Below are 113,187 nucleotides of genomic sequence, written 5' to 3' on the forward strand. Positions count from 1 at the left end.
GAGGGCAAGGCGCTTGCGGGTGTTCGTCAGGCCAACCTGGGTGGAGTTCGTGAAGGGCACGATGGCGCCCACGTTGGCGATTTCGATCACCGCCTTGCCGGCTTCGCGCCGCGCGCCAATGCGGATATCGCTGCCCGTCGCGCTCATCTCCACGCCGTACTTCACGGCGTTCTCCACCAGCGTTTGCAGCGACATGGGGGGGATCTTCACTTCCTCCACGTCCGAATCGATAGCGATCTGCACGCGCAGCCTCTCCTCGAAGCGGATCTTCTCGATATCGAGATAGGCTTCCACCGCTTCCAGCTCGGCGCGCAGCGGCACAGTGTCCGCCTGGCCGGATTGCAGGGCATAGCGCATCAGGCCTGCCAGCTGGTCGATCATGCGCGCCGCCGACTCGGGGTTCTCGTAGATCAGGGCGCGCACGCTGTTCATGCTGTTGAAGAAGAAGTGCGGGTTGACCTGGGCCTGCAGGGCGCGCAGTTCGACGTCCTTCGCGTGCAGCTCCAGGCGCAAGGCTTCAGCTTCGGCGCGAGTGGCGCGGCGCAGGGTGAGCACGGCGAGGTAGATGATGGTCCAGGTGAGGTAGACGCCGAACCAGAACAGCAGGGCATTCGGCGCCCAGCTCCAGCCGCGGATGCCCCCGAAGGGGCGGAAGATGGCGTAGCCCGCCGTCATGGCCGCGGTCTGCGCGAAGGCCAGAACGATGATTCCGGCCAGCAGCACCGGCCAGCCGGTGCGCCGCAGGCGCGCCGCGCGCCGCTTCAGGAAGCGCCGCCACAGCTCGGAGAACAGCATCCCCGTCGCCAGACCCCACAGGCATACCGCCACGAACAGCATCGAGAGGTGGCCCATGATGCCGTAGGAAAGAATGAAGAGCGACACCCCGCCCCAGCCTGCGAACTGACAGACCAGATACCAGTTGAGGCGGGCGAACAGAGGGCGGGCTGCGGTCATGCGGATCTCATTTCAGGAATTGATCCACGCGATCATACATCCACGCGGGGTCGTCGAACATGATGAAGTGGCGGGCGTTTTCCGCGATCGCAATCTGCACGCCCTTGAGCTGGGCGTACTGGCCGCGGTACACCGCCTCGATGGCCGGCAGCGGCGCGAACTGCTTGTAGCCCGCATAAGCGCCGAGCACCAGGGTTGGCGCGCTGATGCGGGCGATATCCTGCCGCATGTCGTCAGCCGTCATTTCATACATGGCGTTGGCCACGGCCTTGCGGTCGGAGATGCGGCCCCAGCCCACTACGCGCTCGATATCGGCCGGGCTGCTCACCATGCTCGTCGCTGTGCGCTGGAGACCTGCCGCGTAGGCCGCATCGTCCTGGCTCAGGAGACGGTCGCGCGTGCTGGCGGCCACCTGCGCCATCTGTTCGCGCGTAATGGTCGGCAGCTGGGTGGCTGCCAGGGCGGGCAGGGAATCGACGATCACCAGCTTGCCCACCTTGTCCGGATGGTCGGCCGCCAGCTTCATGCCGAGGAAGCCGCCGAGGCTGTGGCCAATAATGACGGGCTTCCCGAGCTTGTTCGTTTCGATGTATTCCGCAATCTCCTTTTCGGCCGTGGCCAGCAGGGGACCGTCCATGGCTGGCTGCCCGGCGAAGCCCGCCAGGGTAAGCACGTGGCATTGGCGCGGCCCGCAGAGGTGTTCGGTGGTGCCTTTCCACACTTCGCCGGACGATGCAAGTCCGGGGATCAGGATGACGGCAGGGCCTTTGCCCGTGACTTCAGCCTTGAAGGCGGTGGCGGCATGGGCGGGCAGGGCGGCGGCGAAGGCCAGGGTGGCCAGGGTCGATACGAAAGTACGTTTCATGTAATGTTTCCTCCTTGGGAAGCATCTTCGCTTCGCGGGAGGCTGGCGGCCAGCGCGCTGTGACGAGCGGCGGAAAATCGTGACGAGCGGCGCTCAGGCCCCGGCGTCCGTCGCGCCGCGGCCCTGCCGGTGGCGCGAGTAGAGGGGATAGGCAAACCAGAGGGCGATCAGCAGGATGAAAGCCGCGGATCCGCTCATGGCGCTGACTGCCATGGCATCCGTCACTGCATGCACCACCACGAAGATATCGAGCGAGAGCGCGGCGGCGAGGGGCGCGAGCGCATAGCAGATGCTGCGCGAGGAAACCTTGATGGCGTGGCGCGACACGCAGCCCGGCTCCGCCAGCCTGTGGTAGGCGGCGGGCATCATGATGAGCGCGATGGCGATCACCACGAAGCCCAGGGCGGCCACGTGGCAGTCCTGAACGTACATGGGCAGGTCCTTGAAGCGCTCGTTGAACACGGCAATGGCCTGGAAGCCGAACAGCGCCTGGATACCCGGCAGCACCATCCGGGCTTCCTCGACGATGCGGCCCATCTCTTCCTTCAGTGTTTCCTTTTCCGCTTGTTCTTGCATGGTCCCGCTTCCAATAGCCGATGCGGACCATTCTAGTGTCGGCAACCGTGCGGCGGCGCGCCGTTCAGCCTTCCTCGGCGCGCAGGCGGCGCCAGAGCGTGGTGCGGCTGATGCCCAGATACTCGGCTGCGGCATCGCGCCGTCCCCCGAAGCGCGCCAGCACGTCCGCCACGCGCTCGGGCTGTCCCGCTGGAGGCGGCGGCAGGCCGTTCGCCAGCTCCGGCGCCACCGCTGACAGGAAGGCGGGCGTGAGCGCCTGCAGGGGCTCGGCGGCGAGGAAGAGGGCCACGCGTTCGGCGAGGTTGCGCAGTTCGCGCACATTGCCAGACCAGCTGTAGCGCAGCAGCATGGGCGCGCAGGCCGCGAGCTCCGCATGCAGGTTCGGGTGGGCCCGGGCGCCGAGTCCGGCCAGGGCATTGCGCAGCGCCCATTCCGTCAGCGGCAGTACGTCGTCCAGGCGTTCGCGCAGGGGCGGCAGCGCCAGGCGCAGCACGGCAAGGCGGTAGAACAGGTCGGCGCGGAAGCGACCCTCACGCACGCGCTGCTCCAGGTTGCAGTGGGTCGCGCTGATGATGCGCACATTGACGGGAATGGGCCGCGTGCCGCCAACGCGCACCACCTCGCGCTCTTCCAGCACGCGCAGCAGGCGCGTTTGCAGCGCCAGCGGCATTTCGCCGATCTCGTCGAGGAAGAGGGTGCCCCGGTTGGCGGCCTCGAACAGGCCCGCGTGGCCGCCGCGCCGCGCGCCGGTGAAGGCGCCTTCCTCGTGGCCGAACAGTTCAGACTCCAGCAGCGATTCCGCGATGGCGCCGCAGTTCACTGCCACGAAAGGCCGGTTGGCGCCCAGGGCGCGCGGGCTTTCGCGGTGAATGGCCTGGGCCACCAGCTCCTTGCCGCTCCCTGTTTCGCCCTGGATCAGCACCGTGGCGGCGGACTTCGCGTACAGCACCACAGCCTGGCGCACCTTTTCCATGGCGGGCGATTCGCCGCGCAGGTCTGCGAGACCGTGCCTGGCCTTGAGCGTATCCGCGACGGCGCTGCCGCGCGCGTGGTGCCGGTTTGCTTCCAGCTGCGCGAGCCGCGCCATTTCGAGGGCGTCGTCGAAGGCCTGGCGGATCGAGGCGGCCGAATAGACGAACACTCCCGTGAGGCCGGCCTCCTCTGCCAGGTCGGTGATGAGGCCAGCGCCCACGATGGCCTTGATGCCCTGCGCCTTCAAGTCGTTGATCTGGGCGCGCGCATCCTCCTCCGTCACGTAGCTGCGCTGCACGATGGGTACGTCGAAGGTGGCGGCGAATTCCGCGAGCTCCGGCAAGGGCTCCTGGTAGGTCACCACGCCGATGCGGTCCGACAGGCGGCGGGCGCGGGCCAGTGCCTGCATGAAATCGAATCCGCTGGCCTTGGCCACCACCACGGGCACGGACAGGCGGCCCTTGAGGTAGGCGGCGTTCGAGCCCGCCGAAATCACGGCGTCGCAGCGTTCCGTGGCGAGGCGTTCGCGCAGGTGGCGCGCAGCTTCGTCGAAACCGAGGTTGATCGGTTCGATGGTGGCCAGCGCGTCGTATTCCAGCGTGATGTCGCGGAACAGTTCGGACAGGCGGGAGACCGAGACGGTCCAGATGACCGGCTTTTCGTCTGAGGGTGGGGCAGTTGCGCGCATGTTTCAATTATAATGCACATGATGTTTCATGGTGAAACGTTGAAACATCGCAAAGGACTCATGCGGCAATGCAAGTGCCTGATTTTACGCATGTTTCATCTCTGGCACGGCGCTTGCAGTACTGAGCGCAACTTAACGTTGCACTGAAAGGACACCATGAGCCAACATTCCGCCGGCGCCGCCTTCCGCAAAGCCGTCCAAGAAGAGTCGCCGCTGCAGGTGGTGGGCGCCATCAACGCCAACCACGCCCTGCTGGCCAAACGCGCCGGTTTCCGCGCCATTTATCTTTCCGGCGGCGGCGTCGCCGCAGGTTCCCTGGGCCTGCCCGACCTGGGCATCTCCAACCTGGACGACGTGCTGACCGACGTGCGCCGCATCACCGACGTGTGCGACGTGCCCCTGCTGGTGGACGTGGACACCGGCTTTGGCGCATCGGCCTTCAACGTGGCCCGCACCGTCAAGTCCATGATCAAGTTCGGCGCCGCCGCCATGCACATCGAGGACCAGGTGGGCGCCAAGCGCTGCGGCCACCGTCCCGGCAAGGAGATCGTCAGCAAGACCGAAATGGTGGACCGCATCAAGGCCGCCGTGGACGCACGCACGGACGAGAACTTCGTGATCATGGCCCGCACCGACGCGCTGGCCGTGGAAGGCATCGACGCCGCCATCGAGCGCGCCGGGGCCTGCGTGGAAGCGGGCGCGGACATGATCTTCCCGGAAGCGATGACCGAGCTGTCCATGTACAAGCAGTTCGCCAATGCCGTGAAGGTGCCTATTCTGGCCAACATCACCGAGTTCGGCTCCACGCCGCTCTTTACCGTCGAAGAGCTGAAGTCGGCCGACGTGGGCCTCGTGCTCTACCCGCTGTCGGCCTTCCGCGCCATGAACAAGGCCGCGGAAAACGTCTACGGCGCCATCCGCCGCGACGGCACGCAGAAGGCCGTGCTGGACACCATGCAGACCCGCGCCGAACTCTATGAGCGCATCAACTACCACGATTTCGAACAGAAGCTGGATGCCCTGTTCGCCGCACAGAAAAAATAAGGAGACATCGAACATGACCGAACAAGCAGCAGGCTTCAAGCCGAAAAAATCCGTCGCCCTGTCCGGCGTGGCCGCCGGTAATACCGCCCTGTGCTCCGTGGGCAAGACCGGCAACGACCTGCACTACCGCGGCTACGACATCCTGGACGTCGCCGACTCCTGCGAATTCGAAGAGATCGCCTTCCTGCTGGTGCACGGCAAGCTGCCGACCGTGGCGGAACTGAAGGGCTACAAGGCCAAGCTGAAATCGCTGCGCGGCCTGCCGCAGGCCGTGAAGTCCGCGCTCGAAGCCCTGCCAGCAGGCGCGCACCCGATGGACGTGATGCGCACCGGCGTTTCCGTGCTGGGCTGCGCCCTGCCGGAGAAGGACGACCACAATATCGCCGGCGCGCGCGACATTGCCGACCGCCTCATGGCTTCCTTCGGCTCCATGCTGCTGTACTGGTATCACTTCAGCCACAACGGCAAGCGCATCGACGTGGAAACGGACGACGACTCCATCGGCGGCCACTTCCTGCACCTGCTGCACGGCGTGAAGCCGCCCGAAAGCTGGGTCAAGGCCATGCACACGTCGCTCATCCTGTACGCCGAGCACGAGTTCAATGCCTCCACCTTCACCAGCCGCGTGATCGCGGGCACCGGTTCCGACATCCACTCGGCCATCACCGGCGCCATCGGCGCGCTGCGCGGTCCGAAGCACGGCGGCGCGAACGAAGTGGCGCTGGACATCCAGAAGCGCTACGAGAACGCCGATGAAGCCGAGGCGGACATCCGCAACCGCGTGGCCAACAAGGAGGTCGTGATCGGCTTCGGCCACCCCGTCTACACCATTTCCGACCCGCGCAACAAGGTGATCAAGGAAGTGGCCCGCTCGCTGTCGCAGGAAGCCGGTTCGATGAAGATGTTCGACATCGCCGAGCGCCTGGAAAGCGTGATGTGGGAAGTGAAGAAGATGTTCCCCAACCTGGACTGGTTCTCCGCCGTGTCCTACCACATGATGGGCGTGCCGACCGCCATGTTCACGCCGCTGTTCGTCATTTCGCGCACCTCCGGCTGGGCCGCGCACATCATCGAGCAGCGCATCGACAACAAGATCATTCGCCCGAGCGCGAACTACGTGGGTCCTGAAGACCTGAAGTTCGTGCCGATCAAGGAACGCAAGTAATGAACACTGGATACCGCAAGCCCCTGCCGGGCACGCAGCTGGATTACTTCGACGCGCGTGCCGCCGTCGAAAGCATCCAGCCCGGCGCGTACGACAAGCTGCCCTACACCTCGCGTGTGCTGGCCGAGAACATCGTGCGCCGCTGCGACCCGATGATGGTCGGCGACTCGCTGCGCCAGCTCATCGAGCGCAAGCGCGACCTCGATTTCCCCTGGTTCCCGGCCCGCGTGGTCTGCCACGACATCCTGGGCCAGACGGCGCTGGTGGACCTGGCTGGCCTGCGCGACGCCATTGCGGAGCAGGGCGGCGATCCCGCCCTCGTCAATCCCGTGGTGCCGACCCAGCTTGTGGTGGACCACTCGCTGGCCGTGGAATGCGGCGGCTTCGATCCCGATGCCTTCGACAAGAACCGCGCCATCGAGGACCGCCGCAACGAAGACCGCTTCCACTTCATCGACTGGACCAAGAAGGCCTTCCGCAACGTGGACGTGATCCCTCCGGGGAACGGCATCCTGCACCAGATCAACCTGGAGCGCATGTCGCCCGTGGTGCAGGTGCTGGATGGCGTGGCCTTCCCGGACACGCTGGTGGGCACCGACTCGCACACCCCCATGGTCGACGCGCTGGGCGTGATCGCCATCGGCGTGGGCGGCCTCGAAGCGGAAACCGTGATGCTGGGCCGCGCATCCTGGATGCGCCTGCCGGATATCGTCGGCGTCGAGCTCACGGGCAAGCCGCAGCCGGGCATCACGGCCACGGACATCGTGCTGGCGCTGACCGAATTCCTGCGCAAGGAGAAGGTGGTGTCGGCCTACCTGGAGTTCTATGGCGAAGGCGCCTCCCGCCTGACCCTGGGCGACCGCGCCACCATCTCCAACATGGCGCCGGAGTTCGGCGCCACCGCGGCCATGTTCTCCATCGACGAGCAGACCATCAAGTACCTGAAGCTGACGGGCCGCGACGACGAGCTGGTGAAGCTGGTGGAGCTCTACGCGAAGGAAACCGGCCTGTGGTCGGACAGCCTGAAGAATGCCGAGTATGAACGTGTGCTGAGTTTCGACCTGTCCACGGTGGTGCGCAACATCGCCGGTCCATCGAACCCGCACAAGCGCGTGCCGACCTCCGAGCTGGCCGCGCGCGGCATCAGCGGCAAGGTGGAGAACGAGCCGGGCCTGATGCCGGACGGCGCGGTGATCATTGCCGCCATCACCAGCTGCACCAACACCAACAACCCGCGCAACATGATCGCGGCGGGCCTGCTGGCCCGTAACGCCAACAAGGCCGGGCTGCTGCGCAAGTCCTGGGTAAAAAGCTCGCTGGCGCCCGGTTCCAAGGCCGTGACACTGTACCTGGAAGAAGCGGGCCTGCTGCCCGAGCTGGAGAAGCTGGGCTTCGGCGTGGTCGCCTATGCCTGCACCTCCTGCAATGGCATGTCCGGCGCGCTCGATCCCGCCATCCAGAAAGAGATCGTGGACCGCGACCTGTACGCGACCGCCGTCCTCTCCGGCAACCGCAACTTCGACGGACGCATCCACCCCTACGCCAAGCAGGCCTTCCTGGCTTCGCCGCCGCTGGTGGTGGCCTACGCCATCGCGGGCACCATCCGTTTCGATATCGAGAAGGACGTGCTGGGTACGGACGCCCAGGGCAAGCCCGTCACCCTGAAGGACATCTGGCCGAGCGACGAAGAGATCGACGCCATCGTGGCCGCCAGCGTAAAGCCCGACCACTTCCGCAAGGTCTACATTCCCATGTTCGCCCGCCAGGAAGACGACGGGGCGAGCGTGAGCCCGCTGTACGACTGGCGCCCGCAGAGCACCTACATCCGCCGTCCGCCGTACTGGGAAGGCGCGCTGGCAGGCGTGCGCACCCTGCAGGGCATGCGTCCGCTCGCCGTCCTGGGCGACAACATCACTACCGACCACCTGTCTCCGTCCAACGCCATCATGCTGGACAGCGCTGCTGGAGAGTACCTGGCGAAAATGGGCCTGCCCGAGGAGGACTTCAATTCCTACGCAACCCACCGCGGCGACCACCTCACCGCGCAGCGCGCCACCTTCGCCAACCCCACGCTGAAGAACGAAATGGTGCTGGGTGAAGACGGCAAGGTGAAGGCCGGTTCCCTGGCCCGCATCGAGCCCGAAGGCAAAGTGACCCGCATGTGGGAAGCCATCGAGACCTACATGGAACGCAAGCAGCCGCTGATCGTGATCGCTGGCGCAGACTATGGCCAGGGTTCCTCGCGCGACTGGGCCGCCAAGGGCGTGCGCCTGGCGGGCGTGGAAGCCATCGTCGCCGAGGGCTTCGAGCGTATCCACCGCACGAACCTGGTGGGTATGGGCGTGCTGCCTCTGGAATTCAAGCCCGGCATCAACCGCCTTACGCTGGGCATCGACGGCAGCGAGACCTACGATGTGCTGGGCGAGCGCACTCCGCGCGCCACGCTCACCCTCGTCATCCACCGCAAGAACGGCGAAGATGTGTCGGTGCCCGTCACCTGCCGCCTGGATACGGCGGAAGAAGTGGCGATCTATGAAGCGGGCGGCGTGCTGCAGCGCTTCGCCCAGGACTTCCTGGCCAGCACGGCGAAGGCGGCATGATGGGCCAGATCCGTATTCCCGCCACCTATATGCGCGGCGGCACCAGCAAGGGCGTTTTCTTCCGGCTGCAGGACCTGCCGGAAGCGGCGCAGGCGCCGGGCCCCGTGCGCGATGCGCTTCTCCTGCGCGTGATCGGCAGCCCCGACCCCTACGGCAAGCAGATCGACGGCATGGGCGGCGCCACCTCGAGCACCAGCAAGACGGTGATTCTCTCGCCCAGCAAGCGGCCGGACCATGATGTGGACTACCTGTTCGGCCAGGTCTCCATCGACAAGCCTTTCGTGGACTGGAGCGGCAATTGCGGCAATCTGTCCGCCGCGGTGGGCGCCTTCGCCATCGCCAGCGGCATGGTCGACGCATCGCGCCTGCCGCAGAACGGCATGGCCGTGGTGCGCATCTGGCAGGCCAATATTGGCAAGACCATCATCTCGCACGTGCCCATTACCAATGGCGCGGTACAGGAGACCGGCGATTTCGAGCTGGATGGCGTGACCTTCCCGGCCGCCGAAGTGCAGCTCGAGTTCATGGACCCCGCGGCGGAAGAGGAGGGGGCTGGCGGCGCCATGTTCCCGACCGGGAACCTGGTGGACGACCTGGAAGTGCCGGGCATCGGCACCCTGAAGGCGACCATGATCAATGCCGGCATTCCCACCATCTTCGTCAATGCGGACGCCATCGGCTACAACGGCACGGAACTGCAGGATGCGATCAACGGCGACAGCAAGGCGCTGGCCATGTTCGAGATCATCCGCGCCTACGGCGCCGTGCGTATGGGCCTGATCGGCAATATTGACGAAGCGGCCACGCGCCAGCACACGCCCAAGGTGGCCTTCGTGGCGCCGCCCACAGGCTACACCGCTTCCAGCGGCAAGCAGGTGGCGGCGCAGGATATCGACCTGCTGGTGCGCGCCCTCTCCATGGGCAAGCTGCATCACGCCATGATGGGGACGGCGGCCGTGGCCATCGGCACGGCCGCCGCCATTCCGGGCACGCTGGTCAACCTGGCGGCCGGCGGCGGAGAGCGGCAGGCGGTGCGCTTCGGCCATCCCTCCGGCACGCTGCGCGTAGGCGCGGAAGCGAAGCTGGAAAACGGCCAGTGGAGCGTGACAAAAGCCATCATGAGCCGCAGCGCGCGCGTGCTGATGGAAGGCTGGGTGAGGGTGCCGCAAGAGGTCCTTGAACGCTGATTTGTGGCTTTCCTGCCTCCCAAGGCCCGGCTTGTCCGGGCTTTGTCTTTTACTTGTAGCTACGGCAACCGTCCTGGTTTATGATCCGTAACAAATTACACCACCTTCCTTCATGACGCCTGTGCTGACCAATCCGGATTTCGTTGCGGATGCCCTGCAATTGATCGGCATGCCGGCCTGCGCCTGCGATGCGGAAGGGATTGTGCTGGCGTCGAATCCGGAACTGGATCTCCTGCTCGAATACGATCCTGCGGGGCGCCATGTGGAGGAGCTGCTCGCGCGCCACGTGCGGGCCGAAAACCGGCTGGCGATGGGCGAGGCGCTGGCCGCGGGCGAGCGCAAATCGTCCTGGGACAGCTGCCTGCTGTCGGCCAGCGGCCGCTTCATCTCCGTGCAGCTCACGGTCAAGCCCCTGCCGGGCTGCAGCGGCGCCACTATCCTCTTCGACGATGTGAGCACCGTGCAGCGCGACCAGCGCGCCCTGCGCAAGGCCATGCTGGAGCAGCAGGCAATTCTCGAGAACGCGGCGGTCGGCATCATCTTCAGCAAGGCCGACGTGATCCAGGAAGTGAATATGCGTGCCGCCGAAATGTTCGGCTACGAGCGGCATGAACTGGAAGGCTCGGGCAGCGACATCATCTATCCCTCCCGCGCGGAGTTCGAACGGCTGCGCGAGCAGTATGTGCCGGAACTGGCGAAGGGCCGCTCGCTGACGGTGGAAGTGCCGCTGCGCCGCCACAACGGCCAGCTGTTCTGGTGCCGTGCCCATGGCCGCGCCATCGACCCCGCCGACATGGACGAGGGCATGGTGTGGATCGTGGAGGACATCAGCGAGCAGCGCGCCGCCACTGAAGCCACGCGCCAGCTGGTGCTGGAGCAGAAGGCGATCCTGGACAATGCCTCCGTCGGCATCCTGTTCACCAAGAACCAGGTGCTCATGCGCTGCAATCCGCGCATGGCCGAGATGTTCGGCTACACGCCGGAAGAGATGATGGGCCGCCATGCCAGCGAGGTATTCACTTCGCAGGAAGTGTACGCGGAATTCGGCAAGGAGGCCGGCCCCTTCCTCAGCACCGGCAGGCCTTTCGAGAAAAAGGAGTTCCAGTTCCGGCGCAAGGACGGCGCCCTGTTCTGGTGCCGCGTGCGCGCCAAGGCGGTGGACCACGAGCACAATGACGGCGGCACCATCTGGATTCTGGAAGACGTGACGCAGTCGCGCCAGACGCAGCTCGAGGTCGAGGCCATCATGACCAACGCCTCGATCAGTATCCTCTTCACCAAGAACCGCGTCATCACCCGCTACAACAAGGGCTTCGCCGAGATGTTCCGCTACGACGGCGACGAGGGCCTTGGCATGCCGGGCGTTTCGCTCTATCCCTCGCAGGAAGCCTACGACAGGCTGGGCGCGCTGGCCACGCCCTTCCTCAGCGTGGCAAAGCCCTTCCAGACGGAAGTGGAGATGCGCCGCAAGGACAACACCACCTTCTGGGCCCAGCTGATCGCCTACGTGGTCAATCCCGACGATCCATCCCAGGGCACGATCTGGATCGCGGAGGACCGCACCGAGCACAAGGCCGCCGAGGAATCGCTGCGCAATGCCCTGCTGGAGAACGAGGCCATCCTGCAAAGCGCGGTGCTCGGCATCTCCGTGTGCGAGAACGGCCGCAACCTGCGCAACAACGCCAAGATGGAAGAGCTGTTCGGCTATGCGCCGGGCGAGATGGCGAACCTCAGCGTGCAGGCCTTCTATCCGGACCGCGAGGCATGGGACCAGGCGCGCAGGGAGACGGCCGCCGACTTCAGCGCGGGCCGCGTGAGCTCGCAGGAGCTGGAGCTGGTTCGCAAGGATGGCACGCGCTTCTGGGGCCGCATCTCCGGCCGCCCCTTCGACCTGAGCAAACCGAAGGGCCGCTCCGTCTGGCTGGTGGACGACGTGACGGCGCGCCGCGAAGCGGCCGACGCCATCCGCCGCGCACGCGACGATCTGGAAGTGCGGGTGCTGGAACGCACCGCCGAACTGGCGGGCGCCAACGCCATGCTGCAGGGCGAGATCGTGGAGCGGCGCCAGGCCGAGGCCCGCGTGCACCACATGGCCTACCACGACAGCCTCACCGGCCTGCCCAACCGCGCCCTGCTGGCGGACCGCCTGGACCGCGCCATGCTGTCGGCCCAGCGCTCGGACCGCAAGCTGGCCGTGATGTTCCTGGACCTGGACCGCTTCAAGACCATCAACGACTCCCTGGGCCACCTGACGGGCGACCTGCTGCTTAAAGAAGTGGCCGGGCGCCTGTGCCGCGCCGTGCGCGCCAGCGACACCGTGGCCCGCCTGGGCGGCGACGAATTCGTGGTGCTGCTGCCGGGAATGCACAAGTCCGAAGAGGCGGTGCAGGTGGCGGAGAAGATCATCGAGATCCTGTCCGCGCCCATCGACCTGGAGGAGCACAGGCTGCACGTCACGCCCTCCATCGGCATCTGCGTCTATCCGGACGACGGCCAGGACGTGGAAACCCTGATGCGCCACGCCGACGCGGCCATGTACCACGCCAAGGCGGCGGGCCGCAACAACTACCAGTTCTTCACGCAGAAGATGAACCTGACGGCGGCCCACCACTTCGAGCTGGAGAACAGCCTGCGCGGCGCGCTCGCCAGCGGCGAATTCGAGCTGCACTTCCAGCCCATCATGGATATCGGCACGCGCCGCCTGCACACGCTGGAAGTGCTGCTGCGCTGGCGCCGTCCCGGCCACGGCCTTGTGATGCCGGACCAGTTCATCTCCCTGATCGAGGAGAACGGCCTGATCGTGCCGATCGGGGAATGGGTGATACGCCGCGCCTGCGAACAGAGCGTGCAGTGGCTGCGCGAAGGGCTCGAGCCGGTGCCGCTGGCAGTGAACCTTTCGCCGCGCCAGTTCATGCACCGCGGCCTGGTGGACGCGATCCGCCGCATTCTGGACGAAACGGGTATCGACCCCTCGATGATCGAATTCGAGATCACGGAAACGGCGCTGATGCAGCACGGGGAGCACACGCTCGCCGTGCTTGACCAGATCAACGACATGGGCATCCGCCTGTCCATCGACGATTTCGGCACCGGCTATTCAAGCCTGGCTTACCTGAAGCGCTTCCCGGTGAAGAAGATCAAGATCGACCGCGCCTTCGTGAAGGACCTGGAACACAGCGCGGAAGACCGCGCCATCGTGGCCGCCATCATTGCGCTCTCGGACAGCATGCAGCTCTCCGTGGTGGCCGAAGGCGTGGAAACGGAAGGGCACTTCGACCTGCTGCAGCGCCAGGGCTGCCAGTACGCACAGGGCTACCTCTTCTCCCAGCCTGTTCCCTGCGCGAACGCGCAGAACATGTTGCAGAGGATTGCGGCAGCCTAGGAAAGCGTGGCGATCACGGGCGCGTGATCGGAAGGCTGCTTCCACTTGCGCGGCGCGCGGTCGATGCGGCATTCCGTGCAGCGCGCGGCCAGCGGGGCGGACAGCAGGATATGGTCGATGCGCAGGCCCTGGTTCTTCTGGAAGCGCAGCATCCGGTAGTCCCACCAGCTGAAGGTCTTTTCCGGCTGTTCGAAGAGGCGGTAGGAATCCACCAGTCCCACGGCCATGATCTCCTGCAGCGCCGCGCGCTCCCTGGGCGACACATGCACCTCGCCTTCCCAGGCGGCCGGGTCGTGCACGTCGCGGTCTTCCGGCGCCACGTTGTAGTCGCCCAGCACTGCCAGCTGGGGATTGTGCGCCAGCTCCTCGGCCAGCCAGTCGCGCAGCGACTGCATCCAGCCCAGCTTGTAGACATACTTGTCCGAATCCACCGCCTGGCCGTTGGGCACATAGGCGCACACGATGCGCATGCCGCCGATGGTGGCGGCCAGGATGCGCTGCTGCTCGTCCGGATACTTCGGGTTGTTGCGCACCACCTCGCTCATCGGCAGCCGGGACAGGATGGCCACTCCGTTATAGGTTTTCTGGCCGCTGAATTCGACCTGGTAACCGGCCGCCTCGATTTCCGCGCGGGGGAATTTATCGTCCGTGAGCTTCGTTTCCTGGATGCAGAGAATATCCACGGGATTTTCCTGCAGCCAATTTAACAGATGGGGCAGGCGGACATTCAGGGAATTAACATTCCAAGTGGCAATCTTCATTTCGCATCCTCTCGTGAAGGCCGCATCTTACCTCAAGCGTGCGCGGTCAGGAAATTGCTTTGGATTACAATTCAAGGACAAAATATTGCAAAGAGTTACTTTATTTGTTCGGCAACAAGAGCAGCAAGGCTTATTTATGCGGCAAAATAGGGACGCGCGAAAAAATGATTGCTGTTCGCGCCTCCCAGTTATCAAAATAGTACTAAAATCCATTCAGGCGGCCCCAAAACGTAATATACTTACCGCTGTCCGGCATGGACGCTCCGATCCGGTTGGTTTGTTGCAACACTGGATTGTTGCTGTCAGAAAAAATTTCTCCATAGCATGTTGTTTTGCGTTAATAAGTGGTACTATTGGGAAATAAAACAGGTATAACGTGCTAAGCATCTGGTAAAAAGGACGACAATGCGAACTGCATTTGAAGCATGGGCTGCGCGTGACGGTCACATCGTACGCCGCCGCGAAGACAAACCAGACGAGTATCTGGTCTACGAAACGCAACGCCGCTGGGTCATCTGGCAAGCGGCGCTGGAGCATGGCAAGACGCCAGCGCGCCGCACCGCCGCCAAGAGCGCGGTCCAGCGCCCGGCCACCATTGGGGCCGACGAGGCCACCGTTCGCACCCAGGTGCTGAACGAGGTGCTCGATGCGTTCTCTGGCTTGCAGGGTAATAAGGGCATGGAAGACATCATGAATGTCATCCAGGGTCTGAAGCAGAAGCAGCAGTCACAGTCAGCCGACTAGGACTGCATGCGACGCTGGCCCTCCGCTCTGGCCGGCGCCACCCTCCGGGTGCGCACCGGCCTGCCGACCGCCGTTCTGGCGGCGTCGGCGCTGGCTGGCTGCGCGACCATGACCGAGCCGGTCGATCAATACGTGATGGTGCAGACGGTGCTCGACCACCAGCAGGTGGCGGGCGTGGGCTGCGTGCTGTCCAATGATGTGGGGCGCTGGTTTGTCACGTCGCCGGGCCGGGTGCAGATCCGCAAGAGCGCGGCGCCCCTGGTGGTCGACTGCCGCAGCGGCGATGCCTGGACCGTCGACCGTATCGATCCGAAGCAGAACAGCTCGAAGTGGGGGAATATCCTCCTGACGGCAGGCGCCGGCCAGGTGGTGGACCGCCAGACGGGCGCGGGCTTCGATTACCCGGCCACGCTCACGGTCATCCTGCGCCGCGGCGAACGCGGCGACGCAAGAATGGCGCCGCCCGCAGGCAGCGCCGTCTACTAAGCGCCTTAAGCGGCCCGGCCTACGCGGCCCGTTTGATCAGGAAGTTGCTCAGCATCGGCACCGGACGGCCGGTCGCGCCTTTCGCACCACCCGATTTCCACGCCGTGCCCGCGATATCCACGTGGGCCCAGGTGTATTTGCGCGTGAAGTTTTCCAGGAAGGCCGCTGCCGTGCAGGAGGCGCCGCCCGGCGAGCCGATATTGGCCAGGTCCGCGAAATTGGACTTGAGCTGCTCGTTGTAAAGCTCACCGATCGGCAGGCGCCAGGCGGTATCGCCCGCCGCCTTGCCCGCATCCAGCAGTTCCTGGGCCAGGGCGTTGTGCTTGTCGTCGTCGCGCGTGAACAGGCCGCTGTTGTGGTGGCCCAGGGCCACGATGCAGGCGCCGGTCAGGGTCGCCACGTCGATCACGGCGGCCGGATTGAAGCGCTCGGCGTAGGTGAGGGCGTCGCACAGGATCAGGCGGCCTTCCGCGTCGGTGTTCAGCACTTCGATGGTCAGGCCGTTCATCGAGGTCACGATGTCGCCCGGCTTGGTGGCGCGGCCGGAGGGCATGTTCTCGCAGGCCGCCACGATGCCGATCACGTTCAGCTTCAGGTTCATTTCGCCGATGGCGCGGAAGGTGCCCAGCACCGAACCGGCGCCGCACATATCGTATTTCATCTCGTCCATGCCGGCGCCGGGCTTCAGCGAAATGCCGCCCGTGTCGAAGGTGATGCCCTTACCGACCAGCACCACGGGAGCGTCCTTCGGCTTGCCGCCCATGTGCTTCATCACGATGAACTTCGGCGGCTGCTCGGAGCCGTTGGTCACGGAGAGGAAGGAGCCCATCTTCAGCGCTTCGAGCTGTTTGCGGTCCAGCACTTCCACGGCGAACTTGTAATCCTTGCCCAGCTTCTTCGCGGTATCGGCCAGGTAGGTGGGGGTGCAGACGTTGGCGGACAGGTTGCCCAGGTCCTTGGTCAGCTGCATGCCGTTGGCGATGGCGATAGCCTGGGCCAGGGCCTGCTTGGTGGCGGCGGTGTTCGGCACGGCCAGGGCCAGCTTCTTCACGCCCGCGTAGGCCGGGTCCTTCTTCGATTTCTGCGCGTCGCTGCGGTAGACGGCTTCGCGGCCGGCCTGCACCACCAGGCGGATAGCCCAGCTCACGTCGCGGTCTTTCACTTCCGTCATGGGCAATGCGATAATAGCGTCCGCCGCGCCAAGGGTGGACAGGGCCTTGATGGCCGCCTGCACGCCGGAGCTGAAGCTCTTCTCGGTCACCGACTCGTCATTGCCCAGGCCCACCAGCAGCACGCGCTCGGCGCTCACGCCTTTCAGGCCGCGCAGCAGCAGGGTGCTGCCGGCCTTGCCGGTAATGTCGCCGGACTTCAGCGCGGCAGTGATGTCGCCGTTCGTGTCCAGGGCCTTGGCGGCCTGGGACAGCTTCTTGTTTTCGAAGACAGCGACGGCGACGCAGCCGGTCTTGGCCGAGGCGATGGCGTTTTTTGCGTCGAATGCTTTTATGCTAAAGTCCATTTGATTCTCCGTAGGTGTGCGTGCTGTTTTCACGCCTGTAACTAATTATTCTCGAATTATAAACGTCGAATGATTTTCCAACGCGCCCTGAGACGGGAGCTGACCAGCTCCGCAGGGGCTACCTTCACGGTACTGTTCACCATCATCCTGACCTGGGCCCTCATCCGCATTCTGGGACAGGCCGCAGGCGGCAAGGTCGATTCCAGCGATGTGGTCGCGCTGATTGCATTCGCAGCCCTGAATTATCTGCCAACTGTGCTGATCCTCACCAGCTTTATTTCTGTGCTCATGGTGGTGACGCGCACCTACAAGGATTCGGAGATGGTGGTGTGGTTCGCCTCCGGCCAGAGCCTCACGAAATGGGTGCGTCCCGTGCTGAGTTTCGGCGCGCCCATCATCCTGCTCACGGCCATGCTGGCTTTCTACGCCACGCCGTGGGGAAAGCAGAAGAGCACCGAGTACGTGGAGCGCTTCGCCAAGCGCGAGGACCTGCAGAAAGTGTCGCCCGGCCAGTTCAAGGAATCGGCCTCCAGCAACCGCATCTTCTTCGTGGAGGGAACGTCGGGCGAAACGGCATCGGTACAGAATGTATTCGTCAACGAGGTCAATGAGCGGGGCACCTCCGTCATCGTGGCCAAGGAAGGCGTCATCAATGCGCTGCCGAGCGGCGACCGCTTCCTCGTACTGAAGAACGGCCGCCGCTACCAGGGCACGCCGGGACAGGCCGACTTCCAGACCATGGAGTTCGAGACCTACAGCATGCGCGTTGCGGCCCAGGTCCAGGAACTGGGCAGCGAGCTCGATGCGCCGTCCATGTCCACGGCGGAGCTGTTGAAGACGCCCACCAATGTGGCGCGCGCCGAACTGCTGTGGCGCATATCGCTGCCCATCACCTGCCTGATTCTGATGCTGCTGGCGATTCCGCTCGGCTTCGTGAATCCCCGCGCGGGCAGTTCCACCAACCTGATCATCGCGCTCCTGATCTTCTTCGCCTATAACAATACGGTGAAGGTGGTGGAGGCCAGCGTCAAGCAGGGCAAGTTCGCTTTCGGCTCCGCCTGGTGGCCGCTGCACCTGGCGGCGCTGCTGGCCGTGCTGGTGCTCTTTGCCTGGAGGCTGAACGTGAACCACCGCCTGCATCCCCGCCGCCTGATGGCGTCCTTCAAGCGCGGCAAGGTGCAGGCATGAGGATCCTCCAGCGTTATTTCGCGGTCTCCATCCTGCAGGCGGTGGCCTTCGTGATGCTGGCCTTCCTCGGCCTGCTGGCCTTCATGGACCTGACAGGCGAACTGCCCACCGTAGGCAAGAACGGCTACGGCATCCAGCACGCGCTGCTGTATGTGGTGGTCATGGTGCCGGGCCATGTGTACGAGGTGATGCCGGTGGCGGCGCTGATCGGCACCATCTATACGATGGCGCAGTTTGCATCCACGTCGGAGTTCACCATCATGCGCGCCTCCAGCATGTCCACCCGCATGGCCGGGGCCATGCTGTTCAGGATAGGCGTGGTGCTTGTCGTCGTCACCTTTATCTTCGGCGAGCTGATTGCGCCGCGCACGGCCCCCCTGGCCGAGAAAATCCGCCTGACGGGCCGCGGCGCCACCATCTCGGCCGAATTCCGTTCCGGGGTCTGGACCAAGGACGTCATCAAGAGCGAGGGCATGAGCGGCCAGGTGATCGGCTCGCGCTTTTTCAATGCGCGCGAAGTACGGCCGGACGGCCAGCTGGTGGGGGTGAAGCTCTATGAGTTCGACAGCAGCTTCCGCCTGCGCTCCCTTACCGAAGCGAAGACTGCATCCTTCCAGGGCAACAACCTGTGGCGCCTGAACGAGGTCACGGAGAACATCTTCAGCAATCCCGCCCTGCTCAAGCCGGGCGCGGAGGCGACGGCCGCCAACAACTTCGGCCAGGAGACGAGCCTGATCGAAACGCGCAAGCACCAGAGCAAGGACCTGGTGTCGGAGATCACGCCCAAGATCCTCTCCGTGTCAGCCTCGGACCCGGAAAGCATGTCCGCCAACGAACTGGCCGTGTATACGCGCCACCTGGCCGAGAACAAGCAGGGCACGGAACGCTTCAAGGTGGCCTTCTGGAAGAAGCTCTTCGATCCCTTGGCCGTCTTCGTGCTGATGGCGCTCGCCCTGCCTTTCGCCTATCTGCACACGCGCAGCGGCGGCGTGAGCCTGAAGATCTTCATCGGCATCATGATCGGCATCAGCTTCCTGCTCGTGAACACCCTGTTCTCGCATATCGGCGTGCTGTCGACCTGGCCAGCGGCGCTGACGGCCATCATGCCCAGCCTGATCTTCCTCGCGTTGGCCATCGGGGCCCTGTGGTGGGTGGAGAGGCACTGAAATGGGCCGGCGCGCACTGATCCTGTTCGCGCATGGCGCCCGTGCGGCCAGCTGGGCCGAGCCTTTCGAGCGCCTGCGCGACATGACGCGCGCGCGCCTGCCGGAAGTGGATGTATCGCTGGCGTTTCTTGAATTGATGTCGCCCCGCCTGCCCGAGCAGGTGGCGGCGCTGGCCGCATCGGGCACGGAGCACATCACCGTGGTGCCCGTATTCCTGGGCCAGGGAGGCCACGTGCTGCGCGACCTGCCCAAGATGCTGGAGGAGCTGCGCGCCGCTTATCCCGCGCTGCGCATCGACACCGTGGGCGCCGTCGGCGAAGCGCCGGACGTGCTGCGCGCCATGACGGACTACTGCGTGTCCGCCGCGGGCTGACCTTCGCCTTCGCGGGCATGCCGCACCATGGCGGCGATGGTGGACCCCGGGGTATCGAATTCGCGCTGCACGGCGTCGCGCAGGGCGGGCGATTCCAGCTGGTCCAGCGCGGCGGCCGATACCGCTGCCGCTTCCTCGTCGTCACCCTGGCGGCGCAGCACTTCCAGAATCAGGCGCACTTCCTTCGTATAGTTCAGCACATAGGCCAGCAGCGTTGGCGCGGAGCTGGTGCTGCCGCTGCGCGCCAGTTCGCGCGTGTAGGCGTTCAGGCCTTCGGCGAGCCGGGTCACCCGCTCCTGCGGTTTGGCCAGGAAGCGGCGGGCGAGCGCGAAATCCTCGGTGGCCACCAGCGCGGGCAGGGCCAGCTCGGCGCACTGCTGCGCGAGTTCCGGCATCTGGATGTCGAGCTGGGCGAACAGTTCCTGCGTGGCCCGCTCGTCGCCCAGGGCGCTGTTGATGGCGCTGATGTCGCGGAAGAGCTGGAGGCTGGCGGCGCCTGCCAGCATGCGCGCCGTGTCGCGGTCGCGCAGGCCCTGCAGGGCGCGGCGGGCGAGCGGGAACTGCTCGCCGAGATAGATCCAGTCGCGCAGGGCGAAGGAAAGGCGCACCCCCGCCATGGCCGGTTCCACCAGCAAGGCGTTTTCGTGGAACCAGAGATGGTCGCGCAGCGCGTCTTCGAAGCGGTTTTCCTCGCGCGCCTTGCGTGCGCGTTCCAATACGTCGTGGGCCTGACCCATGCTGCCTCCAGCTATTGCAAAGCCGATATTCTAAGCTAGACGGCCAGTTCCGCCACCAGGCCTGGCAGTTCCGCCATGTCCGAAAAGCTCGCCATGGCGCCCGCGGCGGCGAGCTGGGCGCCCTGGCCGCGACCCGCATGGCCCGCTCCGGCAAAGCCCAGCACGCGCATGCCGGCGGCGCGCGCGGCGTTCACGCCGGTGACGCTGTCCTCCACCGCCAGGCACTGGGCGGGATCGACAGCGAAACTCAGCGCGGCCGAGAGGTAGACGGCGGGATCGGGCTTGGGGCGGCCCACGATATCGGCCGTGTGCACGCTCTCGAACAGGGGCGCCAGGCCGGTGCGTTCCAGGGCGGCCAGCACGCGCGGCAGCCTGCTGTTGCTGGCCACGGCCTTGCGCTGGGGTATCGCCTCAAGAGCGTCGGCCACGCCGGGCACGGCTTCGGCACGCGCGTCGCATTCCTGCTCGACATGGGAGCGCATATGCGCCAGCTCGGCAATGGACGGGGGAGGGAGGTGGCATTCGCTGCAGAGGCCCAGCAGCACGGCTTCCAGTTTGAGGCCGAGGCGGGGACGGATCAGGGTGATGAGCTTCTCGCGGTCCGGCACGTGGGGCAGCAGCATATGCACGAGCGCCCCCAGCGCGACGGTTTCGCTGTCGATCAGCACACCGTCGCAATCGACGATCAGATGAGTAACCGGGACGTTCACTTGCACCTCCCTGCGGAGATCCGATGATGCCACAGGCGCTTAAGGGATGTCGCGGGCTTTCATCGCCTCGCCCAGCATTACCAGCACGGGGCCCTGGGCAGTATCCAGGCCGTGTGCCAGCGTGGCGAGGCTGATGCGTTCGATGCGCTGGTCCGGACGGCTCACATTCGCCATCACGAGCACCGGCGTATCGGGGCTTCGGCCCTGGGCCAGCAGGCGCTGGGCGGTGGCGATGGCTTCACGCCCGCCCATGTACTGCACCAAGGTATCGGTGGAGGGAATCGCCACCTCGTCCGGATGGCCGGGCGCAGTGCTGGAGGTGAAGAAGGCGACACTGCGGGCCACGCCGCGCTTGGTCAGCGGCTGCTTGGCGGCGGCGGCGGCAGCGAGGGCGGTGGTAATGCCGGGCACCACCTCCACTTCGATGCCGTGCGCTTCCAGGGCTGTGAGCTCCTCGTCGGCACGGCCGAACAGCATAGGGTCGCCGCCCTTGAGGCGCACCACGCGCTGGTACTTCTCCGCGCATTCGACCAGTTGCTGGTTGATGAATTCCTGGGCGGCGGAGCGCTGGCCGCAGCGCTTGCCGACATTGATCTTCACGGCGCCCGCGCACAGCTCCAGCATCTCGTCGGTCACCAGAGCGTCGTACAGCACCACCTCGGCCTCGCCGAGAATGCGCGCGCCGCGCAGGGTGATGAGGTCCTGGGCGCCCGGTCCGGCGCCCACCAGCCATACCTTGCCGTAGGCCCGCATCTTATGCGCCGAGGCGGATCATGCCTGCCGCCACAGTCTGGTGCGTGACCTCGTCGATCAGGATGAAGGCGCCGGTCGCGCGGATATCCGCGTAGGCGTCGGCCGCCAGGGGCTGCTGCACCGTCAACGCGATGCGCGCCACGTCGTTCAGCTTGAGCGCATCCGCCTCATGGCGCTGCTGGGTGTTGATGTCGAGCAGGGACTCGATCTTCGCCACTTTGGCGGCGGTCTGCTTCGTGCCGTGCTTGATCCAGTACTTGCGGCGCATGTCCAGCGGCTCCTCGGAGAGCCAGCACACGTCCGCGCTCACCTGCTTGAGCAGGGCGGCAGGCTGTTCGCTGGAAGCCAGCAGGTCGCCGCGCGACACATCCACGTATTCGTTCAGCAGCAGCGTGACGGATTGGCCCGCAATGGCCGTCTGCAGTGAGCCGTCGAAAGTCTGGATATCCTTGACCGTCGCGCTCTGGCCGGAAGGCTGCACCACCAGCGTGTCGCCCACGGACACCTTGCCGGATTCGATGCGGCCCATGTAGCCGCGGAAGTCGTTGGCTTCGTGGCCATTGTGGCGCGCCACCAGCTGCACGGGGAAGCGGAAGGGCGCGTTGTGCGACTCGTCGTAGACCGACAGCGACTCGAGCAGTTCGATCAGGGTCGGGCCCTTGTACCAGTCCATTTTTCCGCTTGGCTCCACCACGTTGTCGCCTGTGAGGGCGGAGAGCGGAATCGGGGTGATGTCCTTCAGGCCCAAGGTCTGCGCGAACTCCTTGTAGGCCTTCACGATGCGCTCGTAAACGTCCTGATCGTAGTTCACGAGGTCCATCTTGTTGACGGCGACGACCACGTGCTCGATCTGCAGCAGGTGGGCGATGGTGGAGTGGCGCTTGGTCTGGATCAGCAGGTCCACGCCGCCATCCTCGCGCAGCTTCACCTTCGATACGTCGATCAGGATGATCACCGCATCCGCCGTTGAAGCGCCGGTGACCATGTTGCGGGTGTACTGCTCATGGCCCGGCGTGTCGGCGATGATGAACTTGCGCTTGGGCGTGGCGAAGTAGCGGTAGGCCACGTCGATGGTGATGCCCTGTTCGCGTTCCGCTTCCAGGCCGTCCGTCAGCAGGGAGAGGTCGATGGTGTCGCCCACGGTGCGTTTGTGCTTGGCGCGCGACACGGCGGCCAGCTGGTCGGCGAAGATGCCCTTGCTGTCGTACAGCAGGCGGCCGATCAGGGTGCTCTTGCCATCGTCCACCGAGCCGGCGGTGATAAAGCGCAGCAGGCTGTGGGCAGAGAGATTTTCGTTCATTGCGTTCATCAGAAATAACCTGCTTTTTTGCGTTTTTCCATCGAGGCTTCGGAGGTCTGGTCGTCCATCCGGGTAGCGCCGCGTTCGGTGATCTGGGTGACGGCCGTTTCAGCGATGATCGCATCCACGTCCGCCGCATCGGATGACACGGGGCAGGTGCAGGAAATATCGCCAACAGTACGGAATCGTACCACTTGTGTCTCCACGGTCTCGCCATCGCGGGCCGGGGTCAGGTCCGTCAGCGGCACCAGCAGGCCGTTGCGCGGAATGACCTGGCGCTCATGCGCGAAATAGATCGAGGGCAGGGCCAGCTTTTCGCGGGCGATGTACTGCCACACGTCCAGCTCCGTCCAGTTCGAGATCGGGAACACGCGCATGTTCTCGCCGGGATGCACGCGGGTGTTATACAGGTCCCACAGCTCCGGGCGCTGCGCCTTCGGATCCCACTGGCCGAATTCGTCGCGGAAGGAGAAGATGCGCTCCTTGGCGCGCGCCTTTTCCTCGTCGCGGCGGGCCCCGCCGATGCAGGCGTCGAAGCCGTGCTCCGCGATGGTTTCCAGCAGCGTCACCGCCTGCGCCGCGTTACGCGAATCGGTCTGCGGATTGCGCAGGCGCACCGTACCCTTCCTGATCGAGTCCTCGACGGAGCCCACGATCAGGCGTTCGCCCAGTTCCGCCACGCGGCGGTCGCGGAACTCGATCACCTCGGGGAAGTTGTGGCCCGTGTCGATATGCACCAGCGGGAAGGGGAATTTGCCGGGACGGAAAGCCTTCTCGGCAAGGCGCAGCAGCACCACCGAATCCTTCCCGCCCGAGAACAGCAGGGCAGGGTTGCTGCACTCCGCCGCCACTTCGCGCAGGATGTGGATCGCTTCGGATTCCAGCGCGTCCAGGTGGCGCGCGTTCACGTTTTCTGCCAGTACACTCATGTTTGTTTTCCTGAAGTGGCGCTTACGCCGCCACGGATTTAATGCGAATCAGTTTGCCCTCCACGAAATGCAGGCCGCATTCCTTGGAGTCCGGGTTCTCCCACCACCAGCGGCCGGCGCGCACGTCCTCCCCCGGCTGGATGGCGCGAGTGCAGGGTTCGCAGCCGATGGACGGGTAGCCCTGGTCGTGCAGCGCGTTGTAGGGCACGCCGTTGGCGCGCAGGTAGTCCCACACATCCTGTTCCGACCAGTCGGCCAGGGGGTTGAACTTCACCATGCCGTGCGCCGCGTCCTCCTCCTGAACGGCCAGTTCGGAGCGCGTGGTGGACTGTGCGCGGCGCTGTCCTGTCACCCAGGCCTTCTTGCCTGCCAGTGCGCGGCCCAGGGGCTCGACCTTGCGGATGCGGCAGCATTCCTTGCGCAGGTCGATGCTGTCGTAGAAGCCGTTCACGCCATGCTGGGCGATGTAGCCGTCCACCGCGTCCTGCTGCGGGCGGTACACCGCGATCTCGTAGCCGTAGTGCTCCTTCACGCGGTCCAGCATCGCCAGCGTTTCCTTGTGCAGGCGGCCGGTCTCGAGGGAGAAAATGCCGATGGGGAGCTGTGCCTTCAGGATCAGGTCCGTCAGCACCATGTCTTCGGCGGCCAGGCTGGAGGCGAAAACTGCGGGCGAGAACTCCTGCGCCACCCGTGACAGCGTCGCCTTCGTGTCCGCAACGAGAGTATCCAGGCCGCTCATTCAGATCCCCGCGCCGGCGTCGTTGTGTTCCGCTGGCGTGCCGCGCTGATGGCGGCGGAACAGGGGAATGCGGTTGTCCACCGATGCCTGATAGGTTTCGGAGAAGACGGTCAGGCCTTTCAGTGCGTCCTCGATGCTGCGGTCCGGCCGCGTATCGTAGGCGTCGAAACCCACGCGCTGCATCTGGAACAGCTGGTCGCGCAGCACATCGCCGATGGCGCGCAGCTCGCCCTTGTAGCCGAGCCGCATGCGCAGGTTGAAGGCGATGGAGTAGCCGCGGCCGTCCGTGAACTTGGGGAAGTCCACGGCAATCACGGGGAAGCGCTGCAGGTCTTCCTTCAGCACTTCGGGGCGCTGGTCGGAAGCCAGCCACACGCCGATATCGCCGCGTACAGCGAGGGTTTCGCGCTGTGCCTCCCACACGGCCAGCGGCACGATCACTTTCCCAGCCGGGACTTCCGCGCTTGCCGCTTCCTGGCCCTCGGCCAGGCGCAGCAGCTGCCATTCGTTCCTTACGATGCTGCGGCCCTTGATGATCTGATCAGGCATATTCGTCTTCTCCCACCAGACGGCCGGCTTCGGCGATCGGCGTTGCATATACAAAGTCCTTGAATGGGCCGATGCCCAGGCGCTGCGCGGTGTCCACGAAGCGTTCGTCCGGCGTACGCTCGCGCACATACACCTGCAGCAGGCGGCCGATCACTTCCGGCATCTGCTGCGCCGAGAAGGAGGGGCCGATGATCTTGCCGATGGCAGAGTTGTTGCCCTGCGAGCCGCCGATCGACACCTGGTACCACTCGCTGCCGTCCTTGTCGACGCCCAGCACGCCGATGCTGCCCACGTGGTGGTGGCCGCAGGCGTTGATGCAGCCAGAGATATTCAGTTCGATATCGCCGATATCGTGCAGGTAGTCGATGTGGTCGAAGCGCTCCGCAATCGCGGCCGCAATCGGGATCGACTTGGCATTGGCCAGCGAGCAGAAATCGCCGCCGGGGCAGCAGATGATGTCGGTCAGCAGGCCGATATTCGGCGTGGCCAGGCCTTGCGCCTTGATCTCGGTCCACAGCGCGAAGAGCTTCGACTGCTCCACGTCCGCCAGCACGATGTTCTGTTCGTGCGTCACGCGCAGTTCGCTGAAGCTGTAGCGGTCCGCCAGGTCGGCCATGAAATCCATCTGCTGCGCGGTGGCGTCGCCAGGCGGCACGCCGGTCTTCTTCAGCGACAGCACCACGGCCGCATAGCCCGGCACCTTGTGCGGTTTCACATTGCGCTTCAGCCAGTTGGCGAAGGCCCTGTTGTCCGCATGGGCTGCGGCCACATCGATATTCGGCAGGGTTTCGTAGGCGTGCGGCTGGAAGTAGGCGACCAGGCGCTCCATCTCTTCCAGCGTCAGGGTCTGTTCCGTACCCTTCAGGTCCGCCCATTCCTCTTCCACCTGGCGCGCGAATTCCTCCACGCCCAGCGCTTTCAGCAGGATCTTGATGCGGGCCTTGTACTTGTTGTCGCGGCGGCCGTACTGGTTATACACGCGCATGATCGCTTCCGTGTACGTGAGCAGGTGCTCGCGCGGCAGGAACTCGCGGATCACGCTGCCCAGGATGGGGGTACGGCCCATGCCGCCCCCCACCATGACCTTGAAGCCGATCTCGCCTGCTTCGTTCTTCACCACCGTCAGGCCGATGTCGTGCACGGCGATGGCCGCGCGGTCTTCGAGTGCGCCGTTGATGGCCACCTTGAACTTGCGGGGCAGGGCCAGGAATTCGGGATGGAAGGTGGACCACTGGCGCAGCACTTCCGCATAAGGGCGCGGATCGATGATCTCGTCCGCCGCCACACCGGCGTACTCGTCCGAGGTCACGTTGCGGATGCAGTTGCCCGAAGTCTGGTTGGCGTGCATCTCCACCGAGGCCAGGTCGGCCAGGATGTCCGGCGTCTGCTCCAGCTCGATCCAGTTGAACTGGATGTTCTGGCGCGTGGTGAAGTGGCCGTAGCCGCGGTCGTACTTGCGGGCAATGTGCGCGAACATGCGCATCTGCTTCGACGAGAGCAGGCCGTACGGCACCGCAATGCGCAGCATGTAGGCGTGGCGCTGCATGTAGAGGCCGTTCTGCAGGCGCAGCGGCAGGAATTCCTCTTCCGTCAGCTCACCGGCAAGGCGGCGGCGCACCTGGTCGCGGTATTGCGCGATGCGTTCCTGCACGATGAGATGGTCGTATTGATCGTATTGATACATGCTTCTAGTCCCAAAAGGCTCCCCAAAGTAGATTCAATAGTAATAAACTCAAGCTTTATTCCAAACGACTTAGTCTTTATTTGCTTATATACGGATAGGGCATAAGCAACAGCGTAAAATACGGCCTGGGGAAGCCAACGGGACAGCAATGAACCTTCATCAACTGCGATTTGTACGGGAAGCCGTACGCCAGAACTACAACCTGACGGACGCCGCCAAGGCGCTGTTTACCTCCCAGCCGGGGGTATCCAAGGCCATCATCGAGCTCGAAGAGGAGCTGGGCGTGGATATCTTTACCCGGCATGGCAAGCGCATCCGGGGCCTGACCGAGCCGGGGCGGCTGGTGCTGGAGTCGGTGGAACTGATCATGCAGGAGATCGACAGCCTGAAGCGGATCGGCAAGGAATACGCCGCCCAGGACAGCGGCAGCTTCACCATCGCCACCACCCACACGCAGGCCCGCTATACGCTCCCCAAGGTGGTGCAGGCCTTCATGCAGAAGTTCCCCAAGGTGCGCTTGTCCTTATTGCAAGGAAACCCCCGCCAGATCGCCGAGATGGTCCAGCGCGACCAGGCCGACCTGGCCATCGCCACCGAATCCATCGCCGGGGTGGACGGGCTGATCACGCTGCCCTGCTACCAGTGGGAGCACGTGGTGGTGGTGCCGCCGGAGCATCCGCTGCTGAAGCTGAAGGCCGTGACCCTGGAAGACATTGCCTCCCATCCTGTCATCACCTATGACAGCGCCTTCGCGGGCCGCAGCAAGATCGACCATGCCTTCACCCTGCGCGGCCTGAAGCCGGACGTGCTGCTCGAGGCCATCGATGCGGACGTGATCAAGACCTATGTGGAGCTGGGCATGGGCATCGGCATCATCGCGGGCATGGCCTTCGACCAGGAGCGCGACCGCAACCTGCGCGCCATTTCCGTCGGCCACCTGTTCGGCATGAACGTGTCGCGCGTGGCCGTGAAGCAGGGCGCTTACCTGCGCTCCTATATCTATACCTTTATCGAACTGCTGGCGCCTACGCTGAACCGCAAACTGATCGAGCAGGCCATGCGGGGCGAGCAGGAACACTACGAGCTGTAAATCATGAATCACGAAACATTGGCAAAGTATTACGCTGTCCATGCGGACAACTACGAAAACGTCTACCTCAAACCCGAACGCCAGGCCGACCTGGCGGCGCTGAAAGTCCGCCTGGCGGAGCTGTTGCGCGGGCATAAGGTCCTGGAGATTGCCTGCGGCACGGGCTACTGGACCGAGGCCTTCGCTGCCACGGCCGATTCGGTCCACGCCGTCGACCTGAATCCGGAAATGCTGGCGCAGGCCCAGGCGCGCGGGATGCAGGGCGTTACCTTTGCCCAGGCGGACGCGTTCGACCTGCCGCCCGCAGTCGGAGAGTACACCGCTGTCTTCGCGGGCTTCTGGTGGTCCCACGTCAAGCGCGAGGAACAGGAGCGCTTCATCGCCCAACTGCGCGCAAAACTCGGCAAGGACATATTGCTGGTGCTGCTCGATAACTGCTACGTGGACGGCAGCAGCCTGCCCATCGCCCGCACCGACGCGGAAGGCAACACCTACCAGCTGCGTGACACGGCGGGCGGCGAACGCTTCGAGATCGTCAAGAACTTCCCCACCGACAGCTTCCTGCGCAAGAAGCTGGCGGCCGGTGTGCGCGAGATCCGCATCGAACGCTCCACTTACTACTGGCTTCTGAGCTGCCGCCTCAAGTAAAGCTGCGAAATTACAACAACTTGTTGATGTCATATTGTTGAAGTATTTGCCGGGCAAGATACGCCCCGGTAGATCCAAGGCGATCACTAAGTCCTTAAACTTCAATCGAGATCATCAAGTGAAAAAAATTACTCTGGCAGCACTGGTTATGGGGGCGTTCGCCGCCTCGGCACAAGCGCAATCGAACGTTACGATTTATGGCGTGGTGGATGCGGGCCTGGTCCGTGAAAGCGGCGGCGCCGCAGGCAGCCTGACCAAGGTGACCAGCGGCATCGGCAGCCAGTCGCGCCTCGGTTTCCGCGGCACCGAAGACCTGGGCAACGGCCTGTCCGCCATCTTCACCCTGGAAGCGGGCTATCGCCTGGACGACGGCTCCCTGGACAACACGAGCAACGCGCTGTTCAACCGCCAGGCCCTGGTCGGCCTGAAGAGCAAGGATCTGGGCACCATCACCCTGGGCCGCCAGTACAACCCGCTGTACAACGCCCTGAGCCAGGTTGGCGACCCCTTCGGCGCAGGCTACGCCGGCAATGCCAAGAACCTGTTCCCCACCGGCGGCGTGAACACCCGCGTCAGCAACGCCATCGTCTACAGCACTCCAGTGGCACAAGGCTTCTCGGCCGATGTGCTGTATGCGCTGGGCGAGCAGGCTGGCGACAGCACCGCAGGCCGCCAGTTCTCCGTGGGCTTCAACTACGCCCAGGGCAACCTGAACGCCCGCCTGGTCTACAACAACCGCAACAACGACACCGTTGCTTCGGGCACCACGCCTGCCGCCAACCGCGAGGACGGCAAGAACACCCTGCTGGCCGCCAACTACAACTTCGGCGTCGTGAAAGCCTTCTTCGCCTATGAGCGCGACAAGGGCCTGAACAGCTCCCCGATCCCTGTTGCCAACGCCTACGGCTACAAGGTGGCGCCGAAAGCATCGACCGACGCGGCCGACACCCTGATCGGCCTGACCGCTCCGCTGGGCAACGGCACGCTGATGGCGTCCTACATGAACAAGAACGACAAGACCGCGAACAACCAGGACGCCAACCAGTGGGCCCTGGGCTATTCCTACAGCCTGTCGAAGCGTACGACCACCTATGTGGCTTACGCGAAGCTCAAGAACAAGAACGGCGCCGGCTACACCGTTGGCAACAACAACGAAGCAGGCAGCGGCGACAAAGCCTTCAACCTGGGCATTCGCCACTCGTTCTAATCACCAGCTGATGCGAGGGCGCCTGGAGGGCGTCTGACTTTGGTGCCGTCCGGCGCAAGCCGGGCGGCATTTTTTTTATCCGAGCCTCAATCCCCCGCCATCGTCACATTCCGTGCCGGATTCATCGGGATATGCACGGCGATGCGGGTGCCTTGAGGCCCGCCGGTGACGGCCAGGGTGCCGCGCAGGGCGCGCACGCGCTCCCCCATTCCCAGCAGGCCGAGCGAAGAGGTCTTGCCCATCTCCGCCTGCTGGATGCCGCGCCCGTCGTCCTCGATCACGATCACAAAGGAGTGGTCGCTGTGCAGCAGCGTCAGGCGCACGCTCTGCGCCCTGGCATGCCGCACGGTGTTGGTCAGCGCCTCCTGCACGATGCGGAAGACGGCCGTGCTCAATTGCTCGTCGAATTCAAGGTCCGATTCGCTGGCATCGAGCAGGCAGATAAGCCCGTAGCGTTCCTCGAAATCGCGGCACAGCGACTGCAGCGCGTAGAAAAGCCCGCCCTCGTCCAGCGCCATGGGACGCAGGTTGGCCGCGATGCGCCGCAGCGAAGTGATGGCGGACATGAGCTGGCGGTCCATGCCTTCGAGCAGGGCGCGCGCGCCCGCATCGCCCGGATGCCGCTGCAGCAGCAAGGTCATGTCGACCCGCAAGGCTCCAAGCAGCTGCCCCAGGTCGTCGTGCAGTTCGCGCGCGATGAAGGCGCGTTCCTCTTCACGGATTCTTTCGAGGGTGTGGTCGGTGTTGCGGCGCCCGCTGCCGCGCGCGCGCACCAGGACAGGCTGGCGCCGCGACAGCCAGCGCACCGCCGCCACGAGGACGGCGCCAAGCAGCAAACGGTTTGGACGCATGGGACCCTCCGCCGGCCGCATGCAAGGCGGCCTTGAATCGACCGTAATACAGCCAGCGAAGAGGGAATTGATGTGGCGCAGGGCGCGCCACGAGGCTTACATCTGCTTGAACAGGTGCAGGAAGCTGCGGCTAACTTCCAGCTTGTCCGGGCGGCCCTTGATCATCACCAGGTGGCGGCCGCGGATATCGCGCGTGACGCCTTCGATGGCGTTCACGTTCACCAGCGTTGCGCGGTGAATCTGCCAGAAGAGGGAAGGGTCCAGCTCCTCGGCCAGGTCGCGCACGGGTTTGCGGATCAGGGCTTCGAACTTGTCGGTCTGCACGCAGGTGTATTTTTCGTCGGAACGGAAGAAGAGGATTTCCTCCACCGGAATCATGCGCAGGTCCTGGCCGATGCTGGCCTGGATCCATTGCAGGAATTTCGGTTTCGGCGTCGCGATCTTCTCTGCCAGCTGCGACAGCATGGCCGTCACGCTCGCGTTCACGTCGCCACCGGCGGGGACCTTCTCGCGGTTCTTGAGGCGGTCCACGGTGATCTTCAGGCGTTCCTGCTCGGGCGGTTTCAGCACGTAGTCGACGGCGCCGCGCTCGAAGGCCTCCACGGCATAGGCATCGTAGGCCGTCACGAACACGATCTGGCTCTTGTTGCCGATCTCCGCCGCCGCCTCCATGCCGGTCTTGCCGGGCATGCGGATGTCGAGGAAGGTGTAGTCCGGCTTCAGTTCGTCGACCAGCGCAACGGCCTCCTCGCCATTCTTCGCCTCGCCCACAATCTCCAGCTCCGGCCACACCTGGCCCAGGCGCATGCGCAACTGGTCGCGCATCAATCGTTCGTCGTCAGCAAGAATGGCAGTTGGCATGGTTCGGCAGGTATCAAAAACAGAAGCCAATTATTCAATGAATCGGCGCTCCGCGCAATCTCTTCATGCGGGCTGATTCGTGGACAGCTGATAGGGCACTTCGATGATCGCAATCACGCCGCTTGGGCTGTTCGGTTCGATCGTCAGCTTGCCCTGGTCGCCGTGCAGCAGTTTCAGGCGCTCGCGGATGGTCATCAGGCCCAGTCCCGTGCCGTCGCTCGGCTTGGCGCCGAAGCCCAGGCCATCGTCGGCGACGGTCACGCGCAGCTTGCTGTGCGCCACCTCGGCGCGTACCTTCAGCGTGCCGCCTTCCGGCTTGCCTTCGAGGCCGTGTTTGATCGCATTCTCCACCATGGACTGCAGCATCATGGGCGGGAAGGCGGCGGTGCGCAGGCCATCCGGAATTTCGAAGTCGATGGTCAGGCGCTCTTCCATGCGCATTTTCAGCAGGGCCAGGTAGGCGGCCACCATGTCGGCCTCGCGGCCGAGGTTGGTGATCAGGGCGTTGTCGCGCATCTGCGGCAGCACGGCGCGCAGGTATTTGATGAGGCTGCGCTGCATGGCCGAGGCCCGCGGCGGATCGGTTTCGATCAGGTGCTCGACGGAGGCCAGTGTATTGAACAGGAAATGTGGCTCCACCTGCGCCTGCATCATCTGCATTTTCGCTTCGCTCAGCTGGCGCTGCATGGACTCGCGCTCGGCGTTGGCGTTGGCCGACTGGGTTTCCGCCTCCGCCTTCTTCTTGCCGCCCACCAGGGCCTTCATGCCGAACAGGGCCAGCACCAGCAGGGTCACGAAGCTCGTAAACCAGGTCGACGCCTGCTTGTGATAACGGGAAACCTTCTCTTCAGCCGCGTTGTCCACCGCTTCTTCCAGCGCGTTGGACAGTTCCTCGCCGATCTGGGGCGGCAGTTCGATATGCACCTCTTCGCCCGGCAGGGCTGGCGGGGCAGGGCGCGCTGCAGGGGCAGCCGGGGCGGCAGGGGCAGCTGGGGCCGCGGGAGCCGCTGGAGCTGCCGGCGCGGCGCCTGGCGCGCCATCGGCCTCCGGAACCTCGGGGATGGCAGGCGTTTCTCCGTCTTCGGGGCGGCTGGAGGGATCGCCATGTTCGCTGGACATATCCACCGGCGGCGCAGGCTCCTTTTCCTTGCGCACCTTGCCGCGCGGATTGAAGTGGATGCCACTGTCGTCGATCACGATGTTGGTGTCGGCGGAATTCGAGTGGCGCTTGTGCGACTTGATAACAATGTCTTCCGACGGGCCGGACGAGAACAGCTCATCCTGGAGGATGGACGCGGCAATCATGGCCAGCGCGGCGAAAAGGAAGAACTTCCACCACGACAGCTGGGTTACCCACACGGCAGTGCGGTCAAATCCCTTGTGCAGCCAGGCCAGCAACTGCTTCAGCGTTTCTTGGATTTTAGGCGTCGGAAACATGAGGTCTTTCGATAATGCAATTCAGATTGACGTAACTGTACGTCTCCGACCGAGCTTGCGCCAGAGGCGTGCGACAGTCTGCACAAAGTGATGCCTGAAACGTGCACAAACGTCCTGCGCCGACTGCGCGCACATATAGCTGAACTGCTACAAATGCAGTACAAATGGATACAAACTGCGATTAGCGCAGTCTTCGGGACGAAAGCCCTCACTTTGTACTGAAACGGGCACAAAATTCTGGCGACAAGCTTGCCAAACGCGGCGTTCTTGCCCGTATTCTTTCCTTGTCCCAATGTTGTGTGAACAGTTTTAAGCCCTGCCGGCGCAGAGAAGCTGCTGGCAGGCAATTTTTTTAGTGCAGGTCGATTTCGCGCAGCACGAAGCGGCTGTGCGTATCCTGAACCCCGCCCGTTGAGCGCAGCGCTTCGATCACCCTGACGAAGCCGTCCTGGTTGACGCAGGCCACGCGCAGGCAATAATCGTAGTTGCCTGCCACGAGGGAGGCGCTCACGATGTCGGGAATGGTGCGGACGGCAGACTCGAACTGCAAGGCGGAGACGTCCGGCTTGAGTTTGATGTCCACGAGGGCCTGCAGGGTGACGCCGAGGGCGGCGGGATCGATCCGCGCCTTGAAGCCCTTGATGGCTCCGGACTCGACCAGGCGGCGCACCCGATCGGCCACGGCGTTCGGGCTGAGAAAGACCTTGGCCGCGACATCGCGGTAGCTCATGCGGCCGTCGGCGCTGAGCAGTTTGATAATGTCCCGGTCGATTCTGTCCATGTCCCAGATATTACCCCCGCTTTCTGTAGCGGCAAAGCAAAAAAGGGCTTGACGCCCCTCTGGGCGGGCGGCATAATCTCGTTTCTCTGCTTCACGAACACAACGCTTCGTGAGACACAGCAGGATCTTTAAAAATTAACAGTCGATAAGTGTGGGCGTTTGAAGAAGTGCACGGAGCTTAGGCTTCGATGCTCAAATAATAGCTTCAAACGTTCACAAGAAATATGTCAGTATTTTGAGTGAATGACCCGGCAGAAATGCCGAAAACAGAGATTGAACTGAAGAGTTTGATCCTGGCTCAGATTGAACGCTGGCGGCATGCTTTACACATGCAAGTCGAACGGCAGCGCGGGCTTCGGCCTGGCGGCGAGTGGCGAACGGGTGAGTAATGTATCGGAACGTACCCAAGAGTGGGGGATAACGTAGCGAAAGTTACGCTAATACCGCATACGATCCAAGGATGAAAGCGGGGGACCTTCGGGCCTCGTGCTCCTGGAGCGGCCGATATCTGATTAGCTAGTTGGTGAGGTAAAGGCTCACCAAGGCGACGATCAGTAGCTGGTCTGAGAGGACGACCAGCCACACTGGGACTGAGACACGGCCCAGACTCCTACGGGAGGCAGCAGTGGGGAATTTTGGACAATGGGGGCAACCCTGATCCAGCAATGCCGCGTGAGTGAAGAAGGCCTTCGGGTTGTAAAGCTCTTTTGTCAGGGAAGAAACGGCTGTGGCTAATATCCACGGCTAATGACGGTACCTGAAGAATAAGCACCGGCTAACTACGTGCCAGCAGCCGCGGTAATACGTAGGGTGCAAGCGTTAATCGGAATTACTGGGCGTAAAGCGTGCGCAGGCGGTTTTGTAAGTCTGTTGTGAAATCCCCGGGCTTAACCTGGGAATGGCAATGGAGACTGCAAGGCTGGAATCTGGCAGAGGGGGGTAGAATTCCACGTGTAGCAGTGAAATGCGTAGAGATGTGGAGGAACACCGATGGCGAAGGCAGCCCCCTGGGCTAAGATTGACGCTCATGCACGAAAGCGTGGGGAGCAAACAGGATTAGATACCCTGGTAGTCCACGCCCTAAACGATGTCTACTAGTTGTCGGGTCTTAATTGACTTGGTAACGCAGCTAACGCGTGAAGTAGACCGCCTGGGGAGTACGGTCGCAAGATTAAAACTCAAAGGAATTGACGGGGACCCGCACAAGCGGTGGATGATGTGGATTAATTCGATGCAACGCGAAAAACCTTACCTACCCTTGACATGGCAGGAATCCTGGAGAGATCTGGGAGTGCTCGAAAGAGAACCTGCACACAGGTGCTGCATGGCTGTCGTCAGCTCGTGTCGTGAGATGTTGGGTTAAGTCCCGCAACGAGCGCAACCCTTGTCATTAGTTGCTACGAAAGGGCACTCTAATGAGACTGCCGGTGACAAACCGGAGGAAGGTGGGGATGACGTCAAGTCCTCATGGCCCTTATGGGTAGGGCTTCACACGTCATACAATGGTACATACAGAGGGCCGCCAACCCGCGAGGGGGAGCAAATCCCAGAAAGTGTATCGTAGTCCGGATTGTAGTCTGCAACTCGACTGCATGAAGTTGGAATCGCTAGTAATCGCGGATCAGCATGTCGCGGTGAATACGTTCCCGGGTCTTGTACACACCGCCCGTCACACCATGGGAGCGGGTTTTACCAGAAGTAGGTAGCTTAACCGTAAGGGGGGCGCTTACCACGGTAGGATTCGTGACTGGGGTGAAGTCGTAACAAGGTAGCCGTATCGGAAGGTGCGGCTGGATCACCTCCTTTCTAGAGTCGCACGGACTCAAACGTTCACACTTATCGGCTGTTAGTAGAAGAAGAAACGAGCGCGGGTCTGTAGCTCAGCTGGTTAGAGCACCGTGTTGATAACGCGGGGGTCGTTGGTTCGAGCCCAACCAGACCCACCAAGTACATACGGGGGATTAGCTCAGCTGGGAGAGCACCTGCTTTGCAAGCAGGGGGTCGTCGGTTCGATCCCGTCATCCTCCACCACTGCTTTTATGTAAGGTCCGAACCTTAGATAAAAGTAGTACTCGTTCTTTAACAATCTGGAAGAAGTAAAGTTTTATTAAGCGCACACAGCAATGTGTGTACTTAGGGTAGTAGTAAAACTCATCAAACACAGTAGTAAATGCTTGAACTATAGCCGTCAAGGTTATAGGGACAAGTGAATAAGTGCACATGGCGGATGCCTTGGCGATTACAGGCGATGAAGGACGTAGAAGTCTGCGATAAGCTTCGGGGAGCTGACAAACAAGCATTGATCCGAAGATTTCCGAATGGGGAAACCCGGCCTTTTAGGTCATCGTTAGCTGAATACATAGGCTAACGAAGCGAACGCGGCGAACTGAAACATCTAAGTAGCTGCAGGAAAAGAAATCAACCGAGATTCCCAAAGTAGTGGCGAGCGAAATGGGAAGAGCCTGTACGTGATAGTCGAGCTGATAGTGGAACCACCTGGAAATGTGGGCCATAGCGGGTGATAGCCCCGTACACGAAATCAGAACGGTGGTACTAAGCGTACGACAAGTAGGGCGGGACACGAGAAATCCTGTCTGAAGATGGGGGGACCATCCTCCAAGGCTAAATACTCGTAATCGACCGATAGTGAACCAGTACCGTGAGGGAAAGGCGAAAAGAACCCCGGGAGGGGAGTGAAATAGATCCTGAAACCGTGTGCATACAAACAGTCGGAGCCTCTTCGTGGGGTGACGGCGTACCTTTTGTATAATGGGTCAGCGACTTACATTCAGTGGCGAGGTTAACCAGATAGGGGAGCCGTAGAGAAATCGAGTCCGAACAGGGCGCCAGTCGCTGGGTGTAGACCCGAAACCAAGTGATCTACCCATGGCCAGGTTGAAGGTGCGGTAACACGCACTGGAGGACCGAACCCACTAATGTTGAAAAATTAGGGGATGAGCTGTGGGTAGGGGTGAAAGGCTAAACAAACTTGGAAATAGCTGGTTCTCTCCGAAAACTATTTAGGTAGTGCCTCAAGTATCACCACCGGGGGTAGAGCACTGTTATGGCTAGGGGGTCATCGCGACTTACCAAACCATTGCAAACTCCGAATACCGGTGAGTGCGAGCTTGGGAGACAGACGTCGGGTGCTAACGTCCGGCGTCAAGAGGGAAACAACCCAGACCGCCAGCTAAGGTCCCAAAGATTGGCTAAGTGGAAAACGAAGTGGGAAGGCTAAAACAGTCAGGATGTTGGCTTAGAAGCAGCCATCATTTAAAGAAAGCGTAATAGCTCACTGATCGAGTCGTCCTGCGCGGAAGATGTAACGGGGCTAAGCCAGTCACCGAAGCTGCGGATATCCGTAAGGATATGGTAGGAGAGCGTTCTGTAAGCCTGCGAAGGTGTCTTGTAAAGGATGCTGGAGGTATCAGAAGTGCGAATGCTGACATGAGTAGCGATAATGCGGGTGAAAAGCCCGCACGCCGTAAGCCCAAGGTTTCCTGTTCAACGTTCATCGGAGCAGGGTGAGTCGGCCCCTAAGGCGAGGCAGAGATGCGTAGCTGATGGGAAGCAGGTTAATATTCCTGCACCGTCGTATGATGCGATGGGGGGACGGATCGCGGAAGGTTGTCTAGCTGTTGGAATAGCTAGTTTCTGGTTCATAGAAGGCGCTTAGGCAAATCCGGGCGCGGAATTCAAGGGACTGGGACGAGCGAGCTTGTCTCGCGAAGCAATCGGAAGTGGTTCCAAGAAAAGCCTCTAAGCTTCAGTCATACGAGACCGTACCGCAAACCGACACAGGTGGGCGAGATGAGTATTCTAAGGCGCTTGAGAGAACTCGGGAGAAGGAACTCGGCAAATTGGTACCGTAACTTCGGGAAAAGGTACGCCTCGGTAGCTTGACCACTTTACTGTGGAAGGGCGAAAAGGTTGCAATAAACTGGTGGCTGCGACTGTTTAATAAAAACACAGCACTCTGCAAACACGAAAGTGGACGTATAGGGTGTGACGCCTGCCCGGTGCTGGAAGATTAAATGATGGGGTGCAAGCTCTTGATTGAAGTCCCAGTAAACGGCGGCCGTAACTATAACGGTCCTAAGGTAGCGAAATTCCTTGTCGGGTAAGTTCCGACCTGCACGAATGGCGTAACGATGGCCACACTGTCTCCTCCCGAGACTCAGCGAAGTTGAAGTGTTTGTGATGATGCAATCTACCCGCGGCTAGACGGAAAGACCCCATGAACCTTTACTGTAGCTTTGCATTGGACTTTGAACCAATCTGTGTAGGATAGGTGGGAGGCTTTGAAGCGGGGACGCCAGTTCTCGTGGAGCCAACCTTGAAATACCACCCTGGTTTGTTTGAGGTTCTAACCTTGGCCCGTAATCCGGGTCGGGGACAGTGCATGGTAGGCAGTTTGACTGGGGCGGTCTCCTCCTAAAGTGTAACGGAGGAGTTCGAAGGTACGCTAGGTACGGTCGGACATCGTGCTAATAGTGCAATGGCATAAGCGTGCTTAACTGCGAGACCGACAAGTCGAGCAGGTACGAAAGTAGGACATAGTGATCCGGTGGTTCTGTATGGAAGGGCCATCGCTCAACGGATAAAAGGTACTCTGGGGATAACAGGCTGATTCCTCCCAAGAGTTCATATCGACGGGGGAGTTTGGCACCTCGATGTCGGCTCATCACATCCTGGGGCTGTAGCCGGTCCCAAGGGTATGGCTGTTCGCCATTTAAAGTGGTACGTGAGCTGGGTTTAAAACGTCGTGAGACAGTTTGGTCCCTATCTGCCGTGGGCGTTGGAAATTTGAAGGGGGCTGCTCCTAGTACGAGAGGACCGGAGTGGACGAACCTCTGGTGTACCGGTTGTCACGCCAGTGGCATTGCCGGGTAGCTAAGTTCGGAAGAGATAACCGCTGAAAGCATCTAAGCGGGAAACTTGCCTTAAGATGAGATTTCCCGGAGCCTTGAGCTCCTTGAAGGGTCGTTCGAGACCAGGACGTTGATAGGTCAGGTGTGGAAGTGCAGTAATGCATTAAGCTAACTGATACTAATTGCCCGTACGGCTTGTCCCTATAACCTTGACGGTTATGTGCATTTACCAGTGTTTGAGAACACTACCCTCTACTTCTTCCAGATTCAGGCTGCCGCGACACCGCTGCAGCCGTACAAGTCATGCCTGATGACCATAGCAAGTCGGTCCCACCCCTTCCCATCCCGAACAGGACCGTGAAACGACTCTGCGCCGATGATAGTGCTGCAACCAGTGTGAAAGTAGGTTATCGTCAGGCTGTTATTCCCAAAAAGCCCCATCGCCTGAACGCGCTCTAGATCGCGCTCAGTGCTGATGGGGCTTTTTTCCTATTCCACTTTCCGTGCTACCATCCGGCAACTTCCCCGATGGAGAGCATATGAAAACAGCGCTTCTGGCCATTCTGGCCATGGCCGCAGTCACGCCTGCGGAGCAGGCCATGTACTCGGGCCGCTTCAATGACGCTTATGCCGCGGTCGACAAGGGGCTGCAGGCCAAACCCGATTCGAAGCACCGCTTCGAGCTGCTCCTGCAGCGTGTCCGTACGCAGCAGATCGCCCGCCTTTCCGGTGTGGCCACATCCGACGAACCTGCGACCGTCAAGGCGCTGCTGGCCGAGGCAAAGCATCTGCCAGCCGAAATGCAGGCCAAGGCCCGCCACGCCGAACTGGTGTCCACCTACTTCCGCCGTCTGACTGGCGCCGAAAAGGGCGACTTCATGTCCCTTCAGCCTTCCTTCGCAGCGGTGGCCAAGGAGTTGAAGGACCCTTGCAGCAAGGCCGATGCGCTCTTCTTCAGTGGCCTGATGTACCAGGTGTCCGACCAGGTTCCGGCTTCCGCGCCCGATCTTGAGCAGGCCTATGCTGCAGCAAAATCGGCTTCCTGCGATCTCGAACTCTCCTATGTCGTGCGCCACCTCGGTGAACTGGCGGAGGCGAAGGGAGACATGGCCGAAGCGGCCACGTATGCCGAGGAGAGCCTGGCGATCCGCAAGCGCATCAAGTTCGACGTCTTCGTGCCTTACTCGCTGCTCCAGACCGCGAGCGTCGCCGAGAAACGGGGCGATGCTGCGAAGGCGGCCGCTGATCGCGCAGAGGCCTTGGGCATGGCCCAGCGTTTGCATCTGCCTGCGCAGGAACAGGCTGCGCGCAACGCCATCGCAGAGGCGAAGAAGCCGGCAAAGTAATCAGGCGTCCGGCGGCGACTGCGCTTCCGTCGTGGCGGTCGCCATCTTGGCCGAGCCGCTGATGCTCGCTCCATCCTCCTTCCGCAGCAGCCAAAAGATCGCGGAAGACAGGATGGTGAGCACCGCCAGGGTCAGGAAGGCGTCATGCAGCGCCTCCGTCAGCAGCACCCTGTCGGACTGCGGCACGTCGCCCAGATACCATCCCGTAATCAGCGAGCCAGCCGCCAGGCCGAAGCTCATGGACAGCTGCTGCATGGAGCTGGCGATGGTGCTCGCCATGCTCGACTCCTTCTGCTCAACGTCCGCATAGGCGATGCTGTTCATGCTGGAGAACTGCAGCGAATTGAAGAAGCCGAGGCACAGGCTGATCGCCACGATCGCATAGAGCGGCGTTCCCGCGTGCACGAAGGAGTACATGCTGATGGTGATCCCGATCAGCACCGTGTTCACCACCAGCACCTGGCGGTAGCCGAAGTGCGCGAGCACGCGCACAGAAATGAATTTCATGCCCATGGCCGCCGCCGCGGAAGGCATCATCAGCAGGCCCGATTTCCACGCGGGCAGGCCAAGGCCCAACTGGTAGAGCAGCGGCAGCAGGAAGGGCAGGCCGCCTACACCAAGCCGGGTGAGGAAGCCGCCAACCACGGAGATGCGGAAGGTGCGGATGCGGAACAGTTCGAGCCGCAGCAGGGGATGGTCGTCGCGCCGGGCATGGAGGAAGTAGGCGAGCAGCAGAAAACCCGCGATGGCAAAGAGCACCGTGGCCGATGTCACATCGATGCGGTGCTCGCCGAAGATTTCGAGCAGCCAGGAAAGCAACGCAATCCCCGCGCCGAACAGGATCAGTCCCATGACGTCCAGCGGGCGCGGATGCTCGTCGCGGTAGTCCGGCATATAGCGCCAGGCGAGGTAGATGGCCGCGACGCCTACAGGCACATTGATGAAGAAGATCTCGCGCCAGGAAAGCCAGTGCACAATCAGGCCGCCCACCGTGGGGCCCAGCAGGGGACCGATGAGCGCCGGAATGATCACGAAATTCATGGCCGACAGTAGTTCGGCCTTGGGGAAGGTGCGGATGATGGTGATGCGCCCGACCGGCATCATCATCGCGGCGCCGAAGCCTTGCAGCAGGCGCGCCGCCACCAGCATGGGCGTATTCACGGACAGTCCGCACAGGATGGAGGCGATGGTGAAGATGACGACCGCCGTCATGAAGACCCGCCGCGTGCCGAAGCGGTCCGCCATCCAGCCGCTCACGGGAATGGCGACGGCAAGGCTCAGGATATAGCTTGTGACGACGGACTTGAGGCTGAGCGGCGTAACACCGAGGCTGACCGCCATGGTGGGCACCGCCGTATTGACGATGGTGGAGTCCAGCTGCTCCATGAAGAGGGCCGTGGCAACGACCCATGGCAGATAGCGTTTGGTGAAGTCGGAACTGGACATTGGCAGCGCGCTTTCCTCGATCGGCCTATTGTTCCACAAATGGCCGAACCGGGTTGCGCGCTACCTCGGCTTCAGCAGGGCATCGAGCAGGGGCTGCGTGGCATCGGCGAGGCGTTCCAGGCTCGCCTCGCGCAGCGCGGCCGTGTCGACAGCATAGTCCGAGGAAAGGCCCGCCCAGTCGAGCAGCGCCTTGCAGGCCTGGGGCGTGTCGAAGACGCCATGGAGGTAGGTGCCCAGCACCTGCCCATCCGGGGACAGTGCGCCTTCCGGACGGCCTGCGATGCGGAAGGCGGGGCGGTCCAGCGCAGCGCCGCTCGAAACACCCATATGGATCTCATAGCCCGCCACCGTCGCGTCGGCAAAGAGGCACTCGCCCGCAACCTGCTCCAGCCTTTTCTCCTGCGTCAGCGTGGTGTGCATGTCCAGCAGGCCGAGCGCGGCGGATTCGCCCGCTTCGCCTTCCACGCCAAAGGGGTCGCGCACGCTGCGGCCCAGCATCTGGAAGCCCCCGCAGATGCCCATCACTTTGCCGCCATAACGCAGATGCCTTGCGATCTGGCTCGGCCAGCCCTGGGCTTCCAGCCAAGCCAGGTCGCGCCGCGTGTTCTTGCTGCCGGGGAGGACGATCAGGTCCGATGCGGGAATGGGTTCGCCTTCGCGCACGAAGCGCAGGTCCACGTCGGGATGGGCGCGCAATGCATCGAAATCGGTATGGTTGCTCATGCGCGGCAGGCTTGGAACGGCAATGCGGAAGGCGCCGCGCTGCGCCTGCACCGCCTGCACCGCATCCTCGGCATCGAGGAAGAGACCGTGGAGATAGGGCAGAACCGCCAGCACCGGCTTGCCCGTCTGCTGTTCCAGCCAATCGAGGCCCGGTTCCAGCAGCTTGATGTCGCCCCGGAAGCGGTTGATCACGAAGCCCACGATGCGTTTGCGCTCGGATTCGGAAAGGCATGAGAGCGTTCCCACGATATGTGCGAACACGCCGCCGCGGTCGATGTCCGCCACCAGCACCACGGGGCAATCCACGGCTTCCGCAAAGCCCATGTTGGCGATGTCGCGGTCGCGCAGATTGATTTCGGCGGGGCTTCCGGCGCCTTCCACAATGACCGCTTCGTACTGCTGCAGCAGCCGCTGGTGCGATTCCAGCACAGCGCCCATTGCGACGGTCTTGTACTGGTGATAGTCGCGCGCATTCATTTCGGCGCGCACCTTGCCGTGGATGATGACTTGCGCGCCGATATCGCTGGAGGGCTTGAGCAGCACCGGGTTCATGTCCGTATGCGGCGCAAGGCCTGCGGCAGTCGCCTGCAGGGCCTGGGCGCGGCCGATCTCGCCGCCATCCGCCGTCACGGCGCTGTTGAGGGCCATGTTCTGCGGCTTGAAGGGCGCCACACGCACTCCCTGGCGCTTCAGCAGGCGGCAGAGCGCCGCAACCACTGTGCTCTTGCCTGCGTCCGAAGTCGTTCCCTGCACCATCAGGGTGGAGTAAGGAAATGCCATCTCAATTCTTCCTGTGCTGGCGCGCCTGTTCCAGCTTTTCGCACAGCATGGCCGTGCCCTCGATCATGCGCGGGCCTGCGCGGTTCAGCAGGTTGCCGTCCACCGTGAACAGATTGCCCTGGCGCGTGGCCTGAAGCTGGGTGTACGGCCGCCACAGATTGACACCGCCATAGTTCTTTTCCGCCGTGCCGAATACCGCTTCAGGATCTTCCTGCAGTACCGCTTCGATGCTTACGACCGGCGCCGTCACCTTGAGGTTGGCGAAGATGTTGACGCCGCCGCAGACCTTCAGTGCGTCGCTCACGATGTGGGCGCCGTTCAGCGTGTACAGCGGCTTGTCCCACACCTGGTAGAAGGTGCGCACCGGCGGACGGTTCGCGTACTGCGCACGCAGCGCGGCCAGCTTGCGGCGCAAGGCATCGGCCGCCGCTTCCGCTGCCGTTTCGGTTCCCATCAGCTTCCCCATGCTGACCAGGTTGTCCGCAATGCGGTCCAGGTTCTTCGGCGTGCTGTGGAACATGGGGTAGCCCAGCTTGCGCAGCTGCTCCAGCTGCCGTTCCGAGCTGCCGTGGCGCCAGATCACGATGAGGTCCGGCTTCATGGCGACCACGCGCTCGATGTCGATCTCGCGGTTGTCGCCGATGCGCGGAATGCTGTTCGCCGCTTCAGGATAATCGCTGTAGTTCACTGCGCCCACGATCTTGCTCCCCGCTCCGGCCGCGAAGATCAGCTCCGTGACGTGGGGCGCCATGGCAATGACGCGTTGCGCGGGCTTTTGCAGCGTAACTGCCTTGCCGTCGTCGTCGATAACGGTAACCGCACCATGGACCTGTGCCGACACCAGCAGGGCGGCGAATATGAGCTTCTTCATCGTGAACTCCAATCTGTGAGTGCTTGCTGGAGGCGTACCCAGCCCGTTTCATCTGGCGGCAGGCCAAGGCGGATGCCGCGGCCCGCCTCGCGGAACAGGCGTACCCAGATGCCGCGCTGCGCCATATGTTCGTGAAAGGCCTCTGCTTCCGGTTCCGGCCACCACTGGAAGAGCGCTGTGCCGCGGGATTCGATACCGTGCGCGCCGAGGAGCGCGCGCAGGCGCTCGCCTTCGCTGGCGAGGCGTTCCCGTGTGGCCGCTTGCCATGTCCGGTCGCGCAGGGCGCGGCTGGCAATCTGCTGCGCGGGGCCGCTCACTGTCCACGGCCCTAGCAGTTCCGCGAGCTGTGCGAGAAGGCCCGGCGCTGCGGCAACGAAGCCGAGGCGCAACCCTGCCAGTCCGAAGAACTTGCCGACCGAACGCAAAACGATAAGGCCCTCGCGCGCTGCGCAGTCCACCACGCTGTGCGTGCCGCCGGTGTCGGCGAACGCCTCGTCCACGACCAGCCAGCCACCGCGCGCCGCCAGCCGCCCAGCCCAGTCCAGGAGCTGCGCGCGCGGCACGGTGTCGCCCGTCGGGTTGTTTGGATTGCACACTACGAGCACATCGCATCCGTCCAGCGAGGCATGGAGATCGGCATAGGGAACCTGCCGGACGGTGTGGCCATGCTGCGCCCAATGGTGTGCATGTTCGGCGTATGAGGGAGCTGCGATGACGATGCGCGACGCAGGCCGCAGCCGGGGCAGGGCCTGTATCGCCGCCTGTGTTCCCGCAACGGGCAGCATTGCAGGCGCGCCGTAGAAGGCGCACGCTGCCTCCACCAGCGCAGGATCGCTCTCCGGCAGCCTGTGCCAGGCATCTGGCGTCAATGCGGGAACCGGATACCAGGCCGGGTTGATGCCGGTTGAGAGATCGAGCCAATCGCTGCGGCCATAGCGCAGCGCCGCTTCGCGGAGGTTGCCGCCGTGTTCAGGCATGCCAGACTCCAAATGCGATGATGGCGCAGAACAGCGCAAGGCCCAGCCAGAGCAGGGTGGCCAGCGCCACAAGCTGCCATGCGCGGCGGATGTCGGCCGCCTCCGCCTCCATGCCCATGCCGAGGGGCGGACGCTGTTCGAGCTCACCGTCGTAGACTGCGGCGCCGCCGAGCGCCAGGCCGAGGGCCCCAGCCCCGGTGGACATCACCGGCCCGGCGTTCGGGCTGCTCCATTGCGGCGCCTGCGTACGCCAGCAGTACAGTGCGCGCAGCCTGGCCTTTCGCCCGGGCGCCAGCAGCACGTAGGAGAGGGCGGTGAGCCGCGCTGGAATGTAGTTCAAGGCATCGTCGATGCGCGCCGCCACTCGGCCAAACTCCAGGAAGCGCGGACTGCGGTAACCCCACATCGCGTCCAGCGTGTTCGCGAGGCGGAACAGCACCGCCCCGGGACCGCCCGCGACGGCAAACCAGAAAAGCGTACCGAACACCGCGTCGTTGCCATTTTCCAGCAGGGACTCCGTGCTGGCCTTGGCGAGATCGGAGGCGCTTGCTCCCTGCGTGTCGCGGCTGACGATGCGGGCCGTGAGCTCGCGGGCGGAGGGAAGATCTCCGGCGCGCAGGGCCTCGGCAATGGGGAGGTTATGTTCGCGCAGGCTGCGCAGGCCTATGCAGAGGTAGAGCAATACCGCGTGCGCCGCCAGTCCCATGGGGGATTGGCACAGCAGGACACTCGCTGCCGTGATGGGAAGTACCGCCAGCGCCCAGCCCAGCGCACCGCGCGCAATCCGGGCGCCCGCCTTGTTCAGCGACCGCTCGATGGCGTTTGCCAGCCGCCCGAAACCCACCAGCGGATGCAGGCGGCGCGGCTCGCCCAGCAGCAGGTCGAGAACGACGCCTGCCGCCATCAGCATCGCCACGACAGGCCAGCTCCATCCGTTTAGCATGCGGACCCCTTGAGTTGCAGCGGCAGCCCGGCGGCGACGAAGACGGCGCGGTCGCAGAGCGCGGCCAGCGCCTGATTGAGGCGTCCCGCTTCGTCGGCGAAGGCGCGCGATACCGCACCGAAAGGCACGATGCCCAGGCCGACCTCGTTCGAAACCAGCAGCACGTCGCCTTGTTGCCCCGCCAGTTCTTGCAGGAGCGCTGCGCGTTCCAGGTGAAAGCGCGGCGGCAGGTCGATACGTCCTATGTCGGGATACTGCGTGCCATCCGAGAACAGCAGATTGCTCAGCCAGAGCGTCAGGCAGTCCACCAGCACCACCCTTTCAGGCGCACGCCACTGCCGCAGCGCATCGGCAAGGGCCAATGGCTCCTCGACGGTGCGCCAATGCGCGGGCCGGTCGGCGCGGTGCCGGGCGATACGCTCCGCCATTTCCGCATCGCCCGCGTGGCCGGTGGCGATATACACGGCTTCCTTGCCGGATGCGGCAGCGAGCCTCTCCGCATACGCGCTCTTGCCGGACCGTGCGCCGCCGAGGATCAGTGTCCGGCTCATACGTCCTCCCTCAGGAACAGCGCAGCGGTGGCGGCGGGATTCGATGGGAAATAGGCGTGGAAGTAGGATGCGCGCAGCGAACCGGCGCGGTACAGGGCCTCTCCTTGCGCGCCGTTCGGCTGCTTCAATGTGTACCCAGCTGGCTCCGCCGGGCTGTCTAGACGCGAATAGTGGAAGGTGTGGCCGCGCAGGAGGCCGTGGGCAGTCGGCATGGATTGGGGGCCAAGTCCGGCCAGCCTTGCCTGCATGGTCACGGTGCCTGGCAGAAGACCCGCCATCGGCCAGCTCGCGCCACCCTTGTCCACCAGCTGTTCGGCAAGCGCCATCATGCCGCCGCATTCGGCATAGATCGGCATTCCCGCGGCGTGGGCTTCGCGAACGGAGGAGCGCCACTGCACCGCCCCGCTCAGGCGGGCGGCATGCAGTTCGGGGTATCCCCCGGGCAGGTACAGCGCGTCGGCGTCTGCGGGCACCGCATCGTTTGCAAGGGGGGAGAAGTAGCGCAGCTGCGCGCCCATGGATTCGAGGAGCCGCAAGTTCGACGGATAAAGGAACATGAATGCCGCGTCGCGCGCGATGGCTATGGTGCGCCCAGCCAGAGGCACCCCGGCCGCTGGCGAAGACGCGGGCGGCGTGAACTGGATGGGGGCGAGGTTTTCGAACGCCGCTTCGTCGAACGCAAGCTGTTCGGCCAGTTCATCGAGCAGCGCGTCGATACCGGCGACTTCGTCCGGCAGCACGAGCCCAAGATGGCGTTCGGGCAGCGCGCGTGCCTGTTTCGGCAGGGAGGCCAGCAGCGGCACGCCGCGCAGCGAGGAGGACACCATGGCCGCGTGGCCCGCACTGCCAATGCGGTTGGCAACCACGCCCGCCAGGTCGACCGGCCCATAGTCGCGCAGGCCCTGCACCAGGGCTCCCGCCGTCTGTGCCATGGCGCCCGCATCGATCACGGCCAGCACGGGAACGCCAAATTCGCGCGACAGATCGGCTGCGGAAGGCGTTCCGTCGTACAGGCCCATCACGCCTTCGATCAGGATGGCATCCGCTTCCTGTGCCGCTTCGGCCAGCAGCTTTGCGCACCGTTCGCGGCCCACCATCCAGAGGTCAAGGGACTCCACCGGCGCCCCGCTGGTCCTCGCCAGCACCATGGGGTCGATAAAATCCGGACCGCATTTGAATACGCGCACGGAACGCCCGCTGCGCACCAGCTTGCGCGCCAGCGCAGCCGTGACGGTCGTCTTGCCCTGGCCGGAGGATACGGCGGCGATCAGCAAGGCGCGCGCAGCCGGCATTACCATTCCACTCCGGCCTGGGCGCCAATGCCTGCCTTGAAGGCATGCTTGACCACGTTCATTTCGGTGACCGTGTCCGCGACGGCGATCAGCTCGGGCGGTGCGCCGCGGCCTGTGACGACGGCATGCTGCATCTCGGGGCGGTCGAGCAGGTCGGCAATCACCGTGTCGACATCCAGGTAGCGGTACTTCAATGCGATATTCAGTTCGTCCAGCACGACGAGGCCGATACCCGGATCGGTAAGGAAGCGCCTGGCCTGTGCCCATGCCGCCTGCGCCTTCTCGATGTCGCGTTCGCGGTTCTGGGTTTCCCAGGTATAGCCTTCGCCCATGGCGTGGAACTCGATCTCGTCCGGGAAGCGGCGCAGGAACTTCTCTTCGCCCGTGGACATGGCGCCCTTGATGAACTGGACAACGCCAACCTTCATGCCGTGCCCCATGGCGCGGATCGCCATGCCGAAGCCGCTGGAGCTCTTGCCCTTGCCGTTTCCGGTGTTGACGATGACGATGCCGATTTCCTTGTCGGCCGCTGCGATCTTCGCGTCGATGATGGCCTTCTTGCGTTCCATCCGTACGCGGTGGCGCTCGTTCAGCGCCGCGGTTTCTTCCGGTGTCAGTTCATTCATGGCTTGCCTCCGAGGGGATGAAGATGCTGCGCGCTCCGTGCCGTACAAGTTCTATGGGGTGGTCGAGATACTCGCTCAGGATGGCGGGCTGCATCACCTCCGCCACCGTACCGGCCAGCCAGCGGCCGTCGCCCATGAGGAGCAGCGCATGCGTGGAAACGCTGTGCGCCAGGGTCAGGTCGTGGCCCACCATCACCACGGTCTTGCCTTGCTGCCTGCACAGCTTCGCCAGCAGGCCCATGACGCTCACCTGGTGCGCCAGGTCGAGGGCATTGGCCGGTTCGTCCAGCAGCAGGATGGGCGTATCCTGGGCCAGCATGGCGGCAATGGCGACGCGCTGCCTTTCGCCGCCGGACAGCGTGCGTACATCGCGGTCCGCGAGATGATCCACTTCCATCGCTGCCAGAGAACGCATGGCAATATGGTGGTCGTCGCTGTCTTCCCAGTAGCGGTTCGCATGATAGGGATGGCGCGCGGACAGTACGGTTTCGATCACGCTGTAGGCGAAGGCGTCGCTGCGGCCCTGGGCCAGGAAGGCGCGGGTGCGCGCCAGTTCGTCCAGCGGCCAGTCGTCCAGTGGGCGGCCGCGGACCAGCACCTGCCCGGCATCGGGTTGGCGCAGTCCGGCCAGCGCGCGGAGCAGGGTGCTCTTGCCCGCGCCGTTGCGGCCGATAACGCTCCAGCACTCGCCTTCGCCGACCTGCCAGTTCAGGCCCTGGGCGAGAAGGCGTGCGCCGATGCGCAGTTCGAGCTGGGAAGCGGCAATCATCATTTCCTCAGCCGGTGAAGTTGATAGAGAAAGACCGGCGCCCCGATCAGGGCCGTGATCACACCGACCGGCAACTGCTGGGGAGCGATGACGGTGCGTGCCAGCGTGTCGGCCAGCACAAGATACGCTCCGCCAGTCAGCGTGGCGGCAGGAATCAGCAAGCGGTGGTCAGGACCGAAGGCGAAGCGGATCGCGTGCGGAATGATCAAGCCCACGAAGCCCACGCTGCCAGCCGTGGTCACGGCGCTGGCGGTAAGCAGGCCCGAGATGAAGAACAGTCCCTTGCGCAGAGCGCCGACACGGATGCCCAGCGTGGACGCAGCTTCCGCGTGCAGGGCCATGACGTTCATGGCGCGCGCATTGCGCAAGGCGAAGACCAGGCCTGCCGCCAGGACGATCCAGGGAAGCCAGCGCAGCGGCGCGCCTGCGAGGTCGCCGATCAGCCAGAACACCATGTTGCGCAGCTGGTTCTCCGGCGCGACGGACAGCATCAGCGTCACCAGCGCCGCGCACAGTGCGGAAAGAATGACCCCGGTGAGCAGCAGCAGCGCGGTTCCGCCTTCGGCGGCCGCTCCGCTGCGCAGATCGCGCCGCGCCAGCAGGTACAAGAGCATGGAAATGGCGACCGCGCCGCCAAAGGCGCTCAGGTCCACGGCCCATGCTGTGGCCATCAGCATGAGGGCAGCCAGGGCGCCAACGGCCGATCCGGACGAAATGCCCAGTACGTAAGGGTCAGCCAGGGGATTGCGCAGGAGGGCCTGCATCATCACGCCAGCAAGCGACAGGGCCGCGCCGGTCACGAAGGCGGTCAGTGCGCGGCTTGCGCGCAGTTCGAGCAGGGTGGCGGCCATGGAAGCGGGGCCGCCGTTCAGGAGTTCCCCTATCGCGCCGGGAATGTCGGCCAGCGGAACGCTGACCGATCCGGTCATGCCTGCGAAAACGATGCTGGCCAGGGAAGCGGCCAGCAGCCCGGCCGTAATCAGGCCGGTCCGGTTGCGCAGGCTGGCGGACAGGGGATGCATGATGAATTATTTCATGCCGTAGCGCAGACCGGCAAACACCGTGGAACCGGCGGTTGCGTAGTAGCGCGCCAGCTCATACTGCTTGTCGGCCACGTTGTTCCAGCGGACGAGGGCGGACCAGTCGCGGTTGAACTGCCAGGTCGCGAACAGGTTCACCAGGCCATAGCCGCCAAGACGGGCGGTGTTGCTGGCATTGTCGAAACGTTCGCTGGACAGCTGCCATTCAACACCCGCGCGCAGAGGGCCCGCGCCATATTCGGCGGCCAGGCTGGCATGGCGCCTGGCGCGGCGCGCCAGCTGCTTGTGGGTCGTTTCGTCCTTCGGATCCTGCAGGTCGGCGCTGGCGCTCAGGGCCAGGTCGCCCAGCTGGTGCTGCGCAGACAGCGACAGGCCTTCCAGCGTGGCCTTGTTCACGTTGTAGGCGCAGCCGAAGGTGAAGGCCGGATCGGGGATGGGGCAGGGGATGGTGGTCACCAGCAGACGGCTCAGCTTGTTGCGGTAGTACACCGCGCCCAGCTGGGTCTTGCCGTCGTTGTACTGCAGCCCGATCTCGCCGTTGCGGCCTTTTTCAGGCTTGTTGTCCGGCTGGCCGAAGCCCGGGTAGTACAGTTCATTGAAAGTCGGGGCGCGGAAGCTCGTGCCATAGCTGGCGTTCAGGCGCAGTTCGCGCGTGAAGCGGTAGCCGTAGCCGAGGGAGCCGGTGCCCTTGCTGCCGTACTGCGAGCTGTCGTCGTTGCGCGCACCCACGCTGACCAGGTGGTCGCCGCGCTTCAGGTTATAGGTGGTGGCGACCGAGTTGGTGCTGCGGTCGCGCGAGAGGCCTGCCGTATTGGCTTCCACTTCTTCCTTGCGGCGTTCGGCCAGCAGCTGCAGGGTGTCCGCGCCCAGCTGGATATCGTTCTGCCAGCTGAATTGGGTCTGCTTCGTGTTGATCTGGCTTGTGCCGAAGGGGCCGGTGCCGCTGAAGTTGCCCGACTTGTCGCGCGTCTGCGCAAGCTGCAGCTGCATCTTCCAGTTCGGCAGCAGCTCATGGCGGCTGAAAACGGCCACGTTGTTCAGGTCCTGCACGCTGTGAGCGTCGAAGCTGCCGGCGCCTGCATCGATCTGCGTTTCGGTGCGGCTGTACAGGAAGAGGGCGCCCGCTTCATGGCCTGGAGCCAGCTGCACCGTGAATTGGCCTGCCGCGTTCTTGCGGTCATAGCCGTCCTTGTCGCCGTTGTAGGAGAAGTTGCCCGGCTTGGTGGCCGAGAAACCGTCAGAACGTTCCTTGCCTGCGCTGAGCGAGTAGCTGAATTTGCCGGTGCCGCCCGAGATGGCGGCATCCGCTTCGCGCGTGTTGTCGCTGCCTGCGCCAGCGAAGGCGGTGACGGCGGTTTCGCCCTTGCCCTTCTTGGTGAACACCTGGATCACCCCGCCGATGGCGTCCGCGCCGTACAAGGTGCTGAGGGGGCCATAGACGATTTCGATGCGGTCGATGGCGCTCAGGGGAATGGAGCTCCAGCTGGCCGCGCCGCTGGTCGAGGAGCCGATGCGCACACCGTCCACCAGCACGATGTTCTGGTTGCTGTTCGCGCCGCGGATGTAGACGGTGGAGTTGGTGCCCGGGCCGCCGTTGCGGGTCACTTCGATGCCGCGCTGGCGCTGCAGCAGCTCGGTCACCGAGCCCACGCCGGAACGCGCGATCTCGTCGGCAGTGATGGTAACGGTATCGCTGATCACTTCGCTCGCGCGCTGCGGGCTGCGGGTGGCGGTGACGATCACGGCGTCGATGGCGGTGGTCTGGGCGAAGGAGGGCGCGGCGATAGCCATGGCGAGGGACGCCAGCGTCGCCTGCCGTGTTACTGGAAAGGTCATGACAAGTCTTCTAAAAATGAGCAACCGGCCCACGTCCCCGTAGGCTGGATTGAACAGATGCGCAGTCCGCGCATCCACCTGATTTGGCCGGTATCCGGGCTGGCAGGTATGGCCGTCTCACCTTCCCATGCTTGCGCACAGTGGTTGCCGGAGGCGGCTTCCGCTTCAAGGAGCGGACACTTGCTTACCGTTGCGGGGGCAGCACACGTTGACCGGCAAGGCCGGTTCGTGTTTCCCGTTTAACTGCGCTCAAGAACTCGAGCGCGGGCACCAAAACCTCGCCATTATACGGGCTTGCCGCTCAAGGGCAAACTGAGGACTTCGCCGTAGGCGATCCGGTGGGGCGTGGCGGCCGCGTTCAGGGCCGCCGCAGCAGGGGTTTGGCCGCCTGCCAGCGCCTGCATCAGCCGCATGGTGCCCGCGTGGCAGACGACGACGGTGCGCTCGCAGCCGCTGCGCCGCAGGTCATGAAGAAAGCCGTTCACCCGCTGCGCCACCTCGGCCACATTCTCGCCGCCTCCCGGCCGGAAGCCCGGCAGGTCGGCCACCCAGGCATCGACCTCCGCGCGCGGAATGGCTTCCCAGCGTTGGCCTTCCCAGCCGCCAAAGTGCATCTCCGCGATTCGCGCATCGCTGCGGAAATCGGGAGACAGCAGTTGCGCGAGGGCGCTGCAGCGCTGCAGCGGGCTGCTGAAATACTGGACGGTGGAGACAGGGACGAGCAGCGCAAGCTGGCCTTGCACTGCGTCCGCGCATCGAGCCAGCTCGCCGGCCTCGACGGCGACATCGCTGCTGCCGTAGCACCGCCCCTCAACACCGGCGGGGCGGGGATGGCGGATGAGGATCAGTTCCATGCGGCGAGGCCTGCGCCTGCCACCGCGCAGAGATAGAAAACGGCTTCCGTCAGCTGCTGGACCGCGCCCAGGCAGTCGCCCGTGTAGCCGCCCAGCCGCTGCGCGAACTTGCGCGCCAGCCACCAGGCGCCGAGCATCATGGCCACCAGTCCGGCGAGCAGCACGGACCAGGCGATCCAGCCCATGGCGGCGATGATGGCGGGCGGCAGCAGCGCGGTAGCTGCCGCAATGAGGAATTCTCCGCCGCGCATCTGCTGCGCCAGCGGCTTGGACTTGCCTTCGCTGCGCGCGTACTGCATCTGCCAGATCAGGGCGCTGGCCATCAGCCGGGACAGGGGATGCGCCGCGAACATCGCCGCAATGGCGGCGGAAGGCGCAAGCTGCGCCAGCGCCGTGCATTTCACCGCCAGCATGAGGAGGATGCCGATGGCGCCGTAGGCGCCGATGCGGGAATCCTTCATGATCTCCAGCGCGCGTTCGCGCGTCATGCCCCCGCCCAGGCCGTCGCAGGTATCGGCGAAGCCGTCTTCGTGAAAGGCGCCCGTGGCGTAGATGGTGGCGGCGGTGGACAGCAGAACCGCGAGGGACGCTGGCAGGGCGTGTGCGGCAAGCCAGTACACGGCCGTGCCAATGGCCGCGACCACCGCTCCCACCAGCGGAAAGTAGCGCGAGGATTGATGCAGCCAGTCCGGATCGAAGCCCACCCAGCGCGGGATGGGCAGCCGCGTGAAGAACTGCAGCGCGGTGAAGAACAGGCGCAGCTGCTGCATCAGCTGGACTTCTCGCTGACCTGGGCGGAGGCGAAGGTTGCCATCCGGTTCAGGAAGTTGGCCGCGGCCTGCAGCAGGGGCAGGGCGAGGGCGCTGCCGGTGCCTTCGCCCAGGCGCAGGCCGAGATTCAGCAGGGGGCGGCCGCCCAGCGTCTCCAGCAGCTGGCGGTGGCCCTGTTCGTTCGAGCAGTGCGAGAACACGCAGTAATCCAGGATATTGGGCTGCAGCCTTGCGGCGCACAGCAGCGCACTGCTGACGATGAAGCCGTCGATCAACAGTACCTTGCGCAGTTCGGCCGCCTTGAGCATGGCGCCAGCCATCATGGCGATCTCGAAGCCGCCGAAGGCAGCCAGCACGTCCAGCGGGGCAGTGACCCCGTGGTGCCCGGCCGCCGCCTCGATCACGCGCTGCTTGTGCAGCACCCCGTCGGCGGTGAGGCCCGTGCCCGCGCCGACGCAGGCGGCGGCAGGGATGCCGGTGAGCTTGTGCATCAGCGCAGCGGCCGCGGTGGTGTTCCCGATGCCCATCTCGCCGAAGCCCACCACATTGCCGGGCAGGGTCGCGGCGAGTTCCATGCCGCGTTCGAGTGCCAGGGCGCATTGTTCCGCAGTCATCGCGGGCTCCTGCGCAAAGTTGCGGGTGCCGTGCGCCACCTTGCGGTCCACCAGCCCTTCGCGATGGCCGAATTCATGGTTCACGCCCGCGTCGATCACCGTGAGCGCAATGCCGTTCTGCTGCGCGAAGACATTGATGGCCGCCCCGCCCGCCAGGAAGTTCTCCACCATCTGCCAAGTCACATCCTGGGGATATGCCGATACGCCTTCCGCGACCACGCCGTGGTCGCCCGCAAACACCAGCATGGCCGGTTCCACGATCCGCGGCGAAACGGTTTGCTGAACGAGGCCGATCTGTTTCGCCAGCTGTTCGAGCACGCCGAGGCTGCCGGGCGGCTTGGTTTTGTTGTCGATGGCGTGATCGAGCTGCGCGGCCAATGCGGGATCTTGTATGGAGGCGATATTCGGAAGGATCATGGCTTGGAAGCGGGATATAAAGACCGGAATTATAATTCCAGCATGAGAATCCTGATCATCGAAGACAATCCCGATATCGTGGCCAACCTGTACGGCTTCCTGGAGCCCAAGGGCCATGTGCTCGATTCGGCAGGCAACGGCTATGGCGGACTCGCCCTCGCGGCGCAGCATGAGTACGATGCCGTGGTGCTCGATGTGATGCTGCCGGGCCTGAACGGCCTGGAACTGTGCCAGAAGCTGCGCGGCGAACTGCGCAAGGCCACGCCGGTACTGATGCTGACTGCACGCGACACCCTGCAGGACAAGGTTGCGGGCTTCGACAGCGGGGCGGACGACTATCTGGTGAAACCCTTCTCGCTGGTGGAACTGGAAGTGCGCCTGAAAGCCCTGGTGCGGCGCGCCGGTGGCGGCCACGCGCCAAGTGCGGCGCTGGCGGTGGGAGATCTCACCTTCGACACCGATACCTTCGAGGTGCGCCGGGCGGGCCGTCCCATCGCGCTCACGAAAACGGGCTACACCATTCTCCGGCTGCTGATGAAGGAGTCTCCCAAGGTCGTCACCCGCGAAGTCATCGAACAGGCGGTATGGGGAGAGGACCGGCCGGACAGCGACGCGCTGCGCGTTCACATTCATGCCCTGCGCCAGGCGCTGGACAAACCCTATCCCTTCGCCATGCTGCGCACCATCGCGGGCATCGGCTACAAACTGGTCGCCAGCGATGAAGAAAACTGATTCCCTGCGGCGGCACATTGTGCGTGCCTATCTGCTGTTTGCCGTTTCGGCGTCGCTGTTCTTCGCCATCATTGCGGCGTTGGCCGTCGAGGGCATCGAGGTCCATCTTGTCGACGAGCGCCTGAAAGAGGTGGCTGGATGGGCTGGCCCTCGCTATGCGGGCCGCCTGCCGGTGGAGATGCCCGCCGGGATCAGCTTCCATCATGGCGACGGCATCCCCAAGTCCCTGCGCGGACTCCCGCACGGCGTGCACGAGTTGTCCGTGGACGGCGTGGACTTGCATGTCCTCGCCGGAAGCGACGCTGCAGGGGAGTTCGTGGTAGTGGACCATGACAGCGAGTATGAGAAGATCGAGATCGTCGTCTACTCCATGTTCGCCGTCGGCTTCCTGGGTTTCATGGGCTGTTCGCTGATGCTGGGCCGCTTCGTCGGGAACCGGCTGGTGGAGCCGATCAGCGAGCTGGCGCGCGCGGTGGAGGAGCGGCGCGGCAGCCTGCCCTCGCAGGAGCGGCGTGACGAACTGGGCGTGCTGGCGCGCGCCTTCGCAGGCCACACCCGCGAGCTGCAGCAGTTCCTCGACCGCGAACGCTTCTTTACCGGAGACATGAGCCATGAGCTGCGCACGCCGTTGACGGTCATTGCAGGCGCGGCGGAGGTCCTTATGGCGCAGACCGGAAGCGACCCTTTGCTGCACGCGCCCGCCGAGCGCATCTACCGTGCCGCCAGCGAGGCGGGCGAAGTGACGGCGACCCTGCTGCGCCTGGCGCGCTCGCCGGACCAGCTGGAATGGTCCGAGCTCTCCGCCAGCGCCATTGCGCAGGCGGAGGTGCAGCGCTATCAGGTCCTGGTCGCGAATCGTCCGGTGACCCTGCGCTACGCCGGCGGCGCCGACTTCACCGTGCATGCCGTGCGCGAGCTGCTGCAGGCAGCCGTCGGCAATCTGGTGCGCAATGCCTGCCAGTACACGGAATCGGGCCACGTGGAAGTGCGGCTCGAAGGCCGCAGCATCGTGGTCGAGGACACAGGACCCGGCCTGCCGCCCGCAGCCCGGGCGCGCCTGAACAATCTGCCGATACCGGCGGATGCTGCGGGCTCTTCGGGAACGGGACTGGGCTTGGGTCTGGTTCAACGCATCGGCGCTCACCTTGGCGCGCTCCTGGCCACCCAGGAGCGGCCGGGCGGAGGCACCCGCATGTCGCTCACCTTTCCCGGCGATTTAACGCGTCCTTAACGGACATTTCACCCGGCCTTTACTTGCCGCGGAGTATCGTCAGGCCTTCCAATTGGAGTGCCTGTGAAATTTGCAACCCTGCCGCGCATTGCTGCACCGCTGTTACCGCTTTATGCCTCGGCCTTCCTGGTTCTGGCTTATAACTTTTCCTTCTGGCGAACGCTGGTATCGGCTACAGGCGGCGCGCAACTGTCCAATCTGCCTCTGTATATAGGCGCCTTCCTCCTGCTGGTGCTGCTCTTCAACGGCATCCTGACGCTGCTGAATTTCCGTTTCGTCATCAAGCCTGTGCTGATGGCGCTCTTCCTCGCCGCATCGTCCGCCACCTACTTCATGAACCAGTATGGCGTTGTGATCGACGCCTCCATGGTGCAGAACGTGATCGAAACGGATGTTCGGGAGGCCAATGAGCTGTTCAGCTGGAAGATGGCGCAAACCATCGTTTTCCTCGGCGTGCTGCCTGCCCTCGTGGTGTGGAAGCTGCCGCTCGAATTCCGGCCGCTGCGGCGCGACCTGCTGCTGAAGCTTGGCATTGCCGTATTGTCCTTCCTCGCTGCGGTGGGCTTGCTGATGGCGCTGTTCAAGACCCTGGCGCCAGCGGTGCGCGAACATCGGGAGCTGCGCTTCCTGCTCACCCCCACCAACATCTTCCAGGCATCGCACAGCTACCTGAAACGCAAATGGGCGGCGCCAGTGGTCATTGCGCCCATGGGCACGGACGCGGCGAAAGGCCATGCATGGGCCGCGGGCAGCGGCAAGCACACGGTAACGCTGATCGTGGTGGGGGAGACCGCCCGCAGCATGAACTTCTCCCTGAACGGCTACGGGCGGCAAACGAACCCGCTGCTAGCGCAGCAAAAGGACCTGGTCAATCTGCAGAATGTATCTTCCTGCGGCACGGCGACGGCGGTCTCCGTTCCCTGCGTGTTCTCCGGCTTTGGCCGCGATGACTATTCGGAGGCTCAGGCGCGCAACCAGGAAGGCCTGCTGGATGTGCTCAAGCACGCAGGTTTCGACGTGCTATGGCGCGACAACAATTCAGGCTGCAAGGGCGTATGCGACCGGGTGCGCTTCGAAGACCTCTCCCATCCTGTTGCGGGCGATCCGCTTTGCAATACCGAGGAGTGCTACGACGAGCGCATGCTGCGTGACCTGCCGGACCTGATCCGGAAGGCAGACAAGGATATGGTCATCGTGCTGCACCAGAAAGGCAGCCATGGCCCGGCCTACTGGAAGCGCTATCCGGCCGCCTTCGAGAAGTTCGCTCCCGTATGCCGGACCAACGAACTCGAACAGTGTTCGCGCGAATCCATCGTGGCTGCCTACGACAACACCATTCTGTATACCGATTTCGTGATCAGCAAGGCGATCGACATCCTGCGCGCCGCGTCGGCCGAAGGCGTGGCCGATACGTCGATGATCTACTTCTCGGACCACGGCGAGTCGCTGGGCGAGAAGAACATGTACCTGCATGGCGCTCCCTACATCCTTTCGCCTGCGGAGCAGCGCAGCGTACCCATGATGATCTGGCTGTCGCAAAGTTTCCGCGACCGCTTCCGCATCGACAACAGCTGCCTCGCCGCGCGCAGCAAGCAGGAGTTCTCGCACGATAACGTGTTCCACTCCGTGCTCGGCATGCTGGATGTGAACACTGCCGTGTACAACCCCAAGCTCGATCTTTTCCATGCGTGCACCCATGGCGTCTGAAGGCCTGCGCAGCCGTGCTGCATTGGTTGCCATCCTGGGCCTCATCTTCGGCGCAATCCTCATCCTCTGGCTTGGCGCGAGCACCGATATCGACCTGCGCCTGGCCGACGCGGCCTTCAACCGCGCCACGCAGAGCTTCCCCCTGCAGCACGCGTGGCTGACGGAGAAGTTCAACCACGTGATCCTGAAGTCCATGCTCTCGGCCGTTGGCGCATCGATCGTCGTGCTGGCACTGTGGGACGCTTATCGGCCCTACAAGAGCTGGCAGGCCTCGCGGCGTGTGGGCATGCGCGTGACCGCCATGTCCGCAGTGATGGTGCCCTCCGTGATCAGCCTTCTCAAGCATGCCAGCGCCTCGCATTGCCCCTGGGACCTGCAGCGCTACGGCGGCACGGAACCTTATGTGCGGCTGCTGGAATGGATGCCGGCCGGGATCGCGCCCGGCCATTGTCTTCCGGGCGGCCACGCTTCCAGCGCACTATGGCTGCTTGCGATCGCTGCGTTCTGGTGGCCGCATCGTCCGCGCACGGCCGTTGCGGTTGCGGTGGCGATGCTGATGTTCGGCGGCGCCGTCGGCTGGCTGCAGCAGCTGCGGGGCGCCCACTTCCTGACCCATACCCTGTGGTCGGCCTGGATTGCATGCGCGCTGGTGTTCGCAATCTATCTCTTCAATACGCGAGGCCTTGCACGGCTGCGTGCGATGCGCTATAGTTCTGTCCCCGCCGCAATCGAGCAAACGATTCGGTAGGAAAAGAAGGGCTTGACGAGCTGCACGAAACAGCGGATAATCTCGCCTCTCTGCTGATGAACAAAACGCTTCATCGGAACAGCAGGATCTTTAAAAATTAACAGTCGATAAGTGTGGGCGTTTGAAGAAGTGCACGGAGCTTAGGCTCCGCTGCTCAAATAATAGATTCAAACGTTCACAAGAAATATGTCAGTATTTTGAGTGAATGACCCCAATGGAAACATTGGAAAACAGAGATTGAACTGAAGAGTTTGATCCTGGCTCAGATTGAACGCTGGCGGCATGCTTTACACATGCAAGTCGAACGGCAGCGCGGGCTTCGGCCTGGCGGCGAGTGGCGAACGGGTGAGTAATGTATCGGAACGTACCCAAGAGTGGGGGATAACGTAGCGAAAGTTACGCTAATACCGCATACGATCCAAGGATGAAAGCGGGGGACCTTCGGGCCTCGTGCTCCTGGAGCGGCCGATATCTGATTAGCTAGTTGGTGAGGTAAAGGCTCACCAAGGCGACGATCAGTAGCTGGTCTGAGAGGACGACCAGCCACACTGGGACTGAGACACGGCCCAGACTCCTACGGGAGGCAGCAGTGGGGAATTTTGGACAATGGGGGCAACCCTGATCCAGCAATGCCGCGTGAGTGAAGAAGGCCTTCGGGTTGTAAAGCTCTTTTGTCAGGGAAGAAACGGCTGTGGCTAATATCCACGGCTAATGACGGTACCTGAAGAATAAGCACCGGCTAACTACGTGCCAGCAGCCGCGGTAATACGTAGGGTGCGAGCGTTAATCGGAATTACTGGGCGTAAAGCGTGCGCAGGCGGTTTTGTAAGTCTGTTGTGAAATCCCCGGGCTTAACCTGGGAATGGCAATGGAGACTGCAAGGCTGGAATCTGGCAGAGGGGGGTAGAATTCCACGTGTAGCAGTGAAATGCGTAGAGATGTGGAGGAACACCGATGGCGAAGGCAGCCCCCTGGGCTAAGATTGACGCTCATGCACGAAAGCGTGGGGAGCAAACAGGATTAGATACCCTGGTAGTCCACGCCCTAAACGATGTCTACTAGTTGTCGGGTCTTAATTGACTTGGTAACGCAGCTAACGCGTGAAGTAGACCGCCTGGGGAGTACGGTCGCAAGATTAAAACTCAAAGGAATTGACGGGGACCCGCACAAGCGGTGGATGATGTGGATTAATTCGATGCAACGCGAAAAACCTTACCTACCCTTGACATGGCAGGAACCCTGGAGAGATCCGGGGGTGCTCGAAAGAGAACCTGCACACAGGTGCTGCATGGCTGTCGTCAGCTCGTGTCGTGAGATGTTGGGTTAAGTCCCGCAACGAGCGCAACCCTTGTCATTAGTTGCTACGAAAGGGCACTCTAATGAGACTGCCGGTGACAAACCGGAGGAAGGTGGGGATGACGTCAAGTCCTCATGGCCCTTATGGGTAGGGCTTCACACGTCATACAATGGTACATACAGAGGGCCGCCAACCCGCGAGGGGGAGCAAATCCCAGAAAGTGTATCGTAGTCCGGATTGTAGTCTGCAACTCGACTGCATGAAGTTGGAATCGCTAGTAATCGCGGATCAGCATGTCGCGGTGAATACGTTCCCGGGTCTTGTACACACCGCCCGTCACACCATGGGAGCGGGTTTTACCAGAAGTAGGTAGCTTAACCGCAAGGGGGGCGCTTACCACGGTAGGATTCGTGACTGGGGTGAAGTCGTAACAAGGTAGCCGTATCGGAAGGTGCGGCTGGATCACCTCCTTTCTAGAGTCGCACGGACTCAAACGTTCACACTTATCGGCTGTTAGTAGAAGAAGAAACGAGCGCGGGTCTGTAGCTCAGCTGGTTAGAGCACCGTGTTGATAACGCGGGGGTCGTTGGTTCGAGCCCAACCAGACCCACCAAGTACATACGGGGGATTAGCTCAGCTGGGAGAGCACCTGCTTTGCAAGCAGGGGGTCGTCGGTTCGATCCCGTCATCCTCCACCACTGCATTTACGAAAAACCAGTGTTTTTGGTAAGTGTAGTTCTCGTTCTTTAACAATCTGGAAGAAGTAAAGTTTTATTAAGCGCACACAGCAATGTGTGTACTTAGGGTAGTAGTAAAACTCATCAAACACAGTAGTAAATGCATTTAGAACTATAGCCGTCAAGGTTATAGGGACAAGTGAATAAGTGCACATGGCGGATGCCTTGGCGATTACAGGCGATGAAGGACGTAGAAGTCTGCGATAAGCTTCGGGGAGCTGACAAACAAGCATTGATCCGAAGATTTCCGAATGGGGAAACCCGGCCTTTTAGGTCATCTCACACTGAATACATAGGTGTGTGAAGCGAACGCGGCGAACTGAAACATCTAAGTAGCTGCAGGAAAAGAAATCAACCGAGATTCCCAAAGTAGTGGCGAGCGAAATGGGAAGAGCCTGTACGTGATAGTCGAGCTGATAGTGGAAGCCTCTGGAAATAGGCGCCATAGCGGGTGATAGCCCCGTACACGAAATCAGAACGGTGGTACTAAGCGTACGACAAGTAGGGCGGGACACGAGAAATCCTGTCTGAAGATGGGGGGACCATCCTCCAAGGCTAAATACTCGTAATCGACCGATAGTGAACCAGTACCGTGAGGGAAAGGCGAAAAGAACCCCGGGAGGGGAGTGAAATAGATCCTGAAACCGTGTGCATACAAACAGTCGGAGCCTCTTCGTGGGGTGACGGCGTACCTTTTGTATAATGGGTCAGCGACTTACATTCAGTGGCGAGGTTAACCAGATAGGGGAGCCGTAGAGAAATCGAGTCCGAACAGGGCGCCAGTCGCTGGGTGTAGACCCGAAACCAAGTGATCTACCCATGGCCAGGTTGAAGGTGCGGTAACACGCACTGGAGGACCGAACCCACTAATGTTGAAAAATTAGGGGATGAGCTGTGGGTAGGGGTGAAAGGCTAAACAAACTTGGAAATAGCTGGTTCTCTCCGAAAACTATTTAGGTAGTGCCTCAAGTATCACCACCGGGGGTAGAGCACTGTTATGGCTAGGGGGTCATCGCGACTTACCAAACCATTGCAAACTCCGAATACCGGTGAGTGCGAGCTTGGGAGACAGACGTCGGGTGCTAACGTCCGGCGTCAAGAGGGAAACAACCCAGACCGCCAGCTAAGGTCCCAAAGATTGGCTAAGTGGAAAACGAAGTGGGAAGGCTAAAACAGTCAGGATGTTGGCTTAGAAGCAGCCATCATTTAAAGAAAGCGTAATAGCTCACTGATCGAGTCGTCCTGCGCGGAAGATGTAACGGGGCTAAGCCAGTCACCGAAGCTGCGGATATGCGCAAGCATATGGTAGGAGAGCGTTCTGTAAGCCTGCGAAGGTGTCTTGTAAAGGATGCTGGAGGTATCAGAAGTGCGAATGCTGACATGAGTAGCGATAATGCGGGTGAAAAGCCCGCACGCCGTAAGCCCAAGGTTTCCTGTTCAACGTTCATCGGAGCAGGGTGAGTCGGCCCCTAAGGCGAGGCAGAGATGCGTAGCTGATGGGAAGCAGGTTAATATTCCTGCACCGTCGTATGATGCGATGGGGGGACGGATCGCGGAAGGTTGTCTAGCTGTTGGAATAGCTAGTTTCTGGTTCATAGAAGGCGCTTAGGCAAATCCGGGCGCGGAATTCAAGGGACTGGGACGAGCGAGCTTGTCTCGCGAAGCAATCGGAAGTGGTTCCAAGAAAAGCCTCTAAGCTTCAGTCATACGAGACCGTACCGCAAACCGACACAGGTGGGCGAGATGAGTATTCTAAGGCGCTTGAGAGAACTCGGGAGAAGGAACTCGGCAAATTGGTACCGTAACTTCGGGAAAAGGTACGCCTCGGTAGCTTGACCACTTTACTGTGGAAGGGCGAAAAGGTTGCAATAAACTGGTGGCTGCGACTGTTTAATAAAAACACAGCACTCTGCAAACACGAAAGTGGACGTATAGGGTGTGACGCCTGCCCGGTGCTGGAAGATTAAATGATGGGGTGCAAGCTCTTGATTGAAGTCCCAGTAAACGGCGGCCGTAACTATAACGGTCCTAAGGTAGCGAAATTCCTTGTCGGGTAAGTTCCGACCTGCACGAATGGCGTAACGATGGCCACACTGTCTCCTCCCGAGACTCAGCGAAGTTGAAGTGTTTGTGATGATGCAATCTACCCGCGGCTAGACGGAAAGACCCCATGAACCTTTACTGTAGCTTTGCATTGGACTTTGAACCAATCTGTGTAGGATAGGTGGGAGGCTTTGAAGCGGGGACGCCAGTTCTCGTGGAGCCAACCTTGAAATACCACCCTGGTTTGTTTGAGGTTCTAACCTTGGCCCGTGATCCGGGTCGGGGACAGTGCATGGTAGGCAGTTTGACTGGGGCGGTCTCCTCCTAAAGTGTAACGGAGGAGTTCGAAGGTACGCTAGGTACGGTCGGACATCGTGCTAATAGTGCAATGGCATAAGCGTGCTTAACTGCGAGACCGACAAGTCGAGCAGGTACGAAAGTAGGACATAGTGATCCGGTGGTTCTGTATGGAAGGGCCATCGCTCAACGGATAAAAGGTACTCTGGGGATAACAGGCTGATTCCTCCCAAGAGTTCATATCGACGGGGGAGTTTGGCACCTCGATGTCGGCTCATCACATCCTGGGGCTGTAGCCGGTCCCAAGGGTATGGCTGTTCGCCATTTAAAGTGGTACGTGAGCTGGGTTTAAAACGTCGTGAGACAGTTTGGTCCCTATCTGCCGTGGGCGTTGGAAATTTGAAGGGGGCTGCTCCTAGTACGAGAGGACCGGAGTGGACGAACCTCTGGTGTACCGGTTGTCACGCCAGTGGCATTGCCGGGTAGCTAAGTTCGGAAGAGATAACCGCTGAAAGCATCTAAGCGGGAAACTTGCCTTAAGATGAGATTTCCCGGAGCCTTGAGCTCCTTGAAGGGTCGTTCGAGACCAGGACGTTGATAGGTCAGGTGTGGAAGTGCAGTAATGCATTAAGCTAACTGATACTAATTGCCCGTACGGCTTGTCCCTATAACCTTGACGGTTATGCGCATTTACCAGTGTTTGAGAACGCTACCCTCTACTTCTTCCAGATTCAGGCTGCAGCGACATCGCTGCAGCCGTACAAGTCATGCCTGATGACCATAGCAAGTCGGTCCCACCCCTTCCCATCCCGAACAGGACCGTGAAACGACTCTGCGCCGATGATAGTGCTGCAACCAGTGTGAAAGTAGGTTATCGTCAGGCTGTTATTCCCAAAAAGCCCCATCGCCTGAACGCGCTCTAGATCGCGCTCAGTGCTGATGGGGCTTTTTTCCTATTCCAGTTTTACGTGCGTTTCCTCCTACATGCCTGCGGTCCCGTGACTGATACAGGCCCGAGGCATGGGCGCGCATGATCTCCCTGTTGACCATCACAGAGGAGAAAATCATGAGCCCCAAGCCAAACAACACCAGCGCTCCTGGCGCCATCCAGAAGGGCAGCGCCAATGTGCAGTCCGCCACGGCTGAGCAGAAGGGCACTTCGATGCGCGCCCCCGGCTCCATGCAGGGCTCTCTGGATGAGCAGATGGGCGGTGAGCATGGCGGCGCCGCGGCCCAGCAGGCCGGCTGGAGCGCACGCCAGAAGGCGGACCGCATGGGCGAACGCGCCGAAGATGAGCGCCAGGGCCTGCCCCAGCAATCCGGCTACGGCGGGCAGGAGCAGAAGCAGCATGCGGGTTCCCAGGAATCCGTGACCGGGCCGCAAGGCTCGCGCCAATCCGGCCAGCCGGATAACCGGCAGGCTTCGGTGGACCAGCAGCCGTCCGACTCCGGCAGCCGTCCCACGACCCGCACGCCGCAACGCTGACACAGCTCGTCCAGCCCAGCGCTGCCCTGGCTCGGCAGGCGTACAATGTCGTCAACACACGACAGGAGGCGCATGAACGAGCAGGCAGCGCGGGATATCGTACTGGTCCGGGCAATCGAGACCAGCGACCGGAACTTCGAGATCCTCAGCCAGGACGATCGCCATTACGCCAACCGCACGGCGCGCGAGTTGGCGCAATGGCAGGCATCCGAGACCGGCAAGGCGGCGGCGCCAGTTCATTTCTACCAGCAGCGCGCCGAGCAGATCATCCGCAAGCTCTCGCAGCGCCACCCTGCCTTCAGCGCTTTCGTAAAGCGGCGCACCGGCCTGCACGGCCTTTCGTGGCTGCTGCCTCTTCTTGCGCTGGTGCTGGGTGCGGGCCTGGACCGCATCGCCGATCCGCACCGCGTCGACCTGCTTTCCGGCCCTCTGCTGCTGATCATCGGCTGGAACCTTCTCGTCTACATCATCATGCTGGTCTGGCTCTGCATCCCCAGGGCCGGAACCACAAGCTTTCGCGCCCGCTGGATACGCCGTCTTGCTGGCGGCAAGGCAGCCATGCCGCGCAAGATGCCTCATGCGCTGTCCTCCGCCTTGTTCGCCTACATGGCCGACTGGACGCAGTTGAGCGCACGCCTCTATGCGGCCCGCCTGGGCGCAGTTGTCCACCTCAGCGCGGCGATGTTCGCCCTGGGCGCTGGGCTGTCGCTGTACGCGCGCGGCCTGATGACGCAGTATGCGGCCGGATGGGAGAGCACCTTCCTCGATGCCGCGCAGGTGCACGAGCTGCTCTCGCTGCTCTTCTGGCCTGCCACCCAGCTGCTGCAGCTGCCCGGCTTCACCCTGCAGGAAGTGCAGTCGCTGCACTACGCCGCCGCGCCGAACGGTGCAGGTGGTGCGCGCTGGGTGCATCTCTACGCGGCCACGCTGGCCTTGCTGGTCATCTTGCCGAGGCTAGTGCTGGCCGGCCTCGCCGCAGCGCGTGCCGGATGGCTGGCGCGGCATTTTCCGCTCGACCTGGAGCAGCCGTATTTCCGCCAGCTCCACGATGCAGCAGGCGGCGAGCCTGGCGTCCTGCGCGTGCTGCCATACAGCTTCACGGTGGACGAGGCCCGTGCCAAAGGCCTGGCGGCCATCGCTGCAGGACTGCTGGGCGAACGCGCGCGCGTACAGCTGCTGCCATCCCTGGCTTACGGCGCGGAGCTGCCGCAGATAGGGCAAGAGGGCGCCACCTTGACGGCGGGCCTGTTCAACCTGGCGGCCACGCCGGAGAAGGAAAACCATGGCGCCTTCATCACCCAGCTGCTGCTGGCAACGGGCGGCAATGCGGTGCTGCTGATCGACGAATCGGCCTTCGCCGAACGTGCTCCCGATCCGCAGCGCCTGCGCCAGCGCGTGGAGCTGTGGCGCGAGTTCTGCATCTTCCACGGCAAGGAGCCGCAACTGGTCAACCTTCTGGCGTAGGAGGCGGTGCGATGAACCAGTCCATCAACCTCGCGCTCATCTCCCACACCAATAACGGCAAGACCACACTGGCGCGCACGCTGCTCGGCGCCGACGTCGGCGAGGTGCGCGACGCAGCGCACGTGACCGCGCTTGCCGAAGCCCACACCCTGCTCAGCACCGAACATGGCGATGCCATGCTGCTGTGGGATACGCCCGGCTTCGGCGATTCCGTGCGGCTCATGAAGCGGCTGGCCATGTCGAACAATCCCATTGGCTGGTTCCTGCGTGAAGTGCTGGACCGCTACCGCGACCGGCCTTTCTGGCTCAGCCAGCAGGCCTTGCGCGCCGCGCGCGATGCGGCGGACGTGGTGCTCTATCTCGTGAACTCCGCCGAAGCGCCCGAGGATGCCGGCTACCTGCCTTCAGAGATGAAGATCCTGGAATGGCTGGGCAAGCCCGTGATCGTGCTGCTGAACCAGATGGGACCTCCGCGTCCCGCACCGGATGAGATGGCGGAGCAGAACCGCTGGAAGCAGTATCTGCGCCAATACGGCGTGGTGCGCGACGTGCTGCCGCTGGACGCCTTCGCACGGTGCTGGGTGCACGAGCAGGTGTTCTACGATGCCGTTGGCGCTGTGCTGCCCGAAGCGAAACGCGAAGCGTATGCGCGCCTGTTTGCGCAGTGGGAGTTGAACAACGCCCAGCGCTTCCGCCAGTCCATGTCGCTGCTGGCGCAGCAGCTGCTGGAAGCGGCGCGCGACCGGCAGGTGGTGGAAGTGCAGGAAAGCGGCATGCTGTCTTCGGCCCTCAAGCTGGTGGGCATAGGCAGGGATGAGGAACGCAAGCGCCAGGAGCGGGCGATGAATACGCTGGTCGCACGCCTGAATCTCGCTATCGGCCAGGCGACCGTGGGACTGCTCACGCTGCACCGGCTCGATGCGAGCGAGGCGCCCAAGATCAATGCGCGCGTGAGCAAGAATTTCGTGGTCAGGGCGCCCGTGGAGAAAGGGCAGGCTGCGCTGCTGGGCGCCATTGTGTCCGGCGCGGCTACCGGCCTCTCGGCCGACCTGGCGGCGGGCGGGCTTACGCTGGGCTCGGGCGCACTGCTTGGCGGCGTGATCGGCGCGCTGACCTTTGCGGGCGCCGCCTGGGGCTTCAATGCCAGCACGGACCGCAAGCATCCATCCATCTCTTTGTCCGACGAGTTCCTGCGAACGCTGCTGGTGTCGAATGTGCTGCGCTACCTGGCCGTGGCGCATTTCGGCCGCGGCCGGGGCAACTTTGTCGAGAGCGAGGCCCCGGCTTTCTGGCAGGACGAAGTGGAACAGGCCGTGGCCCTGCGCGAAGCGGAAGTGGAGCAGCTCTGGCAGGGCCTGCGCGGCCAGGAGAATGGCGACATCAAGCAGGCCGACACCCTCATCACGGGCATCACCCGCACTGTGCTGGCCCGCCTTTATCCCGGCAGCAGGCTCGCAGGCACGGGCGGACCCTGATCAGGCGGCAAAGCCGCCGTCGATATTCAGGCTGGCGCCCGTCACGAAGCCTGCTTCTTCGCTGGCGAGGTAGGTCACCATGCCCGCGATCTCTTCACCCTTGGCGTAGCGCGGCAGGGCCATCATGCCGTACAGCGTTTTCGCGAAATCGGTGTGGTCCGGATTCATGTCCGTATCCACGGGGCCCGGCTGCACGTTGTTCACGGTGATGCCGCGCGGGCCAAGGTCCCGCGCCAGGCCCTGCACCAGGCCTTTCAGGGCGGACTTGCTCATGGCGTAGGCCGCACCGCCAGCGAAAGGCATGCGTTCGGCGTTGGTGCTGCCGATATTGATCACACGGCCGCCCGTCTTCATATGCGCCACCGCCGCCTTGGTGGCAACGAATACTGCGCGCACATTCACGGCCACGGTCTGGTCGAAGTCTTCGAGCGAGAGCTGGGAGACATCGCCCAGGCGCAGCACGCCCGCGTTGTTCACGAGGATGTCGATGGCGCCGAACTCTTTGGCCGCATCGTCGATGGCGGTGGTGACGGCCGCCGCATCCGCGGCGTCGGCGCGTACGGCGATGGCGCGTCCACCCGCAGCCTCGATTTCGCGCACCAGGGCATAGGCCGTGTCGGCGGAATTCTGGTAGCTGAAGGCCACCGTCGCGCCGTCGCTGGCGAGGCGGCGGACGATGGCCGCGCCGATGCCGCGCGAGCCGCCGGTGACGAAAGCGGTCTTGCCTTGAAGTTTGCTGGAGCTGTTCATGATGTTTCCTTTCGGTGAATTGGACTGTAATGAATCCAGTATGGCCGCTGCATTACATCGAAACTAGCCACCAATTCGGGTAATCAATTTCAACTATTGGTATAAAATAAGAATATGGAACCGCTCAGCCACCTCGACTCCTTCATCTTCAGCGCGGAAGGCGGCAGCTTTTCGGTCGCGGCGCGCCGGCTCGGCCTCACCCCCGCAGCCGTCAGCAAGAACGTGGCCCGGCTTGAAGCCAGCCTCGGTGTGCGCCTCTTCCAGCGCAGCACGCGCAGCCTCACGCTGACCGAAGCGGGCGAGCGTTTCCTGCGCCAGGCGGAGGCGCCATTCGCGGAGCTGCAGGCCGCGGTGGCGGACGTGTCGCGCGAAGGAGGGCGGCCTTCGGGCACGCTGAAGGTGAGCATGGCGCTGGCGTTTGGGCGGCATCACATCGTGCCGCTGCTGGGCGAGTTCCTGGCGCGCTACCCGGACGTGGTGCCCGACTGGCACTTCGACAACCGCCAGGTCGACCTGATCGCCGAGGGCTTCGACGCCGCCATCGGCGGCGGCATCGAACTGACGCCGGGCGTGATTGCGCGGGAGCTGTCGCCCATTGCCGTGCTGGTGGTCGCGTCGCCTGCGTATATGGCGGGACGCGCGATGCCGGAGCACCCCTCGGACCTGGCCCATCTCGATGGCATTGCGCGGCGCTCGCGCAGCTCCGGGCGGCTGCGCAGCTGGACGCTGCGGCACCGGAACGGGGAGGAGGCCGAGGCGGACTTCCGCCCTGTCGCCATCTTCGACGATCCGGAAGCGATGGCCGATGCGGCGGCGCTGGGCCTGGGCGTCAGCCTCATACCCGCGCCGCACGCCGCACCCTACATCGCCAGCGGGCGCCTGCTGCGCCTTCTGCCAGAATGGTGCGGCGAAGCGGGGCCGCTATCAATCTACTACTCAAGCAAGAAGCTCCTGCCAGCGAAGACGCGCGTCTTTGTCGATTTCGTTGTCGAGCAGTTCCGGCTCGCCGATTTCGCGCGCCGCATCGGGCATCCCTGAGGCAGCGCGGCGACACTTTCAGACAATATCAAGGAACAAATTCTGTTGTCGGAAGGGTATTGCGCGGTATGATGGGGGCCTCAATGTTTTTCCTCATTCGTAAGGTGCTCCATGTCCTCTGATGCAAAGAAGTTCCGTCTTGTTACCCGCAGCGATTTCGATGGCCTGGTCTGCGCGGTGCTGCTGAAGCACCTCGACATGATCGACGACATCCTGTTTGTCCACCCGAAGGACATGCAGGACGGGAAGGTCGCCATTACGGACCGCGACATCACGACCAACCTGCCTTATGTCGCCGCCGCCCACCTGGCTTTCGACCACCACCTGTCCGAGACCATCCGCAATACGGGTGAGCGCAAGAACCACATCATCCATCCGGATGCGCCGTCCGCCGCGCGCGTGGTGTACGACTATTACGGTGGCCTGAAGGCCTTCCCGAAATCGTGGGACGACATGATGGCGGCAGTGGACAAGGGCGACTCGGCCCAGTTCAACCGCGAGGAAGTGCTGAACCCGCAAGGCTGGGACCTGCTGAACTTCCTGATGGATGCGCGCACGGGCCTGGGCCGCTTCCGCGAGTTCCGCATCTCGAACTACAACCTGATGATGGACCTGATCGATTACTGCCGTAATCACACGATCGAAGAAATCATGGCCCTGCCGGACGTGAAGGAGCGCAAGGACTTGTACTTCGAGCACGCCGAGAAGTGCAAGGAACAGATCCAGCGCTGCTCCACCATCCACAAGAACCTGGTGGTGCTGGACCTGCGCAAGGAAGAGGTGATCTTCGCCGGTAACCGCTTCATCATCTATGCGATGTTCCCGGAAACGAATATCTCCATCCACGTGCTGTGGGGCCTGAAAAACCAGAACACCGTTTTCGCCACCGGCAAATCGATCCTGAACCGCACGTCGAAGACCAATATCGGCGCGCTGATGCTGGAATACGGCGGCGGCGGCCACGAGAACGCAGGCACCTGCCAGGTGGACAACGAGCGCGCCGAGGAAGTGCTGGAAGCGCTGATCCAGCGCATTACCACCGAAGGCTGATTCTTACAGCCTGCCTTCCCGCAGATAGCCGTCCGCAAAGATGGCTGCGGGATTGCCGTCGCCCGAGTGCGTGCCGGGGCCGTTCACCAGGCCTCCGGCGAGCCAGCCGCCGTTCAGCGCGGCCAGCGAGCGCACCTGGTTCTGGCGCGGCCCCGCCGTAAAGCCCAGGCGCTGCTGCAGCGCGCCCTGGGCGTCGAGCACCGCGAGCAGCGGCTGCGACTCCTCCGAAATGCTCGCCCCGCCGGGGTTCTGCACATAGCCCGTTGTGCCGGAGGCGAGGATGCGCCCATCGGCCAGCGGCATGAGGTCGAAGATGATGTCGCAGCGGTCCACGTCGATCACCTGCGTGGCGGGCGCCTTGCCCGGCTTGAGCAGCGATACAAATGCATCCCAGCCTGCGCCGTTCGCCGGGCGCGAGGTCATCTGGCGCCCGGCGACGGCGATGGTATCGCCCAGCCAGCGCACGGTATGGATTTCCGGCCGCACGCTCATGGGAGCGATACGGGCGCCGAGACGTACGCCTGCGCTGTCGATCTCCGTCACGAACAGCCCGTAAAGCATATCCCGTGGCACCTCTTCCTTGAAATAAGCGGCGTGGGCTTCCGCCAGGCCGCTCATGTCGTTCTGCACCGCGACGGCGATGCGGCCTGCGACGCTCACGTCCACGCTCACGTGGGCGGGATTGACCAGGGAATTGAAGGGATCGAAACCGCCGCCGATAATGGCGCGCGCGCCGAGCATCGCGCCTGGCTCGACCAGGGTGCGCCAGCGCTGCGAGAAGCCGCCGTCGCCGTGGGCGAGGCGGTAGGCGACGACGGCATCCATGCCCGTGCGCAGCACCAGTACCGCATCCTCGCCCAGCGGCGCGAGGCGGGCCGCATCGCGAGTGAGATAGGGCAGAAGCGAAGTGCGGCTGCGGATGTAGATCGGGTCGTCCATGAAGGGATCGCTGGGCGAAGCCGGATCGGTGAAATCCTGCTCGCGCAGCAGCTTGCCGGTGGCGTCGAAGCGCAGCAGCTTCACCGCGTGGTCCGTGCCCAGCACCGCAGTCACTTCGCGCGAGGGGTGCTGGGTGAAGTCCAGGAGGGACCAGCCCTGCGGCGGCAGGTAGGTGAGGGGATCGCTGCCTGCGCGGGGGAACAGCAGGCGGCGGTCGGGCTGGTTGGCGCCCAGCACCGTTTGGGTTTCGGCCATGGCTACCCAGGCGCCGCCCTCGGCGCGCACCTTGACGACTGCGACGCCGCCGGTGGCAAGCTGGATGGGTTTCTGGGGCTCCTGCTGCTGGCCGCCCTGGGAATGGCCGCCGCCGGCGGCCGATCCGCCGCCGCATGCAACAAGAAGAGACAAGGAGAACGCGGCCAGCGCCGGAAGGAGCTGGCCTTTGAAGGGCCTTGCAGGGGTCATCATGAACCTTGAATGGTGATGGAGACTCACACCATTCTAGGCAGCGCAACCCCGCAGAAATATCCCGACTTTGTAAGACTTTGTCGGGATTTTATGCTGCCGCTTCTTCCTTCGGCGGCAGGGCGATCTGGTTGTCCGTGCTGAACTGATAGTCCTTGAAGACGTGTTCCGCCGTCAGCAGCTGGTAGTCGCCGTTGGCCAGGCGGTGGGTGGTGTCCTTCAGGCGGTAGGTATAGTGGCCGCAGGTCCAGCAGTTGAAGTTGCGCATGTGCGTGCACAGGCAGGTCTTGTCCATGACCTTGATGCCCTTGTCGCTGCCGCCGTTGGCCATCACTTCGCGGTTGTAGGAGTTGATGTAGGCGCAGTTCCCCGTGGCGTCCAGCAGGTAGCCGTAGGATTCGCAGCCCGGACGGGTGTTCGCGCCGATGGCCGGGGTGGACTTCAGCATGCGCATCGGGTAGCCGGTGGGGGATACGCCGTTGACGATAATGTCCTCTTCCGAAGCCTTCACGTATTCCTGCTTGACCTTGTCCGGCAGGCCGCATTCCTTGGTGATGGTGAAGCGGGTCGCCACCTGCACGCCTGCCGCGCCCATTTCGAGGAAGGAGACCGCATCGCTGCCCGTGAACACGCCGCCTGCGGCGATCACGGGCACGTCCAGGTTCTCGGCCTTCAGGTAGTCCAGCACCTCGCGGGTGATGGTGTGCAGGTCGTAGTCCTGCCAGTCGTCCAGGCCGAAGCCCAGGTGGCCGCCGGCCAGCGGGCCTTCGACGATCACGTAGTCCGGCAGGCGGTCCAGCTTCTGGTTCTTGCGCAGGAAGATCTGCAGCGCGCGCACGGAGGACACGATGATGCCCAGCTTGGCCTCGCGGAAGCGCGGATGGTCGGCCATGAGGCTGAAGGAATTGAAGTGCAGGCCGGCCGACAGGGTGATGCCGTCGATGCCCGCGTCCAGCGCCGCGTTCAGGCGTACGCGCAGGGTTTCGCGCGGGCCGTTCATGGTCAGCTTCTCCATGCAGTTCACGAAGATCAGGCCGGGGCCCTTCTTGGCGGCCATGGTCTTGCCGATGTGATTGCGCTGCGCTTCGGCCAGGCGGTTCAGGTCGAACTGCACCACCGACTTGTCCATGTTGTTGATGTTGTACTTGTAGAGCTTCGTCTTGTCCTTGACGAAGGTGGTGTCGAAGCGGCGGTCGGAGACATCCTCCACCATCGCGTCCGAAATATGGCCGATGCCGCCCAGGCGGGCCGCTTCCAGCGCCAGTTCCGCCGTGGAGATATCCACGCCCATCCCGCCGATCATGATTGGCACATACTCTTTATCGCCAAACTTCAGGCGGAAATCATCAACACGTTTCATTGCTATCCTTAGAACTCAGTCGCGGAAGTTGTTGAACTCCAGCGGGGTATCCGGCACTTCCTTGCGCAGCAGGGCCATGGCCGCCTGCAGGTCGTCCCGCTTCGCGCCCGAAACGCGCACGGATTCGCCCTGGATGCTGGCCTGCACCTTCATTTTGCTTTCCTTGATGATCTTGGTGATCTTCTTGGCGGTTTCGGTCTCGATGCCGTTCTTGACCTTGATGACCTGCTTCACCTTGTCGCCGCCAATCTTCTCGACCTTGCCCTCGTCCAGGAAGCGCACGTCCACCTTGCGCTTGGCCAGCTTGTTGGTCAGCACATCCTTGACCTGGCTGAGCTGGAATTCGGAATCGGCGAAGGCGGTGAGATCGTTTTCTTTCTGCTCGACGCGCGCATCGCTCCCCTTGAAATCGAAGCGGGTGCTGATTTCCTTGTTGGACTGGTCGACGGCGTTGCGCACCTCGATCATGTCGGCTTCGGAGACTACGTCAAACGATGGCATAAGCGGGTTTCCTTTCAAAGATGCGACATTTTAACGGACAAAGAGGCGAACGCTCGGTCGTTTTTGGCCCTTTCCCTCTATAATCGAGCAAAAAAGTCCGGTTTCCCCATGCACTCGACACTTCCGATCCAGCACGATTTCTCCCTGCGCCAGCTGAACACTTTCGGCATCGACGCCCGCGCCAGGGCCTACCTGCGCGTCACCAGCGCCGCCCAGCTGCGCGCCGCCCTGGCCGACCCCGCGCTGGCCGCCATGCCGCGCCTGGTGCTGGGCGGCGGCAGCAACCTGCTGCTGACCGGCGATTTCGCAGGCCTGGTGCTGCACATCGCCATCGAGGGCAGGGAAGTGCTGCCGGGCGATGCGGAGCATGTGCACGTGCGGGCGGCGGCGGGCGAAAACTGGCACGCCTTCGTGCAATGGACGCTGGAGCAGGGTTTCGGGGGGCTGGAAAACCTCTCCCTGATTCCCGGCACCGTGGGTGCGGCGCCCATCCAGAATATCGGGGCTTATGGCCTGGAGATCAAGGACCGCTTCCTCAGCCTCAGCGCATTCGACCCGGCCACCGGCCAGATCGTGGCCATGCGGGGCGGCGATTGCCGCTTCGCCTACCGCGACAGCATTTTCAAGCAAGAGCCCGGGCGCGGCCTGATCGTCCTCGATGTCAGCTTCTCCCTGCCGCGAAACTGGCAGCCCAACCTGCGCTACGCCGAGCTGGCGTCGGCGGTGGCGGAGCAGGGCCTGGCCCAGCCTACGCCGCGCCAGGTGGCGGACACGGTCATCGCCATCCGCCGCCGCAAACTGCCCGATCCGGCGGAAGTGGGCAATGCGGGCAGCTTCTTCAAGAATCCCGTGGTGGATGCGGCGCACTGCGCGCGCCTGCTGGAGCAGTTTCCCGCCCTCGTGCACCACGTCCAGCCGGACGGCAGCGAAAAGCTGGCGGCGGGCTGGCTGATCGACCAGTGCGGATGGAAAGGGCGCAGCATGGGTGCGGCGGGCGTGTACCCGAAACAGGCGCTGGTGCTGGTGAACAATGGGGGCGCCACGGGCGCGGACGTGCAGCGGCTGGCGGCCGCCATCCAGGCCGACGTGGAGGCCCGCTTCGGCGTGCGGCTGGAGCCGGAGCCGGTGTTTATCTAGATCCGCCGGTGATATTGCGCAGGCAGTTGCCGATCTTATCGAGGGGCAGGATGGAGGCGGCGGCATCGATCTCCGCCGCGGCGCGCGGCATGCCGTAGACGGCGCTGCTGGCCTGGTCCTGGGCGATGGTGTGCTTGCCCGCCTGGCGCATGGCGAGCAGGCCCTCGGCGCCGTCGCGTCCCATCCCCGTCAGCAGCACACCAACGGCCTCGCCGTCCCAGTGCTGGGCGACGCAGCGGAAGAAGACATCGACTGACGGCCGGTAGGCGTAGTCCCGCGGATTGGGGTCATAGGACAGCTGCAGCTTCTCATCCAGTACGAGATGGTCATTGCTCTTGGCGACCAGCACCTCGCCGGGGGTGAGCATGTCCCCATGTTCGATGGCGCGCACGGGAATGGGCAGCTGCTCGCCCAGCCAGCGCGCGAAATGGCCCGCAAAATTGGCGTCGATATGCTGCACCACGACGATGGCGCAGCCGGGCGGCGGCTTCCAGCCGCTCAGTATGCGCACGATGGCCAGCGGCCCGCCGGTCGATGCGCCGATGGCCACAAGCGATTTCAGGCCGGCGATCTTCGGCTCGGGCTCGGGGCGTTCGCGTATGCGGGGCTGCATGGACTGGTTGCCGCCGCTGTGGCGTATGAGCTTGTCCATGGTCTTGATCTTGTGCAGCAGTTCGGCCGCGCCGTCGGCTTTTCCCGCCAGCATGGGCGTGGCCGTGACATCGAGTGCGCCGGCGCCCAGGGCGCGGAAGACCTGGTTCACGCTGTCCTGCGGACGGCCCGTCACCACCAGGATGGCGCAGGGCGATTCGTCCATGATGCGGCGGGTCGCCTCCACGCCGTCCAGCTCCGGCATGTTCAGGTCCATGAGCACCAGGTCGGGACGCTGCTCGGCGCAGAAGCGCACCGCTTCCAGACCGGTGCGCGCAATCCAGAGCACTTCGTGTTCCTGGGTGCTCGCCACGACGCGGCGCAGCGCCTCGGCTGCCATGGGCACGTCGTTGGCGATGCCGATCTTCATCGTGCCGCATCCCCGATCAGGTCTGCCACGGCGTCGAGCAGGGTCTCGTCGTGGAAGCTGCCCTTGGTGAGGTAGTAGTCCGCGCCCGCGGCAAGGCCGCGCGCCCTGTCCTCAGGGCGGTCCTTGTACGACACGATCATTACGGGCAGCTTGTGCAATTGCAGGTCCTTCTTGATCAGGGAAACCAGTTCGATGCCGTCCATGCGCGGCATGTCCACGTCGGTGATGACCAGGTCGTAGTCGCCGCTGCGCACCACGTTCCAGCCGTCGATGCCGTCGACAGCGATGTCGACCTCGAAGCCGCGGCCTACCAGCAGCTTGCGCTCCATTTCGCGCACCGTCAGCGAGTCGTCCACCACCAGGATACGTTTCATTCTACGCCGTCCCGCCAGATCGGTTCGCGCCATTTGCGCGAGGCCGCCTTCGTGCAGCAGTTTCTCGATGGAGAGCAGCAGGTCCGGCACATCAAGGATGAGCACTGCTTCGCCGTCGTCCAGCAGGGCGGCGGCGGAAATATCGCGCATCTTGCCGAAAATGGGGTCGATGGCCTGCACGGCCAGGCTCTGCTCGCAACGGATACGGTCCACCACCAGCGCATAGCGGCGCGCGCCGCTGCCGATCACGATGGCGGTGAGTTCCTCCTGCTCGGCCATATTCCCGAGCTCCAGTACCTGCGCGCCGGATACCAGCCCCACGTGCTCGCCCGCCAGCTCGAAGAACTGCTTGTTCTCCAGCGTGTGGATGGCGGCCTGGGGCACTAGCACCACGCGTTCCACTTTCACGATGGGGAAGGCATAGGCTTCGCCGCCAATGTCCGCCACCAGGGCGCGCACGATGGACTGCGTCAGCGGCAGCGTGATCGAGGTGCGGAAGCCCTTGCCCGGTTCGGACTCGATGTGCACCGTGCCGTTCTGCTGGCGCACGGCGTCATGCACGATATCGAGGCCCACGCCGCGGCCGGAGATTTCGGTGATGCCTTCCTTCAGGCTGAAGGCGGGCAGGAAGAGGAACTGGAGCAGCTCGGCTTCGGACATGGCGGCCGCCATCTGCTCGCTGGCCAGCTTGCGTTCGACCACGGTGCGGCGGATCTTTTCGGGATCGACGCCGCGCCCATCGTCCGCAATCTCGATATTGAGCATGCCCGCACGGTGGCGCGCTTCCATCACGATGCTGCCGGTGGCGGGCTTGCCCGCAGCGATTCTGTCGGCAGGGCTTTCCATGCCATGGTCGACCGCATTGCGCAGTATGTGGTTCAGGGAGCTTTCGATGCGGGTGAGGATATCGCGGTCCACCAGCGTATCCTCGCCCAGGATATCGAAGTGCACCTCCTTGCCCAGCGACCGGGCCAGGTCGCGCACCGTGCGCGGGAAGTGCTGCACGCCGTCGCGGAAGGGTCGCATGCGCAGGGCCAGCACCTCGTCCACCATATTCTGCGAAGAGGTGAGCTGGCGGCGCTCGAAGTTCTCCATGCTGCCGATGTGTTCCAGCATGAACTGCTTGAGCGGCTGGCTGCGCTGGAGGGCGAGCAGCGATTTCTCCTTCAGCGCAGGATCGTCGATGCGGGAGATGGCGTCATGCAGGTCCTCCAGCGCGGCGAAGAGGCTGGACTGATTGCGCTTGTGCCGCTGCAGCCCCTGTATCAGGGGATGAAGCTGGTGCGCGGCGATGCGCGCCTCGCTGGCCAGGGACAGCAGGCTGTCGAAGTTCTGGGCCGCCTTCATGGCGGGCTGGCCACCGCGCTGCGATGCCGCGGCTTCCGGCGGGATGGCGGCTTCCGCTTCCGGCGGCGCAGGCGCAGGGGCCGGTGCTTGCGGCGCGGGGGCAGGAACAGGCGGCGCGGCCACAGGGGCGGCAGCCAGCGGCTCCGGCAGGAAGGCGATGCCGCGCACCGCATCCATGGTCTGCCGGATCTGGGCGCCGTTCTGCGCCAGCCAGGCTTCGATGCCGGCCTCCCCGAGGCGGGCGCATTGCAGCAGCAGGTCCACGGCGGCCAACAGCACGTCCACGCGGTTGGGCGTGAGCTTCAGTTTCCCGTGCTGGGCGGCGATGAAGGCGTCCTCCATGCCGTGCGCCAGCTGCACGATGAGATCCAGTCCGACGATGGCGGCGGCGCCTTTGATGGAGTGCGCGGCGCGCATCATGGCTTCGATGGCGGCGGGATCGCTGCGCCGCTCCTGCGCCAGCAGGCCGTCCGTGAGGATCTGGGTCTGCGCCTCGGCCTCCATGCGGAACAGGTCGAGCATGGAGTACTGACTCAGGTCGCCTGGCTGGTCCTGGCTCATCGCAGCGTCCTCGCAAGTTGGTGGCCGACCAGGCCCGCGTCCAGGCAGCCGACCTGCATGTCCTCCTGGGCCAGCACGCCGCTCAGGTAGCGCAGCAGGCCCTTGTTGATCGTCGTCGGCGCCGCCTTCACGTCGGCCTCCGCATAGCGCACGATGCCGTACAGGTCCGCCGCGGGCAGGGCATAGGCCTGCCCATCCCATTGCACGAGCAGCAGGCGGGGGAAGGTGTGGCGGCCGCGGCGCGCCACGCCCTCCGCCTCGTCGATGCCGAACAGTTCGGCCAGGGCAACGCAGGGATAAAGCGTGCCGTTCACATTCACCACGCCGCGCAGCCCGCGCGCGGTGCGGTGGGGGATACGATGCGGCTGCGCCAGCGGCGCCACTTCCACGAAGACTTCCGTAGGCAGGGACAGCCATTCGCGGCCGATGCGGAACACCACGGCCGACCTGTCGCGCAGCGCATGCGAGGCTTCGGGTTCGCGGAAGTGGGCCGCCCAGTCGCGCAGGTACTCGGCGTTCACAGGCCGGTCAAGGTTGCGTTGCGCGGAACCTGCGTACACCTCGCAGTTGCGGCAGTGGACGTGCTGCGCCAGGAGCTCGCAGCTCTGGTCCCCCGCGATGCCGATGCGGCTCCAGCAGCCTGCCTGGTCTTCAGCTTGAAGTGGAATAGTGGACATGGTGGCCGGTGTCCTCAGTTAGCGGTCTGGCGCTGGTAGACGCGGGCGGCGCGCGCCTTGAGCGTGGCGGCAGCGTTGCGGTCGCCCTGCTGCTCGGTGAGCAGGGCGAGGTGGCAGAGCGCCTCGTAGTGGTCGGGCTGCAGGTAGATGCAGCGCTTGAGCTGGTCCCGCGCCTGCTCCGGCTCCCCGGCCGCTTCGCGCAGCAGGCCAAGGATGAAATAGGCCTCGTAGGCATCCGGCGCCTGCTGGAGGATGGCGCGGCAGGCGGCATCCGCTTCCTTGAGCCTGCCCTGGTCGGCAAGCTGGCGCGCATCGGCCAACAAGGCGTCCGTGCTGGGCGGGGCGGAAGCGGCGGGGGGCTTGCGAGCCGGGGGCGGCGCGGGGCGCCCGGTCCGGGCCACCGGTGCGGGGGCGGCGTGGGCCACGGGCGGGCGCGCGCGGCGGCGCGGTGGCGCTTCCACAGGGGCAGGCGGGGGCGGCACGGCGCGGTCCTTGCGCAGGGCGAAGGCCTGCTTGTAAGGCAGCGGCGAAAAGCCGTTCTGGGTGAAGGACGGCACTTCCGCATAGCCAGCCAGCAGCACGCCGTCGTCCGCCAGCATGGTATCCAGGCGGGCGATGGCCCGGGCCGTGGTCTCCTTGTCGAAGTAGATCAGCAGGTTGCGGCAGAAAATGATGTCGTAATGCCCCGGCGGCGCGATCTCGCCGCCCAGCAGATTTCCCTGGCGGAAGCGGACCCGCCGCCGCTCGATGTCGTTGATCCGGTATAGGTCTTCGCCCACCTGCGTGAAGTGGCGTCCGCGGAAGGCCGGGTCCTGGCTGCGGAAGGCATTGCGCCCATAAACGCCTTCCTCCGCGCGCGCAATGCATTCGGCGCTCAGGTCGATGGCGTCGATGGCGAAGCAGGGCAGGGGAATGGCGGCGTCGCAGAAGGCCATGGAAAGGGAATACGGCTCCTCGCCGCTGGCGCAGGGAATCGACAGTGCCCGCACCATGGAGGCGCCGGAGGCAAGCCGCTGCCGGGCAAATTCGGTGGCCAGCGCGAAGGCCTGCGGGTCCCGGAACAGCCAGGATTCCGGCACCACCACCAGCTCGACGAGAGCGCCCAGCTCCTCCTGGGTGAGCTGGGCGAGATAGGCCTTGCGGTCATTGGTTCCCGCCGCTTCCATGCGCTCCGCCACCGCGCGGTCCACCGTGGCGCGCGAAAGGTTCAGGCCCGTCGCCTCGCGCAGCGTGGAGAGGATGTTCATGGCGCCTCCGCCTCTCGCTGGAAGAGCAGGGCGCGCAGGGATTCCGGCAGCAGCCTTTCCACCTCCACCAGCTGCACCATGCCCCCGGCGTCGCCCGCCACGGGGCCGAGGAAGGGCGCGGCCTGCACGCCGCTTTCCGCCATGGCGCCGCTGTCGACTTCCTGCACTCCGAACACGCGCTCCGCAACCAGGCCCAATGCATGCACCGTGCCGTCCGGCGCCTTGTAGTCGACGAGCACGATGCGGGTATCGAAGTGGGGACGGGAGGCTGCCTCGCCGCTGATGCGCGACAGGTCGATCACGGGCACGGACTCGCCGTGCAGGTTCATGAGGCCCGCGACGGCGGGCGGCGCAAGCGGCAGGCCCTTGAGCTCCATGAGCGGCAGCACGCGCCGCACCACACCGAGCCGTAAGCCGTAGCGGTCGTCGCCGATGTGGAAGACCAGCAGTTTCATGATGCCCTTATACGTTCACCGCGAAAGTGGCGACGCTCGATTGCAGATCGCTCGCCGCATACTGCAGCTGGTGCACCGCTTCGCTGGTGGCCTTGAGCGATTCCACCGTCTGCTGGGTGGCGTCGTTCAGCTGCATCATGGTCTCGGTGATCTGCTGCGCGCCCACGGCCTGGGCCTGCATACCCTGCAGCACCACGTCGAACTGCGGGGCCAGCTTCTGCACCTGGTCCATCACGCCCGAGAGCTGGTCCGTCACCTGGCGTACCTCGCCCACGCTGCGGCGGATCTCTTCCGAGAATTTATCCATGCCCATGACGCTGGCCGACACGGCGGACTGCATCTCCTTCAGCATCTGTTCGATATCCCAGGTAGAGACCGAGGTCTGGTCGGCCAAGCGGCGGATCTCGGTGGCTACCACGGAGAAGCCGCGGCCCGCCTCGCCCGCCTTCTCGGCCTCGATGGCGGCGTTCAGGGACAGGATGTTGGTCTGGTCCGCCACCTTGGTGATGGTGGTCAGCACGCTGTTGATATTGCTGGCCTTCTCCGACAGGGCCGCCAGCTTGGCGTTGATCGAATCGGTGGCGCTCACCATGTTCTGCATGGTCTGGTCCATGCGGCGCAGGTTGTTCTGCGCGTCCGCCGTGGCGCTGGTGGTGTAATCCGCCACGGACGTGGCGTCCTCCATGGTCTTGAGCAGCTGGCTGGTATTGGAAGAAATCTCCTTGGTGGTGCTGAGCACCTCCACGCTGGTCTGGGCCTGCTCCACGCCGGTCGCTTCCTGCTGTTTGGCCGAGGCGGCGATTTCGGTCGCGGAGGTGGTGACCTGGATGCCCGCCTTCTGCACATTGGTCAGCAGGGCGCGCAGGTTGTCGAACATGCGGGCCAGCCCTTCGCCCAGCTGGCCGATGGCATCGTTGCCGCCGACCGTGACTTTGCCCGTCAGGTCGCCCGAGGCGGCACGCGATACCACGGTCAACAGCGAGTCCACCTTGGCACGCAGCTCATCGGTCTGCGCCCGTTCACGCTCCCGGCTTTCCTGGATGGTCTGCGCCATGCTGTTGAACTCCTCGGTGACGCGGCCCAGCTCATCGCCGGATATGACCGCGGCGCGCGCGCCCTGCTCGCCGCTCGCGAGACGGCCCAGGGCGCCCGTGAGGTTGCCCAGTGGCGTGGTGATGGCGCGTGTGAGCAGCACCACGATCACCAGGGAGAGCAGCACGCAGGCGGCGCCGCCTGCCGTCAGCAGGAGCCGCATGTCCTTCTGCAGCCCAGCTGTGGTGGCCGCCCGTTCGGCGAGCAGCTTGTTCTCCTCGGCCGCCGCATCGTCCAGCAGGCGGGCGATGGCGGTGATGGCCGGGCTGCCCTGCTGCAGCTGGGGATCGCGGCCGATGGCGTCTGCCGCACCCGCGGAGCTGCCCAGCTCCACCCGGTGCGCGATGCGCGGCTCGAGCACGTCCTTGACCCAGCTCCGGACCAGGGCCTCCATCCGTTCCAGGCGCGCTGCCTGGGCAGGATTGTCCGCCGTGAGCTTCTGCAGCGCGTCGATTGCGGGCTGAATGCCCGCAATCTCTTCGCGCGTGCGCGCGAGCCGGTCCGGCATGCCGGTGAGGTAGTAGGCGCGGGACTCGGCCTGGGCGGCCAGCAGGCTGTTGTTCACCTTGTCGATCGCCAGCAGCACCTGCATGGTGTGCTTGTCCCAGCCGTTGGCGGCGGACAGGCTGGTAAAGCTCTGGTAGGCGACCAGCAGCAGGATCAGGATGATGGCGAGGATGGCGCCAAAGGCCACATAGAGTTTGTTACGGATGCTCAGGTTGTTGATCATCGCATTCCTCAGCAGACGAGTTCGTATCGTTGCCAATGTAACATTTTGCCGCTCTGTAGGCGAGAGGCGCGCGCCAGCTGTTGTGAAATAAAAAAAGGCCGCCCGCAGGCGGCCTTTGCTTGCATCTTGCCAGCTTACTGGCCGCGCTTCAGGCGTGCGTTCGCCGCGATGCGCATGCGCAGGGCGTTCAGCTTGATGAAACCGCCCGCGTCGGCCTGGTTGTAGGCGCCGCCGTCTTCGTCGAAGGTGGCAATGGTCTGGTCGAACAGGGAGTCGGTCTTCGAGTCGCGCGACACCACGATCACGTTGCCCTTGTAGAGCTTTACGCGCACCCAGCCGTTCACGTTCTGCTGCGTGTGGTCGATCAGGGTCTGCAGGGCCACGCGCTCGGGGCTCCACCAGTAGCCGTTGTAGATCAGCGAAGCGTAGCGCGGCATCAGGTCGTCCTTCAGGTGGGCCACTTCGCGGTCCAGCGTGATGGATTCGATGGCGCGGTGGCCCTTCAGCATGATGGTACCGCCCGGCGTTTCATAGCAGCCGCGCGACTTCATGCCCACATAGCGGTTCTCCACCAGGTCCAGGCGGCCGATGCCGTGCTTGCCGCCCAGGCGGTTCAGCTCCGTCAGCACGGCGGCGGGCGACATGCGCTTGCCGTTCAGGGCCACGATGTCGCCCTTCTCGTATTCGATGTCCAGGTATTCCGCTTCGTCCGGCGCCGCTTCCGGGCTCACCGTCCAGCGCCACATCGATTCCTCGGCTTCCGCGCTCGGGTTTTCCAGGTGGCGGCCTTCGAAGGAGATATGCAGCAGGTTGGCGTCCATGGAGTAGGGCGCGCCGCCGTTCTTGTGCTTCATGTCGATGGCGATGCCCGCGTCTTCCGCGTACTTCAGCAGCTTCTCGCGCGAGAGCAGGTCCCATTCGCGCCAGGGGGCAATCACTTTCACGCCCGGCTTGAGCGCGTAGGCGCCCAGCTCGAAGCGCACCTGGTCGTTGCCTTTGCCGGTGGCGCCGTGGGAAATGGCGTCGGCGCCGGTCTGGTTGGCGATCTCGATCAGGCGCTTGGCGATCAGCGGACGAGCGATCGAGGTGCCCAGCAGGTATTCGCCTTCGTACACGGTATTGGCGCGGAACATGGGGAACACGAAGTCGCGCACGAATTCTTCGCGCACGTCGTCGATGAAGATGTTTTCCGGCTTGATGCCGAACTTCAGCGCCTTGGCGCGCGCCGGCTCCAGCTCCTCACCCTGGCCCAGGTCGGCCGTGAAGGTGACGATCTCGCATTGGTAGTTATCCTGCAGCCACTTCAGGATGACGGAGGTGTCCAGGCCGCCCGAGTAGGCGAGGACGACTTTCTTGATGTCGCTCATGGTGATTCTCGTTTCAGGTTGGGTTTATTTCGTGTCGATGCGGCCCAGCAGCAGATACTCGATCAGCGCCTTCTGGATATGCAGGCGGTTCTCCGCTTCATCCCATACCACCGATTGCGGGCCGTCGATCACTTCGGCCGACACTTCTTCGCCGCGGTGCGCGGGCAGGCAGTGCATGAACAGGGCGTCCGGGTGGGCGCGCGCCATCTTGGCGCTGTCCACGATCCAGCCGTCGAAGGCCTTCAGGCGGGCTGCGTTCTCCTGCTCGTAGCCCATGCTGGTCCAGACGTCCGTGTTGACGAGGTGTGCGCCCTCGCATGCATCCGACGGGTTGTCGAACAGGGTGAAGCGGTTGGTGCTGACGAGGCTCATGTCCATGTCGTAGCCCTTGGGCGTGGACACGTTGACGTGGAAGCCGAAAACTTCCGCCGCCTGCAGCCAGGAGTAAAGCATGTTGTTGGCATCGCCCACCCAGGCCACGATCTTGCCGCTGATGGAGCCGCGGTGCTCGTAGAAGGTGAAGATGTCGGCGAAGACCTGGCAGGGGTGGTGTTCGTTGGTCAGGCCGTTAATCACCGGCACGCGCGAATTTGCGGCGAAACGCTCGATGATGTCCTGGCCGAAGGTGCGCACCATGATGATGTCGCACATGCGGGACATGACCTGGCCCGCATCCTCCACCGGCTCGCCGCGTCCCAGCTGGCTGTCGCGGGTGTTCAGGTAGATGGCCGCGCCGCCCAGCTGGTGCATGCCTGCCTCGAAGGAGAGGCGGGTGCGGGTGGAGTTCTTCTCGAACACCATCACCAGCGTGCGGTCGATCAGCGGATGGTAAATTTCATAATTCTTGAACTTGCGCTTGATAACCTTGGCGCGCTCGATCACGTATTCGTATTCCTCCAGTGTGAAGTCGGAAAACTGGAGATAGTGCTTGATCGGTTTGGAAGTGGAAGACATATATACAACTTTCTGGCTTAGCAGATCATTATACATTGCTGTCATTCGCGCGCAGCCTAGCGGTAGATGGCGGCGTGCCTTGAAGGGTCCTGGGTCGGAGCGGTGGTGGGCAGGTCGAGCGTGAAGGTGGTGCCGCCCTTGCTGCTCACGACGCTGATCTGGCCCCCCAGCAGGGAAGTCACGATGTTGTAGCTGATGGAGAGGCCAAGGCCGCTGCCGCCCCGTCCCAGCCGGGTGGTGAAGAAGGGATCGAAGATGCGCGAGAGGTGTTCGGGTGCGATGCCGCTGCCGTCGTCGCTGAAGGCCACCAGTACCCTGCCTTCGATGTGCAGGTTCGCCGTCAGGCGCATGCGGCCGCCCTCGCGCCGTTCGAAGGCGTGCAGCAGGGCGTTGTTGATCAGGTTCGTCACCACCTGGCCGAAGGGACCGGGATAGCTGTCCAGCGACACGCCTTCGGGGATCTCATACTCGATGCGGTGGCCGGCGGCGCGGATGCGGTTCATCATCGTCGCCACGATTTCGTGCGCCACCTGGTGCAGGTCGAAGCGGCGGCGCTGCTCCGTGGTGCGGTCCACGGCCACCTGCTTGAAGCTGCTCACCAGGTCGGCCGCGCTGTGCAGGCCGCGCATCACCAGTTCGCTGGCCTTGCGGGTATCCGCGATGAAGGCCGCGAGATCGGAGCGCCGCAGGCCAGGGCCGTTCAGGCTTCGTTCCAGTTCGTTCGTCTTCTGCTCCATCGTGCTGGCGATCAGCAGGCTGTTGCCGATGGGCGTATTGAGTTCGTGCGCCACACCCGCCATCAGGGCGCCCAGCGCCGCCAGCTTCTCCTGCGAGACCAATTGCGACTGTGCTTCCTGCAGCTGCCGGTAGGCGCTGGCGTTGTCCAGCGCAATGGCGCCATAGGCGCACAGCGTGCGGAAGATGAGGCGTTCGCGTTCGCCGTAGGCGCCCGCATGCATGGCCTGCACCGTCATCACGCCCAGAACGCGCTCGCCCAGGAGCAGCGGCACGAAGAGGGCGCTCACACTGGGGCTGGTGCCCGGCGTGAGCAGCACGGCGCGTTCGAAGGCCGCATTGTCCACATAAACTTCGCGCCGCTCGCGCACGCAGCGCGCGCTCCATGCCTGGGGATGGTCCAGCGCCACGCTGTTCGGGGGTAGTGGCAAGCCTCCCTCCACGCCGAAGGCGCGGTTCAGGCGCTCGCCATCGATCAGGTAGACGGAGAAGGTATTGGCCGACAGGAGCTCGTGCACATGGCGGTTCAGCACCTGGTACACGGCTTCCGCGTCGAGATGGGTGGTGATTTCCTGGCCGATGGCGGACAGGCGCTGGAGCATGGCGCCAGACTGCGCCAGCACTTCCGCACGGCGCGCTTCGGCCATGGCCAGCTCGCGGTGGTGCTGGCCTTCCGCGCGCGCCTGTTCGGTCTTCTGGTGCACCTGCATGGCGATGGCGCGGCTGGTCGCCTCCTGGCTATGCGTCTTCTCCAGCGCCTTGCTGGCCGCCTGCGCCATTTCGTAGGCGAGCTTGTAGTCGCCAAGGCGCGCATATTCCGCCGCCAGTGTGTCGTACAGGTCGCCCGGCACGGTGTAGCCTTCGATGGTGCTCACCAGGTCCAGGGCGCGGTGCAGGTAGTGCAGGCTGGCGTTCGGCTCCGTCATGCCCTCCGGCCCGCGTAGCGGATGCATGCGGTGGATGAGAGCCAGCACGCGCAGCGCGGCGATGTGGTTATAGATATTGCGGTGGCTGAGCGAAAGCTCCACCGCCTGGTGCGCCATGGCCAGCGCTTCGGCGGCGCGGTCCAGGAAGCACAGGGCGTGGGCCTGGCCGCGCCGCGCCACCATCTGAAAATCGGCCTGGCGCAGGGCCTCGGCGCGCCCTGCAAGCTGCTGGAAGGCTTCGAAGGCGCCCGCGTAGTCCGCCCGCTCCAGGCAAAGGTCTCCCCGGTACTGCAGGGCGATACCGAAAACGCGCGCGTCGGCGAAGGGACGCAGGATGCCCAGGCCTTCGCGCAGCAGTTCGTCGGCCACGTCGAGGCGGCCCAGGCGGCGCATGGTGTCCGCCGTGTGCATCAGGCAGGCGCCGATATTGCGCGGCCAGCCGCTCCGGCGCGCCAGCTCCAGGCCGCGCTGCATCCATTCCAGGGCGGCGTGATGGTCGTTCAGGTGGCTGAATTTTTCGCCGGTGTTGGTGGCGGCAATGATGGCGGCGCGCAGCTGGCCCGTCTGCAAGGCGAATTCGTGCGACTGGATATACAGGCTGGCGGACTGGCCGAAATCGCTGGACTGGCTGGCCGCCATGGCGTGGAAGTCGTTGATCCAGCAGTTCAAGCCCGGCGGAACGGGACCGATATTGTCGAAGTGGTGCGCCCAGCGTTCGCGCGCGCTGTGCAGTTCGCGCAGCACGGCCCAGCGGGCAATCACGGCTTCCGCCGTCAGGGCGCGCACCTCGTCGCCGCCCTGGCGCGCTTCCGCCACGCACAGCGCCAGCGCGTGGTCGCGCTCCTCATGCAGGCCCCGGTCCACGCAGATCCAGGCGCGCAGCCAGTGCGCGTCCGCGCAGCCCGCATGGTCGCCCAGGCCCTGCAGCACCTCGAACGCTTCCATCGCGATGGTGGACGCTTCATCCAGTTCTCCCTCCAGCCAGCGGATCTCGGCCTGCGCGAGGTGCAGGCGGGCCGTCGTGGCGCTGCGCGCTTCCGGCTCCAGGCCCGCGTAGGGCAGCAAGGCCAGGGCCTCCTCGGCGAGGGCGGCGGCGCGTGCGCTGTCGCGCTGGCGCAGGTGCCAGGCGAGGGGAATGAGCGCAGGCAGCCGCGCGACACCGCGCAAGGGCAGCAGGGCCAGTTCCCACTCCGCGACGCCGTCGTCGGTTGCGAACATGTCCATGGCCGGGTTCATACGCGCCTCAGTACAGGGTCTGCGAGGATTCGTGCAGCAGCTGGCCGTACAGCGTGTGCCGCATGCGGGCGATCTTGCCTTCCTCCACCGCTTCCAGCACCGCGCATTGCGGCTCGCTCAGGTGGCGGCAGTTGTAGAACTTGCAGCCGCCGAGGTAGGGCGTGAAGTCGCGGAAGGCCCGCTCCAGCATGCCTTCCGTAAGGTGGTACAGGCCGAATTCCTGGAAGCCCGGCGAATCGATCACGCTCGCGTCCGGGCCAAGGTGATAGAGGCGGGTGAAGGTGGTGGTGTGCTTGCCCGTGTCCAGCGCGGCCGAGATCTCCCGGGTGGCGATGTCGGCATCCGGCACCAGCAGGTTGATGAGCGAGGACTTGCCCATGCCGGACTGGCCGATCAGGATGGTGGACTGGCCCGCCAGCAGCGGCGCCAGCGCCGCCACCGTGGCCTCGGGATGCGCCTTGGCCGACACTTCGTGCACAGCGTAGCCCATGGCCGAATACACCTTCAGGCGCTCGCGCGCCTTTTCCAGCGATTCCGTCACGTCGGTCTTGTTCAGGATAAGGCACGCTTCGATACCGGCGGCGTCCGCGGCGACGAGGGCGCGCGAGACCAGGTCGTCCGAGAAGCTGGGCTCCGTGGCCACGACGATGAAGAGCTGCGTCACGTTCGCCGCCAGCAGCTTGGACTTGTACTGGTCCGAGCGGTAGAGAAGGGTCTTGCGGTCCTGGATCCTGTCGATCACCGCCTGGTCGGGCGAGGTGAGGGTGACATCGACCACGTCGCCCACGGCCACATTGGTCTTCTTGCCGCGCGTGACGCATTGCAGGCGCACGCCGCCCGCTTCAGCCAGATAGTGGCGGCCGTGCGCCGCGATGATGGTGCCGGTTTTCTTCATGGGCGAAGCAGCGCGTCGGCCTTGGCAGCGCAGATGAAATCGTTCAGGGAAAGTCCTTTGACGGAATGGGTGTCGTAGCGCACTTCGCAGGTCTTGTAGCCAACCACCAGCTCCGGGTGATGGTCCTCGTTGTGCGCGATGTAGGCCAGGGCGTTCACGAAGGCCATTGTCTCGTAATAGTTGGCGAAGCCGAAGCGCCGCACCAGGCGGCCGCCTTCGATGGTCCAGCCGTCAAGCAGGGCGGCCAGCGCAGCGGCCTCGCCTGCGTCCAGCTGTACGGTGGCGTGGGCGCAGTGCAGGGTGCGCAGGTCTGCGGCGCTGGCGATATTGCCGCTCATTGAGCCGCCATGTTCAGGTGGCGGATACGCACGCTGGCCGGCGGATGCGAATCGTAGAAAGCCGAATGCAGGGGGTCGGGCGTCAGCGTGGAGGCATTGTCCTCATACATCTTGACCAGGGCCGAAACGAGGTCCTGGGCGTCCGTGTGTTTGGCCGCGAAGGCATCGGCCTCGAATTCATGCTTGCGCGAGCTGAGGGAGGTCAGTGGGCCGAGCAGGAAGGTGAACACGGGCAGCGTCAGCATGAAGAGGATCAGCGCGAGCGCGTCGTTGCTCTGTCCCGGCACGATGATGGGCGACACGCCCAGGCCCGTGTAGAACCACAGCTGGTTTTTCAGGTAGCCCAGCAGGGCCAGGAAGACCAGGGAAATGGCGAACATCATGGCGATGCGCTTGACGATGTGTTTCAGCTTGAAGTGGCCCAGTTCGTGGGCCAGCACGGCCTCGATCTCCTGGGGCGCGAGGCGGGAGAGCAGGGTGTCGAAGAACACGATGCGCTTGTTGGCGCCGAAGCCGGAGAAGTAGGCGTTGCCGTGGGCGCTGCGCTTGGAGCCGTCCATCACGAAGAGACCCTTGGAGGCGAAGCCCACACGCTGCATCAGGCCTTCGATACGGGCCTTGAGCGAATCGTCGGCCAGCGGCGTGAACTTGTTGAACATGGGCGCGATCACGGTGGGGAAGAGCACCATCATCAGCAGCTGGAAGCCGCTCCACACGAACCAGGCATAGAGCCACCACAGTTCGCCGCTCTTTTCCATGAGCGTGAGCACCACCCAGACCAGCGGCAGGCCGATCACGGCGGCCAGCAGGATGCCCTTCAGCATATCGGCGACGAACAGGCCCTTGCTCATCTTGTTGAAGCCGAAGCGTTCCTCCAGGTTGAACTGGCGGTAGAAATCGAGGGGCAGGTCGATCAGGCCCGACACGGCGGCAAATGCCACCACCAGCCCTATCTGGTACCACATGCCGCCCCCGCTCAGGTTGAACACCTGGACGGACAGCCACTGCAGCCCGCCCAGCAGGGTGAAGCCGACCAGCACCACGGCGTTGACCAGCATCGTCACCATGCCGAACTTGGTGCGGGCGATGGTGTAGTCCGCCGCCTTCTGGTGGGCGGCGAGGGGAATGGTGGCCGCGAATTCGGCTGGCACGGCCGAGCGGTGGGCCAGCACATGGCGGATATGGCGCGAGGCCAGCCAGAAGCGCACCGCCAGGGTCAGTGCCAGGAAGGAAACAAACAAAATCGAGAACGCGTGTGAATACATGCTGGGCCTGTGAGAAAATGGCGGATTGATTCTGCCAAGAGAGAATTATGTCACAAGCGAACGAAACTCCTGTCAGCGCCGCGGCGCCCCGTCCCAACGAGATGAACCTGGTATGGGTGGACATGGAAATGACAGGCCTGGAGCCCGATACCGACCGCATTATCGAGGTGGCAATGGTCGTCACCGACATGCACCTCAATCTGCTGGCCGAGGGTCCGGTCTTCGCCATCCACCAGTCCGACGAAACGCTGGACGCGATGGATTCCTGGAACAAGGGCACGCACGGCCGCTCCGGCCTGATCGACCGCGTCAAGGCCTCCACCGTGACCGAAGCGCAGGCCGAGGCGGAGCTGATCGCCTTCATGAAGCAATGGGTCCCGAACGGCAAGTCCCCGATGTGCGGCAACACCATCGGCCAGGACCGCCGCTTCATGGTGCGCTACTTGCCCAAGCTGGAAGCCTTCTTCCACTACCGGAACGTGGACGTCTCCACCCTGAAGGAACTGTGCAAGCGCTGGAAGCCCGAGATCGTGGCCGGCTTCAAGAAGCAGCAGAAGCACACCGCGCTGGCCGACATCGTCGAATCGATCGACGAGCTGAAGTACTACCGCGAGCACTTCATCAAACTGTAAAGCTGTCGAGCCCGTGTCCAACCCTGGGGTCAGACCCCAAGGTTGGACACGGGCTGGGCCGTAGTCAGGCCATGAAGCCCAGGTCCCGGAGCGGGAACCTGGCTAGCTCGTTTTTGAAGACCTGGTTCTCCAGCACGTCCATCTCGGCGCCGAACCAGCGGCCCAGCGTGGCGCCGTATTGCTGGTTGGAGAACTGCGGTATCCAGACGCCACGGCCTGTGGCGTCGTCCTTGCCGCCCAGGGTGAAGTCAGGGAAGGCGCCGTAGAGGCCTCCCTGCACCGCGCCGCCGATAATGAGGTGGTGGTTGCCCCAGGCGTGATCCGTGCCGCCGCTGGCCGGCTGCAGGGTGCGGCCGAAATCGGACATCGTGAACGTCGTCACCATCTCCTCCGCGCGGATTTCGTTCAGCGCGTTCTGGAAGGCCGCCACGGACTGCGACACCTGCCGCAGCATGTCGAACTGTTGCCACGACTGTCCGCCGTGCGTATCGAAGCCGCCCTGCGATACAAAGAAGACCTGCCGTCCCGGCCCCTGCTGCGAACGCAGGCGGATCAGCTGCGCCACCGTCTTCAACTGCCTTGTCAGCCCGTAGCCGGGGAAGACCGTCGACAGCGGCGCGGCGGCGTTGGCGGCCCTCAGTTCCTGTGCCAACTGCAAGCCGTTCAGGAGGGCCTTGTTGGCTGCGCCGTTCACGGCGTTCGTGCCGCCAGCGTTCAGGATCTGCATCAGCGCCGTGCGCCGCGTGTCGGCTTCGGCCTGGGGCCAGAAGTTCATGCCTTGCAGATTAAGCTGTCCGTCCGCAGGCAGCAGGTTGCCGTGCACCGCGGCGCCTTCGACAAAGAGGCCGTTGCCGCCGACTGCAATGGCGTTCAGGTGGCCGTCCGCCCCCAGCGACTCGACCAGCCGTCCGCCCCAGCCTGTGCCTGCCACGGCGGGCGTTCCGGCCTGGTTCTGCAGGTTCTGGTCAGGATGCGAGAACAGCTGGCTCGGTACGCCCTGGCCGGACTGGTACTGCGCCTTCGTCAGCGGCTGGTACAGGCTTCCCACGTTCAGCAGCGCGGCGACCTTGCCTTGCTGGTAGAGCGCATCGATCTCCGGCATCCCGTAGTGGAAGGCGAAGGACTGCTCGACGGGATTGGCCACCGCTTTGAGCGTTGCGCTGCGGGTGGCCAGCAGGGTGTTGGCCTGCTGTGAAAGCGCAAGGCCGCTGCTGCCGCGCAGCGCGGTGTACTTGCTGTAGTGCGCGGAATCCAGCGGCACGATCATGTTGTTGCCGTCGTTGCCGCCGTAAAGGTAGACGCAGACGAGGGCCTTGTAATCCGATACCGCGGCCTGCGCGCTGCGCGTCGTGCCCAGCAGGCCGAGAGCGGAGAGGGCGCCGAGGAAGCTGCGGCGGGACATGGAATGTTTGCTCATGGTGCTCCTCTCTTATTGCTGGACGGTGAAATCGGCGGTGATCGCCGTCAGGTACAGCGCCGTGATGGCGCGCTGCCGCTTGTCGGATGTTGCGCTGACGCTGGATGCGATGGCCTGGCGCGCCGTGGGGCTCATGCGGCCTTGCAGCAGCGTGGCATCCACGAGGTTCAGCAAAGCGGTGGGATCGCCCGCCACGTTGACGTAAGGCGTGATATCCAGCTGGATCATGCCGCCGAATTCGCCGTTGAGGAGGCGGTGGATGAAGTTGGCGCGCGCCACGGCCAGGGCAGGCGCATAGAGCTGGAACTCGGGGCCGAAGCGGCCGGGATTGTCCGGCAGGGGCGTGAGCGGCGAGAAGAAGCTGAAGACGCTGGGGGCGTTCAGCAGCTTTTCCCCCAGCAGGGAGTATTCCCAGAACAGGTTGTTCGGATTGGTGACCGAGCCGCCCATGGCGCGCACGAGGGCGAGGGTTTGCAGTATCGGGTCTTTCAGCTTGCCCGAGATATCGCCCGGCTGGTCCTGGCGCGCCTCGGCGTCGGTGAGGATGGCGGTGATGGTGGCTTTCATGTCGCCGCGTCCCGCCGGTCCGTTCGCGAAGACGTTGGCCACGCGCTCGATATAGGCGGGGCTTGGGTTGCTGGTGACGAGCGCGCGGATCAGGCGCGTCGCCACGAACGGTGGCAGGTTGGGATGCTGGAAGAGGTTCTGCATCACGGCGTCGAAGTCCTGCTGCGTGGACTGGCCGGCGGGCAGCACGAGGCCTTGCAGCAGGGTTTTGGAGCCTTTGTCGTGCCAGGCGTCGCGCGGCTGCAGCGGGCCCGTGAAGTTCTCCCAGTTGATGCCTGCGCCGCTGCCCGCATAGGTCCAGCCGCTCAGGGCGCGCGCCGTCTCGCCAATGGTCTGCTGGTTGTAGCTGGCGAGCGGGTCGCCATTGCGGTCAAGCTGCACGCTGCCGTCCTGGTTCAGCATGACAGGGCCGATGGTGAAGAGCTGCATGACTTCGCGGGCATAGTTTTCGTTCGGGGCCGGGATCACGCTGTTGCCCATGTCAAGATATTTGCCCATGGACGGATTGAGCGACATTTCGCGCAGCAGGTTGTAGTAGTTGCCGAAGGCGTGGTTCTGCAGCGTGGCGAGCCAGGGCTGCATCTCGTTCGCATAGGGGTTCTTGTCGGCGGAGACGACGAAGATCTGCGAGAGCGCGAAGATCACGCGCTGGCGCAGCTGGTCCTGGCCGGCGGCCATGTTTTTGAACCAGTTGCTGCGCAGGAGATTCATGTCCGTGGTGACGGGCATCGGGCTCGGGGCGGCGTTGAACTGCTGCGCGAGCCAGGCGCTCTGGCCCATCTGGCGAAGCGCGGCGATGTCCGCCGGGGTAGGGCCGAAGGTCGCCTGCTGCAGGAAACGCGCGGCGGCGATGCTCTGCGCATCCGGTGCTGGCTGCTGGCCGATGGGGCCGGGCGTCGGTGTCGGCGTTGGAGTTGGCGTGGGTTCCGGTGCGGGCGCGGGCGTTGGAGCCGGGGTGGTGCTGCCGGCGACCAGCGTGAGCGTGGTGCTGGCGCTCGCCGACACGGAAGCCCATTTGCTGGTCATACCTGTAATCGTAATGACGGGATTGGCGGGCATCACCGCCGGGGCGCGGTACTCGCCGTTCTGCGAGTTCACCGTACCGAAAGTCGCGTTTCCTCCAGCGATGCCGTTGATGCTGAAGTCCATATAGATGCCTTTGCCATCGACCTTCCCGGACAGCCAGACGGTTTTGCCGAGCGGCACCGTGCCGTTTTTGGCGGTGGTCTCGACGCTTGCGGTTACCGCCCAGGCCGAGCTGGAAAAGCTCACCGCCAAGGCCAGCGCGAACGCATGGTATTGATTTTTCATGTATTTCCCCCATAGTGGAGCGGCCGTACAGTCCGCGCCATTGCACTATGGCAATAACCGTGCCCGGTCTTTCTGCGTAGTAAAAATGCGGCGAATGGACGAGAGCTGGACAAAATTTGTCAGTTTCCGTAGGGAAATGGCTGCAAAAAATGTCAACCAAAACTTACAAAATTTGCGCACGGGTACGGTGCGGGGCAATTGTGCGGCCGAGCTCCTATAGTGACCGCTTATCCCAACGAGGAGAGTGGAAATGCTGAAGAGATTCCTGTTCGCCTGCTGTGTGGCCAGTCTTATCTCGACTGCGCATGCGCAGCACTATCAACTGAGTGCGCAAAGCAGCGGCTCCGGTTATTTCGATCTGCCTGCCATGTTCGGCCTGCCGGAGATACGCGGTTCCAGCCCGTTCGGCTTGGCGATCGAGCTGAACTATTCCAGTCCGACTGTGTTCCAGGAGCCAGGCCGCACCAGTATCTATGCCACGACCGATGTCGATCTGACGCTAACTGCGGGCAGCGGCAGCTTCCATGTCCGCCAAACGGATGGCGGGCTGTCGGCGACGGTCTACAGCTTGCCCGGAAATGCGGCGCAGCGCTGATGGACCTGCAGGTGGGGATCGGGGAGCTGGTCTACTACGGCCAGGCGGGCTACTTCCGCCAGACCGCTGTCTTCGCGTCGGACGACCTGCCGCTCGACGCGCTGCTGCCTCAGGCGGGAGCGCGGCGTTCGGGCAGTACCGGTGACGGCTCACTGGACGTGTCCTACTTCTTCCATAACGATGAAATCAGCACTGAGCTGGGCTTGGCGATGGGGAGCCTGGGGAGCTTCAGTTATGCGATTGCGGTCCCGGAGCCCGCGCGCGACGGCATGATGCTGGCCGGAGCCGCGCTGCTTTGCCTATTTTTCCGCGCCAGGAAAAGCTTCCCGGTCGCGGCTGGCCGTCAGCATCTCTTCCTGCACGGCTAGTTGTTTGAGACGCCGTCCTTCGGCCACCAGCGCCTTCAGTTCGGGTTCGATGGCCAGGGCGTCGGCGGCGGCGAAGTCTTCGCTGTCGATGGCAATCCGGATGGCTTTCGTCCGCTCCGGCAGGGGCGCCTCGGCGCCATTGCGGTACAGGACCGTATAGCCAGCCAGGCCATTGCTCGCGTCCGCGGAGGCCGCGGACGCTTCGCCCGCCGGGGTGAGTTTGGCGGGAACGGCCCGCTGCGGCATGACGGCCCGCACCGGCGCCGAATCGGCGACCCAGGCCATCACAGCTTCCTTCTGCTCCAGCTGATATCCCGCCAGGAGAACGCCTGCCGCCAGGAAGCAGCACAGCAGGCGGGCCATCGCGGTCATGGACATCGGCTGCGCCCTTATTGCATGCGGCCGACGGCGATCTGGCGGCAGCTCGCGGCGTCGTAGTACACGGACCCGCTGTTCATGGTCCAGGTGTAGCCGACGATGGCGCCGCTGGTGGCGTCCGCGTAGATGCGGAAGTAGCCGGTGCCTGCCCCGGTGCCGTTGCTGGATACGCGCGTGTCGGTGTAGGCCTTGCCATTGGAGTCCGTGGTGGTGTGCGGCGAGGAGGTCGAGTCGGCGATCAGCACCTCATACTGTACGGTGTTGGCGATCAGCGGCTTGGACGGCGCGCTGCGCAGTACGGCCGGACCCATGGCCATCATGGTGTGGCCAGTGGAGGAGTTATTGGCGCAAGGCTGGTATTCGAGCGCGATGATGTCGCCACGCTGGATATCGGCGGCATTGGCGATGCGCGCAAAGTTCTTCTGGGCGGTGATCAGCTGATAGTACTGCGAGGAGGTCGGGCTGCTGCTGCCGGTGCGGTTGCGGTAGTCGGTGTCCGTGAAGTTGTTCGCGGTCTTGACCACGTTGCTGACGAAGGGCGCGCAGGTCGACTGGTTCTGGTACTTGGTGGCGTTCTTCACGCCGGGCCAGGTGACGATGGTGCTGCTGCCGCCGTAGACGTTGTCCGCAGCCGCGACATTGTTGATCAGCGACTCGGCCCAGGCGGCCTGCTGGCTGTAGTCGGTAGCCTGGGCGGCGCCGGCGGCGATGGCCAGCGCGGCGAACAGGGTCGAAGTCGTTTTACGTACTGCCATGGTGGATCCTTTCCTTGGGTTGGGAAGAGTGGGGCTTCCCAAAACCGACGGAAAGGATTCTGCCGGTTTCCACACGGCAATATGTCAGTATATTGTCGCCAGCATTTACAAAAATTGTCGTGAGGCAATATTAGGCTTAGGCGGCGCTGTCGGCTCCGTGGCATTTCTTGTATTTTTTGCCACTACCGCAGGGGCAGTCGTCGTTGCGGCCGACTTTTGGATCTTCGCGCTTCACGGTGCCGACGGCGGCCTTGCGGCGCGGCACCCAGAACTTGTGGATGGTGGGCAGGTTGGCTTCCAGCTCCAGCGCCAGCTTGTGCGCCTTGAGCGGGTCTTCCACTTCCGGCAGCTCGCTTTCCTCGATTTCGTCCGCGCCCAGCAGGTAGATGGGGCGCATCAGCTCGCCGATTTCCGAATCCCAGATCTCGTCCCAGGAGCCGGGGCGCAGTTCCATGCCTTCCCAGAAGCCCCAGCACCAAGCCTCTGCGTCGATCAGGGTCTGGCCTTCGTGCTCATGCTCCACGAAGAGGGGTTCGAATTCCTTGGGCGCCACCTCGAAGGTCACCAGCACCTCGTTCATGAAGCGCATGATCAGGTTGACGATGCGCTCTTCTTCCTTGCCATTCTTGAACTTCGGCGCCTGCTTGCCGTCCGGCCCCCACACGCGCGGCAGCCATTCCGCGGGCATGATGGTCTCGGGACCAATGGCGATGGCGGTGAGGTAGCCATGCAGGTGGTCCATGGTCATGGAGTCTTCGGGACTGCGGTCGCCCAGCAGGAATTGGTCGAGTTCGTCGAATTCTTTTTCGGTGAGAGGCTGGTCGAGTTGCATGATGGGCTCTGTTCTTTGAATGAAGGCGACAGTATACGCTGCCGCGCACCGTTTACAATGGCGGAATGACCATTCATCCCTTCTCCGCCCTGAATCCCGATTGCGTGCTGGACGCGCTGGCCAGCATTGGCCTCTATGGCGATGGCCGCCTGCTGGCGCTGAACAGCTACGAAAACCGGGTGTACCAGGTCGGCATGGAGGAGGGGCCGCCCCTCGTGGTGAAGTTCTACCGCCCGGAACGCTGGAGCGACGCCGCCATCCTCGAGGAGCACGCCTTCGTGGCCGAGCTGCACGCGCAGGAGATTCCCGCCGTGCCCGCACAGCTCATCGGCGGGCGCACCCTTCACAGCTTCGACAACTTCCGCTTCGCCGTGTTCCCCCGCCATGGCGGCCGCGCGCCGGAGCTGGACGATCCCAAGGTGCTGGAGTGGACGGGGCGTTTCATCGGCCGCATACATACCGTGGGAGCGGCGAAGGCCTTCGAGCACCGCCCAGCCCTCGACCCGCACACCTTCGGGCAGGCGCCGCGCGACTATCTGCTGGAGAACGGTTTCATCCCGGACGATTTGCGCGCCAGCTGGCAGAGCGTGGTGGACCAGGCGCTGGACGGCGTCGCCCGCTGCTACGGCAGGGCAGGGGAGGTGCCGCTGCTGCGCCTGCACGGCGATTGCCATGGCGGCAACGTGCTGTGGACGGATGCGGGCCCGCACTTCGTCGATTTCGACGATGCCCGCATGGGCCCCGCCATCCAGGACTTGTGGATGATGCTGTCCGGAGAGCGCAGCGACATGGTGCGGCAGCTGTCCGACATCCTGGCCGGCTACGAGGACTTCTGCCAGTTCGACCCGCGCCAGCTCTATCTGGTGGAAGCCTTGCGCACCCTGCGCCTGATCCATTACTCGGCCTGGCTGGCCAGCCGCTGGGACGATCCCGCCTTCCCGGTGGCCTTCCCCTGGTTCAATACCCAGCGCTACTGGCAGGACCGGGTGCTCGAGCTGCGCGAGCAGGTGGCGTTGATGGACGAAGCGCCCCTCTGGCCGGTGTAAATCATCGAATTGGCGGGATTTTCCCGTCCTGCTTCACGCCTCGCTTCACGGGCGCCGCTTTGATAATGGCTACTCGGAAATCCCGATTACCTTGTCAAAGCGAGAACAATCATGCAAGCACAACTGGCCACCTCCCTCGAAGCCGTCTTTGCCGCCGATGATGCGGAGCTGCAGCATGAACAGAGTCTCGCCATTATTCCCCCGGCATCGAACGACGGCGCCAAGCCGGACCGTGCAGAAGCCGAGATGAAAGCCATCAAGCAGGCCATCGCCCGTGTGGAAGCGGAAGCGAAAGCCGCCTGCGCCGCCGAAAGCCGCGCTAATGCCGAGGCCCGCGCCCGCGCACTCGCCGAAGACCGCGCCGCCATGGATGCGGCCGCTGCCGCGGTCGCCCTGCAGAACGCCCAGGCCGCCGAAGAGGCGATCACCGCCAACCGCGAGCGCCTGGAAAGCCTGCGCGCCGCCGCCCAGGCCAGCGTCGCCCGCCTGGAAGCCGTGAAACAGGAAACCGCCGAACTGCGCGCCCGCGTCGAGTCCGACACGCAGGTGCGCCTGGCTGCCGAACAGCGCGCCAAGGCCGAAGAGGAAAGCCGCCGCGCCGCCGCCGAACAGATGGCCGCTGAAACCGAACTGGCCGCCCAGGCCTCGCGCGCCGCCGACGAACTGAAAGCCCAGACCGAGCACGCCCGCCTGCAGGCCGCCGAGCGCGTCGCCGCCGTGCAGGCCGCGAAGGATGAAGTGGTGGGCATCGCCAGCGCCGATGCGCGCATGGCCACCCTGGCCCGCGAACGCGAGCGCGCCGCCCACTCGGCCCGCCAGACCGCCCAGCAGCTGGCCCAGGCCGAAGCCGAGGCGCTGGAAACCATCCGCCAGCGCGAACTGGCCGACCGCGTCGCCCTGGAAGCCGCCTTCAAGCGCGCCGCCGCCGAAGTCCGTGCCCTGGAAGAAGCGCGCGCGCTGGCCCACCTGGAACAGGAACGCGAACAGATCGCCCTGGCCAAGGCCGAATCCGACCGCAGCGCCGCCATGTCCCTGCACCTGCGCCTGCAGACCGAGAAAGAAATCCGCGACGCCGCCGCCCACCGCGAGCGCCTGGAAGCCATGGCCGCTACCACCGCCCAGGCCCGCCGCGAAGCCGACGAGCGCATCATCGCCGCAACCGAAGCCCGCATCGACGCCGACCGCCAGCTGCATGCCGTCGCCCTGGCCCGCGTCCAGGCCGAAGAGCAGGCCGAATTCGAGACCCACGCCAAGGTGGCGGCGGAAAACGAAGCGCTGGAGCAGGCCAAACTGCGCCAGGAATACGAACAGGCTGCCGCCGAAGCCGCGCGCGCCGACAGCGCCGAGCAGCAGCGCGCCGCCCAGCTGGCCGAAGAGCGCGCAGCCCTGTCGCGCGCCTCCGCCGAATTCATCGCCGCCCGCAATGCCGCCGAACAGGCCGAAATCGACCGGCTGGCCGCGCACGCCGAAGCGCTGGAAGCGGCCAATGCCGTGGCACAGGAAAAGGCAGCGCAGGCCGCGCGCCTGGTGGAAGCCGAGCACGCCCGCGCCGAAGCCGAACAAGCCGCCATCGCGGCCCTGAAATTGAGCCTGGAAGAGGAAGAGCGCGCCATTATCGCCGCCCAGGAGCGCGCTGCGGCCGAGCAGGCCCACGCCGAAGCCTTCCAGCGCAAGGCCGAAGCCGAGTCGCGCCTGAAGGCTGCGGCCGAAGCCGAAGCTGCTGCGCTGGACGCCATCGCCGCCCAGACCCAGATGGAAGCCGAACAGAAAGCCATTGCGGCCCAGGCGTCGGCCGCGCAGGCCCGCCTGGCGGTTGAACTGGGCGAAGTGCACAAGGAGCGCGCCCGCGCCGAGCAGGAAAAGGCTGCTGCCGCCGAAGCCCTGGTGGCGGCCGAGCGCGAGTTCATCGAATCCGAGCGCAAATCGCTGGCGCTGATCGACCAGAAGCTGGTGCACCAGCGCGCCACCAACGCGGCGGAAGTGCGCGCCGCGCAGGCCATCGAATCGCGCCTGGAAGCGGAAAAAGCGATTGCCGCCGCAGCCAGCGAGAAGGCCGACGCCGAAGCGGCTGCCGCCCAGGCAGCGCAGGACAAGGCCGCCGAACAGAAAGCGCTGGTCGAAGCCGCCCAGGCGCACGCAGCGATGCAGCGCAAGGTAGCCGACACCACCGCCGCGATGGTCGAAGCGAAGAAGAAGCTGGTGGAACTGGAAGCGCGCCGCCAGGGCGCAGCAGCGAAAGCGCTGGCCGCACTGGAAGCGAAGGTCGCGGCGCTGGAAGCCGCCCCGGAAGCCGACTTTGCCGCCACCCTCAGCGCCGCGCAGGAGCGCCAATCCGAAACGATGGCCCGCGACGTCATCGGCCGCCTCAAAGACAGCGCCACCTCCGTCTGGCGTACCCGCTAAAAATTTCCTAAAGGGGTCAGACCCCTTTAAGAAATTAGCGATGTTTCCTAAAGGGGTCTGACCCCTTTAAGAAATTTTTGCTATTGGGAGACCTGGACTTTTTCGATGAAGTATTCGGTTTCGCCGAAGCAGCTGCTGGGGACGCCCTTGTGCTGGGCGTAGCTCAGCACGACGCGCTTGCCGATCGCGGCCGTGAGCTGCTTCGCGACCTCGGGGTCGCGCACGCTGAAGAAGAATTTTTCGGGGATGGCGCCGGGCATGGAACTGAGCAGGATTTCGCCTTCCCAGGTCTTGCAGATCCATCCCAGCCGCGAGAATTTCTGCAGGTAGCCAGCCCGCTCGCCTTCCGAATAGGACCAGTGCAGCGTGATCCAGGCATAGGCCAGGAAGGCGAGGATGGCCGCCAGCACAAGGCCGATCAGGCCCATGATGAGGCGCGGACGGGCCATCATTGCGCCACCATGCGGCGTTTGTATTTCACCGAGGACCAGAGCGAGACCACGATGAAGACCACGCCCGAGAGCCCCGTGAACCATTCGGGAATGTGGTATTCCACGCTGGCGAACATGATCACCGCCAGGATGCCGATGGCCCAGTGCGCTCCGTGCTCAAGATAGATGAATTCGTCCAGCGTGCCCTTGTGCACCAGGTAGACCGTGAGCGAGCGCACATACATGGCGCCAATCGCCAGGCCCAGCATGATGATGACCACGTCGCTCGTGATGGCGAAGGCGCCGATCACGCCGTCGAAGCTGAAGGAAGCGTCCAGCACTTCCAGATAGAGGAAGCCGCCCAGGCTGCCGCGCTGCACGGCCTTGCCCAGGGCCTTCGCTTCCTCCGGATCTTCTTCCAGCAGGCCGCTCAGCCAGCCCACCGCCAGGTAGATGGCGATGCCGGCGCCGCCCGCGTACAGCACGCTGAAGCGGCGGTCGGCCGGTACCATTTCGACGCAGATGCCCACGGCCACCAGGGCCAGCAGCACGGACAGGCTCTCAGCCCCCAGCCGGTTGGCGCGCTCTTCGATCCATTCCAGCCAGTGGATCTCCTTGTCTTCGTCGAACATGAAGTTGAGGAAGACGAGCAGGAGGAAGGCGCCGCCGAAGGCCGCCACCTCCGCGTGCACGCCCGTCAGGTGGCGCGAGTATTCTTCCGGCGTCGTCGTCGCCATGGTCCAGACGGACATGAGGTCGAGCCCCGTGGCCACGGCCACAATCGCGAGCGGGAAGACCAGCCGCATGCCGAAAACGGCCACCAGGATACCCACCGTGAGGAAGAGTTTCTGCCAGAAGGCGTTCCAGTCCTTCAGCACGGAGGCGTTGACCACCGCATTGTCGAAGGAGAGGGAGACTTCCATCACCCCCAGCACACCCGTGATCCAGAAGGCGGTGAGGGCGCCGGACAGGCCGCCATGGTCATAGCCCCACGAGCCCGCCGCCGCCATCAGCGCGATGGTGACGATGATCGATATCCGAAAATGTTTCATGCACCTACCCTTTGTATTTTTAGTGGGGCGATTTTACTGTACCTGCTTCCGCCCGGGAGCCTGCTTCTGCGATAATGCTGAATTGCCAAAAAGGAACTTTCACATGGATCTTGCCTATCTGCTCACACCGCTGATCACCTGGATCACCGTGGGCCCGATCAAATTCCTCATCAACAGCGCCCGCGCCCGCCGCTGGGCCTTCGATCTGGTGGGGAACGGCGGCTTTCCCAGCAATCACAGCGCCACGGTGTCGAGCATGGCAACCCTGATCGCTCTGCGCGAGGGCATGGGCCATCCGGCCTTCGGCGTGGCCGTGACCCTGTGCTTTATCGTGATTATCGACGCCAACAGCCTGCGCCAGCACGTGGGCCGCCACGCGGCCGCCATCAACCGCCTGGCCAAGGACGTGGAAGGCATGGCATGGCTGCGCGAGCGCATGGGCCATACCAAGGTGGAAATCGCGGGCGGCCTGCTGACCGGCATCGCCATCGGCCACGCCGTTTTCGCCCTCTTCGCGCGGGGCTAAATGCTTCATTGATGAAGCATTCGTCCGGCTGCGGACAGGGCGGACGTCCGCCCCGTTTGCAGTCTATCCACGAAATTCAGCAGTTTATCGCCGAAATCGCGCAGTCTGGCTCCCGGCGATTGACCTATATCAGGCGCAAGCGGATACTCCTCCGCTGCAGTAGTGTGCATTTCCTGCGCTCTCTTCAATAACAGCAAAGCAGTACCAAAACTCTCGGAGAATTCTATGTTGCGTAAGACCCTACTCGCTCTCGCCGTCGCTTCGGCGCTCGTCGCCTGCGGCAAGTCAGGCCCGGACAAGGGGGAAGGCCCCGCGGCATCCAGTAGGGCGGAAGCCAAGAAGAATGCCACCCTGCAGGTGGCGCCGGAAGACCTGGTGACGGTGCAGACCGATTCCCTGGCCTCCGGCCCCGTCATCACCGGATCCATCGAACCCGAGCGCAAGGCCGACCTGCGCGCCGAAGTGGGCGCCGTGGTGATGCAGGTGCTCAAGGAAAACGGCGAAGCCGTGCGCAAGGGCGACCTGCTGGTGCGCCTGGACGACACCTCGATCCGCGATTCGCTGACCTCGGCCAACGAGGCGGTGCGCGCCTCCCAGCAGGCCCTGGACCAGGCCGAGCGCATGCTCAAGCGCCACCAGACCCTGCTGGCCTCGGGCATGACCTCGGCCCAGGCCATGGAAGACGCCCAGCTGCGCTTCAACAATGCCCAGAGCGACCTGGTGGCCGCCAAGGCGCGCCGCGCCACGGCCGAACAGCAGCTGGCCCGCACGCTCGTGCGCGCCCCCTTCGACGGCATCGTGAGCGACCGCAAGGTCTCGAACGGCGACACGGCCCAGATCGGCAAGGAACTGATCAAGGTGATCGACCCGAACAGCATGCGCTTCGAAGGCCTGGTGTCGGCCGACAAGATCGGCACCGTGAAAGTGGGCCAGAACGTGCAGTTCCGCGTGAACGGCTACCCGGGCCAGACCTTCGCCGGCAAGGTGAAGCGCGTGGACCCGGCCGCCAACCCCGTCACCCGCCAGGTGGAAGTGCTGGTGAACTTCGCCGACCAGGTGCAGCCGAAAGTGGCCGGCCTGTACGCCGAAGGCCGCGTGGAAGCGGAAGCGCGCGATACCCTGATGATTCCCGATTCCTCCCTGGTGCGCGCCGGCGACAACGCCTATACCTGGCGCATCAAGGACAATGTCCTGCGCAAGGCCGACCTGGTGGTGGGCGCGCGCGACGCGCGCACCGGCCAGTGGGAAGTGAGCAAGGGCCTGGCCGCGGGCGACCGCGTGCTGCGCGCCCCGGCATCCAGCTTCCGCGACGGCCAGAAGGTGGAACTCGTCTCCGCCAAGGCGGTGGCATCGGCCAACGGCAGCGCACCGGCTGCGGCGAAAGGAAACTAAGCCATGTTCCTCTCAGATTTCAGTGTCAAACGGCCTATCGCCATGATCGTGCTGATCGTGGCGACCATGTGCCTGGGCCTGCTCGCGCTGTCCAAGCTGCGCGTGAACCAGAACCCGGACGTGGACATCCCCACGATCTTCGTGAGCATTCCGTATCCGGGCGCCTCGCCGGAAACGGTGGAGCGGGAAATCGTCAACCGCCTGGAGAAGTCGCTGCAGAGCATCACGGGCGTGACGGAGCTGAACAGCACCTCGCAGGAAGGCAGCGCCAATATCGAGCTGCGCTTCACCTTCAGCAAGAACCTGATCGAGGCCTCCGACGAGATCCGCAACGCCATCGCCGCCGTGCGCTACAAGCTGCCGGTGGAAATGCGCGAGCCCGTGCTGCAGCGGGTCGACATCTCGGCCCAGCCGGTGATGCAGGTCTCGCTCTCGTCCAAGACCCAGACCCACGCCCAGATCTCGCGTCTGGCGGAAGACCAACTGGCCGACCGCTTCCGCGCCATCGACGGCGTGTCCAACGTGACGGTGAACGGCTCCCTGCGCCGCGAACTGTCCGTGTTCCTGCGCGCCGAGAAGCTGCGTGAATACAATGTGTCGGTGTCGGAAGTCACCAATGCCCTGCGCATGCAGAACACCAATGCGCCGGTGGGCAAGCTGCGCGGCAACATGGACGAGAAGAGCATCCGCCTGGTGGGCCGCATCGAGCGCCCCGAGCAGTTCCAGGACGTGATCGTCAAGCGCCAGGGCGAGCAGCTGGTGCGCCTGGGCCAGGTGGCCGAGATCCGCGACGGCTTTGCCGATATCAACAACCTGAGTATCCGCAGCGGCAAGTCCAATGTGGGCATCTCCATCATCCGTTCGCGCGAAGCCTCCACCGTGAGCGTGGCCAAGGGCGTGCGCAAGCTGGTGGACGAGATCAAGAAGGAACTGCCGGAAGGCACGGCCATCGAGATCAGCCAGGACGGCGGCGAAGACGCGGAAAACAGCCTGAACAACGTGATCGAGGCCCTGGTCTTCGGCGCGGGCCTGACCATCTTCGTGGTCTACGCCTTCCTGAATTCCTGGCGTTCCACCCTGATCACGGCGCTGTCCCTGCCGACGTCCGTCATCGCGGCCTTTATCGCCGTGTGGCTGTGCGGCTTCACGCTGAACTTCATGACCCTGCTGGGCCTGTCGCTCGCGATCGGCGTGCTGATCGACGACGCCATCGTGGTGCGGGAAAACATTGTGCGCCACATGCAGATGGGCGAAGACCGCCGCACGGCGGCCCTGAACGGCACCGCCGAAATCGGCATGGCCGTGGCTGCGACCACCTTCTCCATCATGGCCGTGTTCATTCCCGTGGCCTTCATGCCCGGCATCTCGGGCGAATGGTTCCGTCCCTTCGCCCTGACCGTGACCTGCTCGGTGGCCGTGTCCCTGTTCATCTCCTTCACCCTGGACCCGATGCTGTCGGCCTTCTGGGGCGACCCGCCCGACCACCACATCCGCCCGAAAAAGGGCCTGGGCAAGGCGCTGGACAAGTTCAACCACTGGTTCGACCACCAGGCCAACCGCTACGGCCACGTGATCGCCTGGGCGCTGCACCACCGCCGCTGGATGGCCCTGATCGCCGTCGCCTCCCTGGTGGGCGCGCTGGCCCTGCACATGAAGTTCGGCGGTTCGAGCTTCCTGCCGAAATCGGACTTCGGCTTCCTGCGGGTGGACGTGCGCACGCCTTCCTCCAGCAGCCTGGAATATTCGCGCCTGAAGCTGATGAAGGCTTCGGACATCGCCCACGCGATGCCCGAGACCGAATCCACCAGCACTTACGTGAACCTGACCGGCGGCCGTATCTATATCGATATCGGCGACAAGAAGAAGCGCAAGCGTTCGGCCGAGGAAGTGGCCATCGAGCTGCGCAAGCGCATGGCGGGCCTCGTCGGCGCCGAGTACGTGGTGCAGGACGACGTGTCCAACGGCGGCAACAAGCCGGTGCAGATCGAATTCACCGGCCCGGATTCGCGCCGCCTGATGGAGATCACCAATGCCTATATGGAGAAGCTGCGCCAGATTCCGGGCGCGGTGGACGTGAGCCTGTCCGAGCAGGATCCGAAGGACGAGCTGCAGATCGAACTGAACCGCGGCCTGGCCAGCTCCATGGGCATCTCCGCCGGCGACGCGGCGTCCTCGCTGCGCGTGGCCTTCGCGGGCATCGAGGTGGGCGACTGGGTCGACCCGACCGGCGAGAGCCGCGACGTGGCCGTGCGCCTGCATCCGGAAGACCGCACCAATTCGGAGAACATCGAGCGCCTGCCGATCGCCGTCTCCGGCACCAACCAGATGGTGCCGCTGGACCAGATCGCCACCGTTTCCATGGGCAAGGGCCCGTCCACCATCCGCCACAAGGGTGGCAAGCGCGTGATTTCCGTGTCCGCCAACGTGGAAGGCCGCTCGCCGGGTGAAGTGACGGCCGACGCCATGAAACTGGCCAAGGAAATGGACTACCCGCCGGGCTATGGCCTGAAACTGGGCGGCGCGGGCAAGGACCAGCAGGAGCTGTTCACCAACATGCTGCTGTCCCTGCTCGCCGGTATCGGCCTCATGTACCTGATCCTGGTCATGCAGTTCGGCTCCTTCACGGCGCCGGTGGCGGTGATGCTGTCGCTGCCGCTGTCCCTGATCGGCGTGGTGCTGGCCCTGATGCTGAGCAATAACACCCTGAACCTGATGAGCTTTATCGGCATCATCATGCTGATGGGTCTGGTGGCCAAGAACGCGATCCTGCTGCTGGAAGCGGCGCGGGCGCGGGAAGAGGAGGGCTTCAGCCGTGAAGACGCGCTGATGCACGCAGGCCGCATGCGCCTGCGTCCGATCCTGATGACGACCTTTGCGCTGATCGCGGGCATGGTGCCGGTGGCCATCGGCATGGGCGAGGGCGGCGAGTTCTACCGTCCGCTGGCGATCGCCATCATCGGCGGCACCATCACCTCGACCCTGCTGACCCTGCTGGTCGTGCCGACCTTCTACGACAGCATCGAGATCTCGCGCGACCGCATGGCGGCCAAGTTCAATGCCCGCCTGCAGCGCTGGCCGGCGCTGGTGGCCTTCTTCATGACTTTCGTGGAAGCCATCCTGACCCTGATCATGGTGCGCGCCGTGTTCCGCATGATCGTGCTGGGCTTCAGGAAGATCACGGGTCGCGGCCGGGAGATTCCCAAGCCGGTGATTCCGCAGAAGGCCGCGTAACAGCGGCCCCCGCAAGAACGGCGCCTTCGGGCGCCGTTTTTTATTTGCGGAGCAGGGGACGGACCCCGGACGGGGTCCGTCCCCGGTACCCCGGTCCGCCACCGAACACAGTCCGCCAACCGTGTTCGGTGGCGGACTGGGTGTTCGGGGACAGACCCCATCCGGGGGCTCGGCGCCCCCGTCCGTCCCCTCTGCTCTCAGCGGCGCGGCGTAGTGTTGGTGTTGCCCGTGCCGGTGGTGCCCGTCATGCCGGAGGCATCCGTTGCGCCGGTCGAGCCCGTGGCGCCGGAGGTGCCGGAAGCGCCCGAGGTGGGCGGCGTGGTGCCCGTGGCCGGAGGCGGCGCCGTATCCTGCTGGGGCGGCGTGGTTCCGGTGGCTGTGCCGCCCGTGGCGCCCGACTCGCTGTTGCCCGCGCCGGTGGCCGTGCCGGTTCCCGTGGTGGTGCTCGGCGTGGTGGCCGTGCCCGTGCCGCCCGTATCGGGCGTGGTGCCCGCGCCGCTGGTCGAGCCCGGCGTTGTGGTGGCGGGCGAGCCGGTGTCCGTGGCGCGGTCCTTGCAGCCCGCCAGGCCGGCGGCGAGCACGCCCGCCAGCAGCAGGGCAGTGGTTGTCGATAGTGCTCTCATGGTCGATCCTTTCAAGGTTTGACAGGGTGGGAATACATTGGACTGCATCGGGCCTTCACAGTTTCCATGCCGCGCAAAGAAGATCCTGTGGCGGGACCTCAGGCGGGTGCGAGGGTGCGCAGCAGGGCCGGCACCTCGGCGGAGATTTCGCGCGCCAGGTAGCCCAGCACGCCGAAGCGGATGGAAAGCTGTTCGCCGGCGGAAGCGTGCAGGGCCACGCCCCAGGCCGCGGCCTGTTCGAGCGAGGCGCCGCGCGCCGCCAGTCCGGCAATGATCCCGGCCAGGGCGTCGCCCGAGCCGGAGATGGCCAGGCCGACATTGCCGCCCTGGTGCTGCCACAATGTGCCGCCAGGGGCGGCGATGACGGTGGTGGCGCCCTTCAGCGCAACCACCGCATTCCATTGCGCCGCCGCGCGCCGGGCGGCGTCCTGCGGCGCATCTGCAATCTCCTCCTTTTTCCAGCCCCCCAGGTGGGCCAGCTCGCCCGCATGGGGCGTGAGCAGCACCGGTTCCGCAAAACGGAAATGCGCCCGGTCCTCCGTTTCCTCCAGCAGGTGGGGCTCGCGGGGCCGCACGGCCGCCATGGCGCCGGCATCGAGGATAAGGCGGGTGCCCGCAAAGCGCGGCAGCAGGGCATGGACCAGCTCGGCCGTGGCTGCCTCGTCCTGCATGCCGGGGCCGACCAGCACGGCGTCCGCCTTGCCATGCAGCTCGCCCAGCTTGCGCGCGGCATCCAGGGTGAAGCCGCCGCCCGCCGTTTCGGCCAGGCCGATCACGCGCGACTCGGGTATGGCCAGCGCCACCAGGGGCGCCACGCTGGCGGCGGTGGCAATGGTGAGCTTGCCCGCCCCGGCGCGCAGCGCTGCCGTGGCGGCCAGGATGACGGCGCCCGGCATTTCGCGCGCGCCGCCCACCACGAGGATATGGCCGCGCACCTCCTTGTCGCCATCGAAGGAAGGCTGGGGCAGGGGCCACTCGCGCAGGGTGGCGGCAGTGATCTCGCGGAGTTGCGCCATGAAGCCGCCTCAGGACTTGGGTGCGGCCGGAATATCCGGCTTGGCGGTGACGGGCGTGCCGGTTTCGGTCAGCGGCGCCACGAAGTTCTCCAGGTGCAGCACCAGCTTGCCGCGCTTGCCCGCCTGGGGATCGAAGAGATAGGAGGTCACGCCGCAGTTGGGCACGTCGCCCGCGCGGTCGATGGCGAGAATGGCCTCCTCATCCATGCGCTCGAGCAGGTAGCGCATGCAGCTGACGATGACCTGGTGGGCCACGATCAGCACGCGTTCGCTGCGGTATTCGCGGGTGATGGTGTCGAGCACGCTGCGCAGGCGCAGGATCACGTCGCACCAGCTTTCGCCGCCGGGCGGGCGGAAGTAGAACTTGCCCACGTGGCGGCGCTGGGCATACAGCTCGGGGTATTTGTCGGCAATGCCCAGGGGCGTGAGCCGGTCCACGATGCCGAACTCCTTCTCGCGCAGGCGCTCGTCGGCCACGCTGCTCAGCAGGTCTTCCTTGCCCAGGGCTTCGACGATGGCCATGGCCGTGCCGCGTGCGCGCAGATAGGGGGAATACAGCACCACATTGGGCCGCTCGGCTTCAGGCAGGGCGGCGAACCACTGCGCCAGGGCCTGGGCCTGGCGCGCCCCCAGTTCGGAGAGGGGCACGTCCATGTCGCGCTCGGCGATATCGATCAGAAATTCGGAGGCCGCCTCCGCAGCCTCGCGCGCCACATTGCCCGCGCTTTGTCCATGCCGCACGATCCAGATTTGCTGGGGCCACTTCTGTTCCATTGCGTCAATACCCATCGTGGAGATGGATGCATACTAGACGAATCGGCCAAAGTGCGGCGCAGCAAACGGCGCCCGCCGTTTCAGGCGGCCTCGCTTTCCTCGGGCTCGCTGGTCAGCTCGGCGTCCGCGCCGAAGGCGGCCATGTCGGTCTCGCCCAGCACGCGGCTGGTGAGCGTGCCGGCCGTGATGGAGCCGCTCACGTTCAGGGCCGTGCGGCCCATGTCGATCAGGGGCTCGATGGAGATCAGCAGGCCCGCCAGGGCCACCGGCAGATTGAGGGTGGAGAGCACGATGAGCGCGGCGAAGGTGGCGCCGCCGCCCACGCCCGCCACGCCCACGGAGCCGATGGCGATCACCGCCACCAGCGGCAGCAGGAAGGCCGCCGTGTAGGGATCGATGCCCACGGTGGGCGCGATCATCACCGCCAGCATGGCGGGATAGATGCCCGCGCAGCCGTTCTGGCCGATGGTGGCCCCGAAGGACGCGGCGAAGTTGGCGATGCCTTCGGGCGTGCCGAGGCGGCGGGTCTGGGTCTGTACGCTCATGGGAATGGCGCCCGCGCTGCTGCGCGAGGTGAAGGCGAAGGTGAGCACCGGCAGCAGCTTGCGCGCATAGCGCAGGGGATTGAGGCCTGCGGCGGAAACGATGCCCAGGTGGACGCCGAACATGAGCAGGAGGGCGCAGTAGGAGGCGATGACGAAGCCCAGCAGATTCAGTATGTCCTGGTAGCTCGACGTTGCCACGAGCTGGGTGATGAGGGCGAAGATGCCGTAGGGCGTGAGGCGCAGCACCAGGGTCACGATGCGCATCACGATCGCGTGCGCCACTTTCACGAAATGGTCGAAGGAGGTGAAGAGCTCAGGCTTCTTGTCCGCGATGCCGTGGGCGGCGATGCCGATGAAGATGGCGAAGATGACCACGGCGATGGTGGAAGTCTTGCGCGCGCCCGTCAGGTCGAGGAAAGGATTGGCGGGGATGAAGCCGAGGATCATGCTGGGCAGGGTAATGGCCTGGGCGTCCGGCAGCTTGCCCTCCAGGTAGGCGCCGCGCGCCGCCTCGGCAGCATTCGAGGCCAGGCCCACGGCCGTGAGCCCGAACAGCTTGGCCATCAGCACGCCGATCAGGGCGGCCACCACCGTGGTGGCCATCAGGGTGCCGATGGTGAGCGCGCTGATGCGCCCCAGCGCGCCTGCATTGCGCAGCTTGAGGATGGCCGAAACAATGGAGACGAGGATCAGGGGCATGATGATCATCTGCAGCAGCTTCACATAGCCGCTGCCCACGATGTCCAGGTACTGCCCGGTGAGCTTGATGACCGGATCGCTGGCGCCGTACCAGGCCTGGAGCAGGGCGCCGAACACGATGCCCGCGCCCAGGGCCGTGAAAACGCGCACAGTGAAGCTGGCGTGGCGGCGCTGCTGGACATACAGGGCGGCCAGCAGCAGCGCCGCGATGGCCAGGTTCAGCAGGACGGGAAGGTTCATTGCGGCCTCGTCGGGAAAAGGGATGGGGCGATTCTAGCGGAATTGCCTGCCGTTTAGCTGCTGAAGAGCGCCGTCCAAAGGCGATTGGTGCGAATATTTCCGCATAAGCTTAAACGAGAGGACGCCATGGCAGAGAGAAGACTGACCGTGGGCGCCCGGCTGGCGACGGGATTCGGCATCGTGTTGGCCCTGATGCTGTCGATTGCATTGCTCGGTGTCTACAACCTGAGGCACATTTACGGCATTCTGGACGACATCGTGCACGACAACGTGGTGCGGCTGATGCATCTGCAGGAGATGTCCGACGCCGTGCACATCGCGGCCAGCGCAAGCCAGACGATCGTGATGGTGAACGATGTGGCCGCCATCCAGCGCGAGCAGGACAGGCTCAGGGCCGCGCGCGCCGACTACGACCGCGCCGCCGCCGCCCTGTACGCCATGCCGCCGGCCGAAGGCGGCGAGGCCTTGCGCCAGCGCATCGAGGCCGCGAAGCAGAGCGCGCGTGCCCTGAACGACCAGGTCGTTCGGCTGGCGCTGGAAAACCGCGACGAAGAGGCGACCCAGCTGCTGCTCACCCAGGCCGGGCCAGCCGTCCAGCGCTGGCAGAACGAGATGGATGCCGACCTTGAGCACCAGAAAAAGCACAATGAAGGCGATGTGGAGCTGGCCGCTTCCGCCTACCGCACGGCGCGCGCGCTGCTGCTGGGCCTGAGCGTGCTGGCCTTTGCCGCGGGCCTGGTCGCCGCTCGCCTGATCCGCCTGCGCCTGACCGAGCAGCTGGGCGGCGAGCCGGACACGGCGGCGGAGATTGCAGGCCGCATCGCCGCGGGCGACCTCACGGTGGCCGTGCCCGCGCGCGACGGCGACCATGCCAGCATGATGGCAGCCATGAAGACCATGCGCGACAGCCTGGCGCGCGTGGTGGGCGAGGTGCGGCGCAGCAGCGACATCATCACCACCGCTTCCGGCCAGATCGCCTCGGGCAACCGCGACCTCTCCGCGCGCACCGAGCAGCAGGCCGGAGCGCTGGAGGAAACGGCGTCCTCGATGGAGGAGCTGACAGGCACGGTGCGCGAGAACAGCGAACATGCGCGCGCGGCCAACGAACAGGCGGCGGCCGCCTCGCAGGTGGCGCGGCAGGGCGGCACCGTGGTGGGACAGGTGGTGGAGACCATGGGCGCCATCAGCGCTTCCTCGCGCAAGATCGCGGACATTATCGGCGTGATCGACGGCATCGCCTTCCAGACCAACATCCTCGCCCTGAATGCGGCGGTGGAGGCGGCGCGTGCGGGCGAGCAGGGGCGCGGTTTTGCCGTGGTGGCGGCGGAAGTGCGCAACCTGGCGCAGCGCTCGGCAACGGCGGCGCGCGAGATCAAGGACCTGATCGGCACGTCGGTGGAACAGGTGGAGCAGGGCAGCAAGCTGGTGGCGCAGGCGGGGCAGACCATGGACGATGTGGTGCAGGCCGTGCTCAAGGTGTCCGGCATCATGCAGGGCATTGCCGAAGCGGGCGCGGACCAGACCACCGGCATCGAGCAGGTCAACAAGGCGGTGGTGGAGATAGACAGCGTGACCCAGCAGAACGCGGCCCTGGTGGAAGAGGCTGCGGCGGCGGCCGAGTCGCTGCGCCGGGAAGCGGTGCAGCTGGCGGACATGGTGGGCGTGTTCAAGGTGGAAGGGCTGCCGGCCGCGCCGGTGCAGCCGGTGCAGGCGCCGCCGCCCGCGCCGCAGGCCCAGCCTGCCGCGCCACGCCTGCCCGACCGGCGGGCGCCCCGGCTGAAAGCGAAGGCGCCGGCCGAGCCGCCGGGCCGCAAACCCGTGCCGCCCGGCGGCGACGAATGGGAGGAATTCTAGGCCATGCGCTTTCTCCTCACCCTGTTCGGCGCAGGCTATATCGCGGTCTCGGTGTTCTTCTTCATCTGCGGCGTGTCGCTGATGATGATGGCGGGCTGGGAACTCTGGCTGGCCCTCTACCCCTTTGCCGAGGATGCGGCCCAGCCGCGCTTCG

Annotated in this window: 93 protein-coding genes, 4 tRNA genes, 6 rRNA genes and 1 riboswitch (2 of these 104 only partly in view); of the genes, 44 read left to right on the forward strand and 59 right to left on the reverse strand. The window is 64.1% G+C overall.

Going from position 1 to position 113,187, the window contains the following annotated elements:
• The 4 genes from LSQ66_RS04155 to prpR form a co-directional block, all read right to left on the reverse strand.
• A protein-coding gene (locus LSQ66_RS04155; protein WP_231768550.1) for a sensor histidine kinase crosses the window boundary here: on the reverse strand, window positions 1-954 show its 5' portion. Its footprint begins 78 nt before the window's first position; 954 of the gene's 1,032 nt are visible here — the first part of the coding sequence; its start codon is at window positions 952-954; its stop codon lies beyond the left edge, outside the window.
• Between the two features lie 7 nt (window positions 955-961).
• The gene (locus LSQ66_RS04160) at window positions 962-1,819 is read right to left on the reverse strand and encodes an alpha/beta fold hydrolase (protein ID WP_231768551.1); all 858 of its coding nucleotides are present in this window, start codon (window positions 1,817-1,819) and stop codon (window positions 962-964) included.
• Window positions 1,820-1,912: 93 nt separating this feature from the next.
• Entirely contained in the window at window positions 1,913-2,395 is a 483-nt protein-coding gene (locus LSQ66_RS04165) for a DUF6328 family protein (RefSeq protein ID WP_231768552.1), read from the reverse strand.
• Between the two features lie 64 nt (window positions 2,396-2,459).
• Window positions 2,460-4,055, reverse strand: a complete 1,596-nt coding sequence (gene prpR / locus LSQ66_RS04170; RefSeq protein ID WP_231768553.1) for a propionate catabolism operon regulatory protein PrpR — start codon at window positions 4,053-4,055, stop codon at window positions 2,460-2,462.
• 156 nt (window positions 4,056-4,211) lie between these two features.
• On the opposite strand from prpR, the gene prpB reads away from it, so the two are divergent.
• From prpB to LSQ66_RS04195, 5 genes are all read left to right on the forward strand, one after another.
• Entirely contained in the window at window positions 4,212-5,099 is an 888-nt protein-coding gene (gene prpB / locus LSQ66_RS04175) for a methylisocitrate lyase (protein ID WP_231768554.1), read from the forward strand.
• 13 nt (window positions 5,100-5,112) lie between these two features.
• Window positions 5,113-6,264, forward strand: a complete 1,152-nt coding sequence (gene prpC / locus LSQ66_RS04180) for a bifunctional 2-methylcitrate synthase/citrate synthase (RefSeq protein ID WP_231768555.1) — start codon at window positions 5,113-5,115, stop codon at window positions 6,262-6,264.
• Entirely contained in the window at window positions 6,264-8,864 is a 2,601-nt protein-coding gene (acnD, locus tag LSQ66_RS04185) for a Fe/S-dependent 2-methylisocitrate dehydratase AcnD (RefSeq protein ID WP_231768556.1), read from the forward strand. Before prpC ends, acnD begins: the two co-directional genes overlap by 1 nt.
• On the forward strand, window positions 8,861-10,051 hold the full coding sequence (prpF, locus tag LSQ66_RS04190; RefSeq protein WP_231768557.1) for a 2-methylaconitate cis-trans isomerase PrpF: 1,191 nt from the start codon (window positions 8,861-8,863) through the stop codon (window positions 10,049-10,051). The genes acnD and prpF overlap by 4 nt, the downstream gene beginning before the upstream one ends.
• Window positions 10,052-10,163: 112 nt before the next feature.
• Complete coding sequence (locus tag LSQ66_RS04195; protein ID WP_231768558.1) at window positions 10,164-13,433, forward strand: bifunctional diguanylate cyclase/phosphodiesterase; 3,270 nt, start codon at window positions 10,164-10,166, stop codon at window positions 13,431-13,433.
• On the opposite strand, the gene LSQ66_RS04200 is transcribed toward LSQ66_RS04195, so the two are convergent.
• Window positions 13,430-14,194, reverse strand: a complete 765-nt coding sequence (locus LSQ66_RS04200) for an exodeoxyribonuclease III (RefSeq protein ID WP_231768559.1) — start codon at window positions 14,192-14,194, stop codon at window positions 13,430-13,432. The genes LSQ66_RS04195 and LSQ66_RS04200 overlap by 4 nt on opposite strands.
• 405 nt (window positions 14,195-14,599) lie before the next feature.
• Between LSQ66_RS04200 and LSQ66_RS04205 the strand changes: the two genes are divergently transcribed.
• Window positions 14,600-14,938 (forward strand): hypothetical protein, encoded by a 339-nt coding sequence (locus LSQ66_RS04205; RefSeq protein WP_231768560.1) that lies wholly within the window; start codon window positions 14,600-14,602, stop codon window positions 14,936-14,938.
• A 6-nt stretch (window positions 14,939-14,944) separates the two neighbouring features.
• The gene (locus tag LSQ66_RS04210; protein WP_231768561.1) at window positions 14,945-15,424 is read left to right on the forward strand and encodes a hypothetical protein; all 480 of its coding nucleotides are present in this window, start codon (window positions 14,945-14,947) and stop codon (window positions 15,422-15,424) included.
• A 19-nt stretch (window positions 15,425-15,443) separates the two neighbouring features.
• On the opposite strand, the gene LSQ66_RS04215 is transcribed toward LSQ66_RS04210, so the two are convergent.
• Entirely contained in the window at window positions 15,444-16,940 is a 1,497-nt protein-coding gene (locus tag LSQ66_RS04215) for a leucyl aminopeptidase (protein ID WP_231768562.1), read from the reverse strand.
• Between the two features lie 69 nt (window positions 16,941-17,009).
• Here LSQ66_RS04215 and lptF point away from each other — a divergent pair, with 69 nt between their 5' ends.
• From lptF to LSQ66_RS04230, 3 genes are read left to right on the forward strand one after another with little or no spacing between them, the layout of a single operon-like run.
• The gene (lptF, locus tag LSQ66_RS04220; protein ID WP_231768563.1) at window positions 17,010-18,128 is read left to right on the forward strand and encodes an LPS export ABC transporter permease LptF; all 1,119 of its coding nucleotides are present in this window, start codon (window positions 17,010-17,012) and stop codon (window positions 18,126-18,128) included.
• The gene (gene lptG / locus LSQ66_RS04225; protein ID WP_231768564.1) at window positions 18,125-19,294 is read left to right on the forward strand and encodes an LPS export ABC transporter permease LptG; all 1,170 of its coding nucleotides are present in this window, start codon (window positions 18,125-18,127) and stop codon (window positions 19,292-19,294) included. Before lptF ends, lptG begins: the two co-directional genes overlap by 4 nt.
• Window position 19,295: 1 nt before the next feature.
• A complete protein-coding gene (locus tag LSQ66_RS04230; RefSeq protein ID WP_231768565.1) occupies window positions 19,296-19,667 on the forward strand; it encodes a sirohydrochlorin chelatase in 372 nt (123 codons plus the stop codon).
• On the opposite strand, the gene LSQ66_RS04235 is transcribed toward LSQ66_RS04230, so the two are convergent.
• Genes LSQ66_RS04235 through LSQ66_RS04270 form a run of 8 tightly spaced genes read right to left on the reverse strand, consistent with a single transcriptional unit; the run spans window position 19,643 to window position 27,068 of the window.
• A complete protein-coding gene (locus LSQ66_RS04235; RefSeq protein WP_231768566.1) occupies window positions 19,643-20,404 on the reverse strand; it encodes a hypothetical protein in 762 nt (253 codons plus the stop codon). The genes LSQ66_RS04230 and LSQ66_RS04235 overlap by 25 nt on opposite strands.
• A 35-nt stretch (window positions 20,405-20,439) precedes the next feature.
• Entirely contained in the window at window positions 20,440-21,114 is a 675-nt protein-coding gene (locus tag LSQ66_RS04240) for an HAD family hydrolase (RefSeq protein WP_231768567.1), read from the reverse strand.
• A 39-nt stretch (window positions 21,115-21,153) separates the two neighbouring features.
• The gene (gene cobA, locus LSQ66_RS04245) at window positions 21,154-21,867 is read right to left on the reverse strand and encodes a uroporphyrinogen-III C-methyltransferase (protein ID WP_231768568.1); all 714 of its coding nucleotides are present in this window, start codon (window positions 21,865-21,867) and stop codon (window positions 21,154-21,156) included.
• Between the two features lies 1 nt (window position 21,868).
• Window positions 21,869-23,176: a sulfate adenylyltransferase subunit 1 gene (locus LSQ66_RS04250; RefSeq protein WP_231768569.1), complete on the reverse strand. Its 1,308-nt coding sequence runs from the start codon at window positions 23,174-23,176 to the stop codon at window positions 21,869-21,871.
• Window positions 23,176-24,096: a sulfate adenylyltransferase subunit CysD gene (cysD, locus tag LSQ66_RS04255; protein WP_231768570.1), complete on the reverse strand. Its 921-nt coding sequence runs from the start codon at window positions 24,094-24,096 to the stop codon at window positions 23,176-23,178. Before cysD ends, LSQ66_RS04250 begins: the two co-directional genes overlap by 1 nt.
• A gap of 22 nt (window positions 24,097-24,118) precedes the next feature.
• The gene (locus tag LSQ66_RS04260; protein ID WP_231768571.1) at window positions 24,119-24,835 is read right to left on the reverse strand and encodes a phosphoadenylyl-sulfate reductase; all 717 of its coding nucleotides are present in this window, start codon (window positions 24,833-24,835) and stop codon (window positions 24,119-24,121) included.
• On the reverse strand, window positions 24,836-25,384 hold the full coding sequence (locus LSQ66_RS04265) for a DUF934 domain-containing protein (RefSeq protein WP_231768572.1): 549 nt from the start codon (window positions 25,382-25,384) through the stop codon (window positions 24,836-24,838).
• Window positions 25,377-27,068 (reverse strand): nitrite/sulfite reductase, encoded by a 1,692-nt coding sequence (locus tag LSQ66_RS04270; RefSeq protein WP_231768573.1) that lies wholly within the window; start codon window positions 27,066-27,068, stop codon window positions 25,377-25,379. The genes LSQ66_RS04265 and LSQ66_RS04270 overlap by 8 nt, the downstream gene beginning before the upstream one ends.
• Window positions 27,069-27,216: 148 nt before the next feature.
• Between LSQ66_RS04270 and LSQ66_RS04275 the strand changes: the two genes are divergently transcribed.
• The 3 genes from LSQ66_RS04275 (at window position 27,217) to LSQ66_RS04285 (ending at window position 30,013) form a co-directional block, all read left to right on the forward strand.
• The gene (locus LSQ66_RS04275; RefSeq protein WP_231768574.1) at window positions 27,217-28,158 is read left to right on the forward strand and encodes a CysB family HTH-type transcriptional regulator; all 942 of its coding nucleotides are present in this window, start codon (window positions 27,217-27,219) and stop codon (window positions 28,156-28,158) included.
• A 3-nt stretch (window positions 28,159-28,161) separates the two neighbouring features.
• Entirely contained in the window at window positions 28,162-28,806 is a 645-nt protein-coding gene (locus tag LSQ66_RS04280; RefSeq protein WP_231768575.1) for a class I SAM-dependent methyltransferase, read from the forward strand.
• Between the two features lie 118 nt (window positions 28,807-28,924).
• Window positions 28,925-30,013: a porin gene (locus LSQ66_RS04285; protein WP_231768576.1), complete on the forward strand. Its 1,089-nt coding sequence runs from the start codon at window positions 28,925-28,927 to the stop codon at window positions 30,011-30,013.
• Window positions 30,014-30,099: 86 nt separating this feature from the next.
• Here LSQ66_RS04285 and LSQ66_RS04290 read toward each other — a convergent pair whose 3' ends face one another.
• The 4 genes from LSQ66_RS04290 to LSQ66_RS04305 form a co-directional block, all read right to left on the reverse strand.
• On the reverse strand, window positions 30,100-30,864 hold the full coding sequence (locus LSQ66_RS04290; RefSeq protein ID WP_231768577.1) for a sensor histidine kinase: 765 nt from the start codon (window positions 30,862-30,864) through the stop codon (window positions 30,100-30,102).
• 96 nt (window positions 30,865-30,960) lie between these two features.
• On the reverse strand, window positions 30,961-31,725 hold the full coding sequence (locus LSQ66_RS04295) for a LytR/AlgR family response regulator transcription factor (protein ID WP_231768578.1): 765 nt from the start codon (window positions 31,723-31,725) through the stop codon (window positions 30,961-30,963).
• A gap of 63 nt (window positions 31,726-31,788) precedes the next feature.
• Complete coding sequence (locus LSQ66_RS04300; RefSeq protein ID WP_231768579.1) at window positions 31,789-33,162, reverse strand: sensor histidine kinase; 1,374 nt, start codon at window positions 33,160-33,162, stop codon at window positions 31,789-31,791.
• A 352-nt stretch (window positions 33,163-33,514) separates the two neighbouring features.
• Window positions 33,515-33,943, reverse strand: a complete 429-nt coding sequence (locus LSQ66_RS04305; RefSeq protein ID WP_231768580.1) for an Lrp/AsnC family transcriptional regulator — start codon at window positions 33,941-33,943, stop codon at window positions 33,515-33,517.
• A 275-nt stretch (window positions 33,944-34,218) separates the two neighbouring features.
• Between LSQ66_RS04305 and LSQ66_RS04310 the strand changes: the two genes are divergently transcribed.
• The 6 genes from LSQ66_RS04310 to LSQ66_RS04335 all read left to right on the forward strand — a co-directional run bounded on the left by LSQ66_RS04310 (window position 34,219) and on the right by LSQ66_RS04335 (window position 40,160).
• Window positions 34,219-35,749 (forward strand): 16S ribosomal RNA (locus LSQ66_RS04310).
• 63 nt (window positions 35,750-35,812) lie between these two features.
• Window positions 35,813-35,889, forward strand: a tRNA-Ile gene (locus tag LSQ66_RS04315).
• A gap of 9 nt (window positions 35,890-35,898) precedes the next feature.
• Window positions 35,899-35,974: transfer RNA gene (locus LSQ66_RS04320), tRNA-Ala, on the forward strand.
• A 169-nt stretch (window positions 35,975-36,143) separates the two neighbouring features.
• Window positions 36,144-39,017, forward strand: a 23S ribosomal RNA gene (locus LSQ66_RS04325).
• Between the two features lie 103 nt (window positions 39,018-39,120).
• A 5S ribosomal RNA gene (gene rrf, locus LSQ66_RS04330) occupies window positions 39,121-39,233 on the forward strand.
• The 16S, 23S and 5S rRNA genes sit together here with 2 tRNA genes alongside, the layout of an rRNA operon.
• Window positions 39,234-39,353: 120 nt before the next feature.
• Window positions 39,354-40,160 (forward strand): hypothetical protein, encoded by an 807-nt coding sequence (locus tag LSQ66_RS04335; protein WP_231768581.1) that lies wholly within the window; start codon window positions 39,354-39,356, stop codon window positions 40,158-40,160.
• On the opposite strand, the gene LSQ66_RS04340 is transcribed toward LSQ66_RS04335, so the two are convergent.
• The 14 genes from LSQ66_RS04340 to cobT all read right to left on the reverse strand — a co-directional run bounded on the left by LSQ66_RS04340 (window position 40,161) and on the right by cobT (window position 54,669).
• Complete coding sequence (locus LSQ66_RS04340; protein ID WP_231768582.1) at window positions 40,161-41,606, reverse strand: DHA2 family efflux MFS transporter permease subunit; 1,446 nt, start codon at window positions 41,604-41,606, stop codon at window positions 40,161-40,163.
• Between the two features lie 60 nt (window positions 41,607-41,666).
• Entirely contained in the window at window positions 41,667-43,109 is a 1,443-nt protein-coding gene (locus tag LSQ66_RS04345; RefSeq protein WP_231768583.1) for a cobyric acid synthase, read from the reverse strand.
• A gap of 1 nt (window position 43,110) precedes the next feature.
• Window positions 43,111-43,980, reverse strand: a complete 870-nt coding sequence (locus LSQ66_RS04350) for a cobalamin-binding protein (RefSeq protein ID WP_231768584.1) — start codon at window positions 43,978-43,980, stop codon at window positions 43,111-43,113.
• Window positions 43,977-44,957: a threonine-phosphate decarboxylase CobD gene (gene cobD / locus LSQ66_RS04355; RefSeq protein ID WP_231768585.1), complete on the reverse strand. Its 981-nt coding sequence runs from the start codon at window positions 44,955-44,957 to the stop codon at window positions 43,977-43,979. The genes LSQ66_RS04350 and cobD overlap by 4 nt, the downstream gene beginning before the upstream one ends.
• Window positions 44,950-45,900, reverse strand: coding sequence for an adenosylcobinamide-phosphate synthase CbiB (gene cbiB / locus LSQ66_RS04360; RefSeq protein WP_231768586.1), 951 nt, complete (start codon window positions 45,898-45,900; stop codon window positions 44,950-44,952). The genes cobD and cbiB overlap by 8 nt, the downstream gene beginning before the upstream one ends.
• Window positions 45,894-46,451 (reverse strand): bifunctional adenosylcobinamide kinase/adenosylcobinamide-phosphate guanylyltransferase, encoded by a 558-nt coding sequence (cobU, locus tag LSQ66_RS04365; protein ID WP_231768587.1) that lies wholly within the window; start codon window positions 46,449-46,451, stop codon window positions 45,894-45,896. The genes cbiB and cobU overlap by 7 nt, the downstream gene beginning before the upstream one ends.
• Window positions 46,448-47,743, reverse strand: a complete 1,296-nt coding sequence (locus LSQ66_RS04370; protein ID WP_407659555.1) for a cobyrinate a,c-diamide synthase — start codon at window positions 47,741-47,743, stop codon at window positions 46,448-46,450. Before LSQ66_RS04370 ends, cobU begins: the two co-directional genes overlap by 4 nt.
• Entirely contained in the window at window positions 47,743-48,369 is a 627-nt protein-coding gene (gene cobO, locus LSQ66_RS04375; RefSeq protein ID WP_231768589.1) for a cob(I)yrinic acid a,c-diamide adenosyltransferase, read from the reverse strand. The genes LSQ66_RS04370 and cobO overlap by 1 nt, the downstream gene beginning before the upstream one ends.
• A complete protein-coding gene (locus LSQ66_RS04380) occupies window positions 48,362-49,138 on the reverse strand; it encodes an ABC transporter ATP-binding protein (protein WP_231770048.1) in 777 nt (258 codons plus the stop codon). The genes cobO and LSQ66_RS04380 overlap by 8 nt, the downstream gene beginning before the upstream one ends.
• Window positions 49,138-50,160: a FecCD family ABC transporter permease gene (locus tag LSQ66_RS04385; protein ID WP_231768590.1), complete on the reverse strand. Its 1,023-nt coding sequence runs from the start codon at window positions 50,158-50,160 to the stop codon at window positions 49,138-49,140. Before LSQ66_RS04385 ends, LSQ66_RS04380 begins: the two co-directional genes overlap by 1 nt.
• A gap of 6 nt (window positions 50,161-50,166) precedes the next feature.
• Window positions 50,167-52,014 carry a TonB-dependent receptor domain-containing protein gene (locus LSQ66_RS04390; protein ID WP_231768591.1) on the reverse strand — a complete coding sequence of 616 codons (1,848 nt, stop codon included), beginning with the start codon at window positions 52,012-52,014 and terminating at the stop codon, window positions 50,167-50,169.
• A gap of 68 nt (window positions 52,015-52,082) precedes the next feature.
• A riboswitch (cobalamin riboswitch) is annotated at window positions 52,083-52,304 on the reverse strand.
• Window positions 52,299-52,868 (reverse strand): histidine phosphatase family protein, encoded by a 570-nt coding sequence (locus LSQ66_RS04395; protein ID WP_231768592.1) that lies wholly within the window; start codon window positions 52,866-52,868, stop codon window positions 52,299-52,301. (Overlaps the previous riboswitch by 6 nt.)
• Window positions 52,859-53,638, reverse strand: a complete 780-nt coding sequence (locus LSQ66_RS04400; RefSeq protein ID WP_231768593.1) for an adenosylcobinamide-GDP ribazoletransferase — start codon at window positions 53,636-53,638, stop codon at window positions 52,859-52,861. The genes LSQ66_RS04395 and LSQ66_RS04400 overlap by 10 nt, the downstream gene beginning before the upstream one ends.
• Window positions 53,638-54,669, reverse strand: coding sequence for a nicotinate-nucleotide--dimethylbenzimidazole phosphoribosyltransferase (cobT, locus tag LSQ66_RS04405; RefSeq protein ID WP_231768594.1), 1,032 nt, complete (start codon window positions 54,667-54,669; stop codon window positions 53,638-53,640). Before cobT ends, LSQ66_RS04400 begins: the two co-directional genes overlap by 1 nt.
• 42 nt (window positions 54,670-54,711) lie before the next feature.
• Here cobT and LSQ66_RS04410 point away from each other — a divergent pair, with 42 nt between their 5' ends.
• The 12 genes from LSQ66_RS04410 to LSQ66_RS04465 all read left to right on the forward strand — a co-directional run bounded on the left by LSQ66_RS04410 (window position 54,712) and on the right by LSQ66_RS04465 (window position 67,886).
• Window positions 54,712-55,401, forward strand: a complete 690-nt coding sequence (locus LSQ66_RS04410; protein WP_231768595.1) for a response regulator transcription factor — start codon at window positions 54,712-54,714, stop codon at window positions 55,399-55,401.
• Complete coding sequence (locus LSQ66_RS04415; protein ID WP_231768596.1) at window positions 55,388-56,632, forward strand: sensor histidine kinase; 1,245 nt, start codon at window positions 55,388-55,390, stop codon at window positions 56,630-56,632. The genes LSQ66_RS04410 and LSQ66_RS04415 overlap by 14 nt, the downstream gene beginning before the upstream one ends.
• A gap of 63 nt (window positions 56,633-56,695) precedes the next feature.
• Window positions 56,696-58,339 (forward strand): phosphoethanolamine transferase, encoded by a 1,644-nt coding sequence (locus LSQ66_RS04420; RefSeq protein WP_231768597.1) that lies wholly within the window; start codon window positions 56,696-56,698, stop codon window positions 58,337-58,339.
• A complete protein-coding gene (locus LSQ66_RS04425) occupies window positions 58,317-59,087 on the forward strand; it encodes a phosphatase PAP2 family protein (RefSeq protein WP_231768598.1) in 771 nt (256 codons plus the stop codon). The genes LSQ66_RS04420 and LSQ66_RS04425 overlap by 23 nt, the downstream gene beginning before the upstream one ends.
• A 239-nt stretch (window positions 59,088-59,326) precedes the next feature.
• Window positions 59,327-60,857 (forward strand): 16S ribosomal RNA (locus LSQ66_RS04430).
• A gap of 63 nt (window positions 60,858-60,920) precedes the next feature.
• Window positions 60,921-60,997: transfer RNA gene (locus LSQ66_RS04435), tRNA-Ile, on the forward strand.
• Window positions 60,998-61,006: 9 nt separating this feature from the next.
• A tRNA-Ala gene (locus LSQ66_RS04440) sits at window positions 61,007-61,082 on the forward strand.
• Between the two features lie 172 nt (window positions 61,083-61,254).
• Window positions 61,255-64,128, forward strand: a 23S ribosomal RNA gene (locus LSQ66_RS04445).
• 103 nt (window positions 64,129-64,231) lie between these two features.
• A 5S ribosomal RNA gene (gene rrf / locus LSQ66_RS04450) occupies window positions 64,232-64,344 on the forward strand.
• 183 nt (window positions 64,345-64,527) lie between these two features.
• A complete protein-coding gene (locus tag LSQ66_RS04455) occupies window positions 64,528-64,947 on the forward strand; it encodes a Sec-independent protein translocase family protein (RefSeq protein ID WP_231768599.1) in 420 nt (139 codons plus the stop codon).
• Window positions 64,948-65,019: 72 nt separating this feature from the next.
• Window positions 65,020-66,411, forward strand: coding sequence for a DUF2868 domain-containing protein (locus tag LSQ66_RS04460; RefSeq protein ID WP_231768600.1), 1,392 nt, complete (start codon window positions 65,020-65,022; stop codon window positions 66,409-66,411).
• An 11-nt stretch (window positions 66,412-66,422) separates the two neighbouring features.
• Window positions 66,423-67,886: a DUF3482 domain-containing protein gene (locus LSQ66_RS04465; protein WP_231768601.1), complete on the forward strand. Its 1,464-nt coding sequence runs from the start codon at window positions 66,423-66,425 to the stop codon at window positions 67,884-67,886.
• On the opposite strand, the gene LSQ66_RS04470 is transcribed toward LSQ66_RS04465, so the two are convergent.
• Window positions 67,887-68,636 carry an SDR family oxidoreductase gene (locus LSQ66_RS04470; RefSeq protein ID WP_231768602.1) on the reverse strand — a complete coding sequence of 250 codons (750 nt, stop codon included), beginning with the start codon at window positions 68,634-68,636 and terminating at the stop codon, window positions 67,887-67,889. It lies immediately after the preceding gene.
• Between the two features lie 114 nt (window positions 68,637-68,750).
• Between LSQ66_RS04470 and LSQ66_RS04475 the strand changes: the two genes are divergently transcribed.
• Both LSQ66_RS04475 and LSQ66_RS04480 read left to right on the forward strand, forming a co-directional pair.
• Window positions 68,751-69,674, forward strand: a complete 924-nt coding sequence (locus tag LSQ66_RS04475) for a LysR family transcriptional regulator (RefSeq protein WP_231768603.1) — start codon at window positions 68,751-68,753, stop codon at window positions 69,672-69,674.
• Between the two features lie 111 nt (window positions 69,675-69,785).
• Window positions 69,786-70,724 carry an exopolyphosphatase gene (locus LSQ66_RS04480; RefSeq protein WP_231768604.1) on the forward strand — a complete coding sequence of 313 codons (939 nt, stop codon included), beginning with the start codon at window positions 69,786-69,788 and terminating at the stop codon, window positions 70,722-70,724.
• A gap of 3 nt (window positions 70,725-70,727) precedes the next feature.
• Here LSQ66_RS04480 and LSQ66_RS04485 read toward each other — a convergent pair whose 3' ends face one another.
• From LSQ66_RS04485 to LSQ66_RS04495, 3 genes are all read right to left on the reverse strand, one after another.
• Entirely contained in the window at window positions 70,728-72,131 is a 1,404-nt protein-coding gene (locus LSQ66_RS04485) for a hypothetical protein (RefSeq protein WP_231768605.1), read from the reverse strand.
• An 88-nt stretch (window positions 72,132-72,219) separates the two neighbouring features.
• Window positions 72,220-73,488 carry a nitronate monooxygenase gene (locus LSQ66_RS04490; RefSeq protein WP_231768606.1) on the reverse strand — a complete coding sequence of 423 codons (1,269 nt, stop codon included), beginning with the start codon at window positions 73,486-73,488 and terminating at the stop codon, window positions 72,220-72,222.
• A 15-nt stretch (window positions 73,489-73,503) separates the two neighbouring features.
• Entirely contained in the window at window positions 73,504-73,989 is a 486-nt protein-coding gene (locus LSQ66_RS04495; protein WP_231768607.1) for a YajQ family cyclic di-GMP-binding protein, read from the reverse strand.
• Between the two features lie 108 nt (window positions 73,990-74,097).
• On the opposite strand from LSQ66_RS04495, the gene murB reads away from it, so the two are divergent.
• Window positions 74,098-75,126, forward strand: a complete 1,029-nt coding sequence (murB, locus tag LSQ66_RS04500) for a UDP-N-acetylmuramate dehydrogenase (protein WP_231768608.1) — start codon at window positions 74,098-74,100, stop codon at window positions 75,124-75,126.
• Here the strand turns inward: murB and cheB are convergent.
• The 12 genes from cheB to LSQ66_RS04560 form a co-directional block, all read right to left on the reverse strand.
• Entirely contained in the window at window positions 75,119-76,147 is a 1,029-nt protein-coding gene (gene cheB, locus LSQ66_RS04505) for a chemotaxis-specific protein-glutamate methyltransferase CheB (protein WP_231768609.1), read from the reverse strand. The genes murB and cheB overlap by 8 nt on opposite strands.
• Complete coding sequence (locus LSQ66_RS04510) at window positions 76,144-78,429, reverse strand: hybrid sensor histidine kinase/response regulator (protein WP_231768610.1); 2,286 nt, start codon at window positions 78,427-78,429, stop codon at window positions 76,144-76,146. The genes cheB and LSQ66_RS04510 overlap by 4 nt, the downstream gene beginning before the upstream one ends.
• Entirely contained in the window at window positions 78,426-79,106 is a 681-nt protein-coding gene (locus tag LSQ66_RS04515) for a chemotaxis protein CheW (protein ID WP_231768611.1), read from the reverse strand. The genes LSQ66_RS04510 and LSQ66_RS04515 overlap by 4 nt, the downstream gene beginning before the upstream one ends.
• 14 nt (window positions 79,107-79,120) lie before the next feature.
• The gene (locus LSQ66_RS04520) at window positions 79,121-80,353 is read right to left on the reverse strand and encodes a CheR family methyltransferase (protein ID WP_231768612.1); all 1,233 of its coding nucleotides are present in this window, start codon (window positions 80,351-80,353) and stop codon (window positions 79,121-79,123) included.
• On the reverse strand, window positions 80,350-80,808 hold the full coding sequence (locus tag LSQ66_RS04525) for a chemotaxis protein CheW (protein WP_231768613.1): 459 nt from the start codon (window positions 80,806-80,808) through the stop codon (window positions 80,350-80,352). The genes LSQ66_RS04520 and LSQ66_RS04525 overlap by 4 nt, the downstream gene beginning before the upstream one ends.
• Before the next feature lie 7 nt (window positions 80,809-80,815).
• The gene (locus LSQ66_RS04530) at window positions 80,816-82,630 is read right to left on the reverse strand and encodes a methyl-accepting chemotaxis protein (protein ID WP_231768614.1); all 1,815 of its coding nucleotides are present in this window, start codon (window positions 82,628-82,630) and stop codon (window positions 80,816-80,818) included.
• A gap of 134 nt (window positions 82,631-82,764) precedes the next feature.
• Complete coding sequence (locus LSQ66_RS04535; RefSeq protein WP_231768615.1) at window positions 82,765-83,997, reverse strand: argininosuccinate synthase; 1,233 nt, start codon at window positions 83,995-83,997, stop codon at window positions 82,765-82,767.
• A 24-nt stretch (window positions 83,998-84,021) separates the two neighbouring features.
• Window positions 84,022-84,951 (reverse strand): ornithine carbamoyltransferase, encoded by a 930-nt coding sequence (gene argF / locus LSQ66_RS04540; RefSeq protein ID WP_231768616.1) that lies wholly within the window; start codon window positions 84,949-84,951, stop codon window positions 84,022-84,024.
• A gap of 56 nt (window positions 84,952-85,007) precedes the next feature.
• A complete protein-coding gene (locus LSQ66_RS04545; RefSeq protein ID WP_231768617.1) occupies window positions 85,008-87,836 on the reverse strand; it encodes an ATP-binding protein in 2,829 nt (942 codons plus the stop codon).
• Window positions 87,837-87,855: 19 nt separating this feature from the next.
• Window positions 87,856-88,743 (reverse strand): ribosome small subunit-dependent GTPase A, encoded by an 888-nt coding sequence (gene rsgA, locus LSQ66_RS04550; RefSeq protein ID WP_231768618.1) that lies wholly within the window; start codon window positions 88,741-88,743, stop codon window positions 87,856-87,858.
• A complete protein-coding gene (locus LSQ66_RS04555; protein WP_231768619.1) occupies window positions 88,740-89,081 on the reverse strand; it encodes a 4a-hydroxytetrahydrobiopterin dehydratase in 342 nt (113 codons plus the stop codon). The genes rsgA and LSQ66_RS04555 overlap by 4 nt, the downstream gene beginning before the upstream one ends.
• A complete protein-coding gene (locus LSQ66_RS04560; RefSeq protein ID WP_231768620.1) occupies window positions 89,078-90,346 on the reverse strand; it encodes a M48 family metallopeptidase in 1,269 nt (422 codons plus the stop codon). Before LSQ66_RS04560 ends, LSQ66_RS04555 begins: the two co-directional genes overlap by 4 nt.
• 47 nt (window positions 90,347-90,393) lie before the next feature.
• Here LSQ66_RS04560 and orn point away from each other — a divergent pair, with 47 nt between their 5' ends.
• Entirely contained in the window at window positions 90,394-90,978 is a 585-nt protein-coding gene (gene orn / locus LSQ66_RS04565) for an oligoribonuclease (protein ID WP_231768621.1), read from the forward strand.
• A 64-nt stretch (window positions 90,979-91,042) separates the two neighbouring features.
• Here the strand turns inward: orn and LSQ66_RS04570 are convergent, their stop codons facing one another.
• On the reverse strand, window positions 91,043-92,395 hold the full coding sequence (locus tag LSQ66_RS04570) for a DUF1501 domain-containing protein (protein ID WP_231768622.1): 1,353 nt from the start codon (window positions 92,393-92,395) through the stop codon (window positions 91,043-91,045).
• Window positions 92,396-92,407: 12 nt separating this feature from the next.
• Complete coding sequence (locus tag LSQ66_RS04575; RefSeq protein WP_231768623.1) at window positions 92,408-94,273, reverse strand: DUF1800 domain-containing protein; 1,866 nt, start codon at window positions 94,271-94,273, stop codon at window positions 92,408-92,410.
• A gap of 250 nt (window positions 94,274-94,523) precedes the next feature.
• Between LSQ66_RS04575 and LSQ66_RS04580 the strand changes: the two genes are divergently transcribed.
• A complete protein-coding gene (locus LSQ66_RS04580; protein WP_231768624.1) occupies window positions 94,524-94,868 on the forward strand; it encodes a hypothetical protein in 345 nt (114 codons plus the stop codon).
• Entirely contained in the window at window positions 94,868-95,236 is a 369-nt protein-coding gene (locus LSQ66_RS04585; RefSeq protein ID WP_231768625.1) for a hypothetical protein, read from the forward strand. Before LSQ66_RS04580 ends, LSQ66_RS04585 begins: the two co-directional genes overlap by 1 nt.
• Here LSQ66_RS04585 and LSQ66_RS04590 read toward each other — a convergent pair.
• From LSQ66_RS04590 to LSQ66_RS04600, 3 genes are all read right to left on the reverse strand, one after another.
• Window positions 95,168-95,614 carry a hypothetical protein gene (locus tag LSQ66_RS04590; protein WP_231768626.1) on the reverse strand — a complete coding sequence of 149 codons (447 nt, stop codon included), beginning with the start codon at window positions 95,612-95,614 and terminating at the stop codon, window positions 95,168-95,170. The two genes, LSQ66_RS04585 and LSQ66_RS04590, sit on opposite strands and share 69 nt — an antisense overlap.
• 11 nt (window positions 95,615-95,625) lie before the next feature.
• A complete protein-coding gene (locus LSQ66_RS04595) occupies window positions 95,626-96,369 on the reverse strand; it encodes a hypothetical protein (protein WP_231768627.1) in 744 nt (247 codons plus the stop codon).
• A gap of 136 nt (window positions 96,370-96,505) precedes the next feature.
• Entirely contained in the window at window positions 96,506-97,201 is a 696-nt protein-coding gene (locus LSQ66_RS04600) for a UPF0149 family protein (protein WP_231768628.1), read from the reverse strand.
• Between the two features lie 65 nt (window positions 97,202-97,266).
• Between LSQ66_RS04600 and LSQ66_RS04605 the strand changes: the two genes are divergently transcribed.
• Together LSQ66_RS04605 and LSQ66_RS04610 are read left to right on the forward strand one after the other, a co-directional pair.
• Window positions 97,267-98,247 (forward strand): serine/threonine protein kinase, encoded by a 981-nt coding sequence (locus tag LSQ66_RS04605; protein WP_231768629.1) that lies wholly within the window; start codon window positions 97,267-97,269, stop codon window positions 98,245-98,247.
• Window positions 98,248-98,493: 246 nt separating this feature from the next.
• Window positions 98,494-100,650: a hypothetical protein gene (locus tag LSQ66_RS04610; RefSeq protein WP_456085740.1), complete on the forward strand. Its 2,157-nt coding sequence runs from the start codon at window positions 98,494-98,496 to the stop codon at window positions 100,648-100,650.
• An 80-nt stretch (window positions 100,651-100,730) separates the two neighbouring features.
• Here LSQ66_RS04610 and LSQ66_RS04615 read toward each other — a convergent pair whose 3' ends face one another.
• Window positions 100,731-101,099 carry a hypothetical protein gene (locus tag LSQ66_RS04615; RefSeq protein ID WP_231770049.1) on the reverse strand — a complete coding sequence of 123 codons (369 nt, stop codon included), beginning with the start codon at window positions 101,097-101,099 and terminating at the stop codon, window positions 100,731-100,733.
• Window positions 101,099-102,133: a DUF475 domain-containing protein gene (locus tag LSQ66_RS04620; protein WP_231768631.1), complete on the reverse strand. Its 1,035-nt coding sequence runs from the start codon at window positions 102,131-102,133 to the stop codon at window positions 101,099-101,101. Before LSQ66_RS04620 ends, LSQ66_RS04615 begins: the two co-directional genes overlap by 1 nt.
• A 103-nt stretch (window positions 102,134-102,236) precedes the next feature.
• On the opposite strand from LSQ66_RS04620, the gene LSQ66_RS04625 reads away from it, so the two are divergent.
• The 3 genes from LSQ66_RS04625 to LSQ66_RS04635 all read left to right on the forward strand — a co-directional run bounded on the left by LSQ66_RS04625 (window position 102,237) and on the right by LSQ66_RS04635 (window position 107,282).
• Entirely contained in the window at window positions 102,237-102,659 is a 423-nt protein-coding gene (locus LSQ66_RS04625) for a divergent PAP2 family protein (RefSeq protein ID WP_231768632.1), read from the forward strand.
• Window positions 102,660-102,884: 225 nt separating this feature from the next.
• The gene (locus LSQ66_RS04630) at window positions 102,885-104,051 is read left to right on the forward strand and encodes an efflux RND transporter periplasmic adaptor subunit (protein ID WP_231768633.1); all 1,167 of its coding nucleotides are present in this window, start codon (window positions 102,885-102,887) and stop codon (window positions 104,049-104,051) included.
• A 3-nt stretch (window positions 104,052-104,054) separates the two neighbouring features.
• Window positions 104,055-107,282 carry an efflux RND transporter permease subunit gene (locus LSQ66_RS04635; protein ID WP_231768634.1) on the forward strand — a complete coding sequence of 1,076 codons (3,228 nt, stop codon included), beginning with the start codon at window positions 104,055-104,057 and terminating at the stop codon, window positions 107,280-107,282.
• 197 nt (window positions 107,283-107,479) lie between these two features.
• Here the strand turns inward: LSQ66_RS04635 and LSQ66_RS04640 are convergent, their stop codons facing one another.
• The 4 genes from LSQ66_RS04640 to LSQ66_RS04655 all read right to left on the reverse strand — a co-directional run bounded on the left by LSQ66_RS04640 (window position 107,480) and on the right by LSQ66_RS04655 (window position 111,179).
• Window positions 107,480-107,905 (reverse strand): hypothetical protein, encoded by a 426-nt coding sequence (locus tag LSQ66_RS04640; RefSeq protein WP_231768635.1) that lies wholly within the window; start codon window positions 107,903-107,905, stop codon window positions 107,480-107,482.
• A 98-nt stretch (window positions 107,906-108,003) separates the two neighbouring features.
• On the reverse strand, window positions 108,004-108,921 hold the full coding sequence (locus LSQ66_RS04645) for an NAD(P)H-hydrate dehydratase (RefSeq protein ID WP_231768636.1): 918 nt from the start codon (window positions 108,919-108,921) through the stop codon (window positions 108,004-108,006).
• Window positions 108,922-108,930: 9 nt separating this feature from the next.
• Window positions 108,931-109,695, reverse strand: a complete 765-nt coding sequence (locus LSQ66_RS04650; RefSeq protein ID WP_231768637.1) for a histidine phosphatase family protein — start codon at window positions 109,693-109,695, stop codon at window positions 108,931-108,933.
• 80 nt (window positions 109,696-109,775) lie between these two features.
• A complete protein-coding gene (locus tag LSQ66_RS04655; RefSeq protein ID WP_231768638.1) occupies window positions 109,776-111,179 on the reverse strand; it encodes an L-cystine transporter in 1,404 nt (467 codons plus the stop codon).
• 126 nt (window positions 111,180-111,305) lie between these two features.
• On the opposite strand from LSQ66_RS04655, the gene LSQ66_RS24675 reads away from it, so the two are divergent.
• Together LSQ66_RS24675 and LSQ66_RS04670 are read left to right on the forward strand one after the other, a co-directional pair.
• Window positions 111,306-113,033 (forward strand): methyl-accepting chemotaxis protein, encoded by a 1,728-nt coding sequence (locus tag LSQ66_RS24675; RefSeq protein ID WP_269449144.1) that lies wholly within the window; start codon window positions 111,306-111,308, stop codon window positions 113,031-113,033.
• Between the two features lie 3 nt (window positions 113,034-113,036).
• Window positions 113,037-113,187, forward strand: the 5' portion of a protein-coding gene (locus LSQ66_RS04670) for a hypothetical protein (protein WP_231768639.1). The gene runs 365 nt beyond the window's last position; only the first 151 of its 516 coding nucleotides appear in the window; it begins with the start codon at window positions 113,037-113,039; its stop codon lies beyond the right edge, outside the window.

Source organism: Massilia endophytica (assembly GCF_021165955.1).
Lineage (GTDB): Bacteria > Pseudomonadota > Gammaproteobacteria > Burkholderiales > Burkholderiaceae_D > Rugamonas > Rugamonas endophytica.

What these genes read in the sequence shown, in the direction of transcription:
- prpR (WP_231768553.1), bottom strand. Translation starts at nt 4,055, where the DNA reads ATGCGCGCAACTGCCCCACCCTCAGACGAAAAGCCGGTCATCTGGACC.
- LSQ66_RS04575 (WP_231768623.1), bottom strand. Translation starts at nt 94,273, where the DNA reads ATGAAAAATCAATACCATGCGTTCGCGCTGGCCTTGGCGGTGAGCTTT.
- LSQ66_RS04535 (WP_231768615.1), bottom strand. Translation starts at nt 83,997, where the DNA reads ATGAGCGACATCAAGAAAGTCGTCCTCGCCTACTCGGGCGGCCTGGAC.
- acnD (WP_231768556.1), top strand. Translation starts at nt 6,264, where the DNA reads ATGAACACTGGATACCGCAAGCCCCTGCCGGGCACGCAGCTGGATTAC.
- LSQ66_RS04265 (WP_231768572.1), bottom strand. Translation starts at nt 25,384, where the DNA reads ATGCCTGATCAGATCATCAAGGGCCGCAGCATCGTAAGGAACGAATGG.
- LSQ66_RS04410 (WP_231768595.1), top strand. Translation starts at nt 54,712, where the DNA reads ATGAGAATCCTGATCATCGAAGACAATCCCGATATCGTGGCCAACCTG.
- cysD (WP_231768570.1), bottom strand. Translation starts at nt 24,096, where the DNA reads ATGAGTGTACTGGCAGAAAACGTGAACGCGCGCCACCTGGACGCGCTG.
- LSQ66_RS04635 (WP_231768634.1), top strand. Translation starts at nt 104,055, where the DNA reads ATGTTCCTCTCAGATTTCAGTGTCAAACGGCCTATCGCCATGATCGTG.
- LSQ66_RS04205 (WP_231768560.1), top strand. Translation starts at nt 14,600, where the DNA reads ATGCGAACTGCATTTGAAGCATGGGCTGCGCGTGACGGTCACATCGTA.
- cobA (WP_231768568.1), bottom strand. Translation starts at nt 21,867, where the DNA reads ATGCGGGCCTACGGCAAGGTATGGCTGGTGGGCGCCGGACCGGGCGCC.
- LSQ66_RS04605 (WP_231768629.1), top strand. Translation starts at nt 97,267, where the DNA reads ATGACCATTCATCCCTTCTCCGCCCTGAATCCCGATTGCGTGCTGGAC.
- lptG (WP_231768564.1), top strand. Translation starts at nt 18,125, where the DNA reads ATGAGGATCCTCCAGCGTTATTTCGCGGTCTCCATCCTGCAGGCGGTG.
- cobU (WP_231768587.1), bottom strand. Translation starts at nt 46,451, where the DNA reads ATGAGCCGGACACTGATCCTCGGCGGCGCACGGTCCGGCAAGAGCGCG.
- cobD (WP_231768585.1), bottom strand. Translation starts at nt 44,957, where the DNA reads ATGCCTGAACACGGCGGCAACCTCCGCGAAGCGGCGCTGCGCTATGGC.
- LSQ66_RS04210 (WP_231768561.1), top strand. Translation starts at nt 14,945, where the DNA reads ATGCGACGCTGGCCCTCCGCTCTGGCCGGCGCCACCCTCCGGGTGCGC.
- cobT (WP_231768594.1), bottom strand. Translation starts at nt 54,669, where the DNA reads ATGATCCTTCCGAATATCGCCTCCATACAAGATCCCGCATTGGCCGCG.
- LSQ66_RS04275 (WP_231768574.1), top strand. Translation starts at nt 27,217, where the DNA reads ATGAACCTTCATCAACTGCGATTTGTACGGGAAGCCGTACGCCAGAAC.
- LSQ66_RS04295 (WP_231768578.1), bottom strand. Translation starts at nt 31,725, where the DNA reads ATGCCAACTGCCATTCTTGCTGACGACGAACGATTGATGCGCGACCAG.
- argF (WP_231768616.1), bottom strand. Translation starts at nt 84,951, where the DNA reads ATGTCTTCCACTTCCAAACCGATCAAGCACTATCTCCAGTTTTCCGAC.
- LSQ66_RS04590 (WP_231768626.1), bottom strand. Translation starts at nt 95,614, where the DNA reads ATGTCCATGACCGCGATGGCCCGCCTGCTGTGCTGCTTCCTGGCGGCA.
- LSQ66_RS04460 (WP_231768600.1), top strand. Translation starts at nt 65,020, where the DNA reads ATGAACGAGCAGGCAGCGCGGGATATCGTACTGGTCCGGGCAATCGAG.
- LSQ66_RS04230 (WP_231768565.1), top strand. Translation starts at nt 19,296, where the DNA reads ATGGGCCGGCGCGCACTGATCCTGTTCGCGCATGGCGCCCGTGCGGCC.
- LSQ66_RS04640 (WP_231768635.1), bottom strand. Translation starts at nt 107,905, where the DNA reads ATGAGAGCACTATCGACAACCACTGCCCTGCTGCTGGCGGGCGTGCTC.
- orn (WP_231768621.1), top strand. Translation starts at nt 90,394, where the DNA reads ATGTCACAAGCGAACGAAACTCCTGTCAGCGCCGCGGCGCCCCGTCCC.
- LSQ66_RS04425 (WP_231768598.1), top strand. Translation starts at nt 58,317, where the DNA reads ATGCGTGCACCCATGGCGTCTGAAGGCCTGCGCAGCCGTGCTGCATTG.
- LSQ66_RS04615 (WP_231770049.1), bottom strand. Translation starts at nt 101,099, where the DNA reads ATGGCCCGTCCGCGCCTCATCATGGGCCTGATCGGCCTTGTGCTGGCG.
- lptF (WP_231768563.1), top strand. Translation starts at nt 17,010, where the DNA reads ATGATTTTCCAACGCGCCCTGAGACGGGAGCTGACCAGCTCCGCAGGG.
- LSQ66_RS04250 (WP_231768569.1), bottom strand. Translation starts at nt 23,176, where the DNA reads ATGAACGCAATGAACGAAAATCTCTCTGCCCACAGCCTGCTGCGCTTT.
- LSQ66_RS04455 (WP_231768599.1), top strand. Translation starts at nt 64,528, where the DNA reads ATGAGCCCCAAGCCAAACAACACCAGCGCTCCTGGCGCCATCCAGAAG.
- LSQ66_RS04655 (WP_231768638.1), bottom strand. Translation starts at nt 111,179, where the DNA reads ATGAACCTTCCCGTCCTGCTGAACCTGGCCATCGCGGCGCTGCTGCTG.
- LSQ66_RS04560 (WP_231768620.1), bottom strand. Translation starts at nt 90,346, where the DNA reads ATGTATTCACACGCGTTCTCGATTTTGTTTGTTTCCTTCCTGGCACTG.
- LSQ66_RS04485 (WP_231768605.1), bottom strand. Translation starts at nt 72,131, where the DNA reads ATGATGACCCCTGCAAGGCCCTTCAAAGGCCAGCTCCTTCCGGCGCTG.
- LSQ66_RS04480 (WP_231768604.1), top strand. Translation starts at nt 69,786, where the DNA reads ATGTCCTCTGATGCAAAGAAGTTCCGTCTTGTTACCCGCAGCGATTTC.
- LSQ66_RS04600 (WP_231768628.1), bottom strand. Translation starts at nt 97,201, where the DNA reads ATGCAACTCGACCAGCCTCTCACCGAAAAAGAATTCGACGAACTCGAC.
- LSQ66_RS04280 (WP_231768575.1), top strand. Translation starts at nt 28,162, where the DNA reads ATGAATCACGAAACATTGGCAAAGTATTACGCTGTCCATGCGGACAAC.
- LSQ66_RS04530 (WP_231768614.1), bottom strand. Translation starts at nt 82,630, where the DNA reads ATGATCAACAACCTGAGCATCCGTAACAAACTCTATGTGGCCTTTGGC.
- LSQ66_RS04545 (WP_231768617.1), bottom strand. Translation starts at nt 87,836, where the DNA reads ATGGACATGTTCGCAACCGACGACGGCGTCGCGGAGTGGGAACTGGCC.
- prpC (WP_231768555.1), top strand. Translation starts at nt 5,113, where the DNA reads ATGACCGAACAAGCAGCAGGCTTCAAGCCGAAAAAATCCGTCGCCCTG.
- LSQ66_RS04645 (WP_231768636.1), bottom strand. Translation starts at nt 108,921, where the DNA reads ATGGCGCAACTCCGCGAGATCACTGCCGCCACCCTGCGCGAGTGGCCC.
- LSQ66_RS04200 (WP_231768559.1), bottom strand. Translation starts at nt 14,194, where the DNA reads ATGAAGATTGCCACTTGGAATGTTAATTCCCTGAATGTCCGCCTGCCC.
- LSQ66_RS04380 (WP_231770048.1), bottom strand. Translation starts at nt 49,138, where the DNA reads ATGATTGCCGCTTCCCAGCTCGAACTGCGCATCGGCGCACGCCTTCTC.
- cobO (WP_231768589.1), bottom strand. Translation starts at nt 48,369, where the DNA reads ATGAATGAACTGACACCGGAAGAAACCGCGGCGCTGAACGAGCGCCAC.
- LSQ66_RS24675 (WP_269449144.1), top strand. Translation starts at nt 111,306, where the DNA reads ATGGCAGAGAGAAGACTGACCGTGGGCGCCCGGCTGGCGACGGGATTC.
- LSQ66_RS04585 (WP_231768625.1), top strand. Translation starts at nt 94,868, where the DNA reads ATGGACCTGCAGGTGGGGATCGGGGAGCTGGTCTACTACGGCCAGGCG.
- LSQ66_RS04305 (WP_231768580.1), bottom strand. Translation starts at nt 33,943, where the DNA reads ATGGACAGAATCGACCGGGACATTATCAAACTGCTCAGCGCCGACGGC.
- LSQ66_RS04235 (WP_231768566.1), bottom strand. Translation starts at nt 20,404, where the DNA reads ATGGGTCAGGCCCACGACGTATTGGAACGCGCACGCAAGGCGCGCGAG.
- LSQ66_RS04630 (WP_231768633.1), top strand. Translation starts at nt 102,885, where the DNA reads ATGTTGCGTAAGACCCTACTCGCTCTCGCCGTCGCTTCGGCGCTCGTC.
- LSQ66_RS04465 (WP_231768601.1), top strand. Translation starts at nt 66,423, where the DNA reads ATGAACCAGTCCATCAACCTCGCGCTCATCTCCCACACCAATAACGGC.
- LSQ66_RS04340 (WP_231768582.1), bottom strand. Translation starts at nt 41,606, where the DNA reads ATGTCCAGTTCCGACTTCACCAAACGCTATCTGCCATGGGTCGTTGCC.
- LSQ66_RS04270 (WP_231768573.1), bottom strand. Translation starts at nt 27,068, where the DNA reads ATGTATCAATACGATCAATACGACCATCTCATCGTGCAGGAACGCATC.
- LSQ66_RS04390 (WP_231768591.1), bottom strand. Translation starts at nt 52,014, where the DNA reads ATGACCTTTCCAGTAACACGGCAGGCGACGCTGGCGTCCCTCGCCATG.
- rsgA (WP_231768618.1), bottom strand. Translation starts at nt 88,743, where the DNA reads ATGAAGAAAACCGGCACCATCATCGCGGCGCACGGCCGCCACTATCTG.
- LSQ66_RS04415 (WP_231768596.1), top strand. Translation starts at nt 55,388, where the DNA reads ATGAAGAAAACTGATTCCCTGCGGCGGCACATTGTGCGTGCCTATCTG.
- LSQ66_RS04510 (WP_231768610.1), bottom strand. Translation starts at nt 78,429, where the DNA reads ATGAGCCAGGACCAGCCAGGCGACCTGAGTCAGTACTCCATGCTCGAC.
- LSQ66_RS04400 (WP_231768593.1), bottom strand. Translation starts at nt 53,638, where the DNA reads ATGCAGCAGCTGCGCCTGTTCTTCACCGCGCTGCAGTTCTTCACGCGG.
- LSQ66_RS04215 (WP_231768562.1), bottom strand. Translation starts at nt 16,940, where the DNA reads ATGGACTTTAGCATAAAAGCATTCGACGCAAAAAACGCCATCGCCTCG.
- prpF (WP_231768557.1), top strand. Translation starts at nt 8,861, where the DNA reads ATGATGGGCCAGATCCGTATTCCCGCCACCTATATGCGCGGCGGCACC.
- LSQ66_RS04395 (WP_231768592.1), bottom strand. Translation starts at nt 52,868, where the DNA reads ATGGAACTGATCCTCATCCGCCATCCCCGCCCCGCCGGTGTTGAGGGG.
- LSQ66_RS04515 (WP_231768611.1), bottom strand. Translation starts at nt 79,106, where the DNA reads ATGTCCACTATTCCACTTCAAGCTGAAGACCAGGCAGGCTGCTGGAGC.
- LSQ66_RS04570 (WP_231768622.1), bottom strand. Translation starts at nt 92,395, where the DNA reads ATGAGCAAACATTCCATGTCCCGCCGCAGCTTCCTCGGCGCCCTCTCC.
- LSQ66_RS04370 (WP_407659555.1), bottom strand. Translation starts at nt 47,743, where the DNA reads ATGCCGGCTGCGCGCGCCTTGCTGATCGCCGCCGTATCCTCCGGCCAG.
- LSQ66_RS04160 (WP_231768551.1), bottom strand. Translation starts at nt 1,819, where the DNA reads ATGAAACGTACTTTCGTATCGACCCTGGCCACCCTGGCCTTCGCCGCC.
- LSQ66_RS04385 (WP_231768590.1), bottom strand. Translation starts at nt 50,160, where the DNA reads ATGCATCCCCTGTCCGCCAGCCTGCGCAACCGGACCGGCCTGATTACG.
- LSQ66_RS04580 (WP_231768624.1), top strand. Translation starts at nt 94,524, where the DNA reads ATGCTGAAGAGATTCCTGTTCGCCTGCTGTGTGGCCAGTCTTATCTCG.
- LSQ66_RS04525 (WP_231768613.1), bottom strand. Translation starts at nt 80,808, where the DNA reads ATGAAACTGCTGGTCTTCCACATCGGCGACGACCGCTACGGCTTACGG.
- LSQ66_RS04620 (WP_231768631.1), bottom strand. Translation starts at nt 102,133, where the DNA reads ATGAAACATTTTCGGATATCGATCATCGTCACCATCGCGCTGATGGCG.
- LSQ66_RS04300 (WP_231768579.1), bottom strand. Translation starts at nt 33,162, where the DNA reads ATGTTTCCGACGCCTAAAATCCAAGAAACGCTGAAGCAGTTGCTGGCC.
- LSQ66_RS04650 (WP_231768637.1), bottom strand. Translation starts at nt 109,695, where the DNA reads ATGGAACAGAAGTGGCCCCAGCAAATCTGGATCGTGCGGCATGGACAA.
- LSQ66_RS04260 (WP_231768571.1), bottom strand. Translation starts at nt 24,835, where the DNA reads ATGAGCGGCCTGGATACTCTCGTTGCGGACACGAAGGCGACGCTGTCA.
- LSQ66_RS04290 (WP_231768577.1), bottom strand. Translation starts at nt 30,864, where the DNA reads ATGCGTCCAAACCGTTTGCTGCTTGGCGCCGTCCTCGTGGCGGCGGTG.
- LSQ66_RS04475 (WP_231768603.1), top strand. Translation starts at nt 68,751, where the DNA reads ATGGAACCGCTCAGCCACCTCGACTCCTTCATCTTCAGCGCGGAAGGC.
- LSQ66_RS04470 (WP_231768602.1), bottom strand. Translation starts at nt 68,636, where the DNA reads ATGAACAGCTCCAGCAAACTTCAAGGCAAGACCGCTTTCGTCACCGGC.
- LSQ66_RS04490 (WP_231768606.1), bottom strand. Translation starts at nt 73,488, where the DNA reads ATGAAACGTGTTGATGATTTCCGCCTGAAGTTTGGCGATAAAGAGTAT.
- LSQ66_RS04555 (WP_231768619.1), bottom strand. Translation starts at nt 89,081, where the DNA reads ATGAGCGGCAATATCGCCAGCGCCGCAGACCTGCGCACCCTGCACTGC.
- LSQ66_RS04350 (WP_231768584.1), bottom strand. Translation starts at nt 43,980, where the DNA reads ATGAAGAAGCTCATATTCGCCGCCCTGCTGGTGTCGGCACAGGTCCAT.
- cheB (WP_231768609.1), bottom strand. Translation starts at nt 76,147, where the DNA reads ATGAAGATCGGCATCGCCAACGACGTGCCCATGGCAGCCGAGGCGCTG.
- LSQ66_RS04495 (WP_231768607.1), bottom strand. Translation starts at nt 73,989, where the DNA reads ATGCCATCGTTTGACGTAGTCTCCGAAGCCGACATGATCGAGGTGCGC.
- murB (WP_231768608.1), top strand. Translation starts at nt 74,098, where the DNA reads ATGCACTCGACACTTCCGATCCAGCACGATTTCTCCCTGCGCCAGCTG.
- LSQ66_RS04345 (WP_231768583.1), bottom strand. Translation starts at nt 43,109, where the DNA reads ATGGCATTTCCTTACTCCACCCTGATGGTGCAGGGAACGACTTCGGAC.
- LSQ66_RS04610 (WP_456085740.1), top strand. Translation starts at nt 98,494, where the DNA reads ATGAAAGCCATCAAGCAGGCCATCGCCCGTGTGGAAGCGGAAGCGAAA.
- LSQ66_RS04335 (WP_231768581.1), top strand. Translation starts at nt 39,354, where the DNA reads ATGAAAACAGCGCTTCTGGCCATTCTGGCCATGGCCGCAGTCACGCCT.
- LSQ66_RS04625 (WP_231768632.1), top strand. Translation starts at nt 102,237, where the DNA reads ATGGATCTTGCCTATCTGCTCACACCGCTGATCACCTGGATCACCGTG.
- LSQ66_RS04195 (WP_231768558.1), top strand. Translation starts at nt 10,164, where the DNA reads ATGACGCCTGTGCTGACCAATCCGGATTTCGTTGCGGATGCCCTGCAA.
- LSQ66_RS04595 (WP_231768627.1), bottom strand. Translation starts at nt 96,369, where the DNA reads ATGGCAGTACGTAAAACGACTTCGACCCTGTTCGCCGCGCTGGCCATC.
- cbiB (WP_231768586.1), bottom strand. Translation starts at nt 45,900, where the DNA reads ATGCTAAACGGATGGAGCTGGCCTGTCGTGGCGATGCTGATGGCGGCA.
- LSQ66_RS04165 (WP_231768552.1), bottom strand. Translation starts at nt 2,395, where the DNA reads ATGCAAGAACAAGCGGAAAAGGAAACACTGAAGGAAGAGATGGGCCGC.
- prpB (WP_231768554.1), top strand. Translation starts at nt 4,212, where the DNA reads ATGAGCCAACATTCCGCCGGCGCCGCCTTCCGCAAAGCCGTCCAAGAA.
- LSQ66_RS04520 (WP_231768612.1), bottom strand. Translation starts at nt 80,353, where the DNA reads ATGAACATCCTCTCCACGCTGCGCGAGGCGACGGGCCTGAACCTTTCG.